98 protein-coding genes, 2 pseudogenes and 2 riboswitches (1 of these 102 running past the window's edge) are annotated in these 115,343 nt (G+C 38.3%); of the genes and pseudogenes, 31 read left to right on the top strand and 69 right to left on the bottom strand.

Annotated elements, in window-relative coordinates; translation table 11 throughout:
- From AC4IF5_RS14055 to AC4IF5_RS14025, 7 genes are all read right to left on the bottom strand, one after another.
- Positions 1–1,512, bottom strand: the 5' portion of a protein-coding gene (locus tag AC4IF5_RS14055; RefSeq protein ID WP_490735526.1) for an Ig-like domain-containing domain. It extends 264 nt beyond the left edge of the window; only the first 1,512 of its 1,776 coding nucleotides appear in the window; it begins with the start codon at positions 1,510–1,512; its stop codon lies beyond the left edge, outside the window.
- 25 nt (positions 1,513–1,537) lie between these two features.
- Positions 1,538–2,800 (bottom strand): serine hydrolase domain-containing protein, encoded by a 1,263-nt coding sequence (locus AC4IF5_RS14050; protein ID WP_490735524.1) that lies wholly within the window; start codon positions 2,798–2,800, stop codon positions 1,538–1,540.
- A 306-nt stretch (positions 2,801–3,106) separates the two neighbouring features.
- Positions 3,107–4,036 carry a 2-hydroxyacid dehydrogenase gene (locus AC4IF5_RS14045; protein WP_490735522.1) on the bottom strand — a complete coding sequence of 310 codons (930 nt, stop codon included), beginning with the start codon at positions 4,034–4,036 and terminating at the stop codon, positions 3,107–3,109.
- Positions 4,037–4,226: 190 nt separating this feature from the next.
- The gene (locus AC4IF5_RS14040) at positions 4,227–4,769 is read right to left on the bottom strand and encodes an acyl-CoA thioesterase (RefSeq protein ID WP_490735520.1); all 543 of its coding nucleotides are present in this window, start codon (positions 4,767–4,769) and stop codon (positions 4,227–4,229) included.
- Positions 4,757–5,509, bottom strand: a complete 753-nt coding sequence (locus tag AC4IF5_RS14035) for an HU domain-containing protein (protein WP_490735518.1) — start codon at positions 5,507–5,509, stop codon at positions 4,757–4,759. Before AC4IF5_RS14035 ends, AC4IF5_RS14040 begins: the two co-directional genes overlap by 13 nt.
- 173 nt (positions 5,510–5,682) lie before the next feature.
- Entirely contained in the window at positions 5,683–7,800 is a 2,118-nt protein-coding gene (locus AC4IF5_RS14030) for a TonB-dependent receptor (protein ID WP_490735516.1), read from the bottom strand.
- A 257-nt stretch (positions 7,801–8,057) separates the two neighbouring features.
- Positions 8,058–8,828 carry a WG repeat-containing protein gene (locus AC4IF5_RS14025; protein WP_490735514.1) on the bottom strand — a complete coding sequence of 257 codons (771 nt, stop codon included), beginning with the start codon at positions 8,826–8,828 and terminating at the stop codon, positions 8,058–8,060.
- 311 nt (positions 8,829–9,139) lie between these two features.
- Here AC4IF5_RS14025 and AC4IF5_RS14020 point away from each other — a divergent pair, with 311 nt between their 5' ends.
- Together AC4IF5_RS14020 and AC4IF5_RS14015 are read left to right on the top strand one after the other, a co-directional pair.
- The gene (locus AC4IF5_RS14020; RefSeq protein WP_490735512.1) at positions 9,140–11,923 is read left to right on the top strand and encodes a bifunctional aconitate hydratase 2/2-methylisocitrate dehydratase; all 2,784 of its coding nucleotides are present in this window, start codon (positions 9,140–9,142) and stop codon (positions 11,921–11,923) included.
- A gap of 317 nt (positions 11,924–12,240) precedes the next feature.
- Entirely contained in the window at positions 12,241–14,508 is a 2,268-nt protein-coding gene (locus AC4IF5_RS14015; protein WP_490735510.1) for an aconitate hydratase, read from the top strand.
- 245 nt (positions 14,509–14,753) lie between these two features.
- On the opposite strand, the gene AC4IF5_RS14010 is transcribed toward AC4IF5_RS14015, so the two are convergent.
- Both AC4IF5_RS14010 and AC4IF5_RS14005 read right to left on the bottom strand, forming a co-directional pair.
- Entirely contained in the window at positions 14,754–15,431 is a 678-nt protein-coding gene (locus AC4IF5_RS14010) for a LytR/AlgR family response regulator transcription factor (RefSeq protein ID WP_490735508.1), read from the bottom strand.
- Complete coding sequence (locus AC4IF5_RS14005; RefSeq protein WP_490735506.1) at positions 15,424–16,434, bottom strand: sensor histidine kinase; 1,011 nt, start codon at positions 16,432–16,434, stop codon at positions 15,424–15,426. The genes AC4IF5_RS14010 and AC4IF5_RS14005 overlap by 8 nt, the downstream gene beginning before the upstream one ends.
- A 190-nt stretch (positions 16,435–16,624) precedes the next feature.
- Between AC4IF5_RS14005 and AC4IF5_RS14000 the strand changes: the two genes are divergently transcribed.
- A complete protein-coding gene (locus AC4IF5_RS14000; protein WP_490735504.1) occupies positions 16,625–16,855 on the top strand; it encodes a hypothetical protein in 231 nt (76 codons plus the stop codon).
- A gap of 23 nt (positions 16,856–16,878) precedes the next feature.
- Complete coding sequence (locus tag AC4IF5_RS13995) at positions 16,879–17,730, top strand: DUF5694 domain-containing protein (protein WP_490735502.1); 852 nt, start codon at positions 16,879–16,881, stop codon at positions 17,728–17,730.
- 94 nt (positions 17,731–17,824) lie between these two features.
- On the opposite strand, the gene AC4IF5_RS13990 is transcribed toward AC4IF5_RS13995, so the two are convergent.
- On the bottom strand, positions 17,825–20,569 hold the full coding sequence (locus AC4IF5_RS13990; RefSeq protein ID WP_490735500.1) for a TonB-dependent receptor plug domain-containing protein: 2,745 nt from the start codon (positions 20,567–20,569) through the stop codon (positions 17,825–17,827).
- 285 nt (positions 20,570–20,854) lie between these two features.
- Positions 20,855–20,950: riboswitch (SAM-I-IV-variant riboswitch) on the bottom strand.
- Positions 20,951–21,069: 119 nt separating this feature from the next.
- Between AC4IF5_RS13990 and AC4IF5_RS13985 the strand changes: the two genes are divergently transcribed.
- The gene (locus AC4IF5_RS13985) at positions 21,070–23,295 is read left to right on the top strand and encodes an outer membrane beta-barrel protein (protein WP_490735498.1); all 2,226 of its coding nucleotides are present in this window, start codon (positions 21,070–21,072) and stop codon (positions 23,293–23,295) included.
- Positions 23,296–23,540: 245 nt separating this feature from the next.
- Here the strand turns inward: AC4IF5_RS13985 and AC4IF5_RS13980 are convergent, their stop codons facing one another.
- The 11 genes from AC4IF5_RS13980 to AC4IF5_RS13930 all read right to left on the bottom strand — a co-directional run bounded on the left by AC4IF5_RS13980 (position 23,541) and on the right by AC4IF5_RS13930 (position 32,416).
- The gene (locus AC4IF5_RS13980) at positions 23,541–24,251 is read right to left on the bottom strand and encodes a HesA/MoeB/ThiF family protein (protein ID WP_490735496.1); all 711 of its coding nucleotides are present in this window, start codon (positions 24,249–24,251) and stop codon (positions 23,541–23,543) included.
- Positions 24,252–24,271: 20 nt separating this feature from the next.
- On the bottom strand, positions 24,272–25,390 hold the full coding sequence (gene thiH, locus AC4IF5_RS13975; RefSeq protein ID WP_490735609.1) for a 2-iminoacetate synthase ThiH: 1,119 nt from the start codon (positions 25,388–25,390) through the stop codon (positions 24,272–24,274).
- A gap of 10 nt (positions 25,391–25,400) precedes the next feature.
- Entirely contained in the window at positions 25,401–26,177 is a 777-nt protein-coding gene (locus AC4IF5_RS13970; protein ID WP_490735494.1) for a thiazole synthase, read from the bottom strand.
- A gap of 72 nt (positions 26,178–26,249) precedes the next feature.
- The gene (locus AC4IF5_RS13965; RefSeq protein ID WP_490735492.1) at positions 26,250–26,876 is read right to left on the bottom strand and encodes a thiamine phosphate synthase; all 627 of its coding nucleotides are present in this window, start codon (positions 26,874–26,876) and stop codon (positions 26,250–26,252) included.
- 35 nt (positions 26,877–26,911) lie between these two features.
- On the bottom strand, positions 26,912–27,499 hold the full coding sequence (locus AC4IF5_RS13960) for a thiamine phosphate synthase (protein ID WP_490735490.1): 588 nt from the start codon (positions 27,497–27,499) through the stop codon (positions 26,912–26,914).
- Positions 27,496–29,307, bottom strand: coding sequence for a phosphomethylpyrimidine synthase ThiC (gene thiC / locus AC4IF5_RS13955; protein WP_490735488.1), 1,812 nt, complete (start codon positions 29,305–29,307; stop codon positions 27,496–27,498). The genes AC4IF5_RS13960 and thiC overlap by 4 nt, the downstream gene beginning before the upstream one ends.
- Before the next feature lie 25 nt (positions 29,308–29,332).
- Entirely contained in the window at positions 29,333–29,539 is a 207-nt protein-coding gene (gene thiS / locus AC4IF5_RS13950; RefSeq protein ID WP_490735486.1) for a sulfur carrier protein ThiS, read from the bottom strand.
- A 58-nt stretch (positions 29,540–29,597) separates the two neighbouring features.
- Positions 29,598–29,694, bottom strand: a riboswitch (TPP riboswitch).
- 120 nt (positions 29,695–29,814) lie between these two features.
- Positions 29,815–30,492 carry an RluA family pseudouridine synthase gene (locus AC4IF5_RS13945; protein ID WP_490735485.1) on the bottom strand — a complete coding sequence of 226 codons (678 nt, stop codon included), beginning with the start codon at positions 30,490–30,492 and terminating at the stop codon, positions 29,815–29,817.
- An 11-nt stretch (positions 30,493–30,503) separates the two neighbouring features.
- Positions 30,504–30,821: a hypothetical protein gene (locus AC4IF5_RS13940; RefSeq protein ID WP_065400914.1), complete on the bottom strand. Its 318-nt coding sequence runs from the start codon at positions 30,819–30,821 to the stop codon at positions 30,504–30,506.
- A 3-nt stretch (positions 30,822–30,824) separates the two neighbouring features.
- On the bottom strand, positions 30,825–31,640 hold the full coding sequence (panB, locus tag AC4IF5_RS13935) for a 3-methyl-2-oxobutanoate hydroxymethyltransferase (protein ID WP_490735483.1): 816 nt from the start codon (positions 31,638–31,640) through the stop codon (positions 30,825–30,827).
- A 62-nt stretch (positions 31,641–31,702) separates the two neighbouring features.
- Complete coding sequence (locus AC4IF5_RS13930; protein WP_045501403.1) at positions 31,703–32,416, bottom strand: Crp/Fnr family transcriptional regulator; 714 nt, start codon at positions 32,414–32,416, stop codon at positions 31,703–31,705.
- 89 nt (positions 32,417–32,505) lie between these two features.
- Here AC4IF5_RS13930 and AC4IF5_RS13925 point away from each other — a divergent pair, with 89 nt between their 5' ends.
- From AC4IF5_RS13925 to AC4IF5_RS13890, 8 genes are all read left to right on the top strand, one after another.
- Positions 32,506–34,884 carry a heavy metal translocating P-type ATPase gene (locus AC4IF5_RS13925; protein WP_490735481.1) on the top strand — a complete coding sequence of 793 codons (2,379 nt, stop codon included), beginning with the start codon at positions 32,506–32,508 and terminating at the stop codon, positions 34,882–34,884.
- Positions 34,885–34,993: 109 nt separating this feature from the next.
- Positions 34,994–35,206 carry a cbb3-type cytochrome oxidase assembly protein CcoS gene (ccoS, locus tag AC4IF5_RS13920; RefSeq protein ID WP_490735479.1) on the top strand — a complete coding sequence of 71 codons (213 nt, stop codon included), beginning with the start codon at positions 34,994–34,996 and terminating at the stop codon, positions 35,204–35,206.
- A gap of 21 nt (positions 35,207–35,227) precedes the next feature.
- On the top strand, positions 35,228–37,489 hold the full coding sequence (gene ccoN / locus AC4IF5_RS13915) for a cytochrome-c oxidase, cbb3-type subunit I (protein ID WP_490735477.1): 2,262 nt from the start codon (positions 35,228–35,230) through the stop codon (positions 37,487–37,489).
- 19 nt (positions 37,490–37,508) lie between these two features.
- On the top strand, positions 37,509–37,709 hold the full coding sequence (locus AC4IF5_RS13910) for a cbb3-type cytochrome oxidase subunit 3 (RefSeq protein WP_490735475.1): 201 nt from the start codon (positions 37,509–37,511) through the stop codon (positions 37,707–37,709).
- A gap of 9 nt (positions 37,710–37,718) precedes the next feature.
- Positions 37,719–38,600, top strand: a complete 882-nt coding sequence (locus AC4IF5_RS13905) for a cbb3-type cytochrome c oxidase N-terminal domain-containing protein (protein WP_490735473.1) — start codon at positions 37,719–37,721, stop codon at positions 38,598–38,600.
- A 96-nt stretch (positions 38,601–38,696) separates the two neighbouring features.
- Positions 38,697–40,151, top strand: a complete 1,455-nt coding sequence (gene ccoG, locus AC4IF5_RS13900; RefSeq protein ID WP_490735471.1) for a cytochrome c oxidase accessory protein CcoG — start codon at positions 38,697–38,699, stop codon at positions 40,149–40,151.
- A 9-nt stretch (positions 40,152–40,160) separates the two neighbouring features.
- Entirely contained in the window at positions 40,161–40,613 is a 453-nt protein-coding gene (locus AC4IF5_RS13895) for a FixH family protein (RefSeq protein ID WP_490735469.1), read from the top strand.
- Positions 40,604–41,329 carry a sulfite exporter TauE/SafE family protein gene (locus tag AC4IF5_RS13890; RefSeq protein ID WP_490735467.1) on the top strand — a complete coding sequence of 242 codons (726 nt, stop codon included), beginning with the start codon at positions 40,604–40,606 and terminating at the stop codon, positions 41,327–41,329. The genes AC4IF5_RS13895 and AC4IF5_RS13890 overlap by 10 nt, the downstream gene beginning before the upstream one ends.
- Positions 41,330–41,430: 101 nt before the next feature.
- Here the strand turns inward: AC4IF5_RS13890 and AC4IF5_RS13885 are convergent, their stop codons facing one another.
- Genes AC4IF5_RS13885 through AC4IF5_RS13860 form a run of 6 tightly spaced genes read right to left on the bottom strand, consistent with a single transcriptional unit; the run spans position 41,431 to position 45,172 of the window.
- Complete coding sequence (locus AC4IF5_RS13885) at positions 41,431–42,228, bottom strand: GLPGLI family protein (RefSeq protein ID WP_490735465.1); 798 nt, start codon at positions 42,226–42,228, stop codon at positions 41,431–41,433.
- Between the two features lie 5 nt (positions 42,229–42,233).
- Positions 42,234–42,770 (bottom strand): hypothetical protein, encoded by a 537-nt coding sequence (locus tag AC4IF5_RS13880; RefSeq protein ID WP_490735464.1) that lies wholly within the window; start codon positions 42,768–42,770, stop codon positions 42,234–42,236.
- Positions 42,771–42,825: 55 nt separating this feature from the next.
- Positions 42,826–43,827: a hypothetical protein gene (locus AC4IF5_RS13875; protein ID WP_490735462.1), complete on the bottom strand. Its 1,002-nt coding sequence runs from the start codon at positions 43,825–43,827 to the stop codon at positions 42,826–42,828.
- Complete coding sequence (locus AC4IF5_RS13870) at positions 43,802–43,999, bottom strand: hypothetical protein (protein ID WP_490735460.1); 198 nt, start codon at positions 43,997–43,999, stop codon at positions 43,802–43,804. The genes AC4IF5_RS13875 and AC4IF5_RS13870 overlap by 26 nt, the downstream gene beginning before the upstream one ends.
- Positions 43,971–44,942, bottom strand: coding sequence for a grasp-with-spasm system ATP-grasp peptide maturase (gene gwsG / locus AC4IF5_RS13865; protein WP_490735458.1), 972 nt, complete (start codon positions 44,940–44,942; stop codon positions 43,971–43,973). Before gwsG ends, AC4IF5_RS13870 begins: the two co-directional genes overlap by 29 nt.
- 50 nt (positions 44,943–44,992) lie before the next feature.
- Positions 44,993–45,172: a hypothetical protein gene (locus AC4IF5_RS13860; protein WP_490735456.1), complete on the bottom strand. Its 180-nt coding sequence runs from the start codon at positions 45,170–45,172 to the stop codon at positions 44,993–44,995.
- Positions 45,173–45,783: 611 nt separating this feature from the next.
- Between AC4IF5_RS13860 and AC4IF5_RS13855 the strand changes: the two genes are divergently transcribed.
- Positions 45,784–46,518, top strand: a complete 735-nt coding sequence (locus AC4IF5_RS13855) for a hypothetical protein (RefSeq protein WP_490735455.1) — start codon at positions 45,784–45,786, stop codon at positions 46,516–46,518.
- A 132-nt stretch (positions 46,519–46,650) separates the two neighbouring features.
- Here the strand turns inward: AC4IF5_RS13855 and serS are convergent, their stop codons facing one another.
- The 11 genes from serS to AC4IF5_RS13800 all read right to left on the bottom strand — a co-directional run bounded on the left by serS (position 46,651) and on the right by AC4IF5_RS13800 (position 60,446).
- Complete coding sequence (gene serS / locus AC4IF5_RS13850) at positions 46,651–47,919, bottom strand: serine--tRNA ligase (protein WP_490735453.1); 1,269 nt, start codon at positions 47,917–47,919, stop codon at positions 46,651–46,653.
- Between the two features lie 66 nt (positions 47,920–47,985).
- Positions 47,986–48,507 (bottom strand): hypothetical protein, encoded by a 522-nt coding sequence (locus AC4IF5_RS13845; protein WP_490735451.1) that lies wholly within the window; start codon positions 48,505–48,507, stop codon positions 47,986–47,988.
- Between the two features lie 37 nt (positions 48,508–48,544).
- Entirely contained in the window at positions 48,545–50,443 is a 1,899-nt protein-coding gene (gene asnB, locus AC4IF5_RS13840) for an asparagine synthase (glutamine-hydrolyzing) (RefSeq protein ID WP_490735449.1), read from the bottom strand.
- A gap of 305 nt (positions 50,444–50,748) precedes the next feature.
- Positions 50,749–52,002, bottom strand: a complete 1,254-nt coding sequence (locus AC4IF5_RS13835; protein ID WP_490735447.1) for an oligosaccharide flippase family protein — start codon at positions 52,000–52,002, stop codon at positions 50,749–50,751.
- Positions 52,003–52,007: 5 nt separating this feature from the next.
- A complete protein-coding gene (locus tag AC4IF5_RS13830; protein ID WP_490735445.1) occupies positions 52,008–53,141 on the bottom strand; it encodes a glycosyltransferase in 1,134 nt (377 codons plus the stop codon).
- A gap of 99 nt (positions 53,142–53,240) precedes the next feature.
- Positions 53,241–53,729: a hypothetical protein gene (locus AC4IF5_RS13825; protein ID WP_490735443.1), complete on the bottom strand. Its 489-nt coding sequence runs from the start codon at positions 53,727–53,729 to the stop codon at positions 53,241–53,243.
- Between the two features lie 110 nt (positions 53,730–53,839).
- Positions 53,840–54,976 (bottom strand): hypothetical protein, encoded by a 1,137-nt coding sequence (locus AC4IF5_RS13820; protein ID WP_490735441.1) that lies wholly within the window; start codon positions 54,974–54,976, stop codon positions 53,840–53,842.
- Between the two features lie 20 nt (positions 54,977–54,996).
- Complete coding sequence (locus tag AC4IF5_RS13815; RefSeq protein WP_490735439.1) at positions 54,997–55,782, bottom strand: (Fe-S)-binding protein; 786 nt, start codon at positions 55,780–55,782, stop codon at positions 54,997–54,999.
- Between the two features lie 89 nt (positions 55,783–55,871).
- Positions 55,872–57,203, bottom strand: coding sequence for a 4Fe-4S dicluster domain-containing protein (locus AC4IF5_RS13810; protein WP_490735437.1), 1,332 nt, complete (start codon positions 57,201–57,203; stop codon positions 55,872–55,874).
- An 8-nt stretch (positions 57,204–57,211) separates the two neighbouring features.
- Entirely contained in the window at positions 57,212–58,162 is a 951-nt protein-coding gene (locus AC4IF5_RS13805) for an MlaD family protein (protein ID WP_490735435.1), read from the bottom strand.
- 130 nt (positions 58,163–58,292) lie between these two features.
- Entirely contained in the window at positions 58,293–60,446 is a 2,154-nt protein-coding gene (locus AC4IF5_RS13800) for a peptidylprolyl isomerase (protein WP_490735433.1), read from the bottom strand.
- Between the two features lie 278 nt (positions 60,447–60,724).
- Here AC4IF5_RS13800 and lon point away from each other — a divergent pair, with 278 nt between their 5' ends.
- Entirely contained in the window at positions 60,725–63,112 is a 2,388-nt protein-coding gene (gene lon / locus AC4IF5_RS13795; RefSeq protein ID WP_490735431.1) for an endopeptidase La, read from the top strand.
- A gap of 206 nt (positions 63,113–63,318) precedes the next feature.
- On the top strand, positions 63,319–64,431 hold the full coding sequence (locus AC4IF5_RS13790) for an AI-2E family transporter (RefSeq protein WP_490735429.1): 1,113 nt from the start codon (positions 63,319–63,321) through the stop codon (positions 64,429–64,431).
- A 137-nt stretch (positions 64,432–64,568) separates the two neighbouring features.
- On the opposite strand, the gene AC4IF5_RS13785 is transcribed toward AC4IF5_RS13790, so the two are convergent.
- On the bottom strand, positions 64,569–64,811 hold the full coding sequence (locus AC4IF5_RS13785) for a hypothetical protein (protein WP_490735427.1): 243 nt from the start codon (positions 64,809–64,811) through the stop codon (positions 64,569–64,571).
- 154 nt (positions 64,812–64,965) lie between these two features.
- On the opposite strand from AC4IF5_RS13785, the gene AC4IF5_RS13780 reads away from it, so the two are divergent.
- The gene (locus AC4IF5_RS13780; RefSeq protein WP_490735425.1) at positions 64,966–65,343 is read left to right on the top strand and encodes a MauE/DoxX family redox-associated membrane protein; all 378 of its coding nucleotides are present in this window, start codon (positions 64,966–64,968) and stop codon (positions 65,341–65,343) included.
- Positions 65,344–65,485: 142 nt separating this feature from the next.
- Here the strand turns inward: AC4IF5_RS13780 and AC4IF5_RS13775 are convergent, their stop codons facing one another.
- Positions 65,486–66,844: an acyl-CoA dehydrogenase family protein gene (locus AC4IF5_RS13775; RefSeq protein WP_490735423.1), complete on the bottom strand. Its 1,359-nt coding sequence runs from the start codon at positions 66,842–66,844 to the stop codon at positions 65,486–65,488.
- A 206-nt stretch (positions 66,845–67,050) separates the two neighbouring features.
- Between AC4IF5_RS13775 and AC4IF5_RS13770 the strand changes: the two genes are divergently transcribed.
- From AC4IF5_RS13770 to AC4IF5_RS13735, 8 genes are all read left to right on the top strand, one after another.
- A complete protein-coding gene (locus AC4IF5_RS13770; RefSeq protein ID WP_490735421.1) occupies positions 67,051–67,962 on the top strand; it encodes a DUF4349 domain-containing protein in 912 nt (303 codons plus the stop codon).
- Positions 67,963–68,259: 297 nt separating this feature from the next.
- Complete coding sequence (gene pgi, locus AC4IF5_RS13765) at positions 68,260–69,900, top strand: glucose-6-phosphate isomerase (RefSeq protein WP_490735419.1); 1,641 nt, start codon at positions 68,260–68,262, stop codon at positions 69,898–69,900.
- 45 nt (positions 69,901–69,945) lie between these two features.
- Complete coding sequence (locus AC4IF5_RS13760; protein WP_490735418.1) at positions 69,946–70,830, top strand: bifunctional 5,10-methylenetetrahydrofolate dehydrogenase/5,10-methenyltetrahydrofolate cyclohydrolase; 885 nt, start codon at positions 69,946–69,948, stop codon at positions 70,828–70,830.
- Between the two features lie 7 nt (positions 70,831–70,837).
- Positions 70,838–71,467: a 7-carboxy-7-deazaguanine synthase QueE gene (locus AC4IF5_RS13755; protein WP_490735416.1), complete on the top strand. Its 630-nt coding sequence runs from the start codon at positions 70,838–70,840 to the stop codon at positions 71,465–71,467.
- 42 nt (positions 71,468–71,509) lie between these two features.
- Positions 71,510–72,880, top strand: coding sequence for an exopolysaccharide biosynthesis polyprenyl glycosylphosphotransferase (locus AC4IF5_RS13750; protein ID WP_490735414.1), 1,371 nt, complete (start codon positions 71,510–71,512; stop codon positions 72,878–72,880).
- A gap of 103 nt (positions 72,881–72,983) precedes the next feature.
- Positions 72,984–73,736 carry an MlaE family ABC transporter permease gene (locus AC4IF5_RS13745; RefSeq protein ID WP_490735412.1) on the top strand — a complete coding sequence of 251 codons (753 nt, stop codon included), beginning with the start codon at positions 72,984–72,986 and terminating at the stop codon, positions 73,734–73,736.
- Positions 73,736–74,545: an ABC transporter ATP-binding protein gene (locus AC4IF5_RS13740; RefSeq protein WP_490735409.1), complete on the top strand. Its 810-nt coding sequence runs from the start codon at positions 73,736–73,738 to the stop codon at positions 74,543–74,545. Before AC4IF5_RS13745 ends, AC4IF5_RS13740 begins: the two co-directional genes overlap by 1 nt.
- On the top strand, positions 74,529–75,140 hold the full coding sequence (locus tag AC4IF5_RS13735) for an outer membrane beta-barrel protein (RefSeq protein WP_490735408.1): 612 nt from the start codon (positions 74,529–74,531) through the stop codon (positions 75,138–75,140). The genes AC4IF5_RS13740 and AC4IF5_RS13735 overlap by 17 nt, the downstream gene beginning before the upstream one ends.
- Before the next feature lie 38 nt (positions 75,141–75,178).
- Here AC4IF5_RS13735 and AC4IF5_RS13730 read toward each other — a convergent pair whose 3' ends face one another.
- Positions 75,179–75,490, bottom strand: a complete 312-nt coding sequence (locus AC4IF5_RS13730; protein WP_490735406.1) for a hypothetical protein — start codon at positions 75,488–75,490, stop codon at positions 75,179–75,181.
- An 87-nt stretch (positions 75,491–75,577) separates the two neighbouring features.
- Positions 75,578–76,384 (bottom strand): M48 family metallopeptidase, encoded by an 807-nt coding sequence (locus AC4IF5_RS13725; RefSeq protein ID WP_490735404.1) that lies wholly within the window; start codon positions 76,382–76,384, stop codon positions 75,578–75,580.
- A gap of 106 nt (positions 76,385–76,490) precedes the next feature.
- Between AC4IF5_RS13725 and AC4IF5_RS13720 the strand changes: the two genes are divergently transcribed.
- Positions 76,491–77,039 (top strand): DUF4251 domain-containing protein, encoded by a 549-nt coding sequence (locus tag AC4IF5_RS13720; protein ID WP_490735402.1) that lies wholly within the window; start codon positions 76,491–76,493, stop codon positions 77,037–77,039.
- On the opposite strand, the gene meaB is transcribed toward AC4IF5_RS13720, so the two are convergent.
- Positions 77,036–78,028, bottom strand: coding sequence for a methylmalonyl Co-A mutase-associated GTPase MeaB (meaB, locus tag AC4IF5_RS13715; protein WP_490735401.1), 993 nt, complete (start codon positions 78,026–78,028; stop codon positions 77,036–77,038). The genes AC4IF5_RS13720 and meaB overlap by 4 nt on opposite strands.
- Before the next feature lie 182 nt (positions 78,029–78,210).
- Between meaB and AC4IF5_RS13710 the strand changes: the two genes are divergently transcribed.
- Positions 78,211–78,504, top strand: a complete 294-nt coding sequence (locus AC4IF5_RS13710) for a c-type cytochrome (protein ID WP_490735399.1) — start codon at positions 78,211–78,213, stop codon at positions 78,502–78,504.
- 19 nt (positions 78,505–78,523) lie between these two features.
- Positions 78,524–78,811 carry a c-type cytochrome gene (locus AC4IF5_RS13705; protein ID WP_490735397.1) on the top strand — a complete coding sequence of 96 codons (288 nt, stop codon included), beginning with the start codon at positions 78,524–78,526 and terminating at the stop codon, positions 78,809–78,811.
- 45 nt (positions 78,812–78,856) lie between these two features.
- Here the strand turns inward: AC4IF5_RS13705 and AC4IF5_RS13700 are convergent, their stop codons facing one another.
- From AC4IF5_RS13700 to AC4IF5_RS13675, 6 genes are all read right to left on the bottom strand, one after another.
- Entirely contained in the window at positions 78,857–81,430 is a 2,574-nt protein-coding gene (locus AC4IF5_RS13700; protein WP_490735395.1) for a T9SS-dependent M36 family metallopeptidase, read from the bottom strand.
- Positions 81,431–81,628: 198 nt separating this feature from the next.
- On the bottom strand, positions 81,629–82,135 hold the full coding sequence (locus AC4IF5_RS13695; RefSeq protein WP_490735393.1) for a tetratricopeptide repeat protein: 507 nt from the start codon (positions 82,133–82,135) through the stop codon (positions 81,629–81,631).
- Positions 82,122–82,820: a peptide chain release factor H gene (gene prfH / locus AC4IF5_RS13690; protein ID WP_490735391.1), complete on the bottom strand. Its 699-nt coding sequence runs from the start codon at positions 82,818–82,820 to the stop codon at positions 82,122–82,124. The genes AC4IF5_RS13695 and prfH overlap by 14 nt, the downstream gene beginning before the upstream one ends.
- 2 nt (positions 82,821–82,822) lie before the next feature.
- On the bottom strand, positions 82,823–83,368 hold the full coding sequence (locus AC4IF5_RS13685) for a nucleotidyltransferase domain-containing protein (RefSeq protein WP_490735389.1): 546 nt from the start codon (positions 83,366–83,368) through the stop codon (positions 82,823–82,825).
- An 85-nt stretch (positions 83,369–83,453) separates the two neighbouring features.
- Positions 83,454–84,845, bottom strand: a complete 1,392-nt coding sequence (locus AC4IF5_RS13680) for an RtcB family protein (protein WP_490735607.1) — start codon at positions 84,843–84,845, stop codon at positions 83,454–83,456.
- 26 nt (positions 84,846–84,871) lie between these two features.
- Positions 84,872–85,675: a hypothetical protein gene (locus AC4IF5_RS13675; RefSeq protein WP_490735387.1), complete on the bottom strand. Its 804-nt coding sequence runs from the start codon at positions 85,673–85,675 to the stop codon at positions 84,872–84,874.
- A gap of 373 nt (positions 85,676–86,048) precedes the next feature.
- Between AC4IF5_RS13675 and AC4IF5_RS13670 the strand changes: the two genes are divergently transcribed.
- A complete protein-coding gene (locus tag AC4IF5_RS13670; RefSeq protein ID WP_490735385.1) occupies positions 86,049–86,894 on the top strand; it encodes a hypothetical protein in 846 nt (281 codons plus the stop codon).
- Between the two features lie 64 nt (positions 86,895–86,958).
- Here AC4IF5_RS13670 and scpA read toward each other — a convergent pair whose 3' ends face one another.
- From scpA to AC4IF5_RS13630, 8 genes are all read right to left on the bottom strand, one after another.
- Entirely contained in the window at positions 86,959–89,082 is a 2,124-nt protein-coding gene (gene scpA, locus AC4IF5_RS13665; RefSeq protein WP_490735383.1) for a methylmalonyl-CoA mutase, read from the bottom strand.
- Positions 89,083–89,220: 138 nt separating this feature from the next.
- Positions 89,221–92,223, bottom strand: coding sequence for a reprolysin-like metallopeptidase (locus AC4IF5_RS13660; RefSeq protein WP_490735382.1), 3,003 nt, complete (start codon positions 92,221–92,223; stop codon positions 89,221–89,223).
- 137 nt (positions 92,224–92,360) lie between these two features.
- Positions 92,361–94,463 (bottom strand): prolyl oligopeptidase family serine peptidase, encoded by a 2,103-nt coding sequence (locus AC4IF5_RS13655; protein WP_490735380.1) that lies wholly within the window; start codon positions 94,461–94,463, stop codon positions 92,361–92,363.
- Between the two features lie 97 nt (positions 94,464–94,560).
- The gene (locus AC4IF5_RS13650; RefSeq protein ID WP_490735378.1) at positions 94,561–95,238 is read right to left on the bottom strand and encodes a hypothetical protein; all 678 of its coding nucleotides are present in this window, start codon (positions 95,236–95,238) and stop codon (positions 94,561–94,563) included.
- A gap of 78 nt (positions 95,239–95,316) precedes the next feature.
- Positions 95,317–96,402 carry a peptide chain release factor 1 gene (prfA, locus tag AC4IF5_RS13645; RefSeq protein WP_490735376.1) on the bottom strand — a complete coding sequence of 362 codons (1,086 nt, stop codon included), beginning with the start codon at positions 96,400–96,402 and terminating at the stop codon, positions 95,317–95,319.
- 117 nt (positions 96,403–96,519) lie between these two features.
- Positions 96,520–97,836 carry an APC family permease gene (locus tag AC4IF5_RS13640; protein ID WP_490735374.1) on the bottom strand — a complete coding sequence of 439 codons (1,317 nt, stop codon included), beginning with the start codon at positions 97,834–97,836 and terminating at the stop codon, positions 96,520–96,522.
- A 395-nt stretch (positions 97,837–98,231) separates the two neighbouring features.
- The gene (locus tag AC4IF5_RS13635; RefSeq protein WP_490735372.1) at positions 98,232–101,063 is read right to left on the bottom strand and encodes an alpha-amylase family glycosyl hydrolase; all 2,832 of its coding nucleotides are present in this window, start codon (positions 101,061–101,063) and stop codon (positions 98,232–98,234) included.
- A 200-nt stretch (positions 101,064–101,263) separates the two neighbouring features.
- Positions 101,264–102,316: a T9SS type A sorting domain-containing protein gene (locus AC4IF5_RS13630; RefSeq protein ID WP_490735370.1), complete on the bottom strand. Its 1,053-nt coding sequence runs from the start codon at positions 102,314–102,316 to the stop codon at positions 101,264–101,266.
- Positions 102,317–102,473: 157 nt separating this feature from the next.
- On the opposite strand from AC4IF5_RS13630, the gene AC4IF5_RS13625 reads away from it, so the two are divergent.
- Positions 102,474–103,346 (top strand): helix-turn-helix domain-containing protein, encoded by an 873-nt coding sequence (locus AC4IF5_RS13625; protein ID WP_490735368.1) that lies wholly within the window; start codon positions 102,474–102,476, stop codon positions 103,344–103,346.
- A 93-nt stretch (positions 103,347–103,439) separates the two neighbouring features.
- Here AC4IF5_RS13625 and AC4IF5_RS13620 read toward each other — a convergent pair whose 3' ends face one another.
- Both AC4IF5_RS13620 and AC4IF5_RS13615 read right to left on the bottom strand, forming a co-directional pair.
- Positions 103,440–103,724, bottom strand: coding sequence for a hypothetical protein (locus AC4IF5_RS13620; protein ID WP_490735366.1), 285 nt, complete (start codon positions 103,722–103,724; stop codon positions 103,440–103,442).
- Positions 103,725–103,896: 172 nt separating this feature from the next.
- Complete coding sequence (locus AC4IF5_RS13615; RefSeq protein WP_490735365.1) at positions 103,897–105,504, bottom strand: fumarate hydratase; 1,608 nt, start codon at positions 105,502–105,504, stop codon at positions 103,897–103,899.
- A gap of 137 nt (positions 105,505–105,641) precedes the next feature.
- Between AC4IF5_RS13615 and fumC the strand changes: the two genes are divergently transcribed.
- Complete coding sequence (gene fumC / locus AC4IF5_RS13610) at positions 105,642–107,036, top strand: class II fumarate hydratase (protein ID WP_490735363.1); 1,395 nt, start codon at positions 105,642–105,644, stop codon at positions 107,034–107,036.
- Positions 107,037–107,117: 81 nt separating this feature from the next.
- Here the strand turns inward: fumC and AC4IF5_RS13605 are convergent, their stop codons facing one another.
- From AC4IF5_RS13605 to AC4IF5_RS13560, 10 genes and pseudogenes are all read right to left on the bottom strand, one after another.
- Positions 107,118–108,158, bottom strand: coding sequence for a porin family protein (locus tag AC4IF5_RS13605; protein WP_490735361.1), 1,041 nt, complete (start codon positions 108,156–108,158; stop codon positions 107,118–107,120).
- 26 nt (positions 108,159–108,184) lie between these two features.
- Complete coding sequence (locus tag AC4IF5_RS13600; RefSeq protein WP_490735359.1) at positions 108,185–108,799, bottom strand: hypothetical protein; 615 nt, start codon at positions 108,797–108,799, stop codon at positions 108,185–108,187.
- On the bottom strand, positions 108,786–109,346 hold the full coding sequence (locus AC4IF5_RS13595) for an RNA polymerase sigma factor (RefSeq protein ID WP_490735357.1): 561 nt from the start codon (positions 109,344–109,346) through the stop codon (positions 108,786–108,788). Before AC4IF5_RS13595 ends, AC4IF5_RS13600 begins: the two co-directional genes overlap by 14 nt.
- Positions 109,347–109,479: 133 nt before the next feature.
- Positions 109,480–110,205 (bottom strand): ABC transporter ATP-binding protein, encoded by a 726-nt coding sequence (locus AC4IF5_RS13590; RefSeq protein WP_490735355.1) that lies wholly within the window; start codon positions 110,203–110,205, stop codon positions 109,480–109,482.
- Positions 110,206–110,208: 3 nt separating this feature from the next.
- Positions 110,209–111,675, bottom strand: a complete 1,467-nt coding sequence (locus tag AC4IF5_RS13585) for a DUF5687 family protein (RefSeq protein WP_490735354.1) — start codon at positions 111,673–111,675, stop codon at positions 110,209–110,211.
- A gap of 174 nt (positions 111,676–111,849) precedes the next feature.
- A complete protein-coding gene (locus AC4IF5_RS13580; RefSeq protein ID WP_490735352.1) occupies positions 111,850–111,990 on the bottom strand; it encodes an IS1/IS1595 family N-terminal zinc-binding domain-containing protein in 141 nt (46 codons plus the stop codon).
- 141 nt (positions 111,991–112,131) lie between these two features.
- Positions 112,132–112,548, bottom strand: a complete 417-nt coding sequence (locus AC4IF5_RS13575; RefSeq protein ID WP_490735350.1) for a hypothetical protein — start codon at positions 112,546–112,548, stop codon at positions 112,132–112,134.
- 1,611 nt (positions 112,549–114,159) lie between these two features.
- A pseudogene (locus AC4IF5_RS13570) lies at positions 114,160–114,413 on the bottom strand (RHS repeat-associated core domain-containing protein); the annotation flags it as partial.
- 39 nt (positions 114,414–114,452) lie between these two features.
- Complete coding sequence (locus tag AC4IF5_RS13565) at positions 114,453–114,983, bottom strand: STM3941 family protein (protein ID WP_490735348.1); 531 nt, start codon at positions 114,981–114,983, stop codon at positions 114,453–114,455.
- A gap of 12 nt (positions 114,984–114,995) precedes the next feature.
- Positions 114,996–115,343: pseudogene (locus tag AC4IF5_RS13560) on the bottom strand (hypothetical protein); the annotation flags it as partial.

The following is a 115,343-nucleotide window of genomic DNA, read 5'->3' as shown; positions in this document are numbered from 1 at the left end:
ATTTTCATTATTATCAACCAATATCCTTACAATATATTCACTTGGCTTCAGAATATCAAACTTTATATGGTTCCCTTTGGTATATTTCTGATATACTACTTTCTCGGAACCATCCAGCAGCTGAATCCAGTAGCTTGAGGCCGGAGCATTCTGAAGTGTGAATTCAAGGCTTCCAAACTCATCTATTTTGGCAATATCAAAGTCGAAACGTTTGGACTGTACGTTTTTAGTATAGAATGAGGATACCGTTTCCTTAGGAATGGTAAGCTGATAATCCTTCCCACTGATAAAATCAGACTGGATCAGGATCTGATAAGGATTGGTGTCTGAAATTCTGGCTTTAAACGGTATTGTATTCAAACTGTCTCCCTTAATGTTCAACGTCCATTTTGCAGGATCAATTTTATCGATGATATAGCTTGATACAATTTTAAAATCTGTATTTGGAGGCAACGAACCTCCACCATTGTCACTGTCAAGGTCCATTACATTTTTCTTGTTGTATTTATAAAATAAAGAAACACTGTAAGCGCTGTCTTTCTTCGCTCCTATATTGTGGCTAAATACAAGCTTCTCATTCGCAGTCTGCCCCACATCATTTTTCACGGCATCAAACCAGATTCTGACAGAGTCTGATTTTGGATTATGGGTAACTTTTATATCCTTCAGCTTTTCGTTTAACGACTGAACTTTAACTTCATCCGGATGTCCTTCAAACAGCATCAAAACACCGCCTGCTACTTCTTTCATCTCAGAATACTTCAGAGGCTTTTTGGATGGATATACTTTTAAATTCAATCCTGAAATAGATTTTTCAATATCTATAGCCTCCTTCTGAAATCCTATCTTCTCTTTTCCGGGATCGTAGACCGAATTCCCGTTATCATCATCAAAAGCAATGATCTTATATTTTCCGGGTGACAAATAATTCAGTTCATAATATCCATCTTCATCAACTTTAGTGATATAATAGGGTTTTTGTCTGTAATTCATGGTATCCTTTACCTGATACAACCCAACAACCAATTTATTTTCATTATTTCCTTCCTTCTTTTTAATCTGCAAAGCATCCTGAACTTCACCACTGACATACAGGTCATCCAGCTTATCTCCTGTAGAAAAAGCAAAATTGAAGTAACGAAGTATGTTCGATTCATTATTATCCACAATTGAATTTCCGAAGTTGAAATTATAGGTTGTATTCGCCTGCAACGTATCTGCCCATTGAATAAGGACAAATTTATTGGCAATGTTCGACGGAAGAATACGCTTTATATTCTTGATCGGTGGTGAAATAATAAGGTTCTTATTGATATCCTTTAATGTGACATATTCATCAAAATCCAGACGGAGCTCGTGGATATCTCTTTTGACATTGACCCTGGTCGTATCAATATTTGAACTTAAAAACTTTGGTGCTAAAGTATCTTTAGGGCCTCCTACAGGAGATCCTACTCTTGCGCATGAATGTACAAGAAAACAGATAACGAATAATAAAAGAAACCTTTTCATGAAAATGTTTAAGCAAAAGTAAACATTATTCTCCAAAAACTTCCTGTCCGGAATTCAAAGTATCTTTATTGTCATTCATGACGGTATGAAGCTTATCCTTTTGTAAAGGAAAATCCTCAAATAAGCCAGACAATGCCAACGCTGTGTATACGTTGTTTGAATATTTATTCCCAATAGCAACAATCGTCACTTTAGATTTCAGCAGATGGGCAAATACAGAATTGGTACCATGCCACCATCCGTTATGATAAGTCAGTTTTTCACCATTGTCAAATATTTTCATCCTGAATCCTAAGCCATAATTGTTCATCCCGGCTTTTTCGTTACTGTAAGGTGTAAAAACCATCTGCATCAGCTCAGGTTTAAGGAAATTCTTAGAAAACATCGCTTTAGAAAAGTTGTATAAATCTCTTGGCGTCGTATATACATTTTTATCACCATAGATCAGATCCAGTCTGTCCAGCGGATACAGCTTATTTCCGCCATAATAGAAAGACTGTGATGCAGTCGGAATGTCTTTTTCCTGGAAAATATATGAATGGGTCATTTTCAGCGGAGTGAAGACCATTTCTTTCATAGCCTGCGGAAAAGGAGTTTTTGTGACATTCTCGATCAGCAATGCCAATAAAGCAAAGTTTGTGTTGCAATACATGAAGCCTGTATCCGTATCTCTTGCCAGATCCGGCTTATACTTAATGATCATGTTCAAAACATCCTGATTGGTTATGAAAGGTTTTGAAAGCTCTGCCGGTGCAGGCTGTATCTTTGTAATGAAATATTCATATTTCGGCAGTCCGCTTCTTTGATCCAATAAAGTCTGAACGGTAACATCAGGATAAGGAAATCCCGGGAAATATTGTGTAAGATGATCAGACAGCTTTATTTTTCCGGCTTCCACCAGCTTCATCATTGCCATTGCCGTAAGTGTTTTTGAAACGGAAGCTACATGTAACGGGGTATTTTTATCGATCGGCATTTGATTTCCCTCTCTTCCGAACCCCCTGTAATTTTCATATAAAATTTCATCTCCTTTAGCAACAAGAATTCCACCGCTAAGATCGCCTCCGTCCCAGATCCTTTTATAATACTGATCTATATAATTTACCGTAGCCTGCTTATCTAAAAGCTGACCGTCAGCTTTAGTGAAAACATTCCCCAGATCTACATTTCCATAATTGGGAAGATTAGTCGTGTTTTCAGCTGAAACCGCTTTGGCCTCAGACTTTTTTTTACAGGATAACAGGGATAACAGAATAGTTAAAACAAGTACTAAATTACGCATCTTCATGAGATTCAAAAATGAGCGGCAATTTAATAAAACTCAAAAATAAATGATAAATATGAGAGGGACATTATGAATTATTTAACATACATGGGGTGAAAGGGTGAAAGGGCGAAATCGCAGAAAGGTAAAAAGGCAAAGGAAGCTGAGAGGACGATGATGCAAATAAGGCTAATTGTGATTATTTTTATAACTACTGAAGAGAGAACAAAAAACGTAAAGAAACAGAGAGCCGGGAAACTCATTAAACGACTGAATAAGCAAGTTTGCCTTTTTTGCAGTTCTGCCTTTTACCTTCTCAGCTTTCTTTACCTAGCAATATGATGCTACAATCTTATCCACAATAAACTGCGCCAGTTTTTCCTTACTCTGGTGTGTCCATCCTGCAATATGTGGAGTAACAATTGCTTTTTCAGATTCTAAAAGGTATTTCAGATCTTCATTTTCGGATTCTATATTTTCAAAAGAGGATTTTTCGTATTCCAATACATCCAGGCAGGCTCCTTTTACCTTTCCTGACTTCACCGATTCTACTAAATCTTTAGTTTTTACATTTTTCCCTCTTGCTGTATTCACAAAATAGAAATCATGCTTCATGTCTGCAATGAATGCTTCATCAATAAGGTAATGCGTTTCTGATGTCAAGGGAATATGCAGGCTTAAGACCTCCGCAGACTGCTTCAATTCCTCCAAAGTAACCTGTGTAGCGAATTCATCAGAAAGTCCGGGAATAATATCATGGAAAATCACTTTACATCCAAATCCTGAAAGCCTCTTAGCGGTAGCTTTTCCCATATTTCCATAGCCTATAAGTCCAACCGTTTTTCCCAATAATTCATCTCCCCTGTTTTCCTCACGTTTCCATATTCCGTTTTTCACTTCCTGAGAAGCAATAAAAAGTCTGTTCATCAGCACCAGCAACATTCCTACAACATGTTCCGCCACAGAATCCCTGTTTCCTTCAGGAGAGTTGATCAGCTGAATTCCCAGCTTTTCAGCAACAGGAATATCTATATTTTCCATACCTGCCCCTACTCTTGCAATAAATTTCAGGTTCTTTCCTTTTTCAAGAAAGTTTTTATCCAAAGGAATCCGGCTTCTGATGATAACTCCGTCGTAGTTATGGATTTTATCACAAACCTCATCATATGAAGAGCTGAAGTCTTCTTCCAAAATAAAATTTTTTTCCAAAAGCTGCCTGGTAATAAGAGGGTGGTTTTTATCTAAAAGGAGGATTTTCATTGTACTATAAAATTTAGGAATTAAGAAGTTCAGAGATTTAGAAATTAGTAATCGTTTGTTTCTGAATGTTAATTATTTTTTCAACGCAAATATTGCCAGTTTCAGAAAAAAGCAAAAATGCTTTTAAGCTCGCAAAGGCATTGGCACTCAGCAAAGTTTAAAAGCACTTGTTTTTTATAAAATATTGTATTTATTTTTTGTCTTTCTTAGGCTCCTGCGGTTCCTGGAAAAGCTTCTTAAGCTCTACGGATTCCAAAGGTTTCATTCTGCCGGAAAGGATCAGTGAAAGTTCTTTTCTGCGGAATGCAGCTGCATATCTTTCTTTTTCTTCCTCAGTTTCCGGAACCATTTCAGGAATAGGGATCGGACGGTTGAATTCATCTACTGCAACAAAAGTATAAATACCCGCATTGGTATGAATCTTCTTCTGATTGATCGGATCATCCAGCCATACATCCACATATACTTCCATAGAAGTTGAGAATGCTCTGGAAACTTTGGACTCCAGTACCACTACACCTCCTTCCGGAATCGGATGATTGAAGGAAACGTGATTTACAGAAGCGGTTACCACTCTTCTTTCACAATGTCTTGCTGCGGAAATAGACGCGCATCGGTCCATTTTTGCTAAAAGTTCACCGCCAAAAAGATTTCTTAAAGAATTGGTTTCGTTCGGAAGAACGATATTGGTCATAATGGTCAGGGATTCTGACGCTTTTTTTATTTTTGCCATTGAGTCTTAGTGTTGATTGGAGCAGCCGGAGTGGTTTTTATATCTTTTCCGGCAGGTTTTACTAATGAATCTTTTTTCAAGGAATCTGAAACGGTTTTTGCCGGATCATGTACCATTATTTTTATGGTATCTTTTACGATTCTGTGGGTGGAGGTCTGTACAGAAACCTTATTAAAAGATTTCTTTCCGAAAAGAAGCTCCTGTTGGGTAAAAGCAAGGTATATAATTCCCAGAACCGGAATAAGCAGCAGGAAAATCCAGAGAATTATTTTATTGAACTTATAATCCTTTTCACGGCTTTCAGTCGTATTCACTTTTTCCCCGTTATTGATGTCCGAAAACCGGATCTCTTCCAGACCATAAAAGTCAGGACGTCCCGCTTCTATTCTCTTTCCTTTAAAATGGGTATTCCCTTCTTCAATAAAAACCGTTCCAAGGTTCTGAATTTCGAGGGTCTGTTCTGCCTGGAGCTTTTTCTTCCAAAAATCAGTCTGAATCTTCAGATCACTTCTTGAAGCCTCTAAAGACATCTGTTTCTGACCGGCGATAAAAGCAGTAAGTTCTTCAGCCTGCACTTCATAATCGATCGTAAATTCGATCTGGCTGGCCGGAGGCAGAATGCTTCCGTTTTCAGAATTGATAATTGCCTTAGAATTTTTCAGAGAAAACACACCAAAGCCTGGAACCGTGACAGTTCCAAATTGTTTTAAGTATTCTAAAATGTATGCTGAAATATTCATTTGGCAGCAAATTTATAACTTTTTCATGACTTTTGGAGATTAATTGGAAAACAGCTTTTGATTGCGAAAACGCAAAAGAGCAAAAAGGCAAAAGATAAAACTGCTTATATATGCATATTACGATATTTTCTCAGCTTTCTTTGCCTCTTTGCCCTTCTACTCTTTTTACCATTCTATTGAATCTTCCAGCTTATCCCAAACATGAAATTGGTTCCTGCCTGTGAAAAGTAATAAGGCTGACCTTCATAAACAGCTCCATTGTTCACGTATTTTTTATTGAAAAGGTTGTTCACCAATAATTTTAACGCAATATCATTATTGGCTATTTTAAACTGATACTGCGCATTAAAATCTGTCAGGAAATAATCTTTAAGCTGCAGATTTTTATCTTCCGTATTGTCAAGATACTGTTTGCCAACATATTGGTTCATTACACCCAGCTGGAAATTTTTGGTCGGATTGAATTTCAATCCTAAATTGGCAATTACGTTCGGAGAAAATGAGATTTGGGTATTTCCCAAACTTTTAGGCAATCCTCCATCCTGAATATTAAAATCCTGATTTCTGTTCTGGCTCAAACTTACATTTCCGGAAACCTCCCATTGTTTTGACAGCTTTGCCAATGCTCCAATTTCAACTCCTCTTCTGTAGCTTTTTCCGGAGTTTGTTCTGATAAATGCCCCTACATTATTAAGAGAGCCGTTCAAAACCAGCTGATTGACATAGTACATATAATAAACATTCGCTGTTACAGATACAAAACCAAACTGTTTTTCCAAACCGGCTTCAAAATCATGAAGCTTTTCTGGCTTAACGTCATTGTTGGCCATTAAATCATCCCTGTTCGGTTCACGATGGGCATGAGCATAAGATAAAAACACCTTACCACCGGCTATTCTGTAGTTCACACCGGCTTTCGGATTAAAGAACAGCCAGTTTTTATCAAGATCGGCACCTTCCTTATCGCCAGCCTGTAAAATTTTGGTATTGTAATTAATATTTCTAAGCTGTAAGTCACCAAAAAATTCAAAATCATCCATTCTGAATAAAGCCTTTGCAAAACCGGAAACTTCATTCTTCACAGAACGGTTTCTGTAATACTCACTTTCATTGATCTGAGGATAGAACACTCCGGTAACATTTCCATAATGTCTTCCATAGTATTGATTGACCACTGCCCCGAAATTCAGATCCAGATTTTCAAACTTTCCGTACAGCGTGGAAACCATTCCGTAGAAATCATTATTCAGCCATTTTTTTCTAATAAAATCTGAATATTCAATAGTTTGTCCTCCTTCAATGATATTAGGCAGATTATATCTTGAGAAGGCATTTCCCTGTTTATAGTTTTCGTAATATCCTTTACCTTTTGTGTAGTGAAAAGTCGTTTCAAGATTCCACCGGTCACTGAACTTTTGCTCCCAAAGCAACTGATAATGGCTCTGCCTGTAGTTGTCTGTTTCATTATCGTAGAACCCTACAATATTCTCCCAATTGGCATCATAGATCGCTCCTGAACCGTTAAACTTAGGATCTGTCTCCCATTTTTCCCTGGTGATTCCTCCCCAGGCCTGATAAGTTTTTTCCTTACCTCCAAAAGCCATTAGCCTTAACTTTGTTTTTCCTTCCTCAAACAAGGCTGTAAAGTTATAGGAATGCAAATCTGATGAAGCCCTGTCAATATACCCGTCAGAATGAATGTGGGTATATCTTCCCATTACGGAAAGGCGATTCTTCCAGAATTTACCGGACCCTGCTTCAGCTGAATATTTATAGGTATTAAAAGAGCCGTAGCTATCATCAGTCTTAAAGAAAAACTTCTCTTCCGGTTCTCTTGAGATCACGTTGATACTTGCGCCAAAAGCTGAAACACCATTATTGGAAGTACCTACCCCTCTCTGAATAACAATCTGTGACGCGGAACTCGTTAAATCCGGAACATTTACAAAAAATGTCCCCTGGCTTTCAGAATCATTATACGGAACACCGTTCATCATGACATTAATGGCAGATCCGGAAACTCCACGAATTCTAAAGCCTGTATATCCTACCCCATTTCCTGCATCTGAAGTCGAAATAATGGAAGTTTGGTTTTTCAGAAGGATCGGAAGATCCTGTCCCAGATTTTTCCCATCCAAATCTTTCTGAACATTAATAATTTCCTTGGCAACAGGAAGTCTTTTGGTAAAGTTGACCGCTTCAATCTCCCTGATCTTCAGGGAATCTGTATTTTGAGCCTGTATAAAGGCCACAGAGCCTACACTAAGCCCTAAAAAAAATAATCCTTTCATTCTATAAATCTTTGACATTTAATGAATAAAAGGGGATCGATAAGATATTATACAGTTCCGGCTCTCATGGAGCAGACGTCCCTAAACAGCATTACCTGTTCCAGGTTCATTGGGTATAATCTCAGCCTGTAAAAGCACCCCTTTATTTCAGCCGCAAAAGTACAAAAAATATGTGAGATATAGGTACAGTGTCGGGAGCCAAGGTTCGGGCTATTGGGATGAAATTACGAACCGTATGCGAATCAACTCACAATTTCTCAGTATGTTTTATTGTCTGCGTCGATATAGTAGTAGTTTTTGCCGTCTTTTGTCACCTCAAACATTTTCCCCAGTTTCCAGCTGAAGTTTCTTTTAATATTGGAATATTCGAAAGGAATAATGATCTTGTTATTGACATCAATTACCCCAAATTTATCATTATTGGAAGCCACGATCATAGGATCGGCAACATCATCACCTTCCATAATGTACAGATATTGATATTGAGGGTAAATCTGATACTGTCTGTAGTCAGCGGCATTCACAAATTTTGATTTTTCAATAATTCCATAGAAGCCATTCAAAACATAAGCCTGAAATAACTGTTGCTTATATTCTTCAAACTTACATTTTCCAAGGTCGGCATCCTTGAACTGATATACTCTTTTCCCATTCTGATCAATCCTATAGGAAATCATATCTTTTTCTACCGTAGCATAGCTATTCGTTCCAAATTTCCGGATTTTTTCGTTCGGTGAGTTCAGAAGATTGCAATCCTCATAAAAAAATACGGCAATATGATATTCCGGCTGGATGATGAATTTTCCATTTTGATTGACATACCCGAACTGATCTCCTTTCTTTTTGGGAATCAGTACCGGAAGGTCTTTGTTGATCACCACCAGATCAGGATTAGGTTTACTTGCGGCAGATCCTTTCTTCATAGGAGTTTTGGCTACATTCTTCACCGCAATTTTTTTCACAGATTTGGTCTGAGAAAAAACGGAAATCGAAATAAAAACACACAAAACATTCAGGATATTTTTCATATTCATCATTTACCTGCAAAATTACAGCCAAAAATAGAAATTATCAAATTCATATTTATAAAGAATCTAAATAATTTCATTCCCATAAAATAGTAAAATTTCGTAATTTTGGGCAACATTTTGAATTGTTTAATAATTTTAAAACTTTTTTAAAAAAAGTGTAGATTATAATTACTTTACTCCGGTTCAGGTTGCTTATTAAAATGCAAAAAATCAAAATGTTATTAAAATTGTATTTTTATACAGACCGGTGAAGAAGTGGCAGTACTGGAAAACATTTTAATCTACCTTAATATTGAAAGACTTCTATTATGAATATTTATAAGGATTACATCAAGGAAATTGAAGAAAGAAAAAACCAGGGGCTTCATCCGAAGCCGATCGATGGTGCCGAATTGCTAAGCGAAATCATCACGCAAATTAAAGATTCAGGTAACGAACATCGAGCAGACTCTCTTAAATTCTTTATTTACAACACGCTTCCGGGAACAACAAGTGCTGCGGGAGTAAAAGCTAAATTTTTAAAAGAGATCATTCTTGGTGAATCCGTAGTAGAAGAAATCTCTCCGGCTTTTGCATTTGAGCTGTTGTCTCACATGAAAGGAGGTCCTTCCATTGAAGTATTGCTTGATCTTGCTTTGGGTAATGATCCTGCGATTGCTAAGGAAGCAGCAAACGTTCTTAAGACTCAGGTTTTCCTTTATGAGGCAGATACGAACCGTCTGAAAGAAGCATTTGAAAGCGGTAGTGCAATCGCAAAAGAAATTCTTGAAAGCTATGCACAGGCTGAATTTTTCACTAAACTGCCGGAAGTTGCAGAAGAAATAAAAGTAGTTACCTATATCGCTGGTGAAGGAGACATCTCTACAGATTTGCTTTCTCCGGGTAACCAGGCACACTCAAGATCTGACCGTGAGCTTCACGGTAAATGTATGATCACTCCTCAGGCGCAGGAAGAAATCAAAGCTTTACAGGCACAACATCCGGATGCAAGCGTTATGCTTATCGCTGAAAAAGGAACAATGGGGGTAGGATCATCCAGAATGTCGGGAGTAAACAACGTCGCTCTCTGGACAGGTAAACAGGCAAGTCCATATGTGCCATTTGTGAATATCGCTCCAATCGTGGGAGGAACAAACGGTATCTCTCCGATTTTCCTTACCACCGTTGACGTTACCGGAGGTATCGGTATTGACCTTAAAAACTGGGTGAAGAAAGTAGATGAGAACGGAAACCCTGTTCGTAACGAAAATGGTGAAGTCGTTCTTGAAGAGGCTTATTCAGTAGCAACAGGAACTGTTCTAACTATTAATACAAAGAAAAAGAAATTATATAACGGAGACAAGGAACTTATTGACCTTACCAAGTCTTTCACTCCACAGAAGATGGAATTCATCAGAGCGGGAGGATCTTATGCTATCGTATTCGGTAAAAAGCTACAGACATTTGCCGCTCAGATTTTAGGAATTGAAGCTCCGGTTGTTTTTGCTCCTTCAAAAGAAATTTCTCACGAAGGACAAGGTCTTACCGCGGTGGAAAAGATCTTCAACAGAAACGCGGTGGGAACAACTCCGGGAAAAGTATTACACGCAGGTTCAGACGTTCGTGTACGTGTTAATATCGTTGGATCTCAGGATACGACAGGTCTTATGACTTCCCAGGAGCTTGAATCAATGGCTGCAACCGTGATTTCTCCAATCGTTGATGGTGCTTATCAGTCAGGATGTCACACTGCTTCGGTTTGGGATAAAAAAGCTCAGGCTAACATTCCAAAGCTTATGAAGTTTATGAATGATTTCGGTCTGATCACAGCCCGTGACCCAAAAGGTGAGTACCACGCTATGACTGATGTAATTCACAAAGTTCTTAACGATATCACTGTAGACGAGTGGGCGATCATCATCGGTGGTGACTCTCATACAAGAATGTCTAAAGGAGTTGCTTTCGGAGCTGACTCAGGAACTGTAGCCCTTGCATTGGCTACCGGAGAAGCATCTATGCCTATTCCGGAATCTGTAAAAGTAACCTTCAAAGGTGAAATGAAGCCCTATATGGATTTCCGTGATGTAGTACATGCAACACAGGCTCAGATGCTTAAACAATTTGGAGGAGAGAATGTATTCCAGGGCAGAATCATTGAGGTTCACATCGGAACACTTCCTGCTGACCAGGCATTTACATTCACAGACTGGACTGCAGAGATGAAGGCAAAAGCTTCCATCAATATTTCTGAAGACAGTACTTTGATCGAATCACTGGAAATTGCAAAAGGCAGAATCCAGATCATGATCGACAAAGGTATGGATAATAAAAACCAGGTTCTAAAAGGATTAATCGATAAAGCTGATAAGAGAATTGCAGAGATTAAATCCGGTGAGAAGCCTGCTCTTACTCCGGATGCCAACGCTAAATATTATGCTGAACTGGTTGTAGACCTTGATGTGATCGTAGAGCCAATGATTGCCGATCCGGATGTAAACAATGAAGATGTTTCCAAGAGATATACTCACGATACCATCAGAGACCTTTCTTACTATGGTGGAGAGAAAAAAGTAGATCTTGGTTTCGTAGGATCCTGTATGGTTCACAAAGGTGATTTGAAAATTGTATCTCAAATGCTTAGAAACCTTGAAAAGCAACGAGGCAAAGTAGAGTTTAACGCTCCGCTTGTAGTGGCAGCACCAACGTATAACATCATTGATGAGCTAAAAGCAGAAGGAGACTGGGAATTATTAGAGAAGTATTCAGGTTTTGAATTTGATGATAATGCTCCTAAAGGTGAAGCCCGCACAGAATACAAAAACGTGATGTATCTTGAGCGTCCCGGCTGTAACCTTTGTATGGGTAACCAGGAAAAAGCAGCAAAAGGAGACACCGTATTGGCAACATCTACCCGTCTTTTCCAGGGGAGAGTGGTTGAAGATTCTGAACGTAAGAAAGGAGAATCTTTGTTAGCATCAACACCAGTTGTTGTATTATCTGCCATTATCGGAAGAATTCCTAGCATTGATGAATATAAAGCGGCAGTTGAAGGTATTGACCTGACAACCTTTGTTCCTTCCATTAAAGAATTGACAAGTACAAGCGTTCATTAATAGAATGATTAAATAAGTCGCAAGACTATTGAAAATTATATAATTGAAAGATTTTAGTCCTTTAGGATTTAAAATCTTTCAATTTTTTGTTTAGAACGGTTCTATTTTAAGATAAATACGATTTTTTTCTGATAAAATCCAGAAAACAAATTCTATTTTTTCTTAAATTGAAAGTTATAAAATCAATTGATTTTACAGTCAAAATTGTCCTTATTTATGGATTATAGGAACGTTTTTTGATGTATAAAAAATGATTTTTCTTTCTCACACCAGAGAAAAAATATTATCGGAAAAAAAGAACAAAACTAAAATAAGATATGACTTTTGATATTGATATGATCAAAAAAGTGTACGAGCGCTACCCGGAGAGAATTGCTGCGGCAAGACAAATCGTGGGAAAACCTCTTACGCTTTCAGAAAAAATCCTTTATACCCACCTTTGGGAAGGAAATGCAACACAGGCATATGAAAGAGGAAACTCTTATGTAGACTTCGCACCAGACAGAGTAGCGATGCAGGATGCCACAGCACAGATGGCGCTTCTGCAGTTTATGCAGGCAGGAAAACCTAAAGTAGCTGTTCCTTCAACGGCTCACGCAGATCACCTGATCCAGGCTAAAGTAGGGGCTGATAAAGATCTACAGGAAGGGATCAACAAAAACTCTGAGGTATTCAACTTCTTAAGTTCCGTATGTGATAAATACGGAATCGGATTCTGGAAACCGGGAGCGGGTATCATTCACCAGGTTGTATTGGAAAATTACGCTTTCCCCGGAGGTATGATGATCGGTACCGATTCCCATACAGTAAATGCCGGAGGACTGGGAATGGTAGCCATCGGTGTAGGAGGCGCTGATGCAGTAGACGTAATGGCCGGAATGGCCTGGGAGCTTAAAATGCCTAAACTTATCGGGGTAAAATTAACCGGTAAGATGAGCGGATGGACTTCTGCAAAAGACGTGATCTTAAAGGTAGCAGGAATCCTCACCGTAAAAGGAGGAACAGGATGTATCGTAGAATATTTCGGTGATGGTGCAGAGTCTCTTTCAGCAACCGGCAAAGGTACCATCTGTAATATGGGTGCTGAGATCGGAGCTACGACATCTACTTTCGGATATGACAATTCCATGAGAAGATATCTTGCCGCTACAGGAAGACAGGATGTGGTAGATGCAGCGGATAAAATTGCTGAGCACTTAACAGGGGACGCTGAAGTATATGCAAACCCGGAACAATATTTCGATCAATTAATTGAGATCAATCTTTCTGAACTGACTCCTCACTTAAACGGGCCTTTCACTCCTGACCTTGCAACTCCGGTTGCTGAATTCAGAGCTAAGGCTGAAGCTAACGGATGGCCGTTAGAAGTTGAGTGGGCTTTAATCGGTTCTTGTACCAACTCTTCCTATGAGGACTTGTCAAGAGCTGCTTCTATCGTAGAAGATGCAGTAGCGAAAGGAGTGAAACCTAAAGCAATCTTAGGGATCAATCCAGGTTCTGAGCAGGTAAAATTCACGGCGGAAAGAGACGGATTCCTGAATTCCTTCAGAAAATTTGAGAACGCAAGGATCTTTACGAACGCTTGCGGACCGTGTATTGGACAATGGGACAGAGAAGGGGCTGAAAAAGGAGAGAAAAACTCTATCATCCACTCTTTCAACAGAAACTTTGCGAAAAGAGCTGACGGGAACCCAAATACCCACGCATTCGTAGCTTCTCCTGAAATGGTAGCGGCTGTTGCCATCTCAGGAAGACTGGACTTCAATCCTATTACAGATACTTTAACAAACGAAGCCGGAGAGCAGATTAAACTAGACGAACCTAAAGGTTTTGAATTACCGGCAAGAGGCTTCGCGGTAGATGATAACGGATACCAGGCTCCATCGGAAGACGGATCCAGCGTCGTAGTCAATGTAAGCCCTACTTCAGACAGACTTCAGTTGTTGGAAGAATTCCCAGCATGGGATGGTAAAAACATTGAAGGGGCTAAAGTATTGATCAAAGCTTTCGGAAAATGTACTACCGACCACATCTCTATGGCGGGACCATGGCTGAAATACAGAGGTCACTTAGATAATATTTCAAACAACATGTTGATCGGAGCAGTAAATGCTTACAACATGGAAACCAATAAAGTCAAAAATGAACTTACAAGTGAATATGGTGAAGTTCCTGCTGTACAGAGAGCTTACAAAGCCGCCGGAGTTCCAACAATCGTTGTAGGAGACCAGAACTACGGTGAAGGTTCTTCAAGAGAGCACGCAGCAATGGAGCCCAGACATCTTGGTGTAAAAGCGGTATTGGTAAAGTCATTCGCAAGGATTCACGAAACCAACCTTAAAAAGCAAGGTATGCTTGCATTAACCTTCGCTAATGAGGCGGATTATGACAAAATCCAGGAAGATGATACTGTTAACTTCTTAGATCTGGATCAGTTTGCTCCGGGAAAACAAATGACTTTAGAGTTCGTACATGCAGACGGAACTAAAGATATTATCATGGCAAACCATACGTACAACGACCAACAAATCGATTGGTTCAAGGCCGGTTCTGCCCTGAATCTGATTAAACAACAGGAAAAATAAGATTAATTGTTAGATCGGTTAATACAAAAGGCGGCTTCTTTAATAGAATCCGTCTTTTTTTGTTTATTTGTTTTCATCTTTAAGAAAAATAAAGTTTAAGTTTTATCGCGCGCAGATTATGCGGATAGCGCAGATTTTTTGACGAGAAGAGAGTTTGTTTATGTTTACAATGCTGCTAATTTCTGAGTGAATTCAATAGTATAGATTAACTAAACCTTATCGATTTTTTGATGCACATTTTATTTTTACTTTAGTTTATCCAAAAGATTTGCCCTGTAACTATCTCCTATCGGAATCTCAATCTCAGACAGCATGACTTTTTTGGCACCGATACTTTTGACCTTGTCCAGATTGATAATAAAGGATTTATGAATGCGCACGAATCTTTCAGGAAGCTGGGTTTCCATTGATTTAAGGGTATCCAGAACGATATATTCATCACTGTCCGTCCGGATATTGATATAATCTTTAATACTCTCAATATAAAAGATATCATTAAAGCTGATACGATGCTGCTGTCCTGAAGATTTAACGAAAAAATGACCATGCTCCGCTGCCTGAAAAGAAAACCGCTCCCGGGCCTTTAAAATACTCTTCTGAAAACGTTCAAACGAAATGGGTTTCAGGAGATAGTCAATAATATTATGTTCATAGCCTTCCAGCGCATATTCGGCATAGGCCGTTGTCAGAATATACTTTTTCTTCTCACCGACAATCTTCATAAAGTTGATCCCGCTAAGCTCCGGCATCTGGATATCTAAAAAAATCAGATCAGACTGATTGTTCTGAATATATTCTAAAGCCAGAATAGGATTCTCAGTCGAAAAAACCAGCTCAAGAAAAGATATTTTCTGTACATAATGTTCCAAAAGGGAAATTGCCAGAGGTTCATCATCAACGATAATACATTTGATCTTATTCATCCCGTAAATCAATTTTTAAATCTACAATAAATTCCGTTTCAGAGTCTTTTATATTCAACTGATAATGATGAGGATATAAAATTTCCAGCCTTTTCTTTACATTTTCAATTCCGATCCCTGAAACGGTGTCTTTTACTCTATCCTTTTTACAATTTAAAAGATAAAAATGCAGAACCTTGTCATGATCAGAAATTTTCATTTCAAAGCCTTTATTACGGAAATCACCGTGCTTAAAAGCATTTTCCACGAAAGGAACCAACAGCATCGGAGAAATGTTCAGATGAGGATATTGAATATCCTTCTGCACGAACAGTAATTCCGGATTTCTGATCCTTAGTTTTTCCAATGCAATCAGGCTGTCAATATAACCCACTTCTTTATCCAAAGGAATAAAGTCTTTTTCAAGATCCTTTGTGCTGTATCTCAACAACTGACCGAGCTCTTCAATAGCGGAGAGTGCCTTATCCGACTTCTGATAGACAAGAGAATAAATATTATTTAAAGTATTAAAAATAAAATGGGGATTGATCTGGGTTTTCAAAGCCTTCAGCTCAGCATTCTTTTTTTCTTCAACTAATCGCAGCCTTTCTATATCCAGCTTTGAATATATTTTAAAAAGACAAAAAACAGTACTGATAAAAATAGACGTTACACTGTTGTAAATATTATCAAAAAAATAATATCCGAAATTCGTCCCCTCCGCATAATTTCTCATTCCAAAAGCTAAGGGAAGAATGACCTCTTCGGAAAGATAGCGTATTATAACAAAACAAGTCACGCTTATAAAAAAACCAATAATCGTTTTATACAGCTTCTGTATATCAAAAAACCGGGGAACAATAAAAAAATAGTTGAAGTAAAAACACACCAGACTTGTCAGAAAGAACGTCACATCAAAAATAAGATAACCTTTCCTATATACAAAGTTCGGAATGATGATGGTTCCTGTAATATACATCAGCCAGTAAACAAAATGGAGGAAAAGTAATTGCTTTTTTTTCATAGCACAAAAATAACGGTTCAATATTACTAAGACCTCTTTTTTCGATTAACGGGTCGATTTTCCCGATGAAATTATTTTGATACCTGTTAAAAAGCCTTTCATCTAACAGCCATTTCAATGAATTGGCTCTCTCCATACCTTTGTCCCGGATATGTAATGAAATTTCCGTTTAATCTGTCTTTTATATAATATGAAAAGAAATATCCTCTCTGAAAATAGAAGTTATCACCACTCCTCCTGCAATATCTTTAAGACATCGGGATATAAAGGAGATATGTATTTTGCAGATAATACCCAATCATTCAACAATTACTGGGATGCCCGGAGAATGATACTCAGTATCACTTATAATTTCGGTAATCAGAAAGTAAAGTCTAATAACAGAGCGGTAAATTTTGAAGAAAAGAACAGAGCTCAATAGTTTAATCAATATAAAACAATATCATGAAAACCTTTATTTATATCTTTTTATTATGTCTGTCCATAGCTATTCCGGCCCAAAAAAAGCCATCGGATTATTTCAAAAACCCAAAAACAAAAGTATTGGTAGTGGGCTCATTCCATTTTGACTATCCCAATCTGGATGCCCATAAAACGAAGAAAGAAGACCAGATCGATGTACTGTCTCCCAAAACAGCCAAAGAAGTTACTGAGCTTGTAGAATATATCAAAACATTTAAGCCGACAAAAATCGCTATCGAAGCGTGGCCCAACTGGAATGCCAATCAGAAAATGAAGGAATATAAGGAAGGAAAACACAGGAATAAAAGAGATGAACGCTATCAGCTAGCCATGCGGATCGCCAATGAACTGAACATCAATGAGCTTTTCAGCATTGATGCTTCATCTATCCTGAACGACCTGGGAAAGCAGTTTGGCAAAACTGATTCTGCTTATTTTCAAAAGCTTACTGAAGGGTACGATTATAAAAGTGATGATCCTGTATCCAAGCTCTATACAGATTTCTATAAAAGTTCAGAGCCCCGGCATTTTAAATCACTTCTGGACACTTTTCACTACCTGAACAGTAAGGAGTCTCATCTCTATGCGTATGGAGCTTACCTCAGCGGTGATTTTAAACTGAGGGAATATGACGGTGCTGATATCCTCGCCATGAACTGGTATGACAGAAACCTCAGGATATTCCGCAACATCCAACGGATTCCTCACAACAATGAAGACAAAATCCTTGTTATTATCGGCAATGGGCACGCAGCCGTACTAAGACAGCTTCTAACTTTTTCTGCGGAATTTGATTTTGTAGAGTTTTCTTCATTACAGGAGACCAAGCAATAAGAAGTTTACTGTCAAATAAATAGTATACCTAAAAAACAGAGCGTCAATCTCTGTTTTTTAGGTGAAATTAACCTGATGTCTGCTGCTTATCCTGTCAGAATTTAAATTCTACTCTTGCAAATACAAATCTTCCTCCAATACCATATTGTGAAACCTGTCTGGAATACACAAACTGGCTGTCTGCTGTCAAAGAGCTTATATCCGGACTTCTGGAAGGTAATATATTAAAGATATTATTACTTCCTACTGTAGCCGAAATATTTTTATTAAAATCATACCCAACAGAAAGATCTGTTACAAAACGGCTGTTTAATATAAAATGCTCTCCGCTTCTTGTTACTCCGTCGAAATTGGCATCCACAACATCCGCATCGGTTACTTTACCGAAGAAAGAGTTACGAAGCAGAATAGTAAAGTCCGACAATCTTACCGTATTAGAAAGCGTTGCCTTTATGCGTGGTACTGCCTCTTCAAAATAAACCCGGTTAGGCTCAGAAAAATAGTTATCAATCTGGCTTATGAGCTTAGGTGACGCATGAATATCGCCAATTCGCCTGGTCTGGTTAAGATTAAGTCCAAAATTATTTTCCAGAGAAACTCCGGAAGCAATTTTTGAGGTTTGAGAAATAGTAATATCCAGTCCTTTGGTCTGAGAATCGACTGCATTGGCAAAGAAATTCGCCGCACTGGCTCTTGCCAGGTCAAAAGCATCCTGCAGTACTGCCTGATCAGATCCCTGGCTAAAACTACCCTCAGGACGAAAAAACAGGTCCGTAAGTACTACTCTGTCTTTAATTTTTATGTAATAGGCATCAGCTGTAAATACCAGGCTCAATGTTGGAATTCTCCAGGTGATTCCCGTACTGTAGGACTGCGACGTTTCCTGCTTCAGTTTGGGAATTCCGAGAGCCTGTGCCGCTTCAGAATTATTTCTGAAAGTCCCTACCTGAGTTGTTTTCCCCTGCTGGATCAGCGTAGACGTAGAGCTATAATAAATCTGGGCTAAAGACGGAGCCCTGAATCCTGTGGAAACGGCACCTCTCCAATTGAAATTGTCAGCCAGCTTCACATTGGTAGCCACTTTATAATTAAAAGTAGATCCAAAGTCTGAATAGTTTTCATATCGCAATGCTCCTTCCAGCAGCCACCTGTCTGTCACCTCAAGTTCAGCATCGGCATACACTGCTACGCTGTTTCTGCTTCCTGAAACAGCATTATCAGGGCTGAAACCAGGGAAAACCTGAGCTCCTGCAGGCCTTATATTCCCAAAAAAATCTGTAACCTTTTCATTGTCGGGAGTATTTGCTGTAACCACACGCCCAAAAATATCATAAGAAGCGTACGAGTTTCCCTTTCCTGCGCCTACTTTATAATTTTCATACCGATATTCTCCGCCAAATGCCAGATTCAGGCCATGCAATACATCGTATTTTTTTGAGAAATCAAGATTTAGGGTATTCTGTGAAAACTCCGTTCCTCCTGCATCAAAATTTCTGGGAGAGCTATCTGTCAGCGTAGCATTAAATGTATTTACAACACCAAAATTAAAGGTATTCTTTCCGAAGGTATTGCTGAGATCCACGTTCCAGCCATTCCATTTCCCTTTTACCCCTGCCGCAAGAGAATAGTCATTCACTGTAGCTTCGATCTGAGGAAGATATCCGTTCGGAGTGACGGCATTGATATTTCTTTCGTTATTAGGAAGCCGGTAAAAGCCTCCGGCATTTCCCAAACGATAGCTGTAGCCGCCGAAAGAATAAACTTTCCAGTCATCATTAAGCGGTATCTCGGAATTGAAAAAAAGCTGTCCCGACTGTAATTTGGACTGTCCTGCTCTGAGGCTGAAGTCTTTTCTTTCCAATCCTCTGTAAGCAAGCTCCTGAGTAGTAAAATCACTCCCTAATAATCCCTGCAGATCAGAAATACTGTTTGCATTTGAAATCTGAGACTGAAAAGCGGAAGAGAAATAATCTACTTTTCCTGCATATTGCTTAATTGTGCTGATGATCTGTTGGGTATTGGAAGTGTTTCCGATATTCTTATACAGTCCATCAATATTGATCCCATCCTGTAATGCTCTGTAATGAATAGCATTGTAAGCATTGAAAATATCTCCTTCTCTTACTCCTGCCCTCGAGTACGGATCACGGTACTGTGCGGAAGCTGTAATATTAAAAAAACCTGTTTTCCCGATTTTTGCTCCATAATTAAGGTCTACAGAAATAGTCTGCCCATCAACTCCTCCTGAAAAATTATTGGCCACAGGCGAGGCATATCCTCCCAGAAATACTTGTCCGGATAGTCCCAGCCTTCTTTTCAATCCAAGATTTACAACGCCTGCTATTGCATCAGAACCATATTGTGCAGAAGCTCCGTCTCTCAGAACTTCTATTTTATCCAGGGCAAAAGCAGGAATAGCATTAAGATCTGTTCCTACAGCTCCTCTTCCCGGAGTAAGGGTTACATTAATCAGGGAAGATTGATATCTTCTTTTCCCGTTTAACAGTACCAAAACCTGATCCGGGCCCAATCCTCTCAAAAGGGCAGGATCTACAAAATCTGTCCCGTCATTTACAGTGTGTGAAGTGGATGAAAATGAGGGAACAATATAATTTAAGGCCTGACTGATAGTATTAACAGGACTTTGTTTTAGAATTTTTGAAATATTAATAATATCCACCGGAACCGGCGTATCAGTTAATGATCTTCCAGCCCCTCTGGAGCCGAGAATGACAACATCGTCTATTTTTTTAGATTGTACGGAATCCGACTGTGCATAGTAAAATGAAGAAATAAGCGTAGCCGAGGTGATAAGAAGTCCTTTATTGAAATGATGCATGTGTTTTTTATTTTGTTGTTAAAAATTATTTGAAAGCAATACGAACCCTGTAACCCCGGTTGCAGGGTTACCATAAAAAGCGTAAGAATTGTATTATTTTTTAAGAATAAAGAAGACTAGAAACAACAGCACATGCACATATGGAAATGGCATGAGAATATATCAGAATAATGAAGACGAGCGTCATGATCTGAGAAGTAAAAGTTTACATGTGTAATGTGATTTCCCTTGTCTTTAAACATTGATTTCATTTTAAAACAAAAATTCAAGATGGGAGTAAGATAGATGATAAACATTTTTTCCGGAGATCCGGCTTATCTATTCAGCACCTTGCTTGTTTTTGCAGGTTGCTATCCCATCATAGGATTCTTGATAATTATTTGGCAAAGATATAATTATTTCAGAAATAAAAAAATATTTACCCTAAAAATTCGATTTTCAATATTTTACTGTAACAAAATTTCTTTTCCTGCGTCTAACCGGATAGTAGTAAAAACATTATGAAAAAAACGATATTCGCTTTGTCACTCTTAAGTTCTGTGCTTGTTTTTTCACAGGAAAAAGACAATACCTCTTCAAAAGAGAAACAAATTGAAGGTGTAGTCATCACCAAGACTAAAAAAGCCGTTGAGCAGAAAGCTGACCGTACTATTTTTGATTTTTCCGAACAACCCCAGCTTAACAACGGGAATGTTCTAGAAGGAATCAAAAAGCTTCCCGGGCTTGTGGCCACAGATATTGCCGGAATGATGTACCAGGGAAAGATGCTGGATGTTTACCTCAACGGAAGACCTTTAAACATTACCTCCAACGAACTGAATTCTTTCCTGGAAGGAATGCCCGCCAACTCTGTAGAAAGAATAGAAGTGATCACCCAGCCAGGTGCTGAGTTTCCGGCGACTTCCGGAGGAGCGATCATGAATATCATTACGAATAAAAATGCCAATAAATATTTAACAGCTACCTATTCCGGAAATTATTCATTCTCCAATTACGATAAATACAGAAGCAGAACGACAAATTCTATTAATTTAAATGCCAGAAACAAGCTTTTCGGATGGCAGCTCAACGTAGGACAAAACTATCGTGAAAGTATGCTGAACACACAGCAGGATGATCTTCTGGACAGCAATACAGACCGGTTTGCCCGCACCTATTTCGCTAAGGCAGGAGTAACTTTCGATCTTGGGCAGGACAGGTTATTACTGAACTACGATATTTATCATAACAACAATGATAATTATACCTTAAGTAGCGGACTGGGAGACAGAACAGCGGACCCAAACGACCCAAAAGGTTTTTACATCAGAGATTATATTTTCAGCTCCTCAGATATTGCCCATACCCATTCGATAAGACAGGAAGCTGTGGTAACGTATCAGAAACGTTTTACGGATAAGGCCCAGAAACTTGATTTTCAGTTTGGCTATACAAAGGCTTACACCAAGTTCGGGCAGGATAATGTCTTTTTTAACAAGACCTTCCAGAATCCTGAGGAATCCCTGCCAACAGCTGCTCTCGGAAATATACTGAGCAATAATTCTGACATGAGAATTGCTAATTTCAAGATCGATTATTCACAGCCGGTCAAGCTTCTTGATGGCGGAAAAGTAAGTGCAGGAGGATTATATGAAAGACAGGATTATGATACGGACAGCTTTGGAATTACCAATTTGGATTATCAAAGACAAACTGCATCCACCTATTTGGAGTTCCAGGCCAAACTGAAGAAATTTGATTTTACTTTAGGAGCAAGAGCTGAAAACTATGATATTTCCGGAATCACCAGGTCTTATAAGGAAGGAAAACTTGTTCAGGATAATCTGACCCCTTTTGACAGATTTAAATTATTTCCTAATGCCAGCGTACAGTACAATATGATGAATCAGGTATATGTAGCGGCCAATTATAACAAAAAGATCAGCTTACCAAGTATTTCTGCCTTAAACCCGAATAACACTACATTTGGAGGTCCCAATACTCAGATAACCGGTAACGCCAATCTTCAGCCTACCATTTTCAATAATTATGAATTGAAAGTCTCTGCTTTTGATTATGCATTTATAGGATATAGTTTAAGTGAAGCAACAGATCAGGTAGCACAAATTGTAAGAAAAGATGGCAAAAATCTTTACAACCAGCAAATGAATATCTCCAATATGAGGATTCATAACTTTAATGTAGGGTTACCCGTTCCATTCATGATCTTCAGCAAACCGATGAGTGAAATCATGAAGTTTAACTTCAATCCTGATAAGATCAACTTTATGTATCTGTATGCAGGGTATCAGAAACATGAAATTGATAACCTCAACAACAAAGGTTTCTGGATCTTTAATATCATGACACAACTGATCCTTCCAAAGGAAATCAACATGAATGTTAATTATAGTTATATAACTCCAAAAGGAGGATATTTCTATTTTACAGCAGATAAACCGTTCAATAATTCCCTGAATATTACGCTGACCAAAAAGTTTATGGATAAGCGTCTGACTGTTTCCGTATTTGCAAATGATATTTTCAACAGCCAGCTGATGCAGGCTTATTCTAACCCACCTGAAGGAGAAAGGGCTTTATTAAGAACGAAATTTGACTCCCGAAATTTTGGAGTTTCCATCAACTATAAAATTCCAACAAAAAACAAGCTGGCAAAAGAGGACCCGAATATCCTGAACCAGACCAAAAAAGAAGATAATGGCGGGGTAATGCAGCAGGGACAATAATTTTCATATCAAAATAAATAACAAAAGAGGCTGTCTCAAAAGTCAAATAATTCGGCTTTTGTCATTCTGACAAAGGAATAATCTCATTGATAGTCAGTTGTTTGAGATTCTTCATTACATTGCATTTCATTCAGAATGACACTTTTGAGACAGCCTCTTTTTTATACCGGATCACTAAAATCCGTTTCTATTGATATTAAGCTTGCACTTGTGAAGACCTATTTTTTGATATTTGTTTTTAAACATCAAAAATCTATCGTCTGAAATCTCCAATCCAGCGTATCAACAAGCGTTAGCTGATTTAAACCAACCGGAAGTCCTGTAATGATTTTCAATGCCTGAAGAGCCATCATACTTCCTATCATCCCTGGCAAAGCTCCTAAAACCCCCAGGCTGTCACAATCCGGTATATCTTCATCAAAGGGTGGTTCCGGGAACAGACTGCGCAGGTTTTTACTTCCTTTATGATTAAAAACAGCCAGTTGTCCCGAAAATCCAAGAATACTTCCATACACTAATGCTTTTTCCAGTTTCACACAGGTATCATTCACTAAATATCTTGTTGTAAAATTATCAGATCCGTCTACAACGATATCATATTGAGAAAGGATTTCTTCTGCATTTGAGTCGTTAATTTTCTGCTCAATACCAATAAATTTCACCTGATGATTAAGATTGTTGACAAATTCCCCGGCACTCTTAACCTTAGATGCTCCTACCTTATTTTCCGTGTGAATGGTCTGCCTGTTCAGGTTGTGAAGTTCTACAAGATCAAAATCCGCTACGCCCAAAGTTCCTACTCCTGCCGCAGCCAGATACTGAATGACAGGGCTTCCGAGACCGCCTGCACCTATGACAAGGACCTTTGAAGCCATGATCCTTTTTTGTCCTTCCAGTCCTATTTCTTCTATAAATATCTGACGGCTGTACCGTGAAAAAGTATCTTCTTCTTTCATGCTTTATTATAACTGATCCATTAAAAACCACTGTAAACCGAATCCCAGTCTTTCATGACAGGATCATAGCCTGCTTTTCTGATTATTGCCTTGATCTCTTCCATGCTCCTTTCATCACTGGTTTCAAACTGTTCTAAAGATTCTTTATCTACAGCATATCCTCCGGGATTGGTCTTGGAGCCTGCGCTCATCGCTGTTGCTCCCAACGAAACAATATTATTCCTGAAGATCTCATTCTCCCTTGTAGATATCGATATTTCCAGATCCTCATTCCAGATCCTGTAGGCACAGATCAGCTGTAAAAGGTCTTTATCCTCCATCATAAAATTAGGTTCAATGATTCCTTCCGCAGGCCGTAACCTCGGAAAGGAAACTGAAAACTTACTTCTCCAGTACTGCTTTTGAAGATAATCGATATGAAGGGCATTAAAGAAACTGTCAACACGCCAGTCTTCCAGTCCCAACAGGACTCCCAATCCTATTTTATGAATTCCTGCTCTTCCTATTCTATCCGGTGTATCCAGACGGAAATGAAAGTTAGATTTTTTACCTTTCGGATGGTATTCTTTGTAAACTTCTTTGTGATAAGTCTCCTGATAGACCAATACCGAATGTACTCCTTCTTCATGAAGAAGCCTGTATTCATCTTCCATTAAAGGCTGCACTTCAATAGAAATATTGGAAAAATGAGGTTTTAGCAGGCGAACAGCATTCTGAAAATAAGGGACTCCCACTATTTTATTGGCTTCCCCGCTTACCAGCAGCACATGGCTGACTCCCATAGATTTCAACACGGAGGCTTCTACCATCAGTTCCGTATCAGAAAGCGTTTTCCTCTTCAAATGATTATCTAAGCTGAATCCACAATATGTACAGATATTCTGACATTCATTGCTGAGATACAGAGGGGCATACAACTGAATGGTTTTTCCGAAGCGCTTTTGGGTAAGAGCCTGCGTCATTCCTGCCATCAGCTCCAGTTCCTGTGAGGCAGCCGGAGAAAGAAGATTCAGAAAGTCGTCCAGCGTTTTATTTTTTTTCTGAAGGCTATGCCTTACATCTGCCAGGCTTACTCTTTCAAGCTTATTCTTTACTTCATCCCACTGATAGCTTTCAAAAACATCTTTAAAGCTTTTCATCATTGTGATCTTATTCAAATAAAAACGAAGTAAGCGGGCTTGACGCTTCAGCATGGTTTGCTATTGCGCCCAGTCCTGATTCAAAAGCTCTTCTTCCTGCGATCACCCCTTCTTTAAACGCTACAGCCATATTGACCGGATTGCCGGCAACAGCAATCGCCGTATTGACAAGGACTGCATCTGCTCCCATTTCCATTGCTTTTGCGGCATCGGATGGAGCTCCTATTCCTGCATCAACCACTACCGGGACGTTACTCTGGCTGATAATGATTTCTAAAAAGTCCAACGTTCGTAGTCCTTTATTGGTTCCAATAGGTGCTCCCAGAGGCATTACCACAGCCGTTCCCGCATCCTCAAGGCGTTTACAAAGCACCGGGTCTGCATGAATATAAGGCATTACCACAAATCCTAATTTGGCAAGTTCTTCAGTCGCATAAAGTGTTTCAATAGGATCTGGTAATAAATACTTCGGATCCGGATGAATCTCCAGCTTCACCCAGTTCGTTTCCAGGGCTTCTCTGGCTAACTGGGCGGCCAATACTGCTTCTTTAGCTGTTCTTGCCCCTGAAGTGTTGGGTAAAAGATGAACATTGGTCTCTCTTAAAGAATCCAGCAGACCGTCTTCTGCCGACCGGGCATCTATTCTCTTCAATGCCATTGTCACCATATCCGTTTCTGAGGCGACAACGGATGACGTCATATCCCTGAGACTTCCGAATTTACCGGTTCCTAAAAACAGTCTGGATTCAAACGTTCTGTCTGCTATTATTAATTTTTGATTATTCATATACAATTATTTTTTCTAAGATCTTATACAGCTGCCATTTTTCATCAGCATTCATTCACCGGTCTATTTCTTTTAACAGCGATTTCCTATCATTTCTTTCTTAAATTCATTAATAAGAGATGGCTGTCTTGTGATCTCCCCTGAAACAGAGATGCCATAAATACCCATCTGTTGAAGAGGTTCGACATCTTCAAGGGTAACACTTCCAATCGCGAAAATTTTGGGAAGACCCAGCGACCTTTCTCTAAGAGTCTTTACAATTTCCTGATACCCTTCAAAACCAAGGACAGGACTCAGCTTTTCTTTGGTCGCTGTAAATCTTAAAGGGCCTAAGCCAATATAATCACATGGCTCAGCCATCCTCTGCAGAACATCCGATAAAGTATTTGCCGTTCCGCCAATTATTTTACTTTCCCCTAAAATGTACCTTGCTTCCTGAACGGAGTCATCATTTAATCCAAGATGAACACCGTCAGCATCTATACTTTTTGCCAATTGCACATGATCGTTGATGATGCACATTGCCCCATATTCCGAACATAGCAGCCTCGAAGCTGTACAAAGGCTTATCAATTCGTCTTCCGGAGCTTCTTTCCAGCGCACCTGTACCCATTTTATTCCATTATCTAATGCCTTGCGGATATTAAGCTCCTGCTCAAACCTTGTTTTTCCCTGTGATATGTATTGTAATTTTTCCATGAAATATCCCCGGCAAAGAGGATGACTTTTTTTAATTATAAAATAGTGTTACTCCTGCACTTCCTGAAAGCATCCAGTGGTTCTTTACTCTCCCAGACACTTCCCAGCAAAGCGGCTCCATCCGCTCCTGCTTCAAAGGCTTTCTGAATATTCTCAGGATCAATTCCTCCCAAAGCAATTAATTTTACATTCTGGTTGCTCCGTTTCTTTACATCCTCCAGCACCGTTGAGCTTTCACCATATCCTTTTTTTGAAATACTTGGAAAAAACGGGCTTATGAAAGCATATTCCCATTCTTTTCCCAAAGTATTGTATGTTGTAATGTCATGTACAGAAGTTGAGATCATATTTTCCCCTGCAAAAGGTTTATATTTTTCTTCTTTCCGGTCCTGCTCCCTGAAATGAAATCTTGAAATCCCATAATCTTTTCCCAGACCATAGTGATTATGAAGTACCAATTGGGAATACAATGACGAATCAATCTTTCTGATAAATTCTGTCATTTCCTTTTGGTTGATGTGAGGTTTTCTGATATGAAGCAGATCGAGTCCTTCCTGAAACATTTGATTGATAAGATCCGTCTCATTGGGAATTGCCATTTCAGGAGTGATGACAAGGATCATATATAGATTTCTTTTCCTTTTTCAATAAATTCCTGTGACTTATCCAGCATTCCTTTCTCCGCTGATTCCCGGATTTCCTGAGTAATCTTCATAGAGCAGAATTTTGGTCCGCACATCGAACAGAAATGAGCAATTTTAGCCCCATCAGCGGGAAGTGTTTCGTCATGATAAGCCCTTGCCGTATCAGGATCCAGTGAAAGATTGAACTGATCCTCCCATCTGAATTCGAATCTGGCCTTACTTAATGCATTATCTCTATACTGTGCTCCCGGATGTCCTTTTGCCAGATCCGCAGCATGGGCAGCCAACTTATAAGTGATCACCCCTACTTTTACATCTTCTTTATTCGGAAGGCCTAAATGTTCTTTTGGGGTTACATAGCAAAGCATCGCACAACCGAACCATCCGATCATTGCCGCACCGATTCCGGAAGTGATATGATCATACCCCGGAGCAATATCCGTTGTCAGAGGACCTAAGGTATAAAATGGGGCTTCATGACATTCTTCCAACTGCTTTTCCATATTTTCTTTGATCATGTGCATCGGAACGTGGCCCGGCCCTTCGATCATTACCTGTACGTTATGTTTCCATGCTATTTTTGTCAGTTCTCCTAAAGTTTCCAGCTCAGCAAACTGAGCTGCATCATTAGCATCGGCAATAGAACCCGGACGCAGGCCATCCCCAAGGGAAAAAGCCACATCATATTTCTTCATGATCTCACAGATCTCCTCAAAATGGGTGTACAGGAAATTTTCCTTATGATGAAACAGACACCATTTTGCCATAATAGAGCCTCCTCTGGATACAATTCCGGTGACTCTATTTGCGGTCAGATGAATGTATCGTAGTAAAACCCCGGCATGAATCGTGAAATAAGAGACTCCCTGCTCAGCCTGCTCAATCAGCGTATCTTTAAAAACTTCCCAGGTCAGATCCTCCGGAACTCCTTTTACTTTTTCCAATGCCTGATAAATAGGAACTGTACCAATGGGAACCGGACTATTTCTGATGATCCACTCTCTTGTTTCATGAATATTCTTTCCTGTTGAAAGGTCCATAATGGTATCTGCTCCCCATCTGCAGGCCCATACCGCTTTTTCCACTTCTTCTTCAATACTTGATGAAACGGCACTGTTTCCTATATTGGCATTAATTTTCACTAAAAAGTTCCGCCCAATGATCATAGGTTCACTTTCGGGGTGATTAATGTTATTAGGTATAATCGCTCTACCGGCAGCGATCTCATCTCTTACAAATTCCGGTGTAATTTTACTTTTGGGTGTATTGGCCCCAAAGCTGTTTCCGATATGCTGAAAAGCCATCTCTTTTGAGACAGATTCAAGCTGTTCGATCTTTTGATTTTCTCTGATCGCTACATATTCCATTTCGGGAGTGATGATTCCCTGCTTCGCATAATAAAGCTGGGTAAGTTCTTTTCCTTCTTGTGCAACCTTGGGTTTATGATCATAGGAAAAACGTAATTCATCAAGCTTAGGGTCTGCCAAACGTGCTTTTCCATATTCAGAAGTGATTCCTTCCAGAATATGGACATCTTTTCTGTCCAGAATCCACTGCTCCCTGATTCTCGGAAGTCCTTTCTGAATGTCGATCACCGCATTTTCGTCCGTATACGGGCCTGAAGTATCGTAAACCGTTACGGGAACATTATGTTCAAAGCCTCCATTGGTGAGTTTGGTAGGACTAAGCTGTATTTCACGCATTGCTACATTGATAGGATGAATTTTTCCTTCAACATAAATTTTCTTTGAGTTCGGAAATGGCGAACATGTAATAGAATGAGCCATAAATTTTGGTATTAAAATATGAGATTTATCCGCCCTGAGTGGCCGTAATGATTAAAACTGAATCTTTGTCGTTAAGGATTGTTTCCGCCCACGCTGACAGCGGAATAATACGATTGTTGAGGGCTACTGCGATCCCTTTTCTTTTTCCGGGCAGCTCTATAGCCAGTAATGCTTCCAGGTTTTCAGGAAGTATATTGAATGTTTTTCGGGTGTGGTTGATTATAAGTTCCATTCCTAAATAATTTAAATACACTTTAGGAATGGCCATTATTGTGCAATAGAATGCACAGCAAAAGTCACCTACTTTTCCCTACGCTGGTATGATCCAGATCAGGTTCAAAGGGTAAAGTCTCAGTCTGTTGGTAACAGACACCCCTAAAGTATGGGACGAAGTTAGTTATTTTTTCAGAATGAGCAAAATTGAATTTCTTTCAAAGAAACAACCACCTCAAAATTGAGATGGTTGTTATGTTTAAATTTTTATAATAGGGAAGAATCCAATCCGCTCTAGTCTTCACAAGCTCTCCAGATCGCATCATTTTGCGGAACAGGAGCCGTAATTTCAATTTTTTCTTTGGTAACCGGATGAATAAACTCCAGTTTTCTTGCGTGAAGGTTGATCCCTCCGTCCGGATTGGAACGCGGAGCACCGTATTTAAGATCTCCTTTGATCGGAACGCGCGTCTTTGACAGCTGAGCACGGATCTGATGATGTCTTCCGGTTTCAAGATCAATTTCCAGAAGCAGATAATTATCCAGTGCCTTGATCACGTTATAGGTCAGAATAGCTTCTTTGGCACCTTCTGTAGCCTTAGGAAAAACGATGGCTTTATTATTTTTCTCGTTCTTCTTCAGATAGTGTACAAGTCTCTGACTCTGAGGAATCATTTCTTTTCCTACTACTGCCCAATAGGTCTTTTTGATCTCACGGTTCTTTACCATCTGGGTAAGACGGGAAAGCGCTTTGGATGTTTTGGCATAGATCACCAGCCCTGAAGTAGGACGGTCTATACGATGAACCAAGCCGAGAAAAACGTTTCCCGGCTTAGCATCTCTTATTTTTATAAAATTCTTTATAGATTCCAGTAATGATTCATCACCGGTCTTATCACCCTGTACAAGCTGACCGACCTTTTTATTGATCACCAGAAGATGGTTGTCTTCATATATAATCTGCTCCTTCATCGTAATGCCGTCTATCTTCTTCTATTTGACAATGAAAGGATAATCCCGGCCAGCAGGCCAATGGTTTTAATGGCTGATAAATTGGAACCTTCAGGTATAAATGCTCCAAACACACAAATAGCTGCCGCCGCATACATGGCATAGACAAAATTTTTGTTGGTAAGCAATGGTGCCTGGATAAAAAAACTCGCTCCTATCAGAACATAGAAAACTTTTCTGGAAAGCAGATGATTAATTTCCGGAGAAAATAAATTGAACCAGCCTACAGCAAGACAGATCAGTGCTGCAATGGATAAAATTCCCTGGATAGATTGTTGTTGGTTTTGCATGAATTAATAACTTTCGTTTTGGTTGGGGAAATCTACACTCTTTACATCTTTCACGTACTGGGAAACCGCTCCTGTAATTTCTGTGTAAAGATCAAGGTATCTTCTCAGAAACTTCGGACTGAAACCTTTGTTCATTCCTACCATATCGTGATATACCAATACCTGCCCGTCACAGTCTGCACCGGCACCGATTCCGATAGTAGGAATCGAAATACTTTCCGTTACTTTTTTAGCCAAATCAGCAGGAATTTTTTCCAAAACAACAGAGAAACAGCCTAATTCTTCTAAAAGCTTTGCATCATTAATCAGCTTTTCAGCTTCAGCTTCTTCTTTTGCTCTTACTTTATAAGTTCCGAATTTATAGATAGACTGTGGTGTCAGCCCTAAATGTCCCATCACAGGGATTCCTGCATTGATGATCTTTTTAATTGATTTTGAAATTTCTTTTCCTCCTTCAATCTTTACAGCATGAGCTCCTCCTTCCTTCATCATTCTCACCGCAGACTCCAATGCTTTTTCAGGATTACTCTGGTAAGTTCCGAAAGGCAGATCCGCCACTACCAATGCCCTGTCGGTTCCTCTTACCACACTTTGGGCATGATAGATCATCTGGTCTAAAGTAATAGGCAGTGTCGTTTCAAAACCTGCCATGACATTCGCTGCAGAGTCTCCAATCAAAATAGCATCTACTCCACCTGCATCTACCATCTTTGCTGTGGTAAAATCATAGGCAGTAAGCATTGTTATTTTTTCCTTGTCGAATTTCATTTTGCGCAAGGTTTCAGTCGTAACTTTTTTAATTTCAGAGTGAACAGACATAATTTATCTATTTTTTAAAAGTTAAAAAGTCGGCCTTTAGCCGACTTAAGTTTTTATGATTTTTACAAAACTACGTGACCGAGTTTCATGAGTTTGTCGTGGTTGAGAATCTTAATATTTCTGCCGTCTACTTCGATCAGATTATCCTGCTTGAATTCAGAGATCAGACGGATAGCGCTTTCAGTGGCTGTTCCAATAATGTTGGCAATTTCTTCTCTCGTCAATGAGATCTTAATGAAGCCTTCAGGATCTACTCCCAGCTTCTGTTCCAGGAGCAGCAGTATTTCCGCAAGCCTTTCTCTTACCGTTTTCTGTGCCAGGAAAGTAATCGTGTTGGAGGATTCTCCTAATTCGTATGAAATTTTCTGAAGCATTACGAAAGACAGCTGTGGATCTACTTCCAAAAGATACATGAATATATCAGCAGGTAAGAAAACGCATTCTATATCTGTCATAGCTTCTGCTTTGGCCTGGAAATTCTCCCCGCAAAGCAAAGAACGATAGCCGATGATATCCCCTTCTTTGATAAATCTTAAAATCTGATCTTTTCCAAATGCTCCTGATTTTGAAAGTTTAGCGGCTCCTTTCTCTAATACGAACACCCCTTTTGGAGTCTCCCCATCTTCGAAAATAGTATCGTGTTTCTGAAAACTCAATCTTTTTTTACCGTTAATATATTTTTCAAAATCTGCGCTAGAAAGTCTTTCCTTAAATGATTTATCATTAAAAACTCTGGCGAACCTCTCTTCAATTGCTATCTGTTGTTCCTGCGGCATTTTATATGATATTTATCACAAAAATAGAACTTTTTAACTCGATAAACAAAAAAATTTGTTATAATTTTGTACTTCAATATTTTAGGGTGGTGAGCGAGAACTGTTTTCATTGTGGTCAAGGTATAGAAAAAGAAAGAATTCTGTTTGATGAAAAGACTTTCTGCTGCAACGGCTGTAAGTCTGTTTATGAAATTCTGAATACGAATAATTTAAGTAATTTCTACGAATTGAATAAAGGGGCAGGAATTCGCCCGGGTGATGAAAACTCCACTCAGTTCGATTATCTGGATACACCGGAAATCTTTGAAAAGGTTACAGATTTCTCAGAAGGAAACACCAGCCTTGTCACATTCAAAATCCCCGTAATACACTGTTCTTCATGCATCTGGCTGCTGGAAAGTCTTCATACTTTAAACGATCACATCAAATATTCCCAGGTCAATTTCACCAGAAAGACCTTACAGATCTCATTCAATCATAATGACCTGAAATTAAGCCAACTAGCTAATTTCTTAACCAACCTGGGCTACAAACCCGTTATCAGCCTTGAGACTGCAGAAAAAAACGTAGATCATCTGGACAAATCGCTTCTTGTAAAATTTGCCATCGCAGGATTTGCGTTCGGAAACGGAATGTTCCTCGCCTTTCCTGAATACGTAGGGGGTGAAGATTACTGGATGGAGCATTATAAGGGTCTTTTCAGGGTACTGATGTTCTTATTGGCTTGTCCTGTTGTGTTTTATTCCGCTTCAGACTATTATAAATCCGCATGGTACGGATTAAAAAATAAAATCGTTAATATTGATGTGCCTATCGTATTGGGAATCTTTGTTCTTTTCGGAAGAAGTATCTACGAAGTGGCCACAGATTACGGTCCCGGATATTTCGATACCCTTTGCGGTCTTTTATTCTTCATGCTGATGGGTAAACTTTTCCAGAAGAGAACCTACAGTGCCCTTTCTTATGACAGAGATTACAAATCTTTCTATCCTATAGCTGTTACGAAAGTAGATTTTGAAGGAAAGCAGGAGAACATCCTTCTTTCAGAGATCAAAGTTGGAGACAGAATCCTGGTTAGAAACCAGGAAATCATACCGGTAGACGCTGTCCTTATCAACGGAGCAGGAAATATCGACAACAGCTTTATCACCGGGGAAAGTGAAAGCATCAGCAAGCAGCCGGGAGACAAAATTTTTGCCGGGGGAAAACAAATAGGATCTTCCCTTGAGCTGGAAGTGATCAAAGACGTAGACCAAAGCTACCTTACCCAGCTTTGGAACAAAGAGGCCTTTAAAAAGCACGAGACCGGACTCGATACCCTGACCAATACTATCAGTAAATATTTCACATTTATTATTCTGGGGATTGCTCTTATTTCAGGAATTTACTGGTCATTTATCGATCTTGAAAAAATGTTTCAGGTCATTTCAGCGATTCTCATCATTGCCTGCCCATGTGCACTTGCACTCTCCGCACCGTTCACTTTCGGCCACATTATGAGAATTTTAGGCCGCAATAAGTTTTATGTAAAAGATACATTAACGATTGAAAAAATCGCTAAACTGGATACGATTGTTTTTGATAAAACCGGTACTATCACCCACAGAAAGAAATCCAACATCAAGTACGAAGGAACTGAAATCAACGAGTTTGATCTGTTGAATATCAAAACTTTATTAAAGAACTCAAATCACCCTCTTTCAAAATCATTGTATGATTTCATAGAAGTGAATGATGATTACTTCCCTGTTGAAAATTTCCAGGAGATCTCAGGAAAAGGCTATGAAGCAAGCGTAAGAGGAAATCTTTACAGAATTGGTTCTGCACGCTATAACAAACAGGAGCCAAAGAACCTTGAAACAGCTGTTTACATCAGCAAAAACAATCAGTTTATAGGCAAATTTATCTTTAAGAACGAATACCGTCCAAAGCTTAAGGAGCTGTTCAAAAAGCTTACCGATTATAGAATCTTCATTCTCAGCGGAGATAATTCTTCGGAAGAAAACCAGCTTAAAGAACTTATTCCGAACTACAAAGGAATGGCTTTCAACCAAAGCCCGGAGGATAAGCTCAACTACATCAAAAACCTTCAGGATCAGCATATGAAAGTCGCCATGCTAGGTGATGGACTGAATGACGCAGGCGCTTTAAAACAGAGCAATGTAGGTATTGCTATCGCTGATGACACGAACAGCTTCACGCCTTCTTCCGACGTGATTATGAATGGTGAGAAAGTAGTAACTCTTGACAACTACCTGAATGTCTGCAAAGGCTCGATTACGATTGTGAAAATGACATTTATAATCAGTTTTCTTTATAATATCGTTGGGTTAAGTTACGCTGTTACAGGACATATGCATCCTCTTTTTGCTGCAATTATCATGCCTGTCAGTTCTATCACAGTCGTTACCTTCACTACAGTTTCAACCTGGATACTGGGTCGCAAATATTTCAAAAACCCGGCTTAAACGCCCTTATTTAGACTGATTTTAAATTAGCTGAAATCGGCATTTCGTGATGAATGTCATTATTTTTCACTAAATTTGAACCCCGAAAATAGGTTAATTTTGTTGTCCAATGGATATTCTATATTTAATGATCGTCTGCAGTGTTTCTTTAGCTGCGATCTTCCTGGTCGTATTTATAGTGTATGCCAGAAAAGGACAGTTTGAGGATGATGAATCTCCAGCTGTCAGGATTCTTTTCGATGATGAAAAAATCAGAGAAAAAGATGAAAATGGCGACAAAAATAAACACGAGAAAGAAATAGGAGAAAATAATAAAAATTGAGAAAAATAGTGAATAGTTGATATGGAAACACAAAAGTTTAGTTATGACAATAGTATTGTCCGTGCGTTCCTCTATGCGACCATCATCTTTGGTTTCATAGGATTTACGTTCGGGCTTACGGCGGCATTAATGCTTTTCTACCCTGAATTACCAGAATTCTTATTCGGTACAGATGATACAACCATTAATAGTTTATCTTCCGGTAATATTCAAGGGCTAATAAACACTCATGGGGCATTTGGTTTTGGTAGAATCAGAATGTTGCACACCAATACCGTGATCTTTGCGTTCGTGTGTAATATAGTTTATGTCGGAGTGTACTACTCTACGCAAAGATTATTAAAAACAAGAATGTATAGTGATACATTATCTTGGATTCATTTCTGGACTTGGCAGTTTATGATCGTTGCTACGTTCATTACATTCTTTATGGGGATCAACACTTCAAAAGAATATGCTGAGCATGAATGGCCGATCGATATATTAATCGCTATATCTTGGATCGTTTTCGGGGTTAATATGATCCTAACTATTTCGAAGAGAAGAGTAAGACACCTTTATGTAGCCATTTGGTTCTATTTGGGTACCTGGGTGGCCGTAGCAATGCTTCACATCTTCAACAATCTTGAAGTTCCATTATCTTTCACTGGCTGGAAATCTTATTCTGCATATGCAGGAGCAAAAGACGCTATCGTACAATGGTGGTATGGTCACAATGCGGTAGCATTCGTATTGACAACTCCGGTTCTGGGTTTAATGTATTACTTCTTACCAAAGGCAGCAGACAGACCGGTTTTCTCATATAAACTGTCTATTATTCACTTTTGGTCACTCATCTTCGTATATATCTGGGCTGGTCCTCACCACCTTCAGTATACAGCTCTTCCGGCATGGGCACAGGCAGTAGGAACAGGTTTCTCTATCATGCTTATCGCGCCGTCCTGGGGAGGAATGTTAAATGGTCTTCTTACTTTAAGAGGAGCCTGGGATAAGGTAAGGGAGAATCCTATCCTTAAGTTCTTCGTAGTAGCTGTTACCTGTTATGGTATGGCAACGTTTGAAGGTCCGCTATTGGCAACTAAAAACATCAACAAAATTGGTCACTTCACAGACTGGGTTATCGGTCACGTACACTTAGGAGCTCTTGGATGGAATGGTTTCATGGCATTCGGGGTTATCTATTATTTGGTACCGATCATGTGGAGAACAAAAATCTGGTCTGTAAAATTAGCTAACTGGCATTTCTGGTTAGGTACATTAGGAATTATTTTCTATGCAGTACCAATGTATATTTCAGGATTCACACAAGGATTAATGTGGAAACAGTTCAACCCGGACGGAACCTTATTATGGAAAAACTGGCTGGATACGGTAACTGCGATCATTCCTTATTTTAAAATGAGATTCTTAGGAGGTGTATTCTATATTTCAGGAGCTATCCTAATGATCGTGAACGTAATTGCTACGGTAAGAAAAGGATCATTCCAGAAAGAAGTTCCTGCGGAAGCGCCTGCATTAGCAAATATCGGAAACAAACGTAAAGAAGGAGAAGGATTCCACCTTTGGCTGGAAAGAATGCCGATGTTGCTGACAGTGTTATCATTGTTTACAATCTCAATCGGAAGTATGGTAGAGATCATTCCTACCCTATCTCTTAAGAAAAGTGTTCCTACCATCTCAGCAGTGAAGCCTTATTCACCACTTGAGCTAGAAGGTAGAGATCTCTATATCCGTGAAGGATGTAACGCTTGTCACTCTCAGATGATCAGACCGTTCAGAGATGAGATCGTACGATTCAACGGTAAAAACGGACAATACTCCAAAGCAGGAGAATTCGTATATGACAGACCATTCCTATGGGGTTCCAAGAGAACAGGACCGGATTTACATAGAGAAGGGGGTAAAAACCCAAGTTCTTGGCACTACAAGCACATGTACAACCCAAGATCTACTTCTGCAGGTTCCATCATGCCTCGTTACCCTTGGCTGATCGCTAACAACTTAGACCGATCTAAAATGGTAGACAAAATGAAGCTGATGAAGAATACATTCGATGTACCTTATACTAAGGCTCAGATCGATTCTGCAGATAAATGGGCTGACAACCAATCGGCAAAAATTGTAAAAGATATCTTCTCTGAAGCCAATGACCTGAAAGAGGCTTATGCTAAGAGACCTAAAGGAGAATTAGAGAAAAAAGAAATCGTAGCTCTTATTTCTTATCTTCAGAGATTGGGAACTGATATCAAGACAACTGAAATCAAAACAGCAAGTAATAACTAAAAAACATTAAAAGGTTCATATGATTCCTCAGAACTTTAAAGATATATTATCCAATACGGAAAATGCTGGCTTCTACCAGACACTGGCTCTGATTTTCTTTATGCTGTTCTTCGTAGCTTTGGTAATCTATGTTTTTAGCAAGCCTAAAAAATATTACAAAGAAGAAGAAGAGGCTCCTCTTGGGGATGATGAAGATGACGATTTTAATTTAAAAAATTAAACTATTTTTATGAAACAAAGAACACCTGTTGTCGTAAACATCTTAATAATAATCGGACTTTTAATCGTTTTTTATTATTTGTTCGTACAAAGTTATGCGTTCCTGGCTTCGCCTTACTTCTGGGGAACTGTTGTGATCGCTGGTATCCTGGCTTATATTCATAATGCCATTGGGGATTTGATTGAGAACAACAAGTTCAAAAAATTATCTCCGGAGGAAAAAGCAGCTTATTTAGCTGAGAAGAAAATTCCTTTCTTAAGAAGAATGTATGATGCCGCATTCAAAAAGCAATCTGAAACTGAAGAGAAAGATATCCTTATCGACCACGGTTTCGATGGGATTATGGAGTTGGATAATCAGTTACCGAAGTGGTGGGTTGGTTTATTCTATTTTGGGACTGCTTTTTGTATTGTATACATTGCAGCTTATTCTTTCACAGACTTCGCCCACCCGCTGAGCGAATATGAAAAAGAATACAAGGAGCAAATGGCAAGCATTGCAAAATATGAAAGTGAGCAGCCTCCTGTAACGATTGAAACAGCAAAATATTCAGCTGATAATATCGCAGAAGGTAAAGAATTATTCAAGACAAACTGTGCATCTTGTCATAAGGATGACGGTAGTGGAGGTATTGGTCCGAACCTTACCGATAATTACTGGATCAACCAACCTGAGAAGACGTTATTTAAAAATATTTTCCATATGGACTGGAACGGTTCTCCTACCAACCCTTCGATGAGAGCATTTGGTAAAAACGGGGAGGTATCCGGAGCTGAGATCGAAAAGATTGCAGCATATGTATACCACATCAACCAGGAATTGCCACCCGTGACTCAGGCTCAGGGAGGAGCTGCTCCTCAGGGAACCGAGGCACATTGGGAAAAAGAATAATTTAAAAAAATTAGAAAGCATATGAAAAAAACATAATTTGTTATTAGATGAAAATAGTAACGAATTATGTTTTTTCTTTTTTAAACACATTACAATATGTCAGGCATAGAAGAAATAGAAGTACGAGGCGGACAGGGACAGGTTCTGGACCCTGAAACTTACAGAGATTCTATAGGGACAATGGAGCAATCCGGTAAGAGAAAATGGGTGTTTCCGAGAAAACCAAAGGGAAAGTACACCAACTATAGAAACATTGTAAGCTATCTTTTATTAATTATTTATTTTTCATTACCCTTCATCAAGATTAATGGGAACCCATTACTGATGTTCAACGTAATAGACAGGGAGTTCTTTATCTTTGGACAGCCTTTCTATCCCCAGGACTTTTTTATCCTGACTTTAGGTGCTATCGCCTCTTTGATCTTTATTATTGTTTTTACGATTGCGTTCGGAAGAATTTTCTGCGGGTGGATATGCCCTCAGACAATTTTTATGGAATCGATCTTCCGTAAAATCGAATATCTGATCGAAGGTGACCGAAATAAGCAAATGAAGCTGGACAGACAAGAGTGGAATAGTGAGAAGATCTGGAAAAGAAGTTTAAAATGGTCTGTTTATATTATTATTTCATTGATCATCACTCACTTTATGTTCATGTATATTGTGGGTTATGAAGAGGTGTTCAGAATCGTTTCTGAAGGACCGTTTGCACATCCTACCAATTTTATAGTAATGATTCTTCTTACCGCTGCATTTTATTTTGTATTTGCATGGTTCAGAGAGCAGGTATGTACATTGGTATGTCCTTACGGAAGGCTTCAGGGAGTATTGATCGATAAAGATACGATCAACGTTTTTTATGATTTCAAAAGAGGGGAAAACAGATCAAAATGGAGAAAAGGTGAAGACAGAAAAGCTGCAGGCAAAGGAGACTGTATTGATTGCCATCAATGTGTGGTAGTATGTCCTACCGGAATTGATATCAGGGATGGGCAGCAGCTGGAATGTATCAACTGTACAGCATGTATCGATGCCTGCGATGAAGTGATGGAAAAAGTAGGCCTTCCGAAAGGATTGGTCAGATATGCTTCTGAAAACGAAATTGAGCAGCAAACTCAATTTAAGTTCACAGGAAGAATGAAAGGATTTTCTATATTTCTGTTCCTTCTTGTAGGATTCTTAGGATATCTTCTTTACAGCCGTGGTGAAATGGAAGCTAAATTCATTAAGCCGGCAGGTAGCACTTTCTTTGTAAGGGACGGGAAGATTACCAATACTTATAATTATACTTTCCTTAATAAAACAAACGAGAAAAAGATCGTTACGATAAAGGTAATAGAACCTAACCATGGTGAAATTACTTATAGTGCTTCGAGTAAGATCCAGGTAGACAGAGATAAGATTTCTAAAGGAACGATCAATATCAGCTTCCCGGAAGACGAAATGAAACTTTCCAAACAGAATATTACAATCGGCGTTTACGATATGAAAGGTAAGCTTGTAGATTCTTACCAGACTTATTTTGAAGGACCATTCAAACTACAATTTTAATTAGACAAAATGAAGAACTTTAGTTGGGGACACGGTGTTGTAATTGCATTATTTGCATTCATAGTTTTTATATTATCCATGTTGTTTCTTTTCCCGAACGGGCAGAAGAATTCTGAAATGGTAACGGATAATTACTATGAAGAAGAGCTACAGTACCAGGATGTAATTGATGCAAAGAAAAGGGCCGACGAATTACAGGAAAAACCTGTATACAGTCAGGATACCCATGGAATTAAGATCACTTTTCCGAAAGAATATAATAACTCTAATACTACGGTAAAATTTGTTTTAAACAGAACCGACGACCAGAATTTAGACATTAAAAAATCTGTAGAGCTTGATGCCGGCCAGAGTTTTGTAATACCTGCACAGGTGTTGAAAATGGGTAACTATACCTTAAGGCTAAGCTGGACAAAAGACAAAACAGACTATCGAATGGATTATGACGTAATATGGAAATAGGACTTGTTGTATCGGCTATTGCACTGGGTTTTGCTTCCGGTTTTCACTGTATCGGAATGTGTGGACCTATTGCTTTATCGATGGGATTAACCAAAAAACAGGCTGCCAATTTTTATCTTCAGAACCTTACCTATCAGTTCGGAAGGATCTTCACCTATTCTTTATTGGGTGCGCTTTTGGGAATTATAGGACAAGGATTTGAAATGGCAGGCTTTCAGAAATACCTGACGATCACAGCTGGGGTTTTGCTTATTATCATGGCTGTATTTTCGTTCGGCGGAAAAGATTTTGCCTCGAAGATTCCTTTTTTTTCTAAATTTTTATACTCCGTAAAGTCAAATTTGGGAAGATTGCTTCAGAAAGCAGATTATCGTTCCAGATTTACGACAGGAATTCTTAATGGCTTCTTACCATGCGGAATGGTTTACATGGCTCTTACCGCCAGCCTGGCAGGAGGAGGAATATGGCAGGGCGCTTTATATATGGCTTTATTTGGATTAGGGACCCTTCCGTTCATGTTTGCAATCGTTTTAGCCGGAAATCTGATGAATCAGGCGTTCAGAATAAAAGTATTGAAAGCTGTTCCGGTGATCATGATCATTTTGGGTGGATTATTTATTCTAAGAGGACTGGAGCTGGGAATTCCCTATGTTTCTCCGAAAGCAGAAGCAATGACAATCTCGAAAGATCACAACGGGGATATAAACTGCCATTAATCAGTATTAAAAACCATGAAGAAAACTATTGTCTTATTATTGATAAGTCTGTTTATGCTGCAGTCATGAAGATAAATGAAAAACTTAGCTATTCACAAGCATTAAGGGTATTTAATAGCATCCGTAAGTTCAATAGGATTATTCTTCATTTTTATATCTTTCTGTTTAAGTTCTGTAAGTTGATTAAAATTGGGAGTTATCTGCCTTCCAGATTCATCTACTACTTTCATTACAGCTTTCCCGGCTTTAAGTTCTTTATAAGGATCATTATAGTAATCCAGATAAGCTTTGGCTAACTGTTTTCTGGTAACAGGAATAGTTTCTGGTATCATATTCACTGCTCCAACATCCTTTTTGAGTTCAGTCATTGTAAAAATGTAATTATTTCCGGAATCTCTCATATCTACAATCAGGCCCGGCAAAGAATTAAAAATATAGGGTCCTTCCTGAAAAGGAACATCTTTTGCAAACCATGCTTCCCATTTTCTTCCTTTATAATTAAGACTAGCTTTCTGGCAATTGACATCATATATTTTTTTTACTTCTTCGGTGATTTTCCAATCGAATTTAGCCCCATCTTCTTTTAACGAATACTTATCCAAGCCTATCACATAATATTTCTCTGTTTTATTGTCTTTTTTGTTCTTGAGAACCATAAAATCATAATCTGCCGCCTTCTTTCTAATCTCATTAGTCCCTAATGAATCAATATGATACAAATTGTAGGAATAAAACTTAGAAACATCATCTTTTACATCCAAAATCATCTTTTTATTAATTGTTTCATCCTTTGTGGAGTCTATTTTATAAGCCATCTGATAATATACTCTGTATGCCTGCCCCTGTAAAAAAGGCATGGATATCAAAACAATAAAAAGGCTCAAAATATTTTTTTTCATGTGCATTAATTAAGAGGTTCAATATACCCATTCCATAGAGAATGATTAATATCAAAGAACATAGTATTAATTTCTCTGTTAAACCATTTATAATCAGGATCTTTAGAATAGTCAGGATTATTGACTGATACAAATCGGACTACTCCTCCTTTTACGGTTTTGTAGAAGTCATAAACTTGAAATTTACCGAAATTATATCGGGAAAAAACTTGAGTTTCATCTTCTTTATGTTTGACTGTAGCATACAACTTTTTAACGCCTTCAATGTTCATGTCCTTATAAAAAAAACCTAAAATGTTGGAAAACGTAGGCTGGTTAGTATACATAAACAGAAATTGTTCACCATTCTTTTGAGGAAACTTGTAATGCAATAGTTTGTGCATTTCAGAATTTTTAAAAAAGATATACTGTTTATCTATTTTTTTAAACTGATAATCTCCATAAGTATAGAATGGTATATTTTGTTTTCCATCATCAAAGGTCAGAACAAATTTGCTATACATGTCTGGATGGTCGGTCTCCACGTTTTTCTGACCATTCAAATAATAGTAATTTTTACAGCTTATAAATGAAAGTAGGAATAATACTAATACCATTTTAAGAAAACCATTCATTAGTATAGGGATTATAGTTACAATTTACAACGTACATGTTCTTTTTATCATCATATTCGGGAATATAATTAGCAGTACATGCATATTTCAGTTCACATTTTCTGCATGGTGTAATTTTATCCCTTTTTATATTCCATACCTCGGAAAGGAGAAATAAAGTATTTTCTATGTTAGAATCCAAAATACAGCCATACTCTTTCGTATCAATAGAATTCAGCTGAACCATTCCATCTGCATTCACAAAAACTGTTTTATACAATCCCAGATTAGCATTTCTAGCCGTAAGAAAAGCTCTATGGTTTATTGATATCGTATTGATATCTGCTTTGGGAAGTAGGAAGTCCTGTTCGTTATGTTTTAAAAAATATAAATTGACCTTATAGATTTCTATGCTTTCCGAATAAGGAGAGTTATAAAAATAAAGGTTTTTCAGTCTTTGTTCCTTAATGGTATTTGGATTAAAATCTTTATGATAAGGTAATGATATCGAAAGATTAATAACACTACTTTGCTTAAGAACATGAATAAAATCTAATATTTTTTCCATATCAGCTTCCAGAGACAAATGAAGATGCAAACATTTTACTCCTAAATATTCTATTCTTTCCGTAATCATCTGGGAATTCTTTGCTATGAACTCAGACACTACCAGTGTCATACATTCAATTTTAGAAGTATCATCATTAAAGCATTTATTAGAAAGTTTGGGAAAATGATCTTCTGAAGAAAAGAAAACAAATTCTTTTTCAGTAAGCAATTCCAAATACTCCCATGCAATTTCATTATCTCCCCATTCATCTAAAATATTTTGAACAGGCTTCTTATTAATATAGCTGATAAAATCAATTAAGGAATTAGGAACCAATTCAATATCATCTCTCTGCAAATCATAAACAGCCCCTCTTGCTGAGCCTTTAACCGGTATGCAGCATGAAAACAAAAATAGTTTTTTATTAATATTATGACTTAGGGAGGCTAATTCCATCTTTAAAAGTTCTTAAACACAAAATTTCTGATTGATATTTTTTAGCGTCAATTTTTCTGAGTAAGGATCCATGATTAGGAAATTTATCGCCAGTTTCTACCACTTGCGAAAAGATAGGAGGCAATAATTTTTTCTTTGTTGGGTTAATTTCTTGAAGAAGATTTTTTTTCATGATTCATTTTCTTTAATAATAAAGCCATTTCATAGTGTAGGTTATAGTTACAACGGTAAGACGTCATCCTAAACTGCCCAAAAGGATTCACTTCTAAAAAATAGTATTCTCCATCATTTCCTTTTATAATATCTACTGATCCTGTTTGCAGGTTCAATGCTTTCATTAGCTTTGTAACTTTACGATCAAGATCTTTAGGCATCTGGTAACAGATAAACCGGGTGGGTTTCTCTTCGTTATAATTCCTGAAATCAACAGATGTTGTAGAACCATTTTGAGAAAATATAGCCATCGAATAATTTTTCCCTTTAAGATGGAAGATTCTTAATTCATATTCTTTAATAATCTGTTCCTGGAATAAGCCCGGAAAAAAAGAATCCGTAGGATTATTATATTCCAATGTCATTATAGGAAAGTTTTTATTTTTATAATTAATCACTTTTCCATCGTTTAAAGACTTAGTAATCCATAATCGATCATCTTGCTCAAATTGATTAGTAATGACTGTAAAAGGAATTTTAAGACCTGCTGTTTCAGCTTTTGCAAGCATTTCGATCTTACTTAAGCCCATTACGGCTGTATAATGATTAACCCATTTCTTATTCCTTAAAGCAAAAAGGATTACATTTAAAACCCCTGAATATTCTGAATATAAATATTGTAGCATGTCTAAAGAAAGATCTTCTTCAAACATTTCTTTATACTTATCAAAATTTCCCCATTTGCGGTACCATACAGTTGTTATCTCTGAAACATCTATTTTGCCAAAAAATTCATTTTGAATGATTAACTGACCATGAGAATGAACCGCGTAATACATCTGTGTTTTTCCATTGAACAGATCTATATCATTTAATCGGATATACGGCTCACCTATATTGTTTAGATGTTCTATAACAACATTCGTATCATCATCCCATGAAGTAGATAAAATTAAAATCATAATAAAAAGGGTTGATTCTCATTACTGAAACAACCCTGATAGTTTTTAAACTAACATCCGTCCGATGCACCAGAAGGTATTACAACGCTTTCAAGTACGTAAGGGTCATTAGCAGTTCCTGAACCACTGCATACCCCCTCAGGAAGTAATTTTTTTAAACCGCCATGGATTTGTTTCAGACTACCCATTGTAAGGACTTTTCCACTTTTTAATGATTTTAAATTTTTCATAATAATTTTTTTTAGAATAAGTCATCAAAAACTCAATTAATCAAATAGAATCATTACAATAACACAACCAACACAATTACATTAATTGCAATTTTATTCTCATTTGAATAAACATTATTCAACACTTATCTGATTCTTTTTCAAATATATTAATTAATTCAACAATTCAATGCGATTTAACAATATTTAACATTTTATTGAAAAATAATTTATTGAATTTATTTTAATAAAATCGATAAAAAACTAATAAATTCTAAGGATATTTATTAATTTACATTAAATAAAACAAAAAATAACTAATTATCAATAAGGCACAAATAAAACACTTTTTAGTGTGTTAGATAAAATATCTTCTGTCCCAAAGCAATATTCAATTAAAAAAAATCAAGAAATAAGCCATCCGAAACTTTGATACCATATTAAAATAAAAATTAAGATAGGTAGGCTATAACAATTTTTAAACTATATCTCTGCATTACTGTAATTTTTGTATTCTTACTTATTAGAAAACCTATCTTTGTACTTTATTAGAAACATGATGATCATTACAAATTTTTATTCTAATGATACCTCTATAACTTTGATTTAAGCTTTAATTCTAAATTAAAACCATGAAAAGATCATTCATCCCATTCATTATTATTCTAGCACTGCAATCCTGCAGTATACATTCTGAAATTACCTATCACAAAGATGCTGCTCTTACTTCCTTAACTGATATCGATACAAAAGAGTTTATGGCAGAAATGATGGCCATGACGCCGGATTCTTTGAAGGAAAAAGAATTTGGAGAAATGGATAAGCTTCCGACGACCTGGACAAGCATGTACGAACTGGCAAAACATGAAGGAAAGCTTAAGACCGAAAATCCCGATACGATCAAAATCATGAAAAAGGTTTTGATGAAAGCCGTAAAGAAGGATAATAAACCTGCTGGCTTTTCTTTTAAATTGGAACATCTTACTCCGGAAGACCATCAGTCTCTGCAAAATTTCACAAAGGTGGAAAAGCTTCCGTTGGACCAGAATATCTACAATAGCTGGGATGGAAAAACACTTACCATCAATACGGATAATCTCAACCTTAAACCCCTTGAGACAGCTATCCGGACTAAAAGCTCGAAAGAAGAATCAGAGAAAATGGAAGGAATGATGCTGATGTTCTTCAAAAATATAGGAACAACCTTAAAGTTTGAGAATAAAATAAAGTCGATGACCGGTAAGCATGACTGGGTAAAGCAAATTGATGACTACTCCATAAGAATAGGATATGACCTGAAAGCCCTGTATAATAAAGATTCCAGGCTTAAAAACGCTGATAAAAAGATCGTTGTCACAACAGAATAGAATCAGACTGTCTTATTTTTGAGACAGTTTTTTTTATTACCATTAATGCCATTTGCAGTAAAACAATATAGCATGCATAAAAAAGAGGCTGAACTTTTAGAACAGCCTCAAAATATTTGATACTCAATCAGTTTAGTTAATTACGTCAAATCTTGCATATTCCGCAATCTTCTTAGGAAGCTTGATCCCTTCCGCAGTTTGATTATTCTCGAGCAATGCAGCCATAATTCTCGGTAAAGCCATTGCAGACCCGTTCAACGTGTGAACCAGCTGAGACTTACCATCTGCCTTATAGCGGCATTTCAGTCTGTTGGACTGGAATGTTTCAAAGTTGGAAACAGAGCTTACTTCCAGCCACATTTCCTGTGCAGCACTCCAAACTTCAAAATCATAGGTCATAGCAGATGCAAAACCTGTATCACCACCACAAAGTCTTAATACTCTGAAAGGAAGCTCAAGATCTGTAAGGATCTCCTTGATATGCTCTACCATTTCTTCCAGAACAGCATAAGAGTTCTCCGGCTTTTCAATTCTTACGATCTCTACCTTTTCAAACTGGTGAAGACGGTTTAGCCCTCTTACATGAGCGCCATAGCTTCCTGCTTCTCTTCTGTAGCACTGGGAAAAAGCTGTATTTTTAACCGGAAGATCTTTTTCATCAAACAATACATCACGGTAAAGATTGGTTACAGGAACTTCCGCTGTAGGGATCAGATATAGTTTATCCTCGTTGATATAATACATCTGACCTTCCTTATCCGGCAATTGTCCCGTTCCGAATCCTGACGCTTCATTTACCACGTGAGGCGGATTCACTTCCGTATATCCTTTTTCAACATTTTTATCTAAGAAATATTGAACCAAAGCTCTCTGCAGCCTCGCTCCCTTTCCTAAATAAACAGGGAAGCCTGCACCTGCAATTTTTACCCCCAATTCAAAATCGATCAGGTTGTACTTTTTAGCCAGCTCCCAGTGAGGGATAGCTCCTTCACCGAGACCTTCTACCGGATGAGACTGGAAAATAATTTCGTTGTCATCAGCAGAAGCTCCACTCTTCACCAACTCATTAGGAATATTGGGAAGCTGATACAGAATGGTAAGCAGATCGTTTTCCTTTATCTCCAGCTGAGATTTCAATTCTGAGCTCGACTCTTTGTACTGTGCTGTTTTAGATTTTGCAGATTCCGCTTCTTCTTTCTTTCCTTCCTTCATCAAAAGCCCGATTTCTTTGGAAATTTTGTTGATCTCGGAAAGCTGGGAATCTAGTTCAAACTGGATTCTTTTTCTTTCGTCGTCAGCAGCGATAGCCTCGTCTACCAACTCAAGATTCTTGAATTGTCTTTTTTTAAGACCTTCTAAAACGCGTTCTTTGTTGTCGCGCAAAAAATTGACTTGTAACATTTTATTTAGATGTTAAATATTAGGTGTTGAGCTTACAATCAAGCTAACAATTGTACAAATTTAAAATTATTTTACGATAGTTACGGTATTTATCGAATTGGGAGTATCAGCTTCTTTGGAAAATACCAGTTCTTTATTGTATAGCACTTCCGAAACCTGAAATGCTGTAGGGGTATTACGGTAATGAATTTCCAGCTCATCTTCCGTAGTTTCTGTTTCATCATTGACCTTTTTTGATAATGTAAGCAGCATTCGGGAAACATAAAGATTCCCTGTACCCGGATTTTCCGGACTTACAGAATCCAGCTTTTTTCTTTTGGCTCCCGCAATATATTCCAGATAAAATAAGGAATCTGTTGTCACTTTCAATGGAATGCTGACCGGAGAAACATCTTTATCACCCAGAAGGTCATTCACAGAATACCCTGTATAGGAACCCGCCTTTTTACTGTTCAGCAGGTCCTGTCCGGCACTGTTCTTCATATAAATATTCATGATCTGATCAATTCTCTGCAAAGAATCATCATCACTTTTACAGCTTATAAGCGCGAAGATAATAATCAGTATACTCCAAAAATATTTCATCATGATACAAAGGTAAAATATTAATCTTTAGGCTGCTTCTTTATTTTTCAAAATATTTCTGATACCATAGCTCAAAAGTGACCAGCTGCCAGATTTTAACCCAATCATAATCATGCTCCTGGTGGCTCCACCATTCATCGATCACTTCAGCTCTGAAAAAATCTCTTTGTTTCAGACGCTCTAAATTTTCATCAATGAAATCCCGGACTCTTAGCTCCTTTTTAAGGAAATAATGGACGGGAAAGGAAAACCCTCGTTTAGGCATGTTTAAAACTTCCGAAGGAAGGTGTTTTTCTGCGGTCCTACGCAATAAAGGTTTATTCTGAATTCCGTTGAATCTGATCTTTTCAGGTAATGCAGAAACATAATCAATCAGGCTATTGCTTAAATAGGGATAACGAAATTCCACCCCGTACTTCATGGCGCTCAGATCATCCCGGAATACATGATGTGATGACAGGGAATATTTCATATCATATTCAAAATAACCTGAGTAATTCTTTGATTCTGAGGCATGATACCCGGAAAGATCAGTATTGATTGTATTGTAAACCTCCGGATTTAAAACGTTTTTAACCTGAAGAGGCATCATACTGATCTGGCTCTGACGGAAAAAATCGAACATATCATCTTGTGAAAAGTAGTTTTTTACCCGTTGCGAAAACGGATCTTTTGTCAAGATAAAAGGCCGTATAAAATTGAAGCTTCTCATAAAAAGCCATCTTTTCAGCTTCAGGGTATGGGAATAGCCTGCAAAAAGCTCATCAGCTCCATTTCCGCTCAGAACTACTTTAAATTGATGGTCATTGGCATATTTTGCTGCATTGATCAGCACCTCGAAACTGCTGTAAGGCTCTTCAAAATGCTGTATATTTTCTTTCAGCTGTTCCAGAGCCTCTTCATCACTTATTTCTTTTACCTGATGTGAGACTCCAAAGTATTCCGCAGCCAATGATGCTTTTTCCACTTCTTCTTCAGAAAACGGATAAGATATTGTATAAGTATTGATATTTTCGTTAAACGGTTTTGATTTTGCAGCAATTAAGGTAGAATCTATACCTCCGCTCATCATCACAGCCACCGGCACATCTGCATACAGCTGTTCCGATATGCTTTCAGACAGCAGATCATCTATTTTTTTTACCGCTTCTTCTTCAGAAACAGATCTTGTAAACTTCCGGGGAAAGTTCCAGACCTTTTCTTTTGTTATTTTCTGATCCTTTAAATCAACGACCATCAGAGAAGCAGGTTCAAGAGAAAAAATATTCCTGAAACAGGTTTTGGGCGCCAATGTGGTCTGAAAAAGAAAATTCGTATACACGCCGTCCCAGTTAATTTCAGCCTTTACAAATTCATGCTTCAGAATTGCTTTTATTTCGGAAGCCCAAACCAGTCCCTGTTCGTTTTGATGATAAAAAAGAGGTTTCATCCCAACCCTGTCTCTTGCCAGAATAAGTTTTTGCTGAAAAAGATCAACAATGCAAATGGCAAACATCCCATCCAGTTTTACAAACATTGAGTTTCCCCACTCCTGGTAAGCTTTCACTATAACTTCAGTATCGGAAGTACTTTGAAAAGAATAACCTGATCTTTCAAGCTCCTGTCTTATTTTTCTGAAATTATAGATTTCCCCGTTATAGGTAATGATGACCTGTCCATTATCAGAAAGCATGGGCTGATGTCCTTTTTCAGAAAGATCAATAATTGATAATCTACGGAAACCCAAAGCAATATCCGCCTCATTTTCTTCCAAAACCGGAAATTGCTCTTTAATTTTTTCAGTGGAATCATCTCCTGAAAAAGAAATGCCTTTATGGTTATCGTAAAGCCAGAACCCTTCATCATCCGGCCCGCGATGCCTGATAGCCTGATTCATCTCCAGAATATTTTTAGAGGAAATACTTTTATGAAATGAATAATAGCCGCTGATTCCGCACATAATAAGACTTAATAGATTTGTAAAAATAAGGAAATGACTTTATTTAACATCAGTCAGACCTCTTTTTAATACAAGAGATGTACTTTTTTATAATGAATTTTTTATACAGATCCCGCAAATCCGACAGATCAAAAAAAGACGGTATACAAAATAAGTGACCTAAGACATTCAGCTCTGTCATTGAAAAAGCTTTAGAGCCATGCATAAGCTTACCCAAAATACGACATCACAAAGATAAATTCTTTACATCCGATAATTACTCGACATCATATTATCACGTTTTTGAGCTTTAAGACAACCCAACACTATTTTTTAAAAAATCTGGCTTTTAAAAGCTGAATTTCTTCCTTTGAGATCATAAAATCCTTCAGGCTGAATACTGTAGAGCTGTAAAACTTACGGAATAGCAGAAAAGCTGAAACCAGATAGGAAGATGTGGTCACCAAACATGCTCCCCAAATTCCCCATCTGGGTATGGCAATAAAAGAAAAAACAACGGTAACGGCAAGGCCAACAATTGATTTTATATTCAGAATTTTCAATTCCCGGATACCTGAAAAATAATGACCTACCATATCACTGACGGCAATAGCAAAAATTCCCGGAGATAAAAGAAGCATAATTTCCTTCGTATCCCTGAATTCTTTTCCGAAGATCATCTCATATACCTGTGAAGGAATGATCAGGATCCCCAGCACAAAGCCAATCATCAGAATAGCTGTAAGCTTAAGTGAAGATTTGGTTTTCTCCACAGATTCGTCGCTGCTTTTGCTGTTGACCACATCTGAATATAAAACCACTGCAATACTTCTGGTAATCGTCCATATTGCTTCTGAAAACGTAACCCCGATGGAAAAGATCCCCACACTTGCAATACCTTCGAAATGCTCTAAAAAATAAAATGAAAGCCTGTAATTCAGGAACTGGACAAATGCGCTCAGCTGAGTTTTCCATCCATATTCAAACATATTCCGGGCAACTTCTTTAGAAAATGTAACCTGAGATATATTACATTTTTTGATGATCTGAAAGAAACTGGTAAGAAACAGCAGTGCCAGACACCCGATCTGAGCAAGAAAATATACGGAAACATCTTTTTGACTAAACACATATACCAGCAATCCGATAAAGATAATATGCACCAACTGCTGCAAAACGGTATAAAGATTAAACCTTCTGATATTCTGTGTCCCAATGAACAAGCTTATATTCGTCGCTAATAATGAAGAAAAAACCGAAATTCCGATAAGATATAGAAGATAATCACTCTGCGTCGATGCAAAGCTAAATAAAAAAGGAACTATGAGGCCTATCAGAAATGACCAGAGATAGGAATAGAGCAGTATCTGTTCGATTTTAAATCTTGAAGCGAAATAAGAAGTGCTGCTTCCTGAAAAAATACTGCTGAAAAAACTTACCGCAGCGGCATTGGCAATTACTATGGAAATGGTTCCCTTTCCTTCACTTCCCCACATATTCGTGGAATAGATCACCAGGCCGAAGCTGAGAACCAGGATCAGAAAGCGTGAAATGAAAGTTTTGATAATAGTAAGCTGCATGGTAATTATGTCTCAATAGATCTTTTTACAAAATCAACAAAGGAACCGCTGATTTTTCTCCAGTTGTATTTTTCTTTAAATTCTTTCCTTGCCTTCAATGCGTGAGTATGATACAGTTTCGGGGTCTCTACATAGTTAATAATGATTTCTGAAACAGCTTCTGCATTTAGCGGATCCACCAGGTTTCCAAACGAAAGAGTGCCCATATGTTTCCGGATTCCTTTCAAATCTGAATAGACCACAGGTTTTCCGGCTCCCATAAAATAAAACAGCTTTATAGGTAATGAGTGATCGTTTTCAAAATTGATCTGCCGGAGGTCAAAGCAGAGATCGGCATCGGCAAATGCCTCTGTAAATTTCTCAAAAGACGTTGGTTTTCTAATTTCAATATCGTTAAAAGAATAGTTTCTAAGCAATTCTGAAAAGTAAACTGCATCACTTTCCTGCGGTGTTGATCCTACAATCAGAATTCTGACATTCAGCATAGGAGCCTTTTGACGGATGTTATCCACGGCCTTAAAAAAATTGCCAATCCCCTTGTCCCTGGAAATCTGCCCTGTATAGCAAAGGGTAATACTATCAGGATCAAGTTCCCTGATGCTTTCTTTGATATAAGCAGGATCCGGATAATAAGGAAGGATCATCTGCTTTTTAAACCAAAAGAAATAAGCCAAAGGAAATTTTTTGGTTGTTTCCCCAAAAATAAAGTGCGTGCTTAAAAATCCGGCATACAGCTGAATAAGAAAAAACCTGATCGCCTTAAGGATCTTAACAGGAAAACGATATCCATCCAGCATTGACATCGAGGGATACCATTCTGTAACATCATAGATACAGCTGATCTTTTTTTCCTTCACAAAAGTCTTCGCTGCCACGACTGCCAAAGGTTCTGAGCAGATAATACATTCAGGCTGAAAAGCATCGCAAACCTTCCGGAAAGTTTCTGTTTTCTTCTCTATGCTTTCTTCCAGAATCGCATAAGACTCGATGTCAATGCCATCGATAATGCCTTTATAATCCGCGTATAAACTGCATATTTTCACATCATGCCCCTTATCTCTAAGAGCCTTCGCCTGATGATAAAAAATCCGGTCATCATTATAGCTGTGGGAAGTCGTTAAAAAAAGTACTTTAGGCATTAGTTTCTCACTCGAATCTATGCAAAGATACATTAAAAGAAAAAAGTGGAAAACACGTTTCCACTTTATGATCTATAAGCCTTATCAGCTTAATAATGTTTATTTTATAGAAGCTGCCCAGCTCTTCTCTAAAGGGAGAAGAAAATGACTCAAAAAGTCAAGATAGGTATTTTTAGAGAAATCAAAAACCTGGATATCGTCTGAGAGCTCTCCATTTCTCAATTTTGCTTTAAAATCCATCAGTTTTAAGGTTTTTACTTCATCATTTTCAACAAAGCTCGCTTTCATCCTGTCGAAAAGCCCCAACTGATACTCTTCATCAATTTCTCTCATCACTTTTCCCAAAGCGTCAATACTGCATCCGGAAGCCATTTCTTTTTCTTCATCTACACAAACCACAATAAACTGGTTCTTCTCAATTTTAAAAGAAGAAGAAAGCGGCTTGCCATGGGCTGCCCATGTAGCCAGGAAATCAAACAGTTTCTCAGTAATCGCTTTTGCTTCCTTCGTTTCAAAAGGCCTTGAAGCCGGATATATAATGACTCTGTAGTCGTTGGTTTCTACAATATTAGATTCTTCGATTTTCATAATGTAAATATTTTTTCCAAGAGCCTATGTAATCACTATTTTCTTTCCATTCTGTTTCCGGAAGGTTTCGTAAATGGCAATTTCATATCCTCTCAATTCAAAGGATAAAATTACGCAATTTTCTCGAGTTTAAGATCATTGTATTTTTTGCTCAGAACATAAAGCATCATAATGAAAAGCGGAAAAATAAACGGGAAAAAAAATCTTAATGCTGCCGACTGCGGAAAGAAAAAGAATTTGATATAGACATTCACCAGAAAAAGCACGGAGATCATTCTCACCCATACATCTTTTGACCGCCAGAAAATAACAGCGATCATGATGGAAACGGATAAGGTTACCTTTTTAAAGTAAATGATCTTAATGTAAATAATCTGCAGATAGTCCATCAAGCTAAGTTCAACAGGATGTGTGGATATGATTGGCCTCCTGTCAATAAAGGTATCATAAAAAACATCTTTCCAACCCGGATAATGATAATATTTAATGATTGCCAGATACATTATTAAAAGGATCGCTCCCTGCCCGATAAGGGAAATATCGATTTTCTTTTCTTTAAAGTAGTAGAAAAAGAAAACAGCTATGATATAGGTGAGCGTGAATGTAATATAATCAGGACGTATGAACGTGATCATAAAAAGAAGCACAAACATCGTCAGCTTACTCCATTTTTTAATTAAGCCAATAATAAAGATCAGGATAAACTGAAAAATGAACATATCAGGTGTTGAAACCCTGGACATATAGGTCATTGGAGGTAAGAGCATGGCTGCAACCGTCAATATAACCGCAAGCCAGTATTTTTCCGGAAACAGGAGCTTCAGAATATAAAAAAATAATAGCCCTGAAATAAAGTAAGAAATAAGGCTTGTGAACAGAACTGCCATTGGCGGTGTAAATCCAAGCTTATAGAAAAGGGTAATTACCAGAATATATCCTACTTTTATCTGAAAATAGGGTAATTGTTCTGTAAAGGACTGGGTATTTTTTGTAAAATACTGCCTTGGTATATCCCATGGCTTTGTGCCGATAACATCTGCATAATGCTCTGCAGGAGCCTCCTTTTTTATTTCTTCATAGGTAATGATACGCACCTTATCCGGTGAATCGGGGAACTCAGAAGTATACATGCATCCCAGATATCCCGGCATGTCCCAATCGTATACCCTGTTGTTATAGTTCCATAATGTCAGGAATGCAAGTATCGATAGTATAAACAAAAAGGAGATCCCCCATTTTACTTTCATAAACCAGTATAAGATTATAATTATAAATCTTCTGCTTCAGCAAGAAGTTCAACAATATCTTTTACGGCAACTTCAGTATTTTTGTTAAAGTGTTTTACTCCATCCGTCATCATTGTATTACAGAACGGGCATCCGGTTGCGATTACCTTAGGTTCAAAAGATAAAGCTTCTTCGGTTCTTTCAATATTGATGTCTTTATTCCCTTTTTCAGGTTCTTTAAACATCTGTGCACCTCCTGCGCCACAGCAAAGGCCATTGGTTCTGCAACGCTTCATTTCCACAAGCTCCGCATCCAGTTTTTCAAGTAAGATTCTTGGCGCTTCGTATTCATCATTGGCACGTCCCAGGTAACATGGATCATGGAAAGTAATTTTCTTTCCTTTGAATGCTCCCCCTTCAATCTTCAGTCTTCCTTCTTCCATCAATGTCTTCAGGAACTGGGTGTGGTGTACCACTTCAAAGTGCCCTCCCAGGCTTGGATATTCATTTTTCAGAGTATTGAAGCAATGCGGGCATGCTGTCACGATCTTCTTCACTTCATAAGCATTAAGGACCTCAATATTGGTAAGGGCCATCATCTGGAAAATGAATTCGTTTCCGGCTCTTTTTGCAGGATCTCCTGTACAGCTTTCTTCCTGCCCAAGAACTGCAAATTCAACGCCTATCTTATTTAATATCTTGCAAAATGCTTTTGTAATTTTTTTAGCACGGTCATCAAAACTTCCCGCACATCCAACCCAAAATAAAACTTCCGGGGATTTTCCTTCGGCAGCATATTCCGCCATTGTTTTTATGTTGAAATCCATTTCTTTTTCAATTTGAAAATGTGAGAATTTGGAAATTTGAAAATGAGCTGCCTGGCATCAGTTTTCAAATTTTCAAATTGATTAATTATCTAGTTTTCCGTTGCCCAGTTCAGACGGTCTGCCTGATTATACTGCCAAGGAGCAGCATTATTTTCCACGTTGGTCATCATCAGATTAAGTTCCTGTGGGGCAGCAGACTGTTCCATCACCAGGAATCTTCTCATTTCAAAAATAATGGAAAGCGGGTCAAGCAATACCGGACAGGCTTCTGTACATGCATTACACGTTGTACATGCCCAAAGTTCTTCTTTTGTGATATAATCATTCAGCAGCTTCTTGCCGTCATCTACAAATTTCCCGTTCTTATCAATGTTTTTCCCTACTTCTTCCAGTCTGTCCCTTGTCTTCATCAGAATAAGTCTTGGAGAAAGTTTCTTGCCGGTAATATTAGCAGGACAAACGGAAGTACAACGTCCGCATTCCGTACAGGAATAGGCATTCAAAAGCTGCACCTGGTTCAAATCGAAAATGTCTTCCGCTCCAAATTTAGACGGAACATCAGCTTCAGCCCCTTCAGCCGGAGCGGCATAAGGATCTGCGTTCGGATCCATCATCAGCTTGATCTCTTTCGTCACGGAATCAAGGTTGTTGAATTTTCCTTTTTTATCAAGGTTCGCATACCATGTGCTTGGAAATGCAAGGATAATATGTAAGTGCTTGGAATAATAAAGATAGTTCATGAAGAAAAGGATTCCTACAAAGTGGAACCACCATGCTCCCTTTTCGGTAAAGTGTAAAAATCCGTCACTGAAACCGCTGAAAAGAGGACCTAACACAGTTGAACTGACAGGAAAACTTCCATGCTCATGAAGAAGGCCTCTCTGTTGTAAAACCCAGTCAGCAGCATTCATCTTAAAGAAAGCCATCATCAGGGCAAACTCTATGATCAGTATCCAATTGGCATCATGTTTCGGCCATCCGAAAAGTTCTTTCATGGTCAATCGTTTAACGCCATAAAAGTTCCTTCTGATGAAGAATACAACAACTCCGATCACTACAAGCAGTGCCAATATCTCCAATGTTGCTGTAAAGAAACTGTAAAAGCTGTCTCCAAAAACTGAAGCCAGAAAACGGTGGGTACCGAACAGTCCATCAACAACAATTTCTATAAGCTCAATATTGATAATGACAAAACCTACATATACAAAAAGATGCAGTACCCCTGCAACAGGACGTTTTACCATCTTGCTCTGCCCCATAGCCACTCTGGCCATGGTACTCCAGCGCTCAGATTTTCTGTCGGTTCTATTAATCTCATGTCCCAGCCTGATATTTCGGTATATCTTCTGCAGGCTTTTGGCAAATAATCCAAATCCTGCCACTAATAAAATCAGGAAAATAATATTATCGATGTACTGCATAAGGCATATTAGTCTTTATTGTTTTTACCAAAAACAGAGAAATTAATATATCTCTTAGGATTCGCTTTCATATCTTCGATCAATGAATTCAGGTTAGAAGAAGCTGAATTCAGATTGTTGTAAAGCTGCTCATCCTTCATCAGTTTACCTAAGCTTCCCTGCCCGTTATCTATTCCGCCAATTACCTGATTAAGCCTACCTACGGTAGCATCTAAACTTGCAATAGTTGCATTAAGTTTTTTCGTATCGATACTTTCTGCCAGATTACCGTATTTATCCAATGTCACCTTCCCGCTTTGCATGGTAAGACTTGCATCATCCAATACTTTCTGCAGTTTAGGGTCATTATGCCCCACAAGGTTGTTTACATTTCCCGCGGTGGTCTGTAATGCTCCTACGGTCTTATTAAGGTTGGATAGCAATGCTTTGATCTCAGCTCTGTTTTGTGAATCCACAAGCATATTAGCGTTAGCCATTAAAGAGTCCACTCTATGCAAAACAACCTGTAACTGATCTTTTACCGGACCTACCTGTGAAGAAAGGCTTCCCATCATTCCCAGTTTGAAAGCTCCTTTCAGGGTGTCACCGTCTTTTGCAGTCGGGCCCCCGTAGACAAGGTTCACTCTCATTTCTTTTCCGGACATCAATCCAGGTTCAAAGATTTCCAGGGATGAATTTTTTGAAAATTCGAATTTGTTATCGATCGTAATTTTTACGACAAAATTAATTTTACCGTCTTTTGACTTCTGAGGAATGATCTTATCCACCTGTCCTACTTTAAGACCGTTGATAGAAACCGCTGAAGACTGCGCAAGGCCCTCTACATTGTCGTATTTCGCATAAAATATATTGTCGGTAGTAAAAAGGCTTTTCCCTTTCATGAACTGAAACAATATCACAAAGCCTACTATAGCTAAAAGTGCGATCACACCAGCTTTTAATTCTTTACTGAACTTCACTTGCTAATTTTTTTCTAATAAGCAAATATAATACATTTTAAATTAATCTTTTCCTTTATTGTTCTGCGTTAAATACAAAAAAAAGCGACAAAAAATTTTGTCGCTTTTTTATATCTGTAAAATGGATTTCTTATTGTTGCTGATTTCCGATTTTGCTCCAGATTTCAATTCTGTAATCCTTGATATCCGCATTATCCTGAAGGCTCTTCATCCAGGCCTGTCCGAACATTCCCGCATTTCTTTGAGTAATAGACTCAGTAAACTGCTTAAGGTCTCCAGGCTGTTTGTTTACAGTCTCTGATTTTTTGATCAGAACATAAACTCCTGTTCCTCCTTCAACCGGGTTGGAAAGCTTACCTTTTGCAACACCAAATGCTGCTCCGGCAACTTTAGGTTCCATAGCTCCTGCTACTGAAGGATTCAACAGGTTCACCTGAGCTGATTCTTTTGAAGTTGCAAATAATTTAGCGATCTGATCTAAGTTTGAAGCTTTTGCTGCTGCAATTTTATCAGAGATCTGTTTTGCTGCCAATTTATTTTTAACGATCACTTCGATCTGATCTCTTACAGATTCAGGATCAGCAAGACCTGCCTCCTGTTTTCCGTTAAGATAAACAACAATTTTATCACCTGTTCCTTCTACTGTGAAAAGTTCAGTATCTCCTTTAGATCTTTTCTTGTCAAAAGCCCATGTCAGGATCTCTGCGTCTTTTTCAGTACCTAACCCCTGAAGCTGACCTTCAAATCTTTTCGCCGCCTTAGGATTGGTAAACTGATAGTTATCTTTCTTAGCAATATTCACGAAATCGTTGAAAGATTTCCCCTGAACCTGCTGAATGAATTTTCTTGATTTTTTGTCAGTTTCAGCCTCGGTAGCATCTGAAGGTTTAATTGCTTTCACCAAGTTAGCAACTTTATACCCCATCGATCCCGATTTTTTATCTTCAATATTGATGATATGGTAACCGAACTGAGTTTCTACTACTCCGGTAGCTCCTTTAGGATTGTTAGCAAGATAGTGAAGGAATTCCGGAACGAATGGCGTCTCCGGAGTTGTCCAGCCTAAGCTCCCTCCTTGTGCTGCTGAGTTCGGATCATTAGAAAGCTTAAGGAACTCTGTGAATTTAGCAGGGGCTGCCTTCACAATTGCTCCGATAGAGTCTGCCAATTTCTTAGCCTGCTCTTTAGATCTTGTCACTCCTTCTCCCGCAGGGCTTCCCTTGAAAGCAATAAGGATATGTCTTGACAATGTAGAGTCTGAAGTCTTCTTCCCTACAAGTTTTGAAACTACATAGAAATCCTGTTCCTTGTATGGGCCAAAAGCTTGTCCTACCGCTGCAGTAGCAATCTGACCTTGTATTGTTGCCGGCAATTGAGAAGGTGTCACATACTGAGGATTGAACGGCATATCAGAATTTGCCATTACAAACATAGAATCGTTTTTCGTATTCTGGAAGTTTTCGGCTCCTCCGCTTGCATCTGTACCTCCCGAGTATAGTTTCGTAATTTCTTTCAATGTTGCGGCATCATCTGCTGCGCTAGGCTTGGATGGGAAATATACAATCCCAAGATTTCTGCTAGGCTCAGCTTTGAACATTACAGGGTGCTGCTTGATATAGTTCGCAAGATCTTCTGTCGTAACATTGATCTTCGTTTTCTGAAGATAAGCCGCATAGTCTACTTTCACAAAGTCGATATCTGCAAGCTGATCCCTTTGCTTCATCAATTCTTCAGCTTCTTTTTTACCTGTAGTAATTCCTGCTGAAATATTGGTAAACACCTGTCTTGCCATCAGTCTGTACTCAATCGTCTTTCTTGTCTTCAGCCACTGGGCAAACCCCTGAGGATTGGTGTTCTGTAAGGTTTCAATTTCTTTTTTAAGCTCTTGAGTTTTAAAATTACCTTTCTCATCAAAGAACTGCTGATTCTGAGCAAACATCTGATCATACTGGATCTGATTCCAGAAATAATCATCAGTCATTTCAAAGCCCAATTTCTCGAACTGCTGTTTGATAAGTTTAGATTGTACAAGTAACTGCCAGGCCTGCTCCTCAAGACCGTTTTTCGGACGACCTTGCTGCTCTGCCTGCTGCTGCAACACGAAAAGCTGATCATTGAACTCTTCGCGGGTGATTTTCTCACCATTTACTTTTCCTAAAACGTCAGGATTTTTTCCAAAAACCTTGTCGATACTATCGGGGTTTACCAGAAACGCTAAAAGCGCTAAGGCTATTACTCCCATTAAAAGCCAAGGCTTACTCCTAATCTGTCCTAAAATTGCCATTTTATAAATTATAGTTTTTTATCAGTTTGCGAAAATACACATTTTTAAGAAATTACAGAAACAGAAGTTCCTTATTTTGATTTTTAATCCAAATATTATTTAAAAAAGGAAATTTTGACCGTATTTTTTAGCAAAAAACAAATGGCATAAGTATTGTGCTTTTTAAAAACATTATAATATGCCACCCGTTTTCAGGGCAGATTATAAAAAATCACCTTAACGATTAAAAACGAAAATGACAATTTGTCATTCGATTGACTATGACAGAATTTGAAGATATGAGTTTAGAAGAAATGATCAGTGACGGATTTGACATCGTAGCTGAAGAAATCAATCTTTCGGACTTCTCGGAAACTGATAAAAATTCCGAACAAAAAATATTCCCAATACTTCCCGTACGTAATATGGTAATGTTCCCTAACGTGGTAATTCCTATTACAGCCGGGAGAAAAACCTCAATACAGCTTCTTGAGGAAGCTCAAAAGAACGGAGATTTCATTGGAATTGTAAGCCAGAAAAATTCAGATCTGGAACAGCCTGCGGAAAAAGATATTTACACTACAGGAACATTAGCTAAGATCATCAAGATCATTAAGCTGCCGGAAGGAAACATTACAGCGATCACCAAAGGCTTCCATAGATTCAAGATTAAAAAGATCATTGAAAACAGGCCTTACTTCAGAGCGGAAATATCAAAATTAAAAGATAACAGACCTAAAAACCAGGAAGAATATGAAGCCTTGCTGGCAAATATCAAAGATCTTGCGCTAAAGATCATTGAACTGGATCCTAACATACCTAACGCAGCCAATTTTGCGATCAAGAATATCAACAACAATGATGATCTTCTGAATTTCATCTGCACCAATGCCAATTTCTCATCCGTAGCAAAGCAAAAGCTCCTTGAGGAAAAAAGCCTTATGGAAAGAGCCAATAAGTGCTATGAAATGATGCATGAAGATTTCAAAAAGCTTGAATTAAGAAACCAGATCCACCAGAAGACCTCAAAAGATCTTGATAAGCAGCAGAGAGAGTATTTCCTGAACCAGCAGATCAGAACCATCCAGGAAGAACTGGGCGGCGGTCCTGAAAGTGACGTGGAAGATCTTATCAATAAAGCCAAGGCTAAGAAATGGAACCAGGAGGTAGAGGAGCATTTCCACAAGGAGATCAACAGACTACAGCGTCAGAATCCCAATTCTCCTGACTACAATGTTCAGAGAAATTATCTGGATTTCTTTACAGATCTTCCATGGGAAACTTATACCAAAGATACTTTTGATATCGCAAAAGCCGAAAAGATTTTAGATAAGGCACATTTCGGACTTGAAGATATTAAAAAAAGAATTTTGGAGCACATGGCTGTTTTAAAATTAAAAAACAACATGAAGTCTCCGATCTTATTGCTGGTAGGACCTCCGGGAGTAGGAAAAACCTCTTTAGGAAAATCAATCGCTGATGCTCTTGGAAGAAAGTATGTAAGGTTATCACTGGGTGGCCTTCATGATGAGAGCGAGATCCGCGGACACAGAAAAACATACATTGGCGCAATGGCCGGAAGAATTCTCCAGTCCATCAAAAAGTCCGGAACATCCAATCCGGTAATAGTTCTTGATGAGATTGATAAAATCGGCCAGGGACTGCATGGAGATCCAAGCTCAGCATTGCTTGAGGTACTTGACCCTGAACAGAATAAATCTTTTTATGACAACTTCCTTGAAATGGGTTATGATTTGTCTAAGGTCATGTTCATTGCAACTGCCAACTCGCTTTCAACGATACAAACCCCTCTTCTGGACAGAACGGAGATCATTCAGATCGCAGGTTATACCTTAGAGGAAAAAATTGAGATTGCGAAAAGACACTTAATCAGGAAGCAGCAGGAAGAAAACGGACTGGATTCCAAATCATTCAAGCTTGGAAATACCGAACTTAAACATATCATAGAAGCTCATACTTCTGAAAGCGGAGTAAGGACACTGGAAAAAAGAATTGCTTCCATTGCAAGATGGGTAGCGCTTCAGACTGCTTTGGTAAAGGAGTATGATCCTAAAATATCAGTTGAAAAAATAGACGAGATCCTTGGCGTTCCAAGACCGAAAAGCTTATCCGAGATCACAGGGGTTACCGGTGTGGTAACAGGTCTTGCGTGGACAAGCGTGGGTGGAGATATCCTTTATATTGAAAGTATTTTAAGCAATGGAAAAGGGGCTCTGACGATGACCGGAAACCTGGGAACCGTAATGAAAGAATCAGCAACTATCGCCCTGGAATACATTAAGGCAAAGCATGATGAGCTGGGAATTCCACAGGAAGAAATGGATAAGAAAAACATTCACGTCCATGTTCCTGAGGGAGCAACGCCTAAAGACGGCCCATCTGCAGGTATCGCAATGCTTACTTCAATGGTTTCTTCTTTTAAAAATAAAAAAGTAAAACCTCATCTTGCGATGACCGGCGAAATTACGTTAAGAGGAAAAGTACTTCCTGTAGGAGGGATCAAAGAAAAGCTTCTTGCCGCAACAAGAGCCGGGATCAAAGATGTAATCCTTTGTGAGGCAAACAGAAAGGACGTAGAAGAGATCAAAAAAGATTATCTGAAAAATCTGAAGGTACACTACGTCAGCAGAATGGAAGAAGTCATTGAAATCGCCATTGAAAAATAAATTAATTCCTAACATATTAACTTCTCAATAAGGAAACACGTTCTGATCACCGGAACGTGTTTCTGTTTTTAATATTATAAACCTTTCTTCTCACCATGGATGGAATAAAATTTGATAGACTGAAAGAAAATACATACTGGTTGAATAAAAAGTTTTTCAATTCGGTGGGTTTTCTTATTTTTATTTCACACTGCAGATTTTAAATTATGAATTTTCTCAGACTTCCTTTTCTTGTCAAGCTTACACTTGTTGTAGTTTCCATCATCGGGCTTGGCTACCTTCTGGCGCTAGGGCAAAGTATTTTAGCTCCTTTTTTTCTTGCATTCCTTATGGCTATGCTGTTTTTACCGGCCGCAACCTTCATGGAAAGAAAACTCAAGTTTCCGAGGTCTATGTCAACAATGACTTCGGTTTTCATTATGCTTGTGATCTTAAGCGGACTGATCTATTTCTTCAGTTCCCAATTAGCTGATTTCAGTAAGGATCTCCCTCACCTCAGAAAGCAGTTTACAGATGTATTCAATAGTCTTCAGCATTGGGTTTCCCAAACGTTCAATGTGAAAGTTGATGAGCAGATAGATTATATCAATCAGGGATTGAACAAGCTGTTATCCTCTTCCGGAGTGATCCTGGGTTTCACCTTCGGGATTTTCTCTACCGGATTTGGCTTTATTATATTCTTTACCTTGTTTTTCATCTTTATTTTAAATTACAGAAGACTTTTGAATAGTTTTATTGTCACTGTTTTTAATGAAAGACATAAGGCGAGTGTGCAGGAAGTTGTAACTGAAATCCGCATCATGACCAAGAAATATATTTTCGGACTTTTCCTTCAGGTCGTTATTGTTTCGGTCCTTACATCAATTGTGCTGACCGTTTTAGGAGTAAAATACGCTATTCTTCTCGCCGTATTGACGGGATTATTAAATGTAATTCCTTATCTGGGAATTTTTATTTCTCTTCTGATCTCGTGCTTTATCGCATTTGCGACTTCCAGTCCTTCAACATGCGTGTATGTAGCCTTAGGATATATTGCCGTTCATGCAATAGATGGAAATATTGTCCTGCCATTCGTAGTAGGCTCAAAGGTAAAGATCAATGCTCTGTTTTCTTTTTTGGGAATTCTTTTGGGAGAACATCTTTGGGGAATTGCAGGCATGTTCCTTTGCATTCCGGCTATTGCCATCATCAAAATTATCTGTGAAAGAGTGGATGATTTAAGGCCTTGGGGTAAATTGCTGGGCGAAGAAGAAAAGCCTAACAAGAAGAAGAAAAGCTATAAGATCTCCAAGAATATAACCTTGAAAGAAATGGACTGATCATGGACGATAAATGATAAATGATGGGATATTCATTGGGATTCCAAACCTTTGATCAATACATCCCTGAATTTTAAATCTTAAAAACTTTGAACAAAAAAAGACTGCCTTTTTCAAGACAGTCTTTTTATATTTTATTATGGAAGAGCACAGTATGGGCTCATTCCATTCGGACAGGTTTCTGTACAATAAATATAAGTCTGGGAATCCGGGCAATATCCCTTATCAGGTTCTGGTGTACCGCCTCCGCCGCCTCCTACACAAGGATGACCAGGTGGAATTTTACACGGACAGTCAATGGGGCCGATGTCACATTTTTCAACACCTCCCTGAATCTCTCTTAAATTTAAGCGATCTAATTTTCTAAGATTTTTCAACATAATAATTATGAGTTTAGTTAGTATATCAAAGATAAAAAATAAATTACACCAGCCTCAATATTAACACAACATTAACAATAGACTATGCATTATTTACGAAAAATCAATAAACATTTTTTGCTTTTGTATTACATTTGATATAAAATATTGAATTATGAAAACCTTCAAGTTCATCCTCTGTCTTTTCTTTGCTCTTACTTTTATCAACGCAGGGGTGAACAAATTTTTCCCATACACACCCATCCCTACAATGACGGATGAGCAGCTCAGAATATCTGCCGCGTTTGATGAAATAGGCTGGCTGATCCCACTGGTAGGCATTATTGAAATCATTGGAGGCCTTCTCTGTATTTTCCCGAAAACCAGAGCTTTGGGGTTTATGATCATCCTACCGGTAATGGCCGGAATATTTTTACACAATGTATACAGAGATCCATCTAAAACAGGGATTATTATATCGATCATTTTAGTACTCATCAATATCTGGATCATTATTGACAACAGGAATAAATATAAAAGTTTGATTAGCTGATGTGAGATTGGATAGCAGGTTGCAGTTATGGTAATTTCCATCCGGAATCTAATGTTATGTATTACTCTGCCATCAATTTCCCTACGATAAGCGATAAGCTATAAACTAAACGCTAAAATCCTTTATCAACAACCTCTGACATTTACACAAATGCGCTGAACCCCGTAATCGACCTTCCTACAATAAGCGAGTTGATTTCTTTTGTCCCTTCATAAGAATAGATAGCTTCAGCATCCGCCACGAAACGTGCTACATCATATTCCAGCAGAATACCGTTCCCTCCCATCACTTCTCTCGCTCTTGAAACAATGTCTCTTGTTCTCAATGTACAGAATACTTTAGCCAAAGAAGCATGCTCATCTTTTAAAATCCCTTCATCCTGCATTTCTGATAATCTGAAAACCATGGTCTGCATCGCTGTAAGATTAGACAGCATTTCCACCAGATGCCCCTGGATCATCTGAAAGGAAGCAATAGGTCTCCCAAACTGTTCTCTTTTCCGGGTATATTCCAATGCACTTTCATAAGCTCCTCTTGCACAGCCGGTTGCCATCCACGCAACTCCCGCCCTTGTCATTCTCAGCACTTTTCCTGTGTCTTTAAATGAGTTCGCATTCTGTAAACGGTTCTCTTCAGTCACAATACAGTCTTTTAAGGTGATCAGCCCATTCTGAACAATCCTTAGCGCCATTTTCCCTTTGATTTTCTCTACGGAGTATCCCGGATTATCTTTTTCTACAATAAATCCTTTTACTTCTCCACTGTCCAAGTCTCTTGCCCAGATGATCACAAGATCTGCAAAAGTCGCATTACCGATCCATTTCTTCTGACCATTAAGGATCCAACCGTCAGGTGTTTTTTTACAGGTTACAGTCAGGCCTCCTGCAGCTCCTGATCCTACTTCAGGTTCTGTAAGCCCGAAAGCGCCTATTTTTTCAAACTTCTGCATCTGGGGAAGCCACTTCTGTTTCTGTTCTTCTGAGCCACAGATATAAATAGAGCCCATCGCCAATCCTGACTGTACCCCAAAGAATGTAGCAATAGAAGCATCGATCCTTGCCATTTCCATAGCAATAACACCTTCCATCAGAAAAGGCATACCCGGACAGCCATAGCCCTCATAGGTGACCCCGCAGATATTCAATTTCTGAAATTTCGGAATCAGCTCAAAAGGAAATTCGTCTCTGAGCCAGTAATGATTAACCAAAGGCTTTACTTCTTTCTCCATAAAAGCTCTTACCTGAAGCTGAATCTCCCGTTGTTCCGGGGTAAGGGTATGGTAGATATCATAAAAGTCGCCATCAACGGGAGGAAGTTCCTTCTTTTTCTTTTCCGGATCAAGCATTTTCATGAGGCCGGACAGTTGTTTATCATCCAGTTTAGAAAAATTCTGCATTAGCTTAGGCAAATCTACTTTTGCTGATATGGAACTTAGCTGATCAAAATCTATGGATCTGAATAATTCTATGACGTTTCTGATTTTGGATAATGTATTTGACATAATGGTATATTGTAGTTTGGTTTGTAAAAGATAAGCAAAAATTACTCCGAACCCAAACTGAAAGCACTACTCCTATTTTACAAAACACTAAATATCAACCAGTTAATACAGAAAATTCCGTTTACAAATTTTTTACTTTTGATTTTCAAGCATTACAAAGAATCCCGGCTGAACTTTGACTCAAGCAAACATTAAAAATCAATGCTATGAAAACCACTTACATTAAATTATCTCTGTCAGCCGTTATTTTATCAGGTATCTATTCATGTAAAAAAGGTGAAGTTTCCGCCAATGATCTTGAAGCCTATTCCACTACGAATTCAGCAACAGCTATTGTATCAGACAGCATTTCATCTGTTGCAGATATGAAAGTAAAGGATAAACAGTTCATCAAAACGGCAGATGTCAATATGGAAGTGAAAGATGTATATAATGCGACCGTCTCTATTGAAAAGTCAGTACAGGAACTTGGTGGGTTTGTGACCAACAGTAATCTACACAGCAATGTTGTTTCTGAAGATACTTACAATACTTCCAGTGAAGAGGCTGTGCTGGTCAGGAAATATCAGACAGAAAACACAATGCAGGTACGTATTCCTACCGAAAACCTGGGGGAATTTTTAACAGCGATCAATAATAACAAGCTATTTCTCAATTCAAGAACCATCAATGCTGAGGATGTAACCACGAATATCAGATATTCGGAGCTGGAGGGGAAAAGAAATCAGAAAACATCTGAAGGCATCAGCAGGCTAAAAGCCAATAAGGACAAAGTAACAATGGACGATGATAATATGGCTGAGGGAAACCTTCAAAAGCTGGCCAATATGAATATATCCGATCATCTGAAGTACAGCACCATTGATATTTACATCAAAGAGCCTAAGCTGCGTATTGCAGAAATTGCCATTACCAACACCAGCAGCATCGACAACAAGTACAGATACAATTTCCTCTATGATGCAAAGGATGGTTTTGTATACGGATTCTATCTGATTCAGAGAATTATCGTTGTCCTTATTAATATCTGGCCACTTCTATTAATTGCAGGCGGACTTATCTATTTTTTAAGAAAAAGAAAGATCACAAAATCTGAACAATCCAACATCCGGGAATAAAAAGCTCTCCTAACCTATGGGTTATCATCATAATTTTAGATTTTACTGGAAGCTGTCTCAAAATTGAGACAGCTTTTTTGCGCTACAATAAATCTATAAACTCCTCCAATATATTATATATGAAAATAAATCTTTAGAGTTTTATGGGATTGTTTTTTAAAAAATTATTATTTATCCGCTCCAAATTTAATTGAGGTTTTATTTTTCCTTAAATTTGCAGATCAGAAATAAATCATTATGGATTTTTAAATATTTTGATCCGAGATATGATTTTCTGAACCTATAAATTCCTGAAATATGCTATCAAAAATAAATCCTATACAAACTAACAGCTGGAAAGCCCTTGACGAACATTTTGCCGGAAACGATTTTGATCTGAGAAGTCTTTTCCAGTATAATCCCAATCGTTTTAAAGAGTTTTCTCTACAAAAGGACAACTATCTTTTTGATTATTCTAAAAATTTAATCGATTCCAGAACGAAAGGGCTTTTATTGCAACTGGCAGAAGAATGTCAGCTAAAGGATGCCATTTCCAGAATGTTCTCAGGTGACAAGATCAATGAAACGGAAGGAAGAGCTGTTCTGCATACCGCATTGAGGGATTTTTCTGACCGGGAGATCCTTGTAGATGGTGAAAACATCAAGCCACAGATCAAAAGGGTCCTTGAACACATGAAAGCGTTTTCTGAAAAAATCATTTCCGGAGCGCATAAGGGATTCAGCGGAAAAGAGATCACTGATGTTGTCAATATCGGAATCGGAGGTTCAGACCTGGGACCTGTCATGGTTTGCTCGGCTTTAAAGCATTTTACAACAAGATTAAATGTTCACTTTGTTTCCAACGTGGACGGAAATCATATCGCAGAAGTGGTTAAAAATTTAAATCCTGAAACCACGTTATTCATCATTGCTTCCAAAACATTTACAACACAGGAGACAATGACGAATGCCAACTCAGCGAAAGACTGGTTCCTGAAAGCCGGAAAACAGGAAGATGTGGAAAAACACTTTGTAGCTTTATCCACTAATATCCAGGAAGTAAAAAAGTTTGGAATTGCAGAAGAGAATATTTTTGAATTCTGGGACTGGGTAGGTGGAAGATATTCACTTTGGAGCGCGATCGGGCTAAGCATTGTCCTGGCAGTAGGATATGAAAATTTCGAGCAGCTTTTAAGAGGGGCTTTTGATACCGACCAACATTTCCGGACTGCCGATTTCTCTGAAAACGTTCCAGTATTAATGGGACTTCTGGGAATCTGGTACCGTAACTTTTATGCGGCAACAAGCTATGCCATCTTACCTTATTCTCAATATCTGGATAGATTTGCAGCATACCTTCAACAGGGAGATATGGAAAGCAACGGAAAATGTGTAGACAGAAACGGTGAATTTGTAGAATATGAAACAGGTCCGATCATCTGGGGAGAGCCGGGGACCAACGGGCAGCACGCATTCTATCAGCTGATCCATCAGGGTACGGAACTTATCCCCGCGGACTTCATTGCTTATGTAAAAAGCTGTAATGAAGTTTCTGACCACCAGGAAAAACTGCTAGCGAATTTCTTCGCCCAGACTGAAGCTCTTGCTTTCGGGAAACTGGAGGAAGAGGTTGAAGAAGAATTGAGAAATGCAGGAAAATCTGACGAAGAAATAGACAGCCTGATCAACTTCAAGATCTTCCATGGAAATACACCTACTAACTCTATACTATTCAAAGAATTAACTCCTTTTTCATTAGGGCAACTAATCGCCATGTATGAACATAAGATTTTTGTACAGGGTGTCATCTGGAATATTTTCAGCTTCGATCAGTTTGGGGTGGAATTAGGTAAAGTACTGGCCAACAAGATCCTCCCGGAACTTGAAAACAATGAAGCGATCAACACTCATGACAGCTCTACCAACGGATTGATCAATTACTACAAAGAGTTTAAATAGGAAATAAAAAGAAAGTAAAAATAAATCTATAAAGTAAAAGTAAAAATGGCAGAAATTCTTGACGGACTTAAAGTATCCAAAGAAATAAAAGCGGAGATCAAGGCCGAAGTGGAAAAAATTCTTGCAGGAAAGAGAAGAGCTCCACATTTGGTGGCAATTCTTGTAGGAAACAACGGAGCAAGCAAAGCCTATGTGAACTCTAAAGTCAAAGACTGTGAGGAAGTAGGATTTCAATCCAGCTTGATCAAATTTCCAAATACGGTTTCGGAATCTGAATTATTGGAAAAGATCGATGAGCTCAATAAATCTAAAGCAGTTGACGGGTTTATCGTTCAGCTACCCTTACCTGACCAGATCGACCAGGAGAAAATCATCAATGCGATCGACCCAAGAAAGGATGTAGACGGATTCCACCCTGAGAATTTTGGAAGAATGGCATTGGAAATGGATACTTTCCTACCGGCAACACCTTTCGGGATCCTGACATTATTGGAAAGATATAATATCGAAACTAAAGGAAAAGACTGTGTGATCATCGGAAGAAGTAAAATTGTAGGAAGACCGATGAGTATTCTTATGGGAAGAAAAGATTTCCCCGGAAACTCTACCGTTACTCTTACACATTCCTATACAAAAGACATAGAAGAATATACTAAAAAGGCAGACATCGTTATTACTGCTCTGGGAGATCCTCACTTCTTAAAAGGAGATATGATCAAGCAAGGTGCCGTAATCATAGACGTGGGCATTACAAGAGTAGATGATGATTCCCCGAAAGGATATTACCTTGCAGGTGACGTAGACTTTGACAGCTGCGCTGAGAAGGCAAGCTGGATCACACCGGTACCTGGAGGAGTAGGCCCAATGACAAGAGCGATGTTGATGAAAAACACCATCATTGCCTACAAAACTTCGGTCTATAACGACTAATTTTAAAATGAACAAAGAAGAAGATATTTTATTAAAAGAAGGTAAAATGCTCCCTGTAATGGAGCATTTTTACACTTTACAGGGAGAAGGCGCCCACACAGGAAAAGCAGCTTATTTTATCAGATTGGGAGGTTGTGATGTGGGATGCCACTGGTGTGATGTAAAAGAAAGCTGGAACCCTGAGCTTCATCCGCTGATGAATGCTGCAGAAATTGCGGAAACAGCTGCAAAACACTGCAAAACAATTGTTCTGACAGGAGGAGAGCCTCTGATGTGGAACTTAGACATCCTGACATCCAGATTGAAAGAATTGGGATGCACCGTTCATATTGAAACTTCAGGAGCCTATCCAATGAGCGGGCATCTGGACTGGATCACTCTTTCACCCAAGAAAACAGGACTTCCCAAAGAGGAAATCTACCAGAAAGCCAGTGAGCTTAAAGTGATCATTTTCAATCACCATGATTTTACATTTGCACAGGAGCAGGCTGCAAAAGTTTCTGAAAACTGCAAACTTTATCTTCAAAGTGAATGGAGCAAAAGAAATGATATGTATCCTAAGATTACAGACTTCATTCTGGAACATCCGGAGTGGCAGGCCTCAGTTCAGACCCATAAATATCTGAATATCCCGTAAAAATATGTACCTTAGCTAGCCGTTCCGTTATAATACCGATAGATGCAGAGAATTCGATACTCCAGATACCTGAAATCGATCATCATTTTGCTTGACCTCATGGTTATTGCATCTATCTTCATATTCTTTTTTATAAGCAGAAACGAAGGGTTAAAATACCATAAGGAAACCTGGTATCAGAATATTTTTTCGCTGATCTTGCTGTTTTTGTTCTGGGTGCTTCTGAGCGGTAGGACAAAAATATACAATATCCCGAGGAACCTCACCTATACCCTGTTCCTTGAACGCCTTTTAATCCATTTCCTGTTTTTTATACTGGGCGTACTGCTTATAGGAAAGGTAAGTAAGAATGTTTTTTTTAATTCGGATATTTACTGGCTTTCATTTTATCTTTTTGCTTTTATCTTTCTGGCAAAATCACTGATTTATTTTGCCATAAAGTATTTCCGCTCCCTGGGGATCAACTACAGAAATGTAATGTTCCTGGGCAATAATGATTCTACCGAAATCCTGAAAAACATTTTCAAAGACCGTAAAGATTACGGATACCGGATATTCGAATACGAAAATTCTGAGGTCAAAGTAACCGAATTGGTCAGTTTCTGGAAAAAAAACGGGATTCATACCCTGTTTCTCTCCACAGAAAATTCCTATGACGAAAATACAGAGTCTCAAATATTCAAGCTGGCAGAGGATAACAAGGTTCATATTTCATTGATCCCGAGTATCACACAAAGTGATTTTTTCCTTTATGATCTTGGGTATATCCAGACCCAGCCCGTTCTCAATCAGGCAAGATATCCGTTAGATTATTATGCGAATTTTCTGATGAAAAGAACGTTTGATATGTTTTTTTCCATTCTGGTATTGGTCTTTATATGTTCGTGGGTATTCCCAATCATTGCTCTTTTAATCAGGACAACCTCTAAAGGGCCTGTTTTCTTTCTGCAAAAAAGATATGGCTTTCATGAAGAAGTATTTAATTGTATTAAATTCAGGACCATGATTGTCAATGATGAATCGGCAACCAAAACCACCTCGGAAAATGACTCGAGAATAACCAGAATAGGTAAGTTCCTGCGGAAGACCAGCCTTGATGAGCTTCCACAGTTCATCAACGTATTGAAAGGTGAGATGTCCGTAGTGGGGCCGCGCCCTCATATGCTGGCTGTTGATAATTATTATAAGCCCAAGATCGGAAGATACAGTTTAAGAAGCATGGTAAGCCCGGGCATTACCGGACTGGCACAGGTAAACGGCCTAAGAGGAGATTCCGGAGATGTGGAAGTAGAAATGAAAAAGCGGGTTCTGGCCGATGCCTTTTATGTAAGGAACTGGAGTTTTGTACTGGATCTGGTCATTATTTTAAAAACAGTTCTATTGGTTATCGGGGGAGATAAAAACGCAAAATAAAATTCAGGCTAAGGGAGAGGTTCAGAGAATTTTAACACGAGTCTGTGTTTCAGTCTTGCCCTCAGGTCTAGCCTAATTCAATAAAAAAGTCTAATTTAGCGGTATGTTAAAAAAGTTTTTCACAGCAGTAGGGGAATATATTATCCTTTTAGGAAAATCCCTTCAGAAACCTCAGAAAATGAAGGTTTTCTGGAAGCTGTTTATGAGAGAAATTAATGATTTGGGAGTAAATTCTTTCGGGCTTGTAGTCTTCACTTCGATATTTGTGGGGGCTGTAGTTGCTATTCAGATGTTCAACAACTTTGACGCATCTTCATTTCCCATTCCACCTTCATTTGTAGGGTATGCTACGAAAGCGGTCCTTGTACTGGAATTTGCCCCTACCATCATCAGTTTGATTTTAGCAGGTAAGGTAGGATCGTATATCGCTTCCAGTATCGGAACAATGAGGGTTTCCGAACAAATCGACGCGTTGGATATTATGGGGGTAAACTCACCCAACTTTCTGATATTTCCCAAAATTATCGCCTGTATGATTTTCAATCCTCTTCTTATTGCGATCAGTATTGTATTTGGTATCAGCGGAGGTTATATTGCCGGGATCTTAACAGGAAACTGGACCACCAATGACTATATCGTTGGAATTCAAATGTATATGCCTAATTTATTTATTTATTATGCATTTACCAAAACCATAGTTTTTGCCTTTATTATCGCGACGGTTCCTTCTTACTTCGGATATTTTGTAAAAGGCGGATCTTTGGAAGTAGGTAGAGCCAGTACGCAGGCGGTGGTATGGACAATGGTATTCATTATCATTTCCGAGTTAATTTTAACCCAATTAATATTAAGCTGATGATTGAGGTAAAAGATCTTAAGAAAAGTTTTGGGGATGTTGAAGTACTTAAGGGAATTTCAACGTCATTTGATAAAGGAAAAGTAAACTTAATCATTGGACAGAGTGGCTCAGGGAAAACAGTTTTCCTTAAAAGTCTGCTGAATGTCTATATGCCCTCATCCGGGGAAATTCTTTTTGATGGTAAAGATATCAATACCATGACCCGTGATGAAAAGCAGCAGCTCCGTTCAGAGATCGGAACAGTATTCCAGGGGAGTGCTTTGTTTGATTCTTTAACGGTAGAAGAAAACATCATGTTCCCACTGGACATGTTTACCAACCTGACTTACAGAGAAAAAAAGAAAAGAGTTTTCGAGGTAATAGGCAGGGTGCACCTGGATAAAGCTGATAAAAAATATCCGTCTGAAATCTCAGGGGGGATGCAGAAAAGGGTTGCTATTGCGAGAGCTATTGTCAACAATCCCAAATATCTGTTCTGTGATGAGCCCAACTCGGGGCTTGACCCTTATACATCAAAGGTAATCGATGATCTTCTTTATGAGATCACGAAAGAATATAATACAACGACCATCATCAACACTCACGATATGAATTCCGTGATGACCATTGGCGAGAAAATTGTATACCTGAGACTGGGAATCAAAGAATGGGAGGGCAACAAGGACATTCTGATCACAGCAGGCAATAAAAATCTGATTGATTTCGTTTATTCTTCAGAGCTGTTTAAAGAGCTGAGAGAATATTTACTTGAGAATAATAAAACGATCGAGAATACAAAAATAGACGATAATGAAAAAGGTACTTAGTATAGCGTTAATAGGGTTTTCAATGTGGGCTTCTGCTCAGATCTCACTGGCAGGTAAGGCCAATTTAATATTTCCTACAGGTTCACCTTCATGGTCCAATATCAAAGGAACGGTGAATGATGCTATTGAAGGAACAGGTAAGAACAACGTAGGCTTCAATGTAGGACTTTCACTGAAAGTAGGGCTTCCTACCTCATTATTTTTAATGCCGGAGGTATATTATACTCACTTCAAAAATGAGTTCACTACAGAAAATACGACTTTTGATGTTAAAAGTAACCGTATCGATGTACCGGTTCTTTTGGGGTATAATCTGTTAGGTAATATGCTGGGGGTTTTTGTAGGTCCGGTTGGAAGCTTTAACTTAAGCAAAGACAATACTTACAATGATTTTAAAGAAAATGCTAAAAATGATTTTACAGTAGGCTACCAGTTCGGGGCCCAGCTTGAAATTAAAAAGCTTATTGTCAATGCAAGATATGAGGGAGCTTTCAGTAAAGATGAAAGAAACTTCATCAACAGGGTTTCCGGTTCTGAGATCAGATATGACAACAGACCTAACTTATTTATGGTAGGTTTGGGATATAAATTCTAATCAAAAATCGAAAATAACAACTTTAAAACCCTCTGATTCTATATCTGAGGGTTTTTATTTTGATTTTCAAGCTCAGTCTGACGTTTTGCTATGTCTGCTGCCTGTTTTTCCAATTCTTCTTTTTCTTTCTGCAGCTGCTTGAATTCTTTTTTCTTCTGTTCCGCTTTTATAGCGCTTCCTTTACTTAGATAGCCTACCATTCCTCCAATGATAAGTCCTATTCCCACTCCGGCCATCATTCCCATGATATGGGAAATTTTAATTTGTTCTACAGCGAAGTCTGTTGTCAGATAAAAAAGTAAGGCAGAAACTGCTAAAAGGATAAGTCCGGTAATTGATAAACTCTTCATAATATTGTGTTTAGGTGGTTACATTGAAAAAGCCTTACCAAATTTACTAAAAATTTAATAAGGCTCTACTCAAGATTAAAATTCTAATTATATTTTCCCTCCGGCAGCCTTATAATATTCCAGCGCTTTCGGAAGATCTTTATTGATATCTGAAATTCTTGTTTCCGGGCTTGGGTGGGTAGATAAGAATTCCGGTTGTCTGGCTCCTGAAGAGGCAGCCTCCATTCTGTTCCAGAAAGGTATCGCAGCTCTTGGATCATAACCAGCCATAGACATCAGGTAAAGTCCCATTTCATCAGCTTCTGACTCCTGCCCTCTGCCATATTTCAATAATGCAACCTGTGACCCGATAGGATATACCTTCTGGAAAATACTTGCCCATTGAGAATTTGAAATGCTTCCCCCAAGAATAGCACCTCCATACTGGGCTACCATGGCCTGGGAAATTCTTTCATTTCCATGACCTGCCAGCGCATGAGAAACCTCGTGCCCCAGCACCACTGCAAGTCCGTTATCATCCTTAGTAACCGGTAAAATCCCTGTATAAACAGCTACTTTACCGCCGGGCATACACCATGCATTCAGCTCATTGCTTTGCAGAAGATTAAATTCCCAGCTGTAGCTGGCAAGGTCCGCTGATCTTCCGATATTCTGGTAATATCTTTCTGCTGCGCTTTTTATTCTGTTTCCTACACTTACCACTCTCTTTGCATCTGCTGTACCGGTAATCACTTTACCTTTAGACAATGTCGTTTTGTATTCCTGTGCGGACATTGTTAAAATTTCTGAATTGTTGGCCAGCTGTAAAGACGATCTTCCCGTGATCGGGTTTGTAGTACAGGCAACAGCCGACAGAGCAATAGCTCCTATTCCTAATAGTTGTGTAACTTTCATAGTTTGAGTGTTAATAATTCAACTTTAACAATTTTTATTCCAAAATATTTCATAAAGAATATATTTGCATACATTTTGCTATTTAAATTTAATAATTATCTCAATTATGAAAAAGTATATTTCTCTTCTGATGGTTTTTGGATTCCTGTTCTTTTTTCAGAGCTGTGCATCTCAGGGCTCATTAGATTCAAAAACAGTGGAAACCTTAGTAGATTCTCAGGAGTTTACCTTCCATGCACAGAGAGCAAATCCCACGAATTATGACGTCATCAATGTGATGAGCTCAATGCCCAACGCTACGATGACAAGGATGTTGAACCTGGATGGAAGCTATACGATTGAAGTCAGTAAAAATAATCTGGATGTAGCACTACCTTATTTCGGAAGATTATTCAACCCTACCTATGGAAATACCAATGATAACAGCTACAGATTTACATCAAAAGATTTCACCGTCAGTAAATCCCAGAATAAAAAAGGGACCTGGATCGTAAGAATCAAGCCTAATAACGTAAGAACTGTGGATGAAATCATTATTGAAATATTTAAAAACGGTAAGGCTTTTGTTTCTATGAAAAGTAATGACAGACAGCCCATCACCTATGATGGTTATGTTTCAAAAAACGAGGAAAAACAGGATAAGGAAAAGCTCTAATCCCTGTTTTTATCAGATAAAAACCTTTCAACAAATAATTTTGCTTCAGTGCTTGGGTTCGAGACCATCTCTGAAGCATTTTTTTTGTGCATCAGATAGGCTTCTTCTACCTCACTGCTCTTTTTCATCAAAGATAAGACGTATTCCTGCACCCAATATTCGAAACGTTTTTCAGCCTGCTGAATCCGGACCTCCTCGAAGCGTCCGCTCTTCTTTTTCAGATCAATAAATTCTGAAATTTTATCATAAATATCTTTAAGACCTTCATTCCGTAAAGCGGAGCCCAATAAAACAGGAATCTTCCATCCTTTTTCTTTAGGCGGGATAAAGTCCAGCGCTCTTTTCAGTTCCAGTCTGGTATTTTTCGCTTTCTGAAGATTGTCCTGATCTACTTTATTGATGAAAATAAGGTCCACCATTTCCATGATTCCACGCTTTATGCCCTGAAGCTCGTCTCCACCACCAATGATCTTAAGAAACAGGAAAACATCAGTAATATCGGCAACCAAAACTTCTGACTGTCCTACTCCTACGGTTTCTATTAAAATATAATCATAGCCTGCTGCTTCACAGATCATCATCGTTTCGAAGGTGGTATTGGCAACACCTCCTAAAAATCCTGAACTTGGAGAGGGCCGTATGAAAGCATTTTCTTCTTTTGCAAGCTCTTCCATTCGGGTTTTATCACCCAAAATACTGCCTTTGTTAATCGAAGAACTCGGATCAATAGCCAGAACAGCCACTTTCCTTCCTTCAGCAATCGCCAGTCTTCCGAAGCTTTCTATAAAGGTAGATTTCCCAGCACCCGGCACTCCGGTCACCCCTACTCTTACGGAATTACCTGTATAGGGCATTATCTTTTTCAAAAGCTCTTCCGCCTGCACCCTGTGTTCGGCCTTTTTACTTTCAACCAATGTAATAGCTTTTGCGATCAGGCGTTTGTTTCCTGACCGTATTCCTTCTATTAACTCTTCTGTAGAAAATTTCATTGATTCAAAATTAATAATTAAAAAGTGAATGGTCAATAGGTGGCAGCCAATACAGCAAAATACTTTTACCGGTTATTTACATCTTATTATTTAATTTTTATTTCTTCTAAATTAAAACTACAACCCGCTGTATCAAAGGCCTGAGGAATTTATTACATTTGTTCTGTATCAAAATAAGAAACATGAAAAAACTCATCGCTGCAGCATCATTTACTGCCATTCTGCTAGTTTCCTGTACTCCAAAAGCATCAACATCTGCCACTACTGCCTCGACTTCAACGTCAACTGCGGAGCAGATCGCCCAGGGAAAGACAATTTTTGAAAACTCTTGCGGAAAGTGCCATAAGCTGCCGGAGCCTACAGAATACAATCCGGTACAATGGGTAGGAATCATGAATTCTATGGCTCCAAAAGCGAAGCTGACAGATGATCAGCACCAATGGGTTTATGATTATATTATTTCTGTGAAAAAGTAATCAATAACAAAATATGGGTATGAAAAAATTAATCTTAAGCGGCATTGCTGCATCAGCATTTCTGGTATCCTGCGGACCAAAGAGTACAGCAGTCACCGGGCCTAAGTACACCTCATCCGAACAGCTGGCCCAGGGAAAAACAATTTTTGAAAACTCCTGTGCAAAGTGCCACAAACTACCGGAGCCTACCAGACATGATAACCAGGGATGGATCAAAACATTAAGCAGAATGGCTCCTAAAGCCAAACTTAATGACGACCAGCATCAAATGGTTTATGATTATCTGATCTCTGTGAATAAAAAATAAGCTTTCAAATGAAAGCTTATTTTTTATCTCTGCTGGTATAAGAATTTATTTTACGATCAGTTTCTCCACCTGAGTTTTATCTCCCTGCTGGATATGAACCATATATACCCCTTTCTGGAATCCCCTTGTAGAGACCGCTTTTTTCGAAGCAGATTCTCTGGAATCAGAAAACACTAATTTTCCGGACATATCAAACATTCTGATCTTTACTTCTTTAGAAGATTTATCTATATTGCCTACAAAAAACTCATCGTAAGTAGGGTTAGGGAATACAATAAATTTCTGATCCTCTGCCTTAACATCCTGAGTGGACAAAGCCACAATACACTCCTGTGGCACTGTAAAGTCTTCCACCTGATCATTCGCTACAGATTTAACCCCTGCCGAAGCATTGACTCCCAGGCCTCTTTTTGCAAATGTATTCCAGATCATACATTTATCGGCTCCTGCGTTTTTAACAGCGTCAGCCTGAAGAATAGCGTCTCTTCCATCAACAAAAGAAGGGTTACAAGCCTGAAGCTTAAGCCCATCCATTACTATTTGTAGCGCTTTGGCATTTCCGGAAGTCATACTTGCCAAAACATCGCTATTATATCCGTATTTTTCAATATATTTCCAGGTAAGATCCCATAATATAGTAGCCCAGATAAACCCTATTGCATGAGGTCCTGAAACTGTATTGGTCCTCCCATAGGTATAATTATTCACAGAAAAATCAGGAGAGTACTTAGCAAGTCTGATTCCACCTCCATCTGTTGGTTCATTCATAACATAGGTTCCCATTCCTCTTGCTAAGGCGGATGTATCGCCCGGTCTTGTTGTTAACATTAAAGCAAAATAATCTGACCATCCTTCTCCCATCTGTTCCGCAGATACAGATCTTTGAAGACATCCATAACCTTGTCCTGTTAATCGGTTTGAAATACCATGTCCGTATTCATGAGCGATGATCCCGTTATCGAAACTTGAATGTTTAGCCCCGTCATAATCATTGGCTAAAGTAGTATTAATCGTTGTTCCGGCTGTAATCTGCCCCAGCAGATATTCTCCTTCTGTTTTTCCGATGTTGATAGAAGGAATATTTACCTGGCTTATGTAGGAACCATTTCCTGTTATACTGATACCGGCAGGAGCATTAGACGTTGGATTGTATACAATTACTCCCGTGGCTCCGGCTTCCTGAGAATTAAACACTTTAAGGTCATAGTCACAACCTCCATTTTTTACTAAAGCAATTTTTCCTGCTAAACTTCCAGCTGTCATAGCTGTGCAGGAATTATCGGATGAAGGAAGAGCCAAATCAGCAGTCACAGACTGAAACGTATCACCAAAACCATTCGTAGCAAATACTTTAGGTCGCCCTGTTATACTTGCAGGAGAATTATACTGATATCTTGAAATAGGGTCAGCAGCGGTTTCATTTCTTTCAAAAAGAAACATTTGCATGGTTGGAGCTTCTAAATAAGTCTGTCCATTGATCACTTGTTCACGTCCCGGATAAAAATTAGCATTATTAAGTCCGCTTCCGTCAAAAGCTTCAGCATTTACGGCATCTCCTCCGATACCTCCATTATTGAAGTTATTGGTCTGATAATTTCTTGCTGCTTCTGTAAATCCAAATTTATAGAAAATATCATGCATTTTATTATTCATATAAAATAGATTCGTAATGGCTGCATCCCTGTATGTAAAAGGGTTTTCATATCTACCATCTGCAAAAGGAAAATTAAAGGTAAGAACCTCTCCTCCATCAGGTGAATATCCAGGGGCATCCATATTATCCTGATCAGAATATGCATATACATTATTTCCTCTTGTATTGGTATAATTATTTGTTCCGTCAGAATGCCAGCCTTCCGGCGAAGCAGTTAGATCCCAGGGATTGTTAACAGTTGAGCGAGGGCCAAACGAAGGAGCTTCCACAGGCAGAGGGAAAACATTATATGATGCGTTGGTGGGAGCAAAAAAAGCAGTATTGAACTCTTTACTTTGATTCTGCTCAATCACTACCGGATGCTGTTCATCAGGCTCCGCCCCGTGGGAATGATCTCTTCCTCCAAAGCTACAGCTAAGTGTCATATTATCCCTACTCAATATTTCTCCACTCCCTGCATCAGCGATTATATGCCATACATCCGAAGAATTTTTATCTGATACAAATAGCTCTTTTGCCAAAATATACACTCCGTTTTTCTCAAAGTATACATTCGGAAGATAGTCTACCTTTGCTATTTCCTCTAATGCCAGCTTTTGTTTCAGCAGATTCTCTGGAAATTTTTCCTGAGCTTTCTTCTGACTGGAAACTACAATGTTTCGCTTAAACTCATTCTTTTCGGAAATAATTTTTCCATCTTTAATAAGAACTTTTCCAAAAGCATTAATGACTCTGAACCCATCATAAGTTTGCTGTACGTTAACAATCTTTACCCCAAGACTTTGAGAAGGATCTTCGTTTAAAATAATAACACCCGTCCTATCATTGGTATTATCTCTTTGAGTAAGTTGTCCGCTTCTTTTGTAATAATCCTGAATAATCTCTGTAGAGCTTTGTGCATTAACTTGTACAAAAGCCAAAAATGCCGCCATAGCAATTGGCATTAAAAATAATTTTCTATTCATAAAAAATGTTTTAAAGCATCCGAATATACATTCTATCTATATCAAAACATTGTAGAAATTGTTAAAAATTAAAAAAAACACCAATATTGTTATAATTATTGTTTTTTAGTTTTTTTTATTCACACTTCCGGGGCTTTTCATTATATTAATTTCACTTTATTCAAAATAGTCTCATTTTAAGGGTTATAAAAAGGAGACTTATTCAGTCTCCTCTTTCGTTTTATACTCCGGCATTTTACTTTGGATCGATTTTTCTCTTTCTTCTAATACTTCAGCTGTGCTTCTGCAATAATTAAATCTTTTCGCAGCTTCGATTTGCAGTAAGGCTTCTTCATAGTTTTCCTTCCTTTCAAATAAAAGCGCCTTGCAGGATAAGATCTCAGCTTTGCTGATCCCTTTGAGCTGTAAAGCAAAATCAATTAGTTTTTCAGCCTCAGCATAATCTTCATTGCTCAAAAGACATTCAATATAGTATTTGGGAGTATTGACATTTCCTATATTGTATTGCATGGCTTCTTCAAAATACTTCTTTGCGGTTTCATAATCTTTCAGAATCTCTGAATACACTCTTCCCATCAGACAAAGGCTGTCTGCATCTTCCGGTTCATAGGCCAGCGCATAGTTCAGCGCATCCAGGCAATCGGAAAGATTATAAGGGAAGTAGTCCAGTGCTTCAAAATAATATTTACTTTTAGTTAAGGTCATTGTTATCATTTTTTAATTCATTTTTCAGGGCATTTCTTTGTTTTTTGAATGACCTGTCTACATAGTTTATTTTGAAATCTGTTCCTGAAAATGTACGGACCGGGTTCCCTCGCTGTACCTGCAGATGAAGATTCCATGTCTCTTTCATATTCTTTTCCATCTGTTGAATATATACAGCCATTACTTTCTCTCTTAATCTGCTTACAGACAGCTTCTTATTCTCCAGCTGTGAGCGTGAATCCTGTGCAAATACGGATTGCCCCGTGGGAAGGTGTGTAGCACGGACAGCCGTGTTGACTTTATTTACATTTTGTCCGCCGCTTCCCTGGCTTCTGGCCGTCTGAAACCGTATATCCTTTTCGTTGAAATCAATTGCTTTCAGATTCTCCAATTCAAAAACACCGATAAACCAATTGCTCCTTTTATGCAGTTTTCTGAATGTACTTTTACCCGTCCAGCAAATACTTCCCAACCAGCTTTTTAAGAATCCTGTGATCCCTTCTCCTTTCAAAAGTAAGGTAACGGATTTCAAGGTCAGATTTTCATCACCCGCTTCACGATGGATGATCTCATACGCTATTTTATTTTGCGTCGCTTCTTCCAGAAAGGTTTTCAGGACTTTGGCTACCACCCATTGGCATTCTAAAGGTCCTCTCCCGGAAGTGATCTGTATTAATTTTTCCATTTTTATTTTGGCATTTTGCTCAACAGGGGATGTCCTATCGGATCTATTCCCTTTTGTAATAAATCTTTTGCAGCCATTACCGCCCAGCATTTGTCACTGGAATGAATGTTTCTGTAGAAGGAAAGCAAAAGATCCGGCTTCACAACAGTAAAACCATTTGCTTCAATGGTTTCAAGATCATCCCTTTCAAAGAAATCTATGGTAATCCTGTGAAATTTATCGTTTTCCAGCTCTTCTGTCTTTTCGTATCTGCGGAAATTTTCTTTACCCGGCAGATGATCGTACCGTGTCCAGACTTTCTGAAATCCTTCCTGCTGAAGGATCATAACAATCTCCGCTACATTTTCTTTTTTTACAAAAACATCAATATCCTTGTGGTCATGAGCATGTTTGTATTCCGTATGTCCTTTCTCTGACATAAAATGCCATGCCCATCCTCCTGATATAATGACTTTATTTTTTAATTTTTCTAAAATTTTCAGTCCGGAACGGATCCTAAATTCCGGCCAGACTTCTCCATATCTTTTTATATTATGTGGTGCTCCCATTTCTTTATTTTTTTAAGTTGAAAGCTGAGGGTTTATAGCTGACCGTCAAATACTCTCAACAGACAGCTATAAACGATCAACCTGATTATCGGTCCATTCTCACGATTCTCGGTTGAAATGTTCCCAGAATGTCGACCAATTCGCTTTGCGCATTCATCACTTCATTAATGTTCTTGTAGGCCATTGGTGCTTCTTCCGCATTTCCGCCTATCAATGTGACATTCTTCAGCTTCAGTTCTTTTTTGATATCATGCTGCGTAAAAAGACTTCTGCATTCTCCCCGTGAGTGAGCTCTTCCGGCTCCATGTGAAGCTGAGTTCAGCGACTCCGGATTTCCTTTTCCACGGACGATGTATCCTTTTGCAGTCATGGACCCCGGAATCATACCAAGCTCATTTTTATTGGCTGGCGTAGCTCCTTTCCTGTGAACAATCACTTCTTTTCCGTTGTGGATTTCCTTCCACGCAAAGTTGTGATGGTTTTCTATTCTTGCCTTTACTCTTCCTCCCACAGCCTTTACCAGTCTACGGTGAATATCATCATGACAGGCTGAAGCATAATCTCCGGCAAGGTTCATGGCTGTCCAGTATTCCAGTCCAAGGTGTGTGCTGAGATCCAGCCAGGCAAAGTTTTGGGCTTCTTTTGGCAATGGACATTGTTCTGTAGCCACCCTTGAATAATATTGGGCTATCTCTGCACCTAATCCTCTGGATCCGCTGTGTGACAATATCCCCAGGTATTTTCCTTTCGGCAGTCCGATCTGTTCGTCTTCTTCTGTGATTTCCACTTCTCCGAATTCCACAAAATGATTTCCTCCGCCTGAAGAACCCATCTGTTTAATCGCTTTCCCTTTTAATCTCCTCAGAATAGGAATCAGATCAAACGTATCTCTGTCAAAGATCTCGTGATCTATGTGGGATTTATGGGTCTCATACATCCCGAATTTTGTATGTTCGGCAAGAGCTTTTTCATATTTGTCTCTTGCTCCTTCAAGATATGAAACCGGTGTATCCAGAATACTCAGACTCATTCTGCATCCGATGTCCATCCCTACTCCGTAAGGAATCACCGCGTTTTCCACAGCGAGCACTCCTCCGATCGGAAGTCCATAGCCGCTATGGGCGTCAGGCATTAATGCTCCCTGAGTAGAGATCGGTAGTTTCAATGCAGTGTACAGCTGATTTTTCGCCTCATCTGAAATATTATTTCCAAAGATCTGAAACGAGGCACGCTGTGAATTCAGCATTCTTTTTTCCGTTTTTTTGGATGAAAGCAGTGTTTCAGCAATTTGCCCAAAGGTCAGATCCTTTTCAAAATTCTCAGGATTCAGAAGGATTTCCTTTAAAAGAGATTTTACATGATGGATATTTTTAGTGGCAAAATTCCTTTTCATAACCTCCAAGGCGACATTGACACTCTGATTATTTGGATAGCCCAGTTTTAATATATCTTTTCCTTTTAGTTTTAAATTTCCCATTGTTTTTGTTTTAAATAATAATGGACTTAATCGTCCTGAAAGCTTTCCGCAATCTCTGTTGCAGACATTCTGCAGGTAACATATTTCCTGCTTCTGATAAGATCTGAATCTTCTTTTTTCGTTTTCCATGAATTTGATTTGCCATAGATTGTCTTATGAACAATTCCGGCAATTTTATGCTGTCCCAAATAAGATTCCAGCTCTGCATATTCTTTTTCCAGTTCAAAGTCTACAGGCTTATAATGGGTAATCATATGAGGTCTTATCCGCAGGGCAAATCTCCATGGTTCGATAAATTCGTAGTAAGGCACATACGTCTTCCGGGCAGGACAATACTCTTCCTGTTTCAAAAAATACTGTCTTTCTCTCGGTGTGAGTCCGAGCTTCGGGTCATTCCATGAATAGGAAGAGATGTGTTTGAGCTTTTGTACTCTTTCTACATATATCCTTTTCCCAGATTTTCTTTTCTTTTTCAGAAACCGGCGACTTTCGGAATACATGTAGGTATTGATCTTCTTCAAAATTCCATCAAAGAAATCTCCGTCTTTGGATCTCATTACATCTTCCCTAACGGCGAAGAATCTTACAAATCCTCTCTGATAAGGTTTTTCTAAGAGAATCCACTGAATATTTCTCCTGATATCCCAAAGTTCCTGACTACGTTTGTGCTTTTTTCTTATCTGCTTTTCTACCTCTTTTTTTATTCTTCTTTTTCTGCTTCTTACGCTTCTGAGGCGATAAGACAGAAGGTTATCATTTTCCATGTGAGACATAAGATATCCGATACAAGATCCAAAGCATGGACTTGTTCTATCTATCTTTTTATTCAACTAATATTTTAGTTTATAGATTGATAATGATCGACAATTATAGTGAAGGTAATACCTACCTCATCCTATTTTGTCCTTAATGACACTAAAAAGATTTCGGGGAAACTAAATTTGAGTTTGAAATATTGCGCAATAAAAAACCCGGAATCTCTACGACTTCGGGTTTTGATATTTCATTGTACTGTTATTCTATGAGTGTACCAAACCACGAAGCCTTACCACCATAAGCGGTAATCCAACTGTAGAATTCTGTTTTGCTTTGAACATTGCTTCGTTGTTTTTTAATGGTTAAACTTGATTTTCAGGTGCAAATATAAAATTATTTTTTAAATCTCCAATTCTTTTTAAATCTTATTTTTGTGAAAAACAATTTATGCATAAACTTTTATCAGGCTTGGTTCCGCTGCTTTTTATCGCATGTAAGAAGGAAATTCCTGTGAAAAAAGAAACAGTAAAAGCAACTGACAGTACCTGCCATTCATCTCATTTTATGGAAAAGATTCTTGAACTGGATGAAATAAAAGCTCAGGCTAAATTCCTGGATTCACTGACTAAAGGAAAAAGCGGAATTGCTTTTCTGGTAGATAGTACAAAGGTCAACAATATCTGGAATTACTCCCTTTCCGCCGGCTATAATGGTCCTGACCGTTTTGAAACCTATCATATTTTCCATGCTTCAGGTGATCAGTGCAATGCTTTAAAGATCGCAGATCCTGTTTCAGGAGAAACACTTTCTATTGAGGAATGGAGAAAGCTTACAAAAAAGCCTGTAAAAATGGAATCATATCTGGAAAAAGGAAACTACAGCTTACCTGTGGAAAGTCTTCCACGAGTAGATGTAAAGTTTCTGGAAACAGATTTTATAATAGAGGGATCAGAGCAATACAGCTGTGGAAATCCAATGTTCCGGTATTTCCCTTTAACCCGATATAAAAATATTGAACTGATCCTGGTTCCTATGGATTGCGGTGACTTCGACTACCGTTATTCTCTTCTTACAGTGCTGGATAACAAAATCATAGGAGAGCTTTATGTGGAAGGAATATGGTTTGATCCGGGAAAAGATGATAAAAAAGAGGAATTCAGCAGCTATGAAATCGATAAGAGCGGCAAGGTGACGGTAACGACGGAGCATACTATTGACGGGCATACTCAAAAAACGACCCAAGCTTATTATCAGATCATGGACGATGGTAAGATACAACCAGTAAAAAGCTAAAAACAAAGGCTGTTTCCAACGTTGAGAAACAGCCTTATTTATTTTATTATATCTGATTATTTAATTAAATTCTTGCTAACAGTCTTTCCAGGATTTCCACTGCACATTTAGGAAGATTGGTTCCCGGGCCAAAAATAAAATCAGCCCCGTTGGCATAAAGGAATTCATAATCCTGTTGCGGAATCACTCCTCCTACTACAATGGTAACGTCATCTGCACCCAATTTAGCCAGTTCTTCTACTACCTGCGGCACCAATGTTTTGTGCCCTGCAGCCAGTGAAGATACTCCCAGAATATGAATATCATTTTCAATAGCCTGCTTTGCTACTTCTTCCGGAGTTTGGAACAACGGTGCCACATCGACATCAAATCCCATATCCGCAAATGCTGTTGCTACTACTTTTGCTCCTCTGTCATGTCCATCCTGCCCCATTTTGGCGACCATTATTCTAGGACGGCGTCCTTCTTCCTCTTCAAACTTCTGAGTCAGATGAAGGGCTTTTTCAAAGTATTCGTTTTTACCGGCATTCATGGCATATACTCCAGAAATTGTTTTAATGTTTGCTTTATATCTTCCAAAGGTTTCTTCCATAGCATCACTCATTTCACCAAGGGTAACTCTTCTTCTCGCCGCTTCAATACACAATGCCAGCAGATTTCCTTTTCCTGTTTTTGCACTTTCACGAATATCGTTTAATATCTGTATAACGGCTTCTGCATTTCTTTCAGCCTTTATAGTATTCAGTCTTTCGATCTGCTTTCTGCGGACTTCTGTATTGTCAATATCCAGAATTTCTATGGCATCCTGTTTTAAAGATGATTTGAATGAATTGACCCCAATGATAAATTCTTCACCACTATCGATTTTGGCCTGTTTTTTAGCCGCTGCTTCTTCAATTCTCATTTTAGGAATTCCGGCTTCAATAGCTTTGGTCATTCCTCCTTCCTGCTCAACCTCATCGATGTATCGCATCGCTTCTTCGATCATTTGCTGGGTAAGGCTTTCTACCAGGTTACTTCCTCCCATTGGGTCCACTACATCACATATCCCGCTTTCCTGCTGAAGAATGATCTGCGTATTTCTTGCAATCTTAGCAGAATAATCTGTAGGAAGTGCAATAGCCTCATCTAATGCATTGGTATGCAGTGACTGAGTTCCTCCTAAAGCTGAGGACAGCGCTTCAATAGCTGTTCTGGTGATATTATTGAAAGGCTCCTGCTCCGTTAAAGACCATCCTGAAGTCTGCGAATGGGTTCTCAGCGCCAAAGATTTCGGATTTTGAGGATTAAACTGTTTTAAAAGATTGGCCCAAATATATCTTGCAGCACGCATTTTAGCAATTTCCATAAAGTGGTTCATCCCGATTGCCCAGAAGAACGAAAGCCTCGGTGCGAAATCATCTACATTCATTCCCGCTTTGATCCCGGTTCTTACATATTCGAGACCGTCTGCCAATGTATAAGCCATTTCGAGCACCGGTGTTGCACCCGCTTCCTGCATATGATATCCGGATATGGAAATAGAGTTGAATTTGGGTATATTCTGTGAAGTATATTCAAAAATGTCCGCGATGATCTTCATAGAAGGTGCAGGCGGATAAATATAAGTATTTCTTACCATGAACTCTTTCAGAATGTCATTCTGGATCGTTCCTGAAAGCTGCTCCTGCTTTACGCCTTGTTCTTCAGCCGCCACAATATAGAAAGACAAAATCGGAAGTACGGCTCCATTCATGGTCATAGAAACGGAAATCTGATCCAAAGGAATCTCGTTGAAAAGAATTTTCATATCTTCCACAGAATCAATGGCGACTCCTGCTTTTCCTACATCTCCTACTACTCTTGTATGATCAGAGTCATATCCTCTATGCGTAGCCAGGTCAAATGCTACTGAAAGCCCTTTTTGCCCTGCAGCAAGGTTTCTTCTGTAAAAGGCATTGGATTCTTCAGCAGTGGAAAAACCGGCATATTGACGGATCGTCCATGGCTTCTGAACATACATCGTGGAATACGGTCCTCTCAGATAAGGTTCAATTCCCGGAGAAGTCTGTGTTAATGATTCATCTTTTACATCTTTTTTCTCATAAGATGATTTAAGTTCAAGTCCGTCTTTTTCAAAGCTATAGATTTCCCTCTCCTGAGGCAATACTTTAAAATCCGGCTTTTTCACAGAAATTGTCTTTCGCATTCCAATAATTTTTGTCTCCGTAAAGTTAATTTTTTTGAGCGAAACATGAAACATCTGTTAACATTCAGTTTCTCTGAAGCTTATCCAAAAAAAAGACCGGACAAATGCCCGGTCTTATTTTAATTGTATATCGTCTGCTTATTTTTTGATAAGCTTAGTATTGTAAGTGTCTTTCTCATCTTTGATGGTAACAACATACATACCTTTGATCAATGAAGCAACATTAATTCTCTGTCCATCAATCTTACCTTCCTGAACTAATCTTCCGTCAGCAGAGTAGATCTTGTAATCTGCTTTTCCTTTCAGATTTTTCACTTCTACAAAAGTATCGGCAGGATTAGGATAGATCGATACTTCGGATGATTTTGTATCTTTTGTTTCGTTTACACTAAGGGTTTCTGTAATTTTTACCGGGAAGTCTCTGAATGTACCTGACGAAACATTTGGTACGAATGGGCTTCCACATGGATCATTCACTGCATTAAAGAAACTACTTGCAACTCTCATTCTCAACGTCTTATCTCCTGAATAAGCCGATGCAGGCACTGTAAATACAATTGATCCCTGATGGTAATACCAAGCTCCATTTATAATTGGAACACCTGATTTGGAACCCACTTTTTCAGATGCCTCAAAAACACCATTTCTATTGAAATCGATCCAAATATCAACCCAGTCATTATAATTGGCTTCGTTTCCTAAATTTCTATAGCTTAATGTATATTGGGTTCCTTTTGTTAAATTTATTGTTTTACTTGTATCTTCACTGAAATCAAGATAGGTTTTAGCTGCATTCGCTACTGTAACTGCTGAATATGTTAAATTAGATAGAGTTAAGTTAACAAGCCCACTGATATAAGGACTATTCAAATTGTTTCCTCCTGTAGTCATGATACAGTAATCAACACCTGTTCTTAGGCCTTTTGTTTTGAAAGCATAATTTGAAGAGAATGCTCCAGGTACACTATTTACCACTGCTGCAACCTGCGCTTCGTAATTTGTTTCATCGTCAAGACCATTCAACAGTACAGAATTTGTTGTACTTGTAGCATTAGACCAGTTTGTATCTCCTGCTTTTCTATAGTTTATTGAATAAGTATTAGCTCCAGGTACACTGTTCCAGGATAATCTAGCTGTTGTTCTTAAAACTTCAGTGTCTAAAGCAACAACGCCAGTTGGAGCATCTGTAGTAGAAGTTGGAGCCGTTCCTACAGTAACCGCAGGGGATACTGCGTAGAATATATTGTTTATTGCTGAAATTCTTAATTTAATAACACCGCTTAAACTGCCTGGCATTTGTATTGTATAGCTGCCTGTATTGGGTGTTGAAGCTACTAAATCCGTCCAGGAAGCCCCATTATCAGTAGTGTAATCTATTTTTACATTGGCTACATTATAAGGTGCAGTATTTGTATTAGCCACTTCCCATTGGATTGTATTTGCAGCATTGTTGTATAATATTGAAGAAGCTGTAAGCCCGTTGAATTTGAATGGACCGTCATTAGCAACCGTTACTGTTGTCTCTGAAGATGAAAGCATAGGCCTCTGTGCATTTCCATCTCTTACTGTTACAGCATAATTTAGCGTTCGGGGAACGTAGGAAACTGTTTCCCATGTACTTTTATTGGTAAGAATACCATCCATTACTAAAGGCAGGCTAGGAAAATATCTTCTTCCACTTGTCGTCCCAAAGAAGGATCTGGCTATAGAGCCTCCGGTATTATATCCCCATCCGCTATCTCCTGATATAGAGTTTGTAATTCCTACACTATCATATTGTTCCCAGGTATAATTCAAAGGATCATTTTGCGCATCGGTTGCTGTTGCATCCAAGTAATAAGCTGTCCCTTTAGGAATGGTATACGGTGTAAGCGCAGAAATCACAGGTGCAGTATTTACTGTAATATCCTGAGATATTCCACATGTAGTTTTATTTTCTAAAGTTGTTAATATCTGATCGATTGATTTATAGTGAAAATAAGCATCAGAATTCGCCTGTACATTATCCTGTGTGATTCCCGCATATGCCATTATGGTTGTTCCTCCTCCAGGTTCTACGTTTGCTCCTGAGCCTTCATTGGCATGTGAAAATGTATGGTTTCCTCCTAACTGATGCCCCATTTCGTGAGCTACATAATCTATATCAAATAAATCTCCTGTTGGGTTTGTATTCTGTGTAAAGGCCGCACCTTTTCCCAAAGAATTATTATTTGCCGGATTAGTACAAATAACGCCTATCCCTCCAGCATTCCCATTTCCTCCTGCAGCATTAAATACATGCCCGATATCATAATTGGCGTTTCCAACTACAGACGTTAATGTTTGTTGTAATTGCAAATTTAAATTACCTGTATATGGGTCTGTAGCTGCATTTGTATAAATGATAGCCGGAATATCCTGAATGATTAGTTGTATTCCAAAATCTTTTTCAAACACACCGTTTACACGAGTCATTGTGTTATTCATTCTGGTAACTGCATTCGGAACTGTTCCGCCAGCAGCCTGAGTATATTCCCCAGTTACAGATAATGCCAATCTATATGTTCTGTATTTTGTACTTGATGGTCTGCTTGTGATTCCTACATTAGAAAGCTTTTTTTTACCGTTTGATTCTAATTTTTTTATATCTTCAAAATGCTTTTCTTCTGTAGTACATTCGAAACCATGCTCATCTGCATTTCTTTTTGTTTTATAGAATACTCCATAAGTCTGCTTGTCTGTAGTAATCGGCTCTATAAACTGGAATACTCCATCCTTGATGATCATAGACTGCATTTCTGTAGGAGATGTACTGAATCTTAGATATTTGGAAGGATCATCAACCCCTACACCTACATATGAACCCAGCTGATATCTGTCTGCCATAGACTTTTCCATCACGGGATTGCTGTATACGGCAAATTTTTCAATTTTCCCTTCTGCTGTAGGGAGAGCAACAATCACTGCCTGTGCTCCTTTTCCTGTTTCTACAGCATCTTTTAAAATATTCCTAAGTGACTGTAAGTCCAGTCTGTAAGAATATTGAACTTCTACTTCTTTTCTTATCTGAGACGTTTTTTGTGAGGCCGGCTCCCACCTCTGTGCATTAAAGCTAGACAGTCCCGCTGCCAATGCACAAACCAGTAAAATTCTTTTTTTCATAATACCCTAATTAAATAAAAATTAGTAAACTTTAAATATCCAGGCTAAAAGTACAAATTATAAATAAAACGCAGTAAAAAAAATAACCAATTTTTTACAAAATTGGTTATTTAATTAAATTTATTATTATTCAATCATTATTTCTTTATTCCCATCTCATACAGCGCAAATGATATAAGATCTGCATTTTCACTGATCACCTGATCAGTTGATCTTCCTGCACCATGTCCTGCATTCTTTTCAATTCTTAATAAAACAGGATTTTTACAGGCCTGCTTTTCCTGAAGCTCTGCTCCGAACTTAAATGAGTGCGCCGGGACTACCCTGTCATCATGGTCACTGGTGATGATCATGGTTGAAGGATAGCAAGTATTTGCCTTAACATTATGTACCGGAGAATATGATTTAAGGTATTCAAACATTTCCTTACTGTCTTCTGCTGTTCCGTAATCATACGACCAGCCTGCTCCGGCTGTGAATTTATTATACCTCAGCATATCTAAAACTCCAACTCCCGGAAATGCTACTCTGGCAAGGTCCGGGCGGATTGTCATCGTTGCTCCTACCAGCAGACCTCCGTTTGATCTTCCTGAAAGTGCCATATATTCTTTAGAAGTGTACCCTTTGCTTTGCAGGTATTCCCCGGCAGCGATAAAGTCATCAAAAACATTTTTCTTCTGCTGCTTTGTACCCGCATCATGCCATTTTTTACCATACTCACCTCCGCCACGGATGTTTGGAACGGCGTAAATACCGCCATTTTCCATCCAGATCGCATTTACAACAGAGAAAGAAGGCTGTAAACTGATATTGAAACCTCCGTAAGAGTATAAGATCGTAGGATTTTTCCCATCAAGCTTAGTCCCTTTTTTATAGTTGATCATCATCGGAACTTTCGTACCGTCCTTTGAAGTATAGAAGACCTGCTCAGAAACATAATCATCCGGATTAAATTTCACTTTCGGTTTCTGATATACTTCTGATTTACCGGAATCTGCATTAAATTTATAAATGGTTCCCGGTGTAATGTAATTGCTGAAAGAATAGTAAAGATCTTTTTCTTTTTCCTTACCTCCAAAGCCTGAAATATTTCCTTTTCCGGGAAGGGTAATTTCCCTGATCAGTTTTCCTGTTTTATCGAATTGTTTTACCTGATCAATGGCATCGATCATATAGGTTGCAAAGAAATAGCCTCCACCTGAAGAAATAGCCAGTACATTTTCAGTCTGTGGAATTACATCTTTCCAGGTTTCAGGAACAGGGTTACTGATGGTCGTTTTTACAAGACGCATATTAGGAGCATCTTTATCCGTAGAAATGAAAAGGTCATCTCCTTCCGTATCTACAATATAGGCATTGATATCAAATCCTTTTGTAATCTGTACAAAGTCTCCTCCTTTTTTCAGATCTTTGATATACAGTTCATTTCCATTGGTTGCGTTGGCCGCGGAAATGATCAGGTATCTCTGATCCTCGGAAACTCCTGCGCTCAGATATCTTCTCGGTGTTTTTTCTCCGCCAAAGATCAGCTTATCTTCAGATTGTTTTGTTCCCAGTTTATGAAAGTATACTTTATGCTTATCCGTCATTCCAGAAAGTACCGTACCTTCTTTAGGTTTATCATAGCTTGAATAATAGAATCCCTCATCTCCCTGCCATGAAATCCCACTGAACTTTACATCCAGAATGGTTTCATCGATCTGCTTCTTGGTAATAGCATCGATGATGATAATCTTATTCCAATCGCTTCCTCCTTCAGAAATGGAATAAGCGGCAAGATTCCCTTTTTTATTGAATGAAAGATTGGAAAGCGAAGTCGTTCCTTTTTCTGAAAATTTATTGGGATCCAAAAATACTTCTGTAGCTTTCGTCTTATTATGGGTTCTATACAAAACAGACTGTGCCTGTAAACCATCATTCTTGGAATAGTATGTATAATCTCCTTCTTTAAAAGGGGCTGAAATTTTTTCATAATTCCAGATCTCTTTCAGCTGGTTTTTAATTTTATCCCTGAATGGGATTTTTGAAAGATAATTCTGGCTGTAAGCTACTTCTTCATCTACCCATTTCTTTGTAGCTTCAGAATCATTTTCCAGATCTCTGTACGGATCTGAAACTGCGGCCCCGAAATAAGTATCTGTCTGATTTCCTTTTAATGCTTTAGGATAATTCATTTTCTGAGAATAAAAAGATGCTGAAAACAAAACTCCAGCAGTTAATAACATAGGTTTAAAATTCATAGTGAACGGTTTTATCAAAAATACGTAAAGTATGTGAAATAAAAAAAGTCCCGGAAACCGGGACTTTATATCTTTAATGGCTTATCAACCAAATTATTTATTCATCAGATCCGAAACTTTCGAAGTAGAAATCAGTCAGATTCGTCACAATCTCATCCGGGCTACCGTTCCAGTAGTAGATTTTATCTCCTTCTTTAAGCTCGTACAAGCTAAAGTTCTGATCTGTTGTTACTGTTTTATCTGCATTTTTAAAATCCTGAGCGGCCTGAATCAAATATTTTTTCAGATCTTCAGCTTTTACTTTTTTGATATCTCCTGTAGGCCCGGCCGTTAATTTTGAAGGAACCTTAAAACTTACTGAATAAGCTATCTCAGCAATTTTTTCCCCTTCCATATATTCATTAGGAACAACTTTTACATCTTTAACGGTAAGCTTACCGGCTTTAAAATTTCCCAGCATTGCTGTGAAATAATCCTCTGCTTCTTTTTTGCATGCAGCCGCTGTAGCTTTAGGAAAGGCAGACAGGAAATTTTCCACACTGCTGCTCTTCATCTCTTCTGATACTTCTTTAAAATTTACCTGATAAGCGTTCTGTCCTTCTACGGTAGGTCTCAGATAATCGTTAAGCTTATTCAATGCAGCTTCATCGTTATTCACGAATGTCCCGAAGAACAGCTCGAATGCTTCTCTGGGTTTCTTTACTTCGGTCTGAGCTGCAACATACTGCCCCATCATGGTAAGCAACAGAAATAAAATAGTTTTGTAGTTTTTCATAGTTTATCTTTGATTTAATTGTTTGAAAAAGAAAAACCTCTGAGCGTTTCAGAGGTTTTGTTTTCTATGTAAAAAGCTTTAGTAGTTTTCTTCTTCTCCTTTCATTTTCTCTGCATTTTCCGCCATGATCACTGCATCGATCATTTCAGAAATATCTCCGTTCATATAAGCATCAAGGTTGTACATCGACTTATTGATTCTGTGGTCTGTAACCCTACCCTGCGGATAATTGTATGTTTTGATCTTTGCAGAACGGTCTCCTGTAGATACCATTGTTTTTCTTTGGGCCGCAATATCTCCCTGAACTTCCTGCAATTTGATATCATATAATTTGGCACGAAGCATTTCCATTGCCAATTCACGGTTAGCCAGCTGAGAACGGGCCTGCTGACAAACAACAACAAGTCCTGAAGGTTTGTGGGTAAGCTGAACTTTAGTTTCAACCTTGTTTACGTTCTGGCCTCCTGCACCTCCTGAACGGGAAGTCTGCATTTCAATATCTGCCGGATTGATCTCTACATCTACTTCTTCAGCTTCCGGTAAAACCGCTACTGTAATTGCAGAGGTATGAACTCTTCCCTGAGATTCTGTTTCCGGTACACGCTGTACACGGTGAACCCCGGATTCAAACTTCATAATTCCGTAAACACCTTCTCCTTCCACTTTCATGATCAATTCTTTATAGCCTTTCGCCGCTTCATTGGAATCTGTCACTTCATGTCTCCAGCCTTTTGCTTTGAAGTACATACTGTACATTCTGTAGATATCTTCCACAAAGATTGCGGCTTCATCACCTCCGGTTCCGGCACGTAATTCCACGATAACATTCTTGTCATCTGCCGGATCTTTAGGAATCAGCAATACCTTAAGCTCTTCTTCCAAACCGGGAATTCTGGATTGCGCTTCCAGCTTTTCCTCTTTAGCCAGGTCTACCAGATCTCTGTCTGAGCCGTCAGCAATGATCTCATCAGATTCTGCAATAGAATCCAAAGCTCCTTTGTACTGATCATAAACTCTAACAATTTTCCCCAAATCACTATATTCTTTGTTCAAAGAAGAATATCTTTTTTGGTCTGAAATGACATCAGGCTGTATAATAAGGTCTGCAACCTCATTATATCTTTGTTTTATAGCTTCTAATTTTGGAATTAATGATTTAGACATTATGGAATTTTTGTGGGTGCAAAGATAAGAATTATTAATTCAAAATTAAAGTATAAATTTTTGAAGGCTAGGGCAAAACTGTAAAAGGGTAAATCTGTAAATCTGGCCATTAGTCTTTTAAGTATCATGCTCTCTTTCGTCTGCCTTATAAAGTCTTCTGTCAACTAAGTACAGAATAATTCCAACCGCTACAATTCCCAGCCCTGTCATGCTTTCTTTGGGATTATGGATCAAGGTAAAATAGAGGATATACACACTGAATAACAAAAAAAACGTCGGGAAAATATAAAAGGCATTGGATTTAAATATTTTCCGGTCTTCTTTTTTAAGGAAGTACACCGTGGAAATTGCCAGACTTGCAAATAACTGAAGTATAAAGGCTGTATAAACAAATATCTCTTTAAAGCTTCCCGTCAGAATAATGATTGTAGCTATGACAGCATGGGCAAAAATAGCTCTTACGGGAATTCCTTTTTTATTCCCCACTGAAAGAGGCTTCCAGATATAACTTTCTTTAGCAAACGCTTGTGTCAGCCTCGAGCCCACCCACAAGTAACCGCTGATGGTCGCAATAAGCTGCAATGCAATAAAAATGTTGACCATTTTTCCAAAAGCTGGCCCCAGCATATTGACCGCTGCTTCTCCCATTACATCTTCTTTTCCTGCCAATTGACTTACAGGAGCATGCTTCAGCATAATATAATTCACAAGAATATAGCTTACCGTCACGAAAACGGTTCCTATGATCAGAGATTTGGGGAGATTTTTCTGAACATCCTTTATTTCTCCTGCAATATATGAAGCTGAGTTCCAGCCGGTATAGGAATAGGTAACAAAAACCAGGGAAGTGGCAAAAGCAGGAATCATGATCTCACCATGCCAGCTATCACTGAAATTCAGACTGTTACCCATCTGTGGTGATCCTGAAAGGGTAACGCCTAAAATAACCAGTACAATAATAAAAGCTATTTTGATCAATGTGAAAAAATTATGGAACCGGCTTGATGTTTTTAAACTGAACGATAAAGCAATAGCTACCAAAAAAATAACCGCAATGGCAAAACCGTTTCCGAAGGTATAATCGAATGCTGAAAGGTATTTCGCCATCGCCAATGCCGCCAATGCAACGGGTGATGAAAACCCGATAATGAGCGATATCCAGCTTATCAGATATCCAAACAGCGGATGGTAGGTTTCTTTCAGGTAAATAAAATCTCCACCATTCCCTTTAAAATGAGATCCCAGCTCGGCATAGCAGAAAGCTCCGAACAGTCCCAGAATTCCTCCGATAATCCATAACAGAAATATACTGTACGTATTGGTTATATCAGACAGCTGAAACCCCAGAGTAGTAAAGATTCCCGTTCCTATCATATTGGAAACAACAATAGCTGCAGCTGTTTTCCAACCGATCTTATGTGATGCAGTACTCATTTATGATTAAAAATTAAAATTAAGCCTTCCGAAAAAATGACTTCTCAATGTTCCCATGTGAACCGGCTCCTATTTGAATACTCCATAATATGAATTTTTATAGATCTGAAAATCCTCGAAGACCTCCAATACATTATTTGCCTCTACAGTAAAGGTAATATTTTTTGTAATATCATACACTTAACTTATATATATCTGTATAATGTAAATCCCGCACTTTTGTTCACAGAAATGTACTGAATCTCTTTCCTGAATAACATTGATCACTCCGGTAATAGCACCGGAACCCTATTAAGCAGCAGCATATCTCAGCACTTCAATTTTCTTCCAATAGGCAAAAAAGGCAAATTTGCAGAACAGCGAATTTGCCTTTTTATCATTTTATTGTTTGTTATCTATTGGACAATCATCTTCTGAACAGCCATTCCATTTTCTGATTTCAGATGAACAAGATAGGTTCCTGCAGGATAATTTACTTTCAGTTCGTGAGTGCCATTTTCTTTAGTAAGCCTGAAAGAATCCAGCTTTTTACCGCTCATCTCGGAAATGATAATTTCGCCGTTTTTTGCTTTGTTAAAAATGAGTTTTACAAAGCCATTCTTTACCGGATTATCAGCAATCTGAAGGGAAAGCTTGTGAGCAGCATTCACATCTGTTGTTGATAGAGCCCCTGCATAATTCCCATAAATCCTGAACTCTCCGGGTTGTAAAGTAATAGGAGCTGTGGTGGAGACAATATTTGAAACGGTATTGTCCATCAGATTTTGCCACTGCCCAGTATAAGGGAAGTAGGGAGCAACATTTTGAGCTGAAGTGGAATAATTGGCAAGAACGACCACATTTTTCATTCCGTTAATTGTGCTATCATACACGTAAATTCTGGTAATCAGCCCATCCGGGTCATTGGCAAGGTTGTTTGATTCTATACTGTAAGTCTTCGATTTGAATACAGGGTTGGTATTTCTGATGTCTATAATCTTTGCCCATGTATCATAAATGGCTTTTCTGTTTACATCCGCATCATAGCCTAATGTAAAAGCTATAGGCTTTTCATCTGTTCTGCATCCGCTGTTGATTGTTCCATCAGTACATCTGTTTATACTGAATTCGTAACCTAATTCTCCAAATTGCCAGATCATCTTCGGACCGGGAATGGTAAAGAATGTCGCACCAAATGTTTTCATTCTTTCAAGGGCCGTATTAAGGTTCTTTACACTGTAGCTTCCATTGACCGCTCCATAGGCAAGGTTTTTAAACATCAGCCTTTCTTCATCATGACTTTCTCCATAGCCCACCGCATACATATTGGTAAAGCCATGAAGGCTGTGATTCATTCTGTCATAATTGCTGTTTTCCTTGTACCCCATTGTATTTTGATTGTAAGGATCCGTCTGTTTATTCCAAAGCATAACGCCTTTTCCTTCTGCTACTTTATAATTCGCCCATTGCTGTTCTTCCGCATCCGTTCCCAAATGCTCAAAAATCATATAGGAATCAGGATCTATTGCCCATTGTCTGTCCGCATAATGTTTCATAATATCTACTCTGTCCTGCTGGTAAGCATTGGTACAGTCTTCATCATTTTCAGAGCAGCTTTGGGTAAATCCTTTTGTCAGGTCCCATCGGAACCCGTCAATGCGATACTCCGTCAGCCACTGCTGAAGACATCTTTCAACGTAATATTGCGTTGAAGGACTGGTATGGTTAAAATCATTAAATACATTATATGAATGCTTCGGAACCTGGTTGAAATAAGGATTTTCCGGCGCCACATCACCATATCCGTCCCAGTCTGGGTCGATATTCCAGAGTCTCACAAGAGGTGAACGTCCTGTTGCGTGATTAAATGCGACATCCAAAATAACAGCGATCCCGTTCTGATGGCACAGATCAACAAATTCTTTAAATTTTTCCGGCGTTCCGTATGCTTTATCCAATGCATAATGGAAAGAGGTATTATAACCCCAGGAGAGGTTACCATCAAATTCCATGATCGGAAGCAGCTCGATCGCATTGATCTTTAAATTCTTCAGGTATGAAATTTTATCGATCAGGGACTGCCAGTTTTTCTCCTGTGTAAAATCTCTTAATAACAGTTCATATACGATCAGATCTTCTTTTGCCGGTCGTTGAAAATTCGTTACCTGCCAGTTGTAAGGAGTCTGTCCTGTTTTAAATGTTGAAACTTCAAAATCCTGTCCTGCCGGAAATGCAGGCAAATTCGGATATGTAGAGGCTGAAATCCACTGATCATCATAGGAAGATAAAATCTGTGGAGAATAAGGATCCGCTACTTTTCTCAAGTCGTTTGTCCTGTATTGAAATGAGTATAGCTGCTGTGGCGTGAGTCCGTTTAATTCTATCCAGTAAAGGTCAGGGTTTGCAGTATCCCTTTTCATTAAATAGGCATCATTCACCACCCAGCTATTAAAACTTCCGATCACATGGACAAAGCTTTTACCCGGCGCATATAATGCAAGCCCTACTTTTGTCTGATCTGTAGGATGATAATTGATTCCCTGCCTGATCCAGTTTGGAACGGCTTCAGAAACCACATTTCTCGGAACCTGCAACACGAATGTGGCGTTTTTAGCATTGGAACCTTCAGTGGCAATCAACTCCATATTAGCATCTTGAGAAACGGTATAACTATAGGAAAAAGATGATGAAGGAACAGAAACGGAGTGTACAGTAACTCCATTTGCTTTCAGCTGAAAAGTCGCATTTACATTGGTATTTGCAGTAATAGTGATTGAATTTCCTGCCGGTACTGAGGTCAGGCTATTCGCCAGCGGATTGGTCAGGTTTAAATTTAACACCCCTACATTCACAAAGATATCAGGGGTCTGATGGGCTCCTGTCTTATCTTTTAATAAAAATCCAAATCTGCCGATGCCGGTTCTGCCGAAAAAAGTTGTCGGCGTAAATGTCAGAGAATAAGAATCTGCTCCGGCATTATAGATGAGCTTATTCAACTCATTTGAATTATCCCAGCTGCCGTTGGTGGGACAGTTCTGACTATTTTGATAATTGGTATCAAGAGACCAGGACCAGATATAAACAGAGTTATTGGAAACACCCCAACCCGTTTCATCAATCTGATCTCCGGGTATGGTTAACGTAATTGTATCGGTTTCATCAAAAGGATTGGGAGTAACCGTATAATTGATCTGCCCGAAATAAAATATTGCAATAAGCAGAAAAACAACAGAATAAAACTTTTTCATGTCTTTATTTTTATCGAATATAATATTATTTTTCTTTCTCTGGCTCTATTTTTATTCTATCCTGAGTAAATATGTGGTTGATTAATAAAAAAGGTCCATGAAAATTTCATGAACCTTCCAATAAAAGTAATTGTAATGAACTATATTTTTATACAGACGAAAATTGGGTCAACACACTTGGTTACTGCCCACAAAAAGGATCAGTCTTTTATTACCTTTTTAGAAATGGATTGCCCATTCTTTAATTTTAATTCTATCATATAGAAACCGGAAGGAAGCCCGTTCATATTGATCTGATTATTCGAAAGTCCTACATTCATCCTTTGCCCTGCCACATTGGTAACAGATATCGTTTCAATAGCGGAATCCGCTTTCACCGTAAGAAGATCTTTTACAGGGTTAGGATAAATATCTACTGACTGTATCTTCAATTTTACTTCTGAAGTGCTTAAGGAAGATGCAGGCTTCATACATCTTACTGATGCTCCCTGCCCTTTCATAGCACCAGCAGATGGATTAGCAATCGTTGTTCCAATATACAGGTACTTTCCTCCCAAAGTCGAGATATCTGAACTCCAGAAATACCCTCTCTGACCAACAAAAGTAAAATCACCTGTGCTGGAGCTTCTGTATCCTCCTGCCGGTAGTTTCAGATGACTTGCATATGCAGTGGCGGGGTTTGAAATACCTTCTGTATTAACCACTTCAGCCCATTCAAACTGATATGGCAGCTTCCATCCCGGACCTATTGCCTTACAGGGATCAGCTCCAATAGATGCTGTTATTTCCGCTACATTATTGCCTGTCCATTCATCAGTTTGTGCATTGGCATTCCACCAGCCCGGTGAACCGATAACAAATGAATTTATACCCGTCAGGCCTTCCGGTGTATTTACTTGTGGAACAGCTATTACGGGGGAGTCTCTCAACTGATGTCCATCATCCCATCTTCCCCATTGAAACAAATCGCCATAAGAGTTTTCATCATTCATTAAGGTAGCAACCTGAGAACTACCAAGATTTTGCTGCAACCATATATTTCCATCTCCGGCTCTTACTGTAGTATATGTTACCGGCTCTCCGTGATAAGTAAAGCTCACGCATCCTACATCACCCGTATTACTTCCCGGGTCCGTATTGCTACAGTTCTGTGGATTGCCTGTACCCTGTGCCTGTAAAGCATTTCCTGCCATGAGTGCCATCACTATTCCTGCACTTAATCTTCTTATGGAAAAATATAAATCTCCAATCATACCAACATTATTTTTATTTATTCTAAATTTAATTTAATTTTGCGCAAAAGTACCTCACATTATTAACCCGGAGTTATCATTTTCAAACTTTTGGTTATCCTTACCCTGTGCAGGGCTTTCTTAAAGATATTGTACCATGGCCGTAAAAATGTGTTGTATGAGGAAATTATCTAAAAATGGACTTTTGTTCAGATCCGAAGACATCAAAATCATTATGCAGGAAGACCTGTGTCCTGATGAATCCTTCAAATCGCATATGCTGGAGAGCAAATCGAGCTTCAATCTTCTCTTCATTCTGAGCCCTAATGTCAATCTGGAAGCTCATGACTGCGGCACAAAGTTTTTATTTAAAAAGAATCAATATATTCTGCATTACTCTCCGGAAGAAAGTACAGCTGAACTATGGACCGAAAATCAGGAAATTTTAAAGTATCTTCAGATTGAAATCAACTACCAGTATATTTTCAACCTTATCAATCCAAAGCTTAACAGGGAAAATGCAGAAATTCTGGAAAGCATGGTTCGTAATAATTTTATATTTCTTCATAAGGAAACACCTCCTGATATGACCGTCGAAATGCATATGATTGTAAAGGAAATCCTTGGTTATTCAAAAAAAGGAATCATGCAGAAATTATTCCTGGAAGCTAAGATTATTAAACTCCTTATTCTGATCTTTGAACAATTTAATGAAAAAGACAATCAGGAAGTGATCCCTAAAACACCCGAAATGATCAAGAAATTCATAGATGAAAATTACCACCGGAACATAAAAGCGGAAGAAATAGCAAGACTGATGGGCGTCAATCAAAACATCATCAGGAAGGAATTCAAAGCACAGTATCATACGACAATTGCCAATTATATATCGGATCTCAGAATGCTGAAAGCAAAGAAACTGATCACTAACAAGGAGATTATGATCAAGGAGATTGCAATAGAATGCGGATATGAGTACCTCCAAAACTTTACGCGTGCATTTAAAAAGAAATTCGGGATTTCTCCTGAGAACCTCAGGAATAACAAATAAGAAAACCGCTTAAAATAATTAAGCGGTTTATATATGTTGTTTTGCTTTGATATTGCTTTTTCAGAATTCAGGTGAAAAAGCAATGACAATCAATTAATGATGATGTCCGTGATCGTGAATGAAAGGTCCGTTCCCTTTAGGCTGGTTATAAATAACCTCTACACCTTCCTGCTCTGTAATAAGCTTTCTTCTGATATCTTCAGGGTCGAAAGGTTTTACTTTTCCGAAATACTCCTTCAAACCTTCAGTTAGCCACATTGGGATTACTAGTCCGAAGAACATGAAAATACACCAGAACCCTACTAAGAACATGATTATAAAGAAAACTGTCCACAGAAACTGGTAAAACGGCCAAAATGCTGATAATATCGTTATCATTCTCTTAAAGATTTTAGGCAAAAATAGAACTTTTTTCTTTTTTACACAAAAGATCAGCGTCCTATTTTATTATTTATTTTAATTCTATATAGATTTCAAGACCATAAGACATGAGACCTGAGATCTCAATGATTATTTCATATCTTCTCTCTTCAGGCCTTTATTGGTCTGATTAATGGGCAAGATCCGCGAAGAAATCATTTCCTTTATCATCGGTAATAATGAATGCAGGGAAGTTTTTTACTTCTATTTTTCTTACGGCTTCCATTCCTAATTCCGGGAAGTCCACAATATCTACAGAGACGATATTGTCTTTGGCAAGGATTGCTGCTGGTCCGCCGATTGATCCAAGATAGAAACCGCCATATTTATTACATGCATTGGTAACATCTTTACTTCTGTTTCCTTTGGCCAGCATGATCATACTTCCTCCGTGGCTCTGGAATTCATCTACATAAACGTCCATTCTTCCTGCTGTGGTAGGCCCAAAGCTTCCTGAAGCCATTCCTTCCGGAGTTTTTGCCGGTCCCGCATAGTAAATAGGGTGGTTTTTGAAATATTCCGGCATCGGCTTTCCGCTGTCTATGATTTCTTTGATCTTAGCATGAGCAATATCTCTTGCTACGATCAGGGTTCCATTCAGCTTTAATCTTGTTTTGATCGGGTATTTTGAAAGCTCAGCCAAAATTTCAGGCATCGGCTTGTTCAAGTCTACTTCTACGGCTTCTTCCAGGTGGGGCGGAGTATCCGGTAAGAATCTTTTAGGATCCTGTTCCAGCTGCTCAAGGAAAATACCGTCTTTGGTAATTTTTCCTTTAATATTTCTGTCTGCGGAACAAGAAACTCCCATTCCGACAGGGCAAGAAGCAGCGTGTCTAGGAAGTCTGATCACTCTCACATCATGAGTAAGGTATTTCCCTCCGAACTGCGCTCCAATAGCACTTTCCTGGCAGATCTTCTGTACTTTCGCTTCCCATTCAAGGTCTCTGAAAGCCTGACCGGCTTCGTTTCCTTCTGTCGGAAGGTTGTCATAGTATTTTGCTGAAGCTTTCTTTACGGCAGCAAGGTTAGCTTCCGCAGAAGTTCCACCGATCACCAATGCCAGGTGGTACGGCGGGCAAGCCGCTGTTCCGAGATCTGAAATCTTTTCCTTGATAAATTCTTCAAGAGATTTTTCGTTCAGTAAAGACTTGGTTTTCTGATATAAGAATGTTTTGTTGGCAGAACCTCCTCCTTTTGTTAAAAACAAGAATTCATAATAATCTCCTTTTTTAGCATAGATATCAATTTGAGCCGGAAGGTTTGACCCCGAATTCTTCTCATCAAACATCGTTAATGGCACCACCTGAGAGTATCTGAGATTTCTTTTTTGATAGGTATTATAGATTCCTTTGCTTAGGTATTCACCGTCATCCACTCCTGTGTAAACACTTTCCCCTTTTTTACCCATTACAATCGCCGTTCCTGTATCCTGACAGGAAGGAAGTGCTCCCTCAGCGGCTACAGCTGCGTTCTGCAAAAGATTATAGGCAACAAACCTGTCATTGTCTGTAGCTTCAGGATCATCAATGATTCTTCTAAGACTTTCTAAATGGGATGAACGCAACATGAATGAAACGTCTGCCATAGCCTCCTCAGCCAATAACTCCAATCCTTTCGGGTCAACTGTTAAAATTTCTCTGTCACCCAGCTTTTCTACCTTTACATAATCTGATGTAAGCTTTTTGTACACCGTATCATCTTTCAGAATTGGATACGGATCCTGATATCTAAATTCCATTCAATTTTTTGTTTGCGCAAAAATACGGCTTCCATAAAAAAACATGAGCAAAATCAGTCATTTCAATTGATATTTATAATGATTATAAATTGCGGGATTCTTCGGTTATCATTAACTTTATAAAAATTTCAATCACAATGAATTACAGAGTAGAAAAAGACACTATGGGAGAAGTGCAGGTCCCTACTGACAAACTTTGGGGAGCACAGACAGAGCGTTCCAGAAACAATTTCAAAATTGGTCCTGAAGGTTCAATGCCACACGAAATTATCGAAGCATTTGCCTATCTGAAAAAAGCAGCAGCGTATGCCAATGCGGATTTGGGAGTGCTTCCGGCAGAGAAAAGGGATATGATCGCTAAGGTTTGTGAGGAGATCCTTGAAGGGAAGCTCAATGACCAGTTTCCTTTGGTGATCTGGCAGACAGGTTCCGGAACACAGTCGAACATGAATGTCAATGAAGTAATTTCAAACAGGGCCCATGTCAATAACGGAGGAACATTAGGAGAAAAATCAGAAATCCACCCGAATGATGATGTCAACAAATCACAGTCATCCAATGATACCTATCCTACAGCAATGCACATTGCTGCTTATAAAAAGGTTGTAGAGGTAACCATTCCGGCTGTGGAAAAATTAAAAAATACATTGGCAGAAAAGTCTCAGGCATTCAAAGATGTTGTAAAGATCGGAAGAACCCACCTGATGGATGCCACACCTCTTACGCTTGGACAGGAATTCTCCGGCTATGTGGCTCAGCTGGAATTTGGACTGAGAGCTTTAAAAAATACACTGCCCCACCTTTCTGAGCTTGCTTTAGGAGGAACTGCCGTAGGTACGGGATTGAATACACCTAACGGCTACGATGTAAAGGTAGCCGAATATATTGCCAGGTTTACCAATCACCCTTTTGTAACGGCTGAAAATAAATTTGAAGCTTTAGCTGCCCATGACGCTATTGTTGAAAGCCATGGCGCTTTGAAGCAACTTGCCGTGTCTTTATTTAAAATTGCGCAGGATATCAGATTGCTTGCTTCAGGCCCGCGTTCCGGGATTGGAGAGATTTTCATTCCGGAAAACGAACCGGGATCATCCATTATGCCGGGAAAAGTAAATCCTACCCAAAATGAAGCAATAACAATGGTTTGCGCCCAGGTTTTAGGAAATGATACTACAATTTCATTTGCAGGAACCCAGGGAAATTATGAACTGAATGTTTTCAAACCGGTAATGGCTTATAATTTCCTGCAGTCTGCACAGCTTATCGCAGATGCATGTATCTCTTTCAATGATCATTGTGCAGTAGGCATTGAGCCGAACCATGAGAGAATTAAAGAGCTTGTAGATAAATCTTTAATGCTTGTAACAGCTTTAAATACTCATATCGGATATGAGAATGCCGCAAAAATTGCAAAAACAGCTCATAAAAACGGTACAACGTTAAAAGAAGAAGCCATCAACCTTGGCTTGTTAACAGCTGAACAGTTTGATGAGTGGGTAAAACCTGAAGATATGGTGGGAAGTTTAAAATAATCATATCTTATTTATTCATAGACTTAAATAAAAAACTCCGGGGAAAATCCCCGGAGTTTTTAGCGTAAATATAAAGATCAATTATTCTAATCCAATGGCAATTCCGAATACAAGGGCTTTATCATTTTTAAAAGTACTGTCCTTAAAGAAATTACTGAAATCTTTCTTTACAAACAGACTCAGGCCGTTGTAAGAGAATGTGAGCTGAGCTCCATAGATATAAGGGTTTACCTGATAATTTTCCCTGTTTCTTAATTCTCCGTTATTTCCGTCATAAATATTATTTGTAGACATTCTTGCTCCTCCGTAAACGTTTGCTCCTATTTTAAATCCGTTATAATACCTTCTGTACTGTACATCCATCCCTGCATTTTTAAGCTTAGAGAAATTATACTGCACCCCCAACGGAACCACGATATAGCCTGTCCTTAATTTACTTTTACTCAAGTCACCATTATACCGTTCCAGGTAAACCTCATTATTGGCATTTTTCGTAAAGAACATATTATTATCCAGGCGAACGGTTCTCCATGAGAATCCCAATCCGGAGGTAATTGCCCAGGGGCTTGTTCTGCTAAGCTGGTAATTCAGCTTCAACCCGAATTCAAGATTATTGGAATAGCCGATATTTTTATCCAGTTCATTATCCGAAAGGTCGTTGGTCATTGTCATAATTCCATAGGAGAAATATCCGGTAATGCTTCTGGCAGGGCGGAATTTTTTCAGAAGCTTTGCTTTCAGTTCTTCTTTGGTGGCAGCATCGGTATTAAGAAGCGAGTATCTTACCTGTTTCTGAATCACTCCATCAAGATCAAATCCTAATTCTTCAATCCTTTTGTCTATTTTCTCCGAATAACGGTCAGCAATCTGAGCTTTTTCCTTATCGAAATCAGCTTTCTCCAGGTGTTTGGTTTTAAGAGCTAACAGCTCGGTTTCCATGAGCTTCTTTTCTTCCTGAATAATGACATTGATCTGAGCAGCATATTCTTCTATTTTATCTTTCACAATAGGGCTTACTTCTGTATCTTTTTTAGATGCAAGATTAATATTCAGTCCCTTTTGTCCATACAATGAGGACGAAACAAGACATACCAATCCCATCAGGATAAATTTCTTGATCATATGATTAATTTTTAAAGTTTAATGCGTTAATTTCTATTGAGTTCTATAGTAGCAACATTGCTCCCGTCTTTTGTCTTTTCAATCACATCTTTATGTTCTACCGAGAAAAGCAATGTAGAAGGATCCACATATTTTTTCTTTTTCACCGGAATATTTAAAGTATCAGCTTTTGCCAGAATTTTCGGATCGGATATTCTTATGAGCTCCGGCTTTTTCTCCGGAAGGGCATTTTGAGTGATAATCGTATTTTTATCCGGCACCGGTATAGCGGTTATTTTTTCTTTTCTCTCCTGAGAGGAGGAACTTTTAGCATCCTCTCTTGTCGTGTTTTGTATGGCTAACTGAACATTTTCATCATTTGATTTTACAGTCATCCGATCTTCACCTGGCTTATTTACCTCTTTTGCCATTTTTGGCTGTTCTGATGAAGGTGTTTCTTTAAGGAAAAACAATACCGTACCCAAACTGAATGTCAGAATAAGACACGCAGCTATCAACAGCCAATTTACCCTTGATTTTGAAGGAGTGCTGTTTCCGGTTTGCCATTCAATCTCAGACCATAGATCCCTGGAAGGAGCCATTTCTCTTTCCCCGATCTGCTTTTTGATCTGCCCCTCAAAATTATCTTTAGACGTGTTCATTTTTCATTTTTTTTTGTTGTTGAAAGTAGATCGTTCTTAGTTTTTCTTTTGCTCTGAACAATTGTGTTTTGCTCACCGCTGTTGAAATCTGTAACGTATCAGCAATTTCCTGATGAGAATACCCTTCTAAAACATAAAGGTTAAAGACCATCCGGTAAGCATCAGGAAGCTGATCCAAAAGTTCCTGAGCATTAAAATCAAAAGCAATATCCGGATCATGAATATCCTCCTGAAAAGACTGATTGATCTCATCCAGGTAAAAAACCGTTTTATGGCTTTTGATAAAGTTCAGGCATTCATTGACAACGATCCGCCTTGCCCAGCTCTCAAGATTGGCTTCTCCTCTGAAGCTCTCAATATGCTTAAAAATTTTACAAAATGCTTTTATGAGGCAATCTTCAGCCTGATACAAATCATTGATGTAGCTTCTGCTTACACTCAGAAATCTCTTTACATTCTGCTCATAAAAGAATTTCTGTGCAGCCGGATCCTGTTTCTTCAGGCGGCTTAGCAAATCTTCTTTTTTATTTCCGAACAAAAATTTCATTCCAATGCTGTTTCTACTATAAAGACAATGAATATCGAAAAAGGTTACACAAAAAAATATTTTTCTAAAAAAAATTTGATTCATTGAATCATGAAAAAAGGTAGAAGCTCTTATCTTCTACCTCTGTTCCGTTTTATAAGGCAACTTCGTCCGGCCGGGAAACCTGGTCTGCAAAATACTGTTCAAGGTCCTTTAAGGTCTCCGGATTGGTCTGAATATCCTTTACAAGCCGGCCTTTATTCACTACAACAATCCTGTTGCAGACTTCCGTGGTATGGGAGAGATCATGGCTGGAAATAAGAAACGTTACTCCATCCTGTTTGGATAGTTCTTTGATCAGATTTTTAAGTTTGATCTGGGTAGACGGATCAAGATTGGCGAAAGGCTCGTCGAGAATGATGATCTCCGGATTTCCGATAATGGCTCCTACAATCCCAACCTTTTTCTGGTTTCCTTTTGAAAGGTCACGGATATATTTTCCGGAGGCAAGAATTTCCCCATTAAAAAAATCATGAAAAGGTTTTAAAAATTCTTCTACAGAAGCCTTATTCTGCCCCCTGAGCTCTCCGATAAAATAAAAATATTCCTCCGGTGTCAGATAGCCGATGAGAAAAGTATCATCTACAAAGGCTGAGACTTTATTCTTCCAGGCCTCGGATTCATTCACTTTGATCCCGTCAATACTTACAAAACCTGTTGTTGCCTGAATCAGGTCCAGCATCAGGCTGAAAAGCGTTGTTTTTCCTGCGCCGTTGTTCCCTACAAGGCCAAATGTTTCACCCTTAGGAATCTCAAGGTGCTCAATGTTCAGAACAGTGGCTGTTCCGTATGTTTTGGATAAATTATTTATACTGATCATGACTTAACCTTTATTTTTAAATGCTTCAAGCGTACTGTACTTTTCTTTTTTGTAATGTTTTACGATGATATCGAAAATCTTTTCTCTGAACAGGAATCCTATAAATCCCAAAACAGCAACGCTGATGACTGCTGCTGTAATTCCTGAGAAATATTTCACAAGGGCAAACACAGCCATTGGAAGTGCCATTTTAGGAATCAGCAGAAGCAATGCCACCATGTTGAAGCTTCCTTTCTGTCCAAGTCTTTTTTCTTTGGAATTAAGATCGATCTGTGTTTTATTGAACGCTCCTGACCAAAGCGTAAATTGAGAATTTACCCCAATATTGTATAACCCTGCGGCAAAGAACGTTATATAGATCTCCCAGCCAAAATAGATGTAAAACAGAGCAAGGATCATGGAAATCCCCGTTACAATATTCATCAGCCACCATTTTCCTTTTAGATATTCTTTATAAGGAACATTCAGGGTCATCATCAAAGGATAATAGGAACTGTCAAATGCAGGAACTCTCTGCCCAAACAGAAACTGGAATCCGCCGGTTACAAAAAGTCCCATAAACATGATCATAGCCGGTGTTTTATAGAGCACGGAGGTATACATCAGCAATCCGTAAAAAAGAAACATAAAGCTTCCTAACAGAATTCCTTTTGTCACTTTATTACGCCGCAGCATTTTGATATCATTATTGATAAAAGTTCCGGTAACGCCATATTTATTCAGGAAGGCAATATTTTCTGTTTTACCTACTGTTTTCTTTGCCTCAAGTCCCTGGTCGAGATAAAATTCTTTCCGCACATACCGGAAGCATACCATCCAAAGCCCTGCAAACAGAACGATTGGAATCAACACCCAATAAGGTTTTTCATATAAAGTATAGAAAGCAGCTTCTGAGTAAGACAGCACCGGAATAATATGGTAATATCCCAGAATACTTATAATCACAAAACACACCCCTATGATCACAGCTATTGATTCTTTGCCATTTAGGAAAATATTGATAAAATTATTCAGATAAAACAGCATAGAAATTCCTATAAACCATGCCAATACTCCCGGAAAGCTATACCCATTGAATAAAGCAATCCCGGAAAATGTAATAAAGAACAGGGAATTCAGCCAGCTGAATGCCGACAGAAAAGTTTTGGCCAGCATATAATTGACCAGGACATTTTTTCTGATATTGAGAGTAAGAAACGGCTTGATATTCTGCGTGGGCATTTCCTGCCACAGATATTTAAGAATCAGATCAATACCCCATGCAACAATTAAAAACCGGGATGCTATCAGTAAGGGGTTCTGATGGAGCTTTTCCTGCACATAGAAAAAAAAGACCCCTGCTCCGATTATGAGGCACACCATGAAATAAAAAATCCCGAAGAGCTTCAAAATTTTCATGGCAAGATTGATCCCTAAAGAACTACCACGGAAGAAGCTTTTGATTTCCAGTCTAAGAAACTTTAGAAACATATTTTTCAGTTTTTTAATATTAGTAAATATAACCTTAAATATGTTACAGATTTAATCGGAAAACTTCTGATTATTTGCAAATAACAAGAATTAAAATAAAAAAAGTATTTCCCAAGTAGTTTTTGTATTGATAATTATATTCTACTTTCAAATGTAGGAGACATGCTCAATTATTTATAGGGGTCTATTAATTAGTAAAACACTAATGCTTTTACACGGCCCGCATTGATAGCGTTGCTTACCGTAATTGGTTTTGCCATATTTTATAAAATCTTCACCAACATATTTGGAACATGAATAAATTTTTACATTCATAAAGAACTGTTTATTTCATAAAATAGAAAGAGCAACTGTTATAGTTACTCTTTCTTTGAATATTTTAATGGAGATTTTCTTTGGTAATGCCTATAGACATTGTATACCAAAATATCTGAAACATTACCGGAACCTTAACTATTAATTATTGCCATGTATGAAATGTAATACCTGATATAAACCTTTATAAGGTCTCCCTTTTTCGAGGTTTAAAATAAAATACTCTTCGTTTTTTGTTTTTATCTTCAAACGAGTAAATTTTTCTTTATTCATTACACCATTTTTGAATTCTTCTAATGCTAAATTGACCTGAATAATATCATTCAGATTTATAAACAATTGATTTCCTTCCTGACAATTTAAAATTCTAAAATTTGTAAGTAGAAACCAATTTAAATCATTTTCATAGTAAACAATAAGCGGATTTTCTTTTTCATTTAATTTATGAAATAAATTTTCATATTGCTTTTTATTATTTTCATTAATGATTTTTGTATTCAAACCTTCTCCTCCTTTTCTTTTAAAAATGGCTAGATATATTGATGATTTATCATTCATAACTATTACTTATTTTTACTTCTCACCCATGCCATAGGGGCAAGCCTTGAACCACCATTCTGATATTTCCAACTGGCAAGGAATTGATTAAATGCCATTCCCATGGCAAAGATATTTAGGAAATAATTATCTCACTTATTCCATGTACTGGCTTTTCCTCTACCGGGTACATTTATTCCGTTATAAAAAAATATTGTTGAATAAATAAAACATTAAATTATAGTAGATATTTATAAAGCTTTTCTATAGTATAGTTCAATAATATTATATATAACAGAAATTCCTCTTGATTAATTTCAAGTGAGATAAATATAAATAATTCTCATTTCATAATGTAATCTCACCGGTAAACTTCCCTGTTTTGGGAAGTCTTCAAAAACAGGGAAGTGTATCATGTATATTCTATAGATTTATAAATTTTATAGAAAAAATAATAATATGCTCTTTTCATTTTTAAAGTTTCATTGCTCCTGGCCATATTTGCCAGTATGGGTTAAAACTGTTTTCTTGACTTAGTCTTGATTGATCTTCCATTGCACCTTCCCATCCTGAATGTCCATTTTGGTTCTCAGGATAACCAGCCAGTGTGTTATAACCTTCATGCTTCAGTCAAAAAGGATAGTAGCTGTTTTCTTCAATAATCTCAATTGCTGTTTCTAGTGAAACTTATTTTATAAAATTAGAGTATTGAACTTTCAATACTCTAATTATTTTCAATATTATCAAAAATAGGAGTATAAAAAGTATAAACTTTTGTCTCAAAAAAGGTAACAACTCCACTTTATTGAACTGAACACTATCTCTATATTTATTTTTTTCTTTTACTATTTTTATTGTATCATATGGAGGAGAAAGTGGTGATTTATAAACTTGTTCTACTAATGCAACATCCGAATTTAGAAGTTCAGAATTAGATACAAAAGGCAACAATGATGCTATATCAATTCCTAATTGAAAACGATCCGGACTTACATTAACAGCTTTAAATGCTCTTCCATAGCCATTTAATATATACTCAAATAAATTATTAGGATCAATATTATCTCCTGGTCTAAGCTTATTAAGCGTTTCCTTGTCAGGATCATTCGTTCCCCCCAAAAAACTATAAAACATTTCATTGGTTGTTCCTATGAATCCATTTATAGAATTTGCTACATAAGAAGCTGTTCTTCCAATAAGACCATATACTCCTGTATTTCCATTATATTTATCCATGTAAGCATTAAACTGGCTTAGTATCTGATTTCCCCAACCAGAGCTGCTTCCACTTAAAATAATTTCAGGAACATTAATGATTGCATCTCCAATACCTCCTTCAGCATAATTGGTATTAAGACTTAAGTAACTTCCGTTATACCCCAGGAGGATATTGTTACTGTCCTGAAAACCAAATCCTGTATTATGCCAGTTTCCTCCTAAATTAAAAATAGTATCAATTAATCCTAAACTCAAACCTCCACCTCCGCCTGCACTCGGAGTAAAAATTGTTGGTACATTACCTGACCACTCATCCATAGACATTCCCGTTGCGCCTTTTCCGCCTGCAAGATAATACGAAGCGGCTCCACCAGAGCTTATATTCCAGCTCCACGTATCAGGAGCATAAGCTTTTCTCCCATCCGGGTCGATAAAGCTTACCGGGTTGTTTAACGCATAATTGTAAGGCGAAAACCTTCTTGTGGTCTCTGCTAATGGGTCTATTACACCCCATCTTCCAATATCACTCATATACATTCTTGCACCATAGTCATACATTCCACTTTCCGTCTGCAATTCTTTTCCATTATAACCATAGTTATAGGAAGGGTTGCCAGTAATGCATTATAGCCTTCATGCTTCAGCCCAAAAGGATAGTAGTTGTTTTCTATTTATTTAAATTCAAGTGCTAGCAAGGATTTAAAAGGTTACCTATTTCCATACTCATTATAAAATTTTAGAATAACTTTTTCAAGTTTATCAAAGTCAGTTTTTAGGGCACTCGATGATATTGAAATAGGTGTTCCATAACTTTGTAGAGTATTTTTAAGTATTCTCTTTTTTAACCGGTTATTTACATTTAAATACTTTTGTGGATCTTTGACATCTATAAGCAAAAAATTCTGAGAGGCTACAGAAATTGTTTTAATTGAAACTATGTCTTTCCAGTCAATTAAACCTACGCTTGCAAAGCTAGAATTATCAGTTATACCTTTCTCATCAATAATAAGATTAAACTTTTTTAACAAAAAGCCTTTACATAAAATTGGCAAACAAAAACCTGCTAATAAAATTGCACAAATGCCCACTATCCGGATAAAAAAAACATTTCGAAATATTCTTGATACTAATTTTTCAGGATTTATTGTCATAAAAACTCCCAATAAAAGTATTAACAGGCAACCTAATATTAATAAAAGTAATTTAATATTACTACTTTTAATTTCAATTGTATTCATTTTTTTTTCAATTTACCATTTAAAATAATCTTCAGCTATACCTTCTACATAATCACCACCTAGATATCCACCTAATATTCCTCCAATAATTCCACCAGCTGCTAAGCCAATTGCTGCCCCACCAGGGCCACTAATTAAGCCACCAACTCCTGCAAATACTTTTCCTAAGGCCCATGCTCCCATGGCAGCTCCAGCAAGTCCCCCTGCAACTCCTGTCACAGCAACTTTTGTATTATTTCCTATTTTCCATTTGTCTTCATAAACTCCATAACCTATTTGACCGGCACTAATTATATGGCCTACCATTCCGGCTCTTTTCGCATATTTTCCATACATTGCAGTAGTGTTGACATAGCTACT

This window comes from Chryseobacterium sp. UF-290 (assembly GCF_058245615.1).
Note: the sequence above shows the minus strand (reverse complement) of the source record. Positions and strands in the feature narration are given on the sequence as shown.

Bases quoted from the DNA above. Each gene is read 5' to 3' on its own strand.
- AC4IF5_RS14025 (WP_490735514.1), bottom strand. From the start codon at position 8,828: ATGAAAAATATCCTGAATGTTTTGTGTGTTTTTATTTCGATTTCCGTT.
- AC4IF5_RS13785 (WP_490735427.1), bottom strand. From the start codon at position 64,811: ATGTTGAAAAATCTTAGAAAATTAGATCGCTTAAATTTAAGAGAGATT.
- AC4IF5_RS13990 (WP_490735500.1), bottom strand. From the start codon at position 20,569: ATGCATCATTTCAATAAAGGACTTCTTATCACCTCGGCTACGCTTATT.
- AC4IF5_RS13875 (WP_490735462.1), bottom strand. From the start codon at position 43,827: ATGGAATTAGCCTCCCTAAGTCATAATATTAATAAAAAACTATTTTTG.
- AC4IF5_RS13580 (WP_490735352.1), bottom strand. From the start codon at position 111,990: ATGAATGTAAAAATTTATTCATGTTCCAAATATGTTGGTGAAGATTTT.
- AC4IF5_RS14020 (WP_490735512.1), top strand. From the start codon at position 9,140: ATGAATATTTATAAGGATTACATCAAGGAAATTGAAGAAAGAAAAAAC.
- AC4IF5_RS13640 (WP_490735374.1), bottom strand. From the start codon at position 97,836: ATGAGTACTGCATCACATAAGATCGGTTGGAAAACAGCTGCAGCTATT.
- AC4IF5_RS13970 (WP_490735494.1), bottom strand. From the start codon at position 26,177: ATGAATAATCAAAAATTAATAATAGCAGACAGAACGTTTGAATCCAGA.
- AC4IF5_RS13855 (WP_490735455.1), top strand. From the start codon at position 45,784: ATGAAAAGATCATTCATCCCATTCATTATTATTCTAGCACTGCAATCC.
- AC4IF5_RS14000 (WP_490735504.1), top strand. From the start codon at position 16,625: ATGAAAAGAAATATCCTCTCTGAAAATAGAAGTTATCACCACTCCTCC.
- AC4IF5_RS13735 (WP_490735408.1), top strand. From the start codon at position 74,529: ATGAAAAAGGTACTTAGTATAGCGTTAATAGGGTTTTCAATGTGGGCT.
- lon (WP_490735431.1), top strand. From the start codon at position 60,725: ATGAGTTTAGAAGAAATGATCAGTGACGGATTTGACATCGTAGCTGAA.
- AC4IF5_RS14050 (WP_490735524.1), bottom strand. From the start codon at position 2,800: ATGAAGATGCGTAATTTAGTACTTGTTTTAACTATTCTGTTATCCCTG.
- AC4IF5_RS13910 (WP_490735475.1), top strand. From the start codon at position 37,509: ATGATTCCTCAGAACTTTAAAGATATATTATCCAATACGGAAAATGCT.
- AC4IF5_RS14030 (WP_490735516.1), bottom strand. From the start codon at position 7,800: ATGAAAGGATTATTTTTTTTAGGGCTTAGTGTAGGCTCTGTGGCCTTT.
- AC4IF5_RS13595 (WP_490735357.1), bottom strand. From the start codon at position 109,346: ATGAAATTTTTGTTCGGAAATAAAAAAGAAGATTTGCTAAGCCGCCTG.
- AC4IF5_RS14035 (WP_490735518.1), bottom strand. From the start codon at position 5,509: ATGAATATTTCAGCATACATTTTAGAATACTTAAAACAATTTGGAACT.
- AC4IF5_RS13740 (WP_490735409.1), top strand. From the start codon at position 73,736: ATGATTGAGGTAAAAGATCTTAAGAAAAGTTTTGGGGATGTTGAAGTA.
- AC4IF5_RS13700 (WP_490735395.1), bottom strand. From the start codon at position 81,430: ATGAATAGAAAATTATTTTTAATGCCAATTGCTATGGCGGCATTTTTG.
- AC4IF5_RS13625 (WP_490735368.1), top strand. From the start codon at position 102,474: ATGAGGAAATTATCTAAAAATGGACTTTTGTTCAGATCCGAAGACATC.
- thiH (WP_490735609.1), bottom strand. From the start codon at position 25,390: ATGAAAAGCTTTAAAGATGTTTTTGAAAGCTATCAGTGGGATGAAGTA.
- AC4IF5_RS13845 (WP_490735451.1), bottom strand. From the start codon at position 48,507: ATGATGAAATATTTTTGGAGTATACTGATTATTATCTTCGCGCTTATA.
- panB (WP_490735483.1), bottom strand. From the start codon at position 31,640: ATGTCTGTTCACTCTGAAATTAAAAAAGTTACGACTGAAACCTTGCGC.
- AC4IF5_RS13670 (WP_490735385.1), top strand. From the start codon at position 86,049: ATGCATAAACTTTTATCAGGCTTGGTTCCGCTGCTTTTTATCGCATGT.
- AC4IF5_RS13800 (WP_490735433.1), bottom strand. From the start codon at position 60,446: ATGGCAATTTTAGGACAGATTAGGAGTAAGCCTTGGCTTTTAATGGGA.
- asnB (WP_490735449.1), bottom strand. From the start codon at position 50,443: ATGTGCGGAATCAGCGGCTATTATTCATTTCATAAAAGTATTTCCTCT.
- scpA (WP_490735383.1), bottom strand. From the start codon at position 89,082: ATGCGAAAGACAATTTCTGTGAAAAAGCCGGATTTTAAAGTATTGCCT.
- AC4IF5_RS13980 (WP_490735496.1), bottom strand. From the start codon at position 24,251: ATGAAAGAAGAAGATACTTTTTCACGGTACAGCCGTCAGATATTTATA.
- serS (WP_490735453.1), bottom strand. From the start codon at position 47,919: ATGTTACAAGTCAATTTTTTGCGCGACAACAAAGAACGCGTTTTAGAA.
- AC4IF5_RS13960 (WP_490735490.1), bottom strand. From the start codon at position 27,499: ATGATCCTTGTCATCACTCCTGAAATGGCAATTCCCAATGAGACGGAT.
- AC4IF5_RS13725 (WP_490735404.1), bottom strand. From the start codon at position 76,384: ATGAAAGTTACACAACTATTAGGAATAGGAGCTATTGCTCTGTCGGCT.
- AC4IF5_RS13775 (WP_490735423.1), bottom strand. From the start codon at position 66,844: ATGTCAAATACATTATCCAAAATCAGAAACGTCATAGAATTATTCAGA.
- AC4IF5_RS13680 (WP_490735607.1), bottom strand. From the start codon at position 84,845: ATGGGAAATTTAAAACTAAAAGGAAAAGATATATTAAAACTGGGCTAT.
- thiC (WP_490735488.1), bottom strand. From the start codon at position 29,307: ATGGCTCATTCTATTACATGTTCGCCATTTCCGAACTCAAAGAAAATT.
- AC4IF5_RS13810 (WP_490735437.1), bottom strand. From the start codon at position 57,203: ATGCAGTACATCGATAATATTATTTTCCTGATTTTATTAGTGGCAGGA.
- AC4IF5_RS13830 (WP_490735445.1), bottom strand. From the start codon at position 53,141: ATGCCTAAAGTACTTTTTTTAACGACTTCCCACAGCTATAATGATGAC.
- AC4IF5_RS13620 (WP_490735366.1), bottom strand. From the start codon at position 103,724: ATGATAACGATATTATCAGCATTTTGGCCGTTTTACCAGTTTCTGTGG.
- AC4IF5_RS13615 (WP_490735365.1), bottom strand. From the start codon at position 105,504: ATGGAATTTAGATATCAGGATCCGTATCCAATTCTGAAAGATGATACG.
- ccoG (WP_490735471.1), top strand. From the start codon at position 38,697: ATGTCAGGCATAGAAGAAATAGAAGTACGAGGCGGACAGGGACAGGTT.
- thiS (WP_490735486.1), bottom strand. From the start codon at position 29,539: ATGGAACTTATAATCAACCACACCCGAAAAACATTCAATATACTTCCT.
- AC4IF5_RS13745 (WP_490735412.1), top strand. From the start codon at position 72,984: ATGTTAAAAAAGTTTTTCACAGCAGTAGGGGAATATATTATCCTTTTA.
- gwsG (WP_490735458.1), bottom strand. From the start codon at position 44,942: ATGATTTTAATTTTATCTACTTCATGGGATGATGATACGAATGTTGTT.
- AC4IF5_RS13860 (WP_490735456.1), bottom strand. From the start codon at position 45,172: ATGAAAAATTTAAAATCATTAAAAAGTGGAAAAGTCCTTACAATGGGT.
- AC4IF5_RS13870 (WP_490735460.1), bottom strand. From the start codon at position 43,999: ATGAAAAAAAATCTTCTTCAAGAAATTAACCCAACAAAGAAAAAATTA.
- AC4IF5_RS13730 (WP_490735406.1), bottom strand. From the start codon at position 75,490: ATGAAGAGTTTATCAATTACCGGACTTATCCTTTTAGCAGTTTCTGCC.
- AC4IF5_RS13770 (WP_490735421.1), top strand. From the start codon at position 67,051: ATGAAAACCACTTACATTAAATTATCTCTGTCAGCCGTTATTTTATCA.
- fumC (WP_490735363.1), top strand. From the start codon at position 105,642: ATGAATTACAGAGTAGAAAAAGACACTATGGGAGAAGTGCAGGTCCCT.
- AC4IF5_RS13685 (WP_490735389.1), bottom strand. From the start codon at position 83,368: ATGGGAGCACCACATAATATAAAAAGATATGGAGAAGTCTGGCCGGAA.
- AC4IF5_RS13835 (WP_490735447.1), bottom strand. From the start codon at position 52,002: ATGCAGCTTACTATTATCAAAACTTTCATTTCACGCTTTCTGATCCTG.
- AC4IF5_RS13710 (WP_490735399.1), top strand. From the start codon at position 78,211: ATGAAAAAACTCATCGCTGCAGCATCATTTACTGCCATTCTGCTAGTT.
- AC4IF5_RS13780 (WP_490735425.1), top strand. From the start codon at position 64,966: ATGAAAACCTTCAAGTTCATCCTCTGTCTTTTCTTTGCTCTTACTTTT.
- AC4IF5_RS13635 (WP_490735372.1), bottom strand. From the start codon at position 101,063: ATGAAAAAGTTTTATTCTGTTGTTTTTCTGCTTATTGCAATATTTTAT.
- AC4IF5_RS13895 (WP_490735469.1), top strand. From the start codon at position 40,161: ATGAAGAACTTTAGTTGGGGACACGGTGTTGTAATTGCATTATTTGCA.
- AC4IF5_RS13750 (WP_490735414.1), top strand. From the start codon at position 71,510: ATGCAGAGAATTCGATACTCCAGATACCTGAAATCGATCATCATTTTG.
- AC4IF5_RS13705 (WP_490735397.1), top strand. From the start codon at position 78,524: ATGAAAAAATTAATCTTAAGCGGCATTGCTGCATCAGCATTTCTGGTA.
- pgi (WP_490735419.1), top strand. From the start codon at position 68,260: ATGCTATCAAAAATAAATCCTATACAAACTAACAGCTGGAAAGCCCTT.
- AC4IF5_RS13720 (WP_490735402.1), top strand. From the start codon at position 76,491: ATGAAAAAGTATATTTCTCTTCTGATGGTTTTTGGATTCCTGTTCTTT.
- prfA (WP_490735376.1), bottom strand. From the start codon at position 96,402: ATGTCTAAATCATTAATTCCAAAATTAGAAGCTATAAAACAAAGATAT.
- AC4IF5_RS13995 (WP_490735502.1), top strand. From the start codon at position 16,879: ATGAAAACCTTTATTTATATCTTTTTATTATGTCTGTCCATAGCTATT.
- AC4IF5_RS13940 (WP_065400914.1), bottom strand. From the start codon at position 30,821: ATGCAAAACCAACAACAATCTATCCAGGGAATTTTATCCATTGCAGCA.
- AC4IF5_RS13985 (WP_490735498.1), top strand. From the start codon at position 21,070: ATGAAAAAAACGATATTCGCTTTGTCACTCTTAAGTTCTGTGCTTGTT.
- AC4IF5_RS13575 (WP_490735350.1), bottom strand. From the start codon at position 112,548: ATGAATGATAAATCATCAATATATCTAGCCATTTTTAAAAGAAAAGGA.
- AC4IF5_RS13630 (WP_490735370.1), bottom strand. From the start codon at position 102,316: ATGATTGGAGATTTATATTTTTCCATAAGAAGATTAAGTGCAGGAATA.
- AC4IF5_RS13600 (WP_490735359.1), bottom strand. From the start codon at position 108,799: ATGAACACGTCTAAAGATAATTTTGAGGGGCAGATCAAAAAGCAGATC.
- AC4IF5_RS14045 (WP_490735522.1), bottom strand. From the start codon at position 4,036: ATGAAAATCCTCCTTTTAGATAAAAACCACCCTCTTATTACCAGGCAG.
- meaB (WP_490735401.1), bottom strand. From the start codon at position 78,028: ATGAAATTTTCTACAGAAGAGTTAATAGAAGGAATACGGTCAGGAAAC.
- AC4IF5_RS13585 (WP_490735354.1), bottom strand. From the start codon at position 111,675: ATGTTTCTAAAGTTTCTTAGACTGGAAATCAAAAGCTTCTTCCGTGGT.
- AC4IF5_RS14040 (WP_490735520.1), bottom strand. From the start codon at position 4,769: ATGGCAAAAATAAAAAAAGCGTCAGAATCCCTGACCATTATGACCAAT.
- AC4IF5_RS13930 (WP_045501403.1), bottom strand. From the start codon at position 32,416: ATGCCGCAGGAACAACAGATAGCAATTGAAGAGAGGTTCGCCAGAGTT.
- AC4IF5_RS13605 (WP_490735361.1), bottom strand. From the start codon at position 108,158: ATGATCAAGAAATTTATCCTGATGGGATTGGTATGTCTTGTTTCGTCC.
- AC4IF5_RS13825 (WP_490735443.1), bottom strand. From the start codon at position 53,729: ATGAAAATCGAAGAATCTAATATTGTAGAAACCAACGACTACAGAGTC.
- AC4IF5_RS13655 (WP_490735380.1), bottom strand. From the start codon at position 94,463: ATGAATTTTAAACCTATGTTATTAACTGCTGGAGTTTTGTTTTCAGCA.
- AC4IF5_RS13565 (WP_490735348.1), bottom strand. From the start codon at position 114,983: ATGAATACAATTGAAATTAAAAGTAGTAATATTAAATTACTTTTATTA.
- AC4IF5_RS13760 (WP_490735418.1), top strand. From the start codon at position 69,946: ATGGCAGAAATTCTTGACGGACTTAAAGTATCCAAAGAAATAAAAGCG.
- AC4IF5_RS14015 (WP_490735510.1), top strand. From the start codon at position 12,241: ATGACTTTTGATATTGATATGATCAAAAAAGTGTACGAGCGCTACCCG.
- AC4IF5_RS13885 (WP_490735465.1), bottom strand. From the start codon at position 42,228: ATGAAAAAAAATATTTTGAGCCTTTTTATTGTTTTGATATCCATGCCT.
- AC4IF5_RS13790 (WP_490735429.1), top strand. From the start codon at position 63,319: ATGAATTTTCTCAGACTTCCTTTTCTTGTCAAGCTTACACTTGTTGTA.
- AC4IF5_RS13905 (WP_490735473.1), top strand. From the start codon at position 37,719: ATGAAACAAAGAACACCTGTTGTCGTAAACATCTTAATAATAATCGGA.
- prfH (WP_490735391.1), bottom strand. From the start codon at position 82,820: ATGGAAAAATTAATACAGATCACTTCCGGGAGAGGACCTTTAGAATGC.
- AC4IF5_RS13890 (WP_490735467.1), top strand. From the start codon at position 40,604: ATGGAAATAGGACTTGTTGTATCGGCTATTGCACTGGGTTTTGCTTCC.
- AC4IF5_RS13650 (WP_490735378.1), bottom strand. From the start codon at position 95,238: ATGAAAAACTACAAAACTATTTTATTTCTGTTGCTTACCATGATGGGG.
- ccoS (WP_490735479.1), top strand. From the start codon at position 34,994: ATGGATATTCTATATTTAATGATCGTCTGCAGTGTTTCTTTAGCTGCG.
- AC4IF5_RS13695 (WP_490735393.1), bottom strand. From the start codon at position 82,135: ATGACCTTAACTAAAAGTAAATATTATTTTGAAGCACTGGACTACTTC.
- AC4IF5_RS14010 (WP_490735508.1), bottom strand. From the start codon at position 15,431: ATGAATAAGATCAAATGTATTATCGTTGATGATGAACCTCTGGCAATT.
- AC4IF5_RS13660 (WP_490735382.1), bottom strand. From the start codon at position 92,223: ATGAAAAAAAGAATTTTACTGGTTTGTGCATTGGCAGCGGGACTGTCT.
- AC4IF5_RS13590 (WP_490735355.1), bottom strand. From the start codon at position 110,205: ATGATCAGTATAAATAATTTATCCAAAACATACGGAACAGCCACTGTT.
- AC4IF5_RS13820 (WP_490735441.1), bottom strand. From the start codon at position 54,976: ATGAAAGTAAAATGGGGGATCTCCTTTTTGTTTATACTATCGATACTT.
- AC4IF5_RS13755 (WP_490735416.1), top strand. From the start codon at position 70,838: ATGAACAAAGAAGAAGATATTTTATTAAAAGAAGGTAAAATGCTCCCT.
- AC4IF5_RS14005 (WP_490735506.1), bottom strand. From the start codon at position 16,434: ATGAAAAAAAAGCAATTACTTTTCCTCCATTTTGTTTACTGGCTGATG.
- ccoN (WP_490735477.1), top strand. From the start codon at position 35,228: ATGGAAACACAAAAGTTTAGTTATGACAATAGTATTGTCCGTGCGTTC.
- AC4IF5_RS13945 (WP_490735485.1), bottom strand. From the start codon at position 30,492: ATGAAGGAGCAGATTATATATGAAGACAACCATCTTCTGGTGATCAAT.
- AC4IF5_RS13965 (WP_490735492.1), bottom strand. From the start codon at position 26,876: ATGGAAAAATTACAATACATATCACAGGGAAAAACAAGGTTTGAGCAG.
- AC4IF5_RS13815 (WP_490735439.1), bottom strand. From the start codon at position 55,782: ATGGATTTCAACATAAAAACAATGGCGGAATATGCTGCCGAAGGAAAA.